At 50.9% G+C, this 115,343-nt stretch carries 96 protein-coding genes, 2 pseudogenes and 1 riboswitch (2 of these 99 only partly in view); of the genes and pseudogenes, 24 read left to right on the top strand and 74 right to left on the bottom strand.

The window, feature by feature from the left end; all coding sequences use genetic code 11:
* The 6 genes from arsA to PUR_RS13765 all read right to left on the bottom strand — a co-directional run.
* Positions 1-1,629 carry the 5' portion of an arsenical pump-driving ATPase gene (gene arsA / locus PUR_RS13740; protein WP_179035728.1) on the bottom strand. The gene continues 141 nt to the left of window position 1, outside the view, so the window shows 1,629 of its 1,770 coding nt (coding positions 1-1,629); its start codon is at positions 1,627-1,629; its stop codon lies off the left edge, out of view.
* A gap of 17 nt (positions 1,630-1,646) precedes the next feature.
* Positions 1,647-2,009 carry an arsenite efflux transporter metallochaperone ArsD gene (gene arsD, locus PUR_RS13745; RefSeq protein ID WP_179035729.1) on the bottom strand — a complete coding sequence of 121 codons (363 nt, stop codon included), beginning with the start codon at positions 2,007-2,009 and terminating at the stop codon, positions 1,647-1,649.
* Between the two features lie 59 nt (positions 2,010-2,068).
* Positions 2,069-2,488 carry an arsenate reductase (thioredoxin) gene (gene arsC, locus PUR_RS13750; RefSeq protein WP_179035730.1) on the bottom strand — a complete coding sequence of 140 codons (420 nt, stop codon included), beginning with the start codon at positions 2,486-2,488 and terminating at the stop codon, positions 2,069-2,071.
* A 20-nt stretch (positions 2,489-2,508) separates the two neighbouring features.
* Complete coding sequence (locus PUR_RS13755) at positions 2,509-3,804, bottom strand: arsenic transporter (protein WP_179035731.1); 1,296 nt, start codon at positions 3,802-3,804, stop codon at positions 2,509-2,511.
* Positions 3,805-3,819: 15 nt separating this feature from the next.
* A complete protein-coding gene (locus tag PUR_RS13760) occupies positions 3,820-4,164 on the bottom strand; it encodes an ArsR/SmtB family transcription factor (RefSeq protein ID WP_179035732.1) in 345 nt (114 codons plus the stop codon).
* Positions 4,165-4,253: 89 nt separating this feature from the next.
* Positions 4,254-4,982 carry an SDR family NAD(P)-dependent oxidoreductase gene (locus PUR_RS13765; RefSeq protein WP_179035733.1) on the bottom strand — a complete coding sequence of 243 codons (729 nt, stop codon included), beginning with the start codon at positions 4,980-4,982 and terminating at the stop codon, positions 4,254-4,256.
* A gap of 138 nt (positions 4,983-5,120) precedes the next feature.
* On the opposite strand from PUR_RS13765, the gene PUR_RS13770 reads away from it, so the two are divergent.
* From PUR_RS13770 to PUR_RS13780, 3 genes are all read left to right on the top strand, one after another.
* Positions 5,121-5,570, top strand: a complete 450-nt coding sequence (locus PUR_RS13770) for a MarR family winged helix-turn-helix transcriptional regulator (RefSeq protein WP_179035734.1) — start codon at positions 5,121-5,123, stop codon at positions 5,568-5,570.
* A 171-nt stretch (positions 5,571-5,741) separates the two neighbouring features.
* On the top strand, positions 5,742-6,560 hold the full coding sequence (locus PUR_RS13775) for an arsenite methyltransferase (RefSeq protein WP_179035735.1): 819 nt from the start codon (positions 5,742-5,744) through the stop codon (positions 6,558-6,560).
* Positions 6,561-6,593: 33 nt separating this feature from the next.
* Complete coding sequence (locus tag PUR_RS13780) at positions 6,594-7,091, top strand: arsinothricin resistance N-acetyltransferase ArsN1 family A (RefSeq protein WP_179037912.1); 498 nt, start codon at positions 6,594-6,596, stop codon at positions 7,089-7,091.
* A 106-nt stretch (positions 7,092-7,197) separates the two neighbouring features.
* Here PUR_RS13780 and PUR_RS13785 read toward each other — a convergent pair whose 3' ends face one another.
* From PUR_RS13785 to PUR_RS13795, 3 genes are all read right to left on the bottom strand, one after another.
* Complete coding sequence (locus PUR_RS13785; RefSeq protein WP_179035736.1) at positions 7,198-8,757, bottom strand: IS1182 family transposase; 1,560 nt, start codon at positions 8,755-8,757, stop codon at positions 7,198-7,200.
* 348 nt (positions 8,758-9,105) lie between these two features.
* On the bottom strand, positions 9,106-16,893 hold the full coding sequence (locus PUR_RS13790) for a SpvB/TcaC N-terminal domain-containing protein (RefSeq protein WP_179035737.1): 7,788 nt from the start codon (positions 16,891-16,893) through the stop codon (positions 9,106-9,108).
* A 77-nt stretch (positions 16,894-16,970) separates the two neighbouring features.
* The gene (locus PUR_RS13795) at positions 16,971-25,349 is read right to left on the bottom strand and encodes a Tc toxin subunit A-related protein (RefSeq protein WP_179035738.1); all 8,379 of its coding nucleotides are present in this window, start codon (positions 25,347-25,349) and stop codon (positions 16,971-16,973) included.
* A 168-nt stretch (positions 25,350-25,517) separates the two neighbouring features.
* On the opposite strand from PUR_RS13795, the gene PUR_RS13800 reads away from it, so the two are divergent.
* Entirely contained in the window at positions 25,518-27,566 is a 2,049-nt protein-coding gene (locus tag PUR_RS13800; protein WP_179035739.1) for a LuxR C-terminal-related transcriptional regulator, read from the top strand.
* A 102-nt stretch (positions 27,567-27,668) separates the two neighbouring features.
* On the opposite strand, the gene PUR_RS13805 is transcribed toward PUR_RS13800, so the two are convergent.
* The 11 genes from PUR_RS13805 to PUR_RS13850 all read right to left on the bottom strand — a co-directional run bounded on the left by PUR_RS13805 (position 27,669) and on the right by PUR_RS13850 (position 37,977).
* Positions 27,669-28,055 (bottom strand): YmaF family protein, encoded by a 387-nt coding sequence (locus tag PUR_RS13805; protein ID WP_179035740.1) that lies wholly within the window; start codon positions 28,053-28,055, stop codon positions 27,669-27,671.
* Between the two features lie 182 nt (positions 28,056-28,237).
* The gene (locus PUR_RS13810) at positions 28,238-28,762 is read right to left on the bottom strand and encodes a sigma-70 family RNA polymerase sigma factor (RefSeq protein ID WP_179035741.1); all 525 of its coding nucleotides are present in this window, start codon (positions 28,760-28,762) and stop codon (positions 28,238-28,240) included.
* A 56-nt stretch (positions 28,763-28,818) separates the two neighbouring features.
* A complete protein-coding gene (locus PUR_RS13815; RefSeq protein ID WP_179035742.1) occupies positions 28,819-29,565 on the bottom strand; it encodes an ABC transporter permease in 747 nt (248 codons plus the stop codon).
* Positions 29,562-30,311: an ABC transporter ATP-binding protein gene (locus tag PUR_RS13820; protein ID WP_179035743.1), complete on the bottom strand. Its 750-nt coding sequence runs from the start codon at positions 30,309-30,311 to the stop codon at positions 29,562-29,564. The genes PUR_RS13815 and PUR_RS13820 overlap by 4 nt, the downstream gene beginning before the upstream one ends.
* A 115-nt stretch (positions 30,312-30,426) precedes the next feature.
* Entirely contained in the window at positions 30,427-31,905 is a 1,479-nt protein-coding gene (locus PUR_RS13825) for an Lsa family ABC-F type ribosomal protection protein (protein ID WP_179035744.1), read from the bottom strand.
* Between the two features lie 300 nt (positions 31,906-32,205).
* Positions 32,206-33,396 carry a cell wall-binding repeat-containing protein gene (locus tag PUR_RS13830; RefSeq protein ID WP_179035745.1) on the bottom strand — a complete coding sequence of 397 codons (1,191 nt, stop codon included), beginning with the start codon at positions 33,394-33,396 and terminating at the stop codon, positions 32,206-32,208.
* Between the two features lie 192 nt (positions 33,397-33,588).
* On the bottom strand, positions 33,589-34,404 hold the full coding sequence (locus tag PUR_RS13835; protein ID WP_232101498.1) for a Cof-type HAD-IIB family hydrolase: 816 nt from the start codon (positions 34,402-34,404) through the stop codon (positions 33,589-33,591).
* Entirely contained in the window at positions 34,394-35,173 is a 780-nt protein-coding gene (locus PUR_RS13840; RefSeq protein ID WP_179035747.1) for a DeoR/GlpR family DNA-binding transcription regulator, read from the bottom strand. Before PUR_RS13840 ends, PUR_RS13835 begins: the two co-directional genes overlap by 11 nt.
* A 176-nt stretch (positions 35,174-35,349) precedes the next feature.
* Positions 35,350-36,825 (bottom strand): protein adenylyltransferase SelO, encoded by a 1,476-nt coding sequence (locus PUR_RS13845; protein ID WP_179035748.1) that lies wholly within the window; start codon positions 36,823-36,825, stop codon positions 35,350-35,352.
* A 340-nt stretch (positions 36,826-37,165) separates the two neighbouring features.
* Positions 37,166-37,540 (bottom strand): hypothetical protein, encoded by a 375-nt coding sequence (locus tag PUR_RS26385; protein ID WP_332107903.1) that lies wholly within the window; start codon positions 37,538-37,540, stop codon positions 37,166-37,168.
* Between the two features lie 134 nt (positions 37,541-37,674).
* Complete coding sequence (locus PUR_RS13850; RefSeq protein WP_179035749.1) at positions 37,675-37,977, bottom strand: Dabb family protein; 303 nt, start codon at positions 37,975-37,977, stop codon at positions 37,675-37,677.
* 323 nt (positions 37,978-38,300) lie between these two features.
* A riboswitch (cyclic di-GMP riboswitch) is annotated at positions 38,301-38,397 on the top strand.
* Between the two features lie 156 nt (positions 38,398-38,553).
* Between PUR_RS13850 and PUR_RS13855 the strand changes: the two genes are divergently transcribed.
* From PUR_RS13855 to PUR_RS13880, 6 genes are all read left to right on the top strand, one after another.
* Entirely contained in the window at positions 38,554-40,197 is a 1,644-nt protein-coding gene (locus PUR_RS13855; RefSeq protein WP_179035750.1) for a thiamine pyrophosphate-binding protein, read from the top strand.
* Positions 40,198-40,223: 26 nt separating this feature from the next.
* Complete coding sequence (locus PUR_RS13860; RefSeq protein WP_124694132.1) at positions 40,224-40,592, top strand: carboxymuconolactone decarboxylase family protein; 369 nt, start codon at positions 40,224-40,226, stop codon at positions 40,590-40,592.
* A 212-nt stretch (positions 40,593-40,804) separates the two neighbouring features.
* Complete coding sequence (locus PUR_RS13865) at positions 40,805-41,146, top strand: hypothetical protein (RefSeq protein WP_179035751.1); 342 nt, start codon at positions 40,805-40,807, stop codon at positions 41,144-41,146.
* Positions 41,147-41,277: 131 nt separating this feature from the next.
* Positions 41,278-42,270, top strand: coding sequence for a 3-oxoacyl-[acyl-carrier-protein] synthase III C-terminal domain-containing protein (locus tag PUR_RS13870; protein WP_179035752.1), 993 nt, complete (start codon positions 41,278-41,280; stop codon positions 42,268-42,270).
* A gap of 555 nt (positions 42,271-42,825) precedes the next feature.
* On the top strand, positions 42,826-44,058 hold the full coding sequence (locus tag PUR_RS13875) for a nitrate/nitrite transporter (protein WP_179035753.1): 1,233 nt from the start codon (positions 42,826-42,828) through the stop codon (positions 44,056-44,058).
* Between the two features lie 35 nt (positions 44,059-44,093).
* Positions 44,094-48,299 (top strand): sulfite reductase subunit alpha, encoded by a 4,206-nt coding sequence (locus PUR_RS13880; protein WP_179035754.1) that lies wholly within the window; start codon positions 44,094-44,096, stop codon positions 48,297-48,299.
* 132 nt (positions 48,300-48,431) lie between these two features.
* Here the strand turns inward: PUR_RS13880 and PUR_RS13885 are convergent, their stop codons facing one another.
* Positions 48,432-48,674, bottom strand: coding sequence for an MmyB family transcriptional regulator (locus PUR_RS13885; protein WP_232101499.1), 243 nt, complete (start codon positions 48,672-48,674; stop codon positions 48,432-48,434).
* A gap of 356 nt (positions 48,675-49,030) precedes the next feature.
* On the opposite strand from PUR_RS13885, the gene PUR_RS13890 reads away from it, so the two are divergent.
* Complete coding sequence (locus tag PUR_RS13890; protein WP_179035756.1) at positions 49,031-49,666, top strand: FMN-dependent NADH-azoreductase; 636 nt, start codon at positions 49,031-49,033, stop codon at positions 49,664-49,666.
* 413 nt (positions 49,667-50,079) lie between these two features.
* Here PUR_RS13890 and PUR_RS13895 read toward each other — a convergent pair whose 3' ends face one another.
* The 9 genes from PUR_RS13895 to PUR_RS13935 all read right to left on the bottom strand — a co-directional run bounded on the left by PUR_RS13895 (position 50,080) and on the right by PUR_RS13935 (position 60,608).
* Positions 50,080-50,892, bottom strand: a complete 813-nt coding sequence (locus PUR_RS13895) for a hypothetical protein (RefSeq protein WP_232101500.1) — start codon at positions 50,890-50,892, stop codon at positions 50,080-50,082.
* Between the two features lie 14 nt (positions 50,893-50,906).
* Positions 50,907-51,392 carry an anti-sigma factor family protein gene (locus tag PUR_RS13900; protein WP_179035758.1) on the bottom strand — a complete coding sequence of 162 codons (486 nt, stop codon included), beginning with the start codon at positions 51,390-51,392 and terminating at the stop codon, positions 50,907-50,909.
* A complete protein-coding gene (locus PUR_RS13905; RefSeq protein WP_179035759.1) occupies positions 51,389-51,925 on the bottom strand; it encodes an RNA polymerase sigma factor in 537 nt (178 codons plus the stop codon). Before PUR_RS13905 ends, PUR_RS13900 begins: the two co-directional genes overlap by 4 nt.
* 39 nt (positions 51,926-51,964) lie before the next feature.
* Complete coding sequence (locus PUR_RS13910) at positions 51,965-53,257, bottom strand: VTT domain-containing protein (protein WP_179035760.1); 1,293 nt, start codon at positions 53,255-53,257, stop codon at positions 51,965-51,967.
* Between the two features lie 45 nt (positions 53,258-53,302).
* Positions 53,303-56,422 carry an efflux RND transporter permease subunit gene (locus tag PUR_RS13915; protein WP_179035761.1) on the bottom strand — a complete coding sequence of 1,040 codons (3,120 nt, stop codon included), beginning with the start codon at positions 56,420-56,422 and terminating at the stop codon, positions 53,303-53,305.
* 126 nt (positions 56,423-56,548) lie between these two features.
* Complete coding sequence (gene bacA, locus PUR_RS13920) at positions 56,549-57,367, bottom strand: undecaprenyl-diphosphate phosphatase (RefSeq protein WP_179035762.1); 819 nt, start codon at positions 57,365-57,367, stop codon at positions 56,549-56,551.
* A gap of 127 nt (positions 57,368-57,494) precedes the next feature.
* Entirely contained in the window at positions 57,495-58,691 is a 1,197-nt protein-coding gene (locus PUR_RS13925; protein WP_179035763.1) for an MFS transporter, read from the bottom strand.
* Entirely contained in the window at positions 58,678-59,862 is a 1,185-nt protein-coding gene (locus tag PUR_RS13930) for an MGDG synthase family glycosyltransferase (protein WP_179035764.1), read from the bottom strand. The genes PUR_RS13925 and PUR_RS13930 overlap by 14 nt, the downstream gene beginning before the upstream one ends.
* 230 nt (positions 59,863-60,092) lie before the next feature.
* Positions 60,093-60,608: a GNAT family N-acetyltransferase gene (locus PUR_RS13935; protein WP_232101502.1), complete on the bottom strand. Its 516-nt coding sequence runs from the start codon at positions 60,606-60,608 to the stop codon at positions 60,093-60,095.
* A gap of 166 nt (positions 60,609-60,774) precedes the next feature.
* Between PUR_RS13935 and PUR_RS13940 the strand changes: the two genes are divergently transcribed.
* The 4 genes from PUR_RS13940 to PUR_RS13955 all read left to right on the top strand — a co-directional run bounded on the left by PUR_RS13940 (position 60,775) and on the right by PUR_RS13955 (position 64,024).
* Positions 60,775-61,260 carry a DUF6803 family protein gene (locus tag PUR_RS13940; RefSeq protein ID WP_124694107.1) on the top strand — a complete coding sequence of 162 codons (486 nt, stop codon included), beginning with the start codon at positions 60,775-60,777 and terminating at the stop codon, positions 61,258-61,260.
* Positions 61,261-61,447: 187 nt separating this feature from the next.
* On the top strand, positions 61,448-62,437 hold the full coding sequence (locus tag PUR_RS13945; protein ID WP_232101503.1) for an ABC transporter ATP-binding protein: 990 nt from the start codon (positions 61,448-61,450) through the stop codon (positions 62,435-62,437).
* Positions 62,434-63,237 (top strand): ABC transporter permease, encoded by an 804-nt coding sequence (locus tag PUR_RS13950; RefSeq protein ID WP_179035766.1) that lies wholly within the window; start codon positions 62,434-62,436, stop codon positions 63,235-63,237. The genes PUR_RS13945 and PUR_RS13950 overlap by 4 nt, the downstream gene beginning before the upstream one ends.
* Before the next feature lie 4 nt (positions 63,238-63,241).
* Positions 63,242-64,024 carry an ABC transporter permease gene (locus PUR_RS13955; RefSeq protein WP_179035767.1) on the top strand — a complete coding sequence of 261 codons (783 nt, stop codon included), beginning with the start codon at positions 63,242-63,244 and terminating at the stop codon, positions 64,022-64,024.
* Between the two features lie 52 nt (positions 64,025-64,076).
* On the opposite strand, the gene PUR_RS13960 is transcribed toward PUR_RS13955, so the two are convergent.
* Positions 64,077-65,693, bottom strand: coding sequence for an alkaline phosphatase family protein (locus tag PUR_RS13960; RefSeq protein WP_179035768.1), 1,617 nt, complete (start codon positions 65,691-65,693; stop codon positions 64,077-64,079).
* Between the two features lie 150 nt (positions 65,694-65,843).
* On the opposite strand from PUR_RS13960, the gene PUR_RS13965 reads away from it, so the two are divergent.
* Positions 65,844-66,437, top strand: a complete 594-nt coding sequence (locus PUR_RS13965; protein WP_232101504.1) for a class I SAM-dependent methyltransferase — start codon at positions 65,844-65,846, stop codon at positions 66,435-66,437.
* A gap of 21 nt (positions 66,438-66,458) precedes the next feature.
* Positions 66,459-67,874, top strand: coding sequence for a cardiolipin synthase (gene cls / locus PUR_RS13970; protein WP_179035769.1), 1,416 nt, complete (start codon positions 66,459-66,461; stop codon positions 67,872-67,874).
* Here cls and PUR_RS13975 read toward each other — a convergent pair.
* From PUR_RS13975 to PUR_RS14015, 9 genes are all read right to left on the bottom strand, one after another.
* Entirely contained in the window at positions 67,871-68,272 is a 402-nt protein-coding gene (locus tag PUR_RS13975) for an NUDIX hydrolase (protein ID WP_179035770.1), read from the bottom strand. The genes cls and PUR_RS13975 overlap by 4 nt on opposite strands.
* On the bottom strand, positions 68,269-68,724 hold the full coding sequence (locus PUR_RS13980; protein ID WP_179035771.1) for a DMT family transporter: 456 nt from the start codon (positions 68,722-68,724) through the stop codon (positions 68,269-68,271). The genes PUR_RS13975 and PUR_RS13980 overlap by 4 nt, the downstream gene beginning before the upstream one ends.
* Before the next feature lie 12 nt (positions 68,725-68,736).
* Positions 68,737-69,438 carry a Crp/Fnr family transcriptional regulator gene (locus PUR_RS13985; protein ID WP_179035772.1) on the bottom strand — a complete coding sequence of 234 codons (702 nt, stop codon included), beginning with the start codon at positions 69,436-69,438 and terminating at the stop codon, positions 68,737-68,739.
* Between the two features lie 15 nt (positions 69,439-69,453).
* Positions 69,454-69,879, bottom strand: a complete 426-nt coding sequence (locus tag PUR_RS13990) for a DMT family transporter (protein WP_179035773.1) — start codon at positions 69,877-69,879, stop codon at positions 69,454-69,456.
* A gap of 163 nt (positions 69,880-70,042) precedes the next feature.
* Positions 70,043-70,435, bottom strand: coding sequence for a NusG domain II-containing protein (locus PUR_RS13995; protein ID WP_179035774.1), 393 nt, complete (start codon positions 70,433-70,435; stop codon positions 70,043-70,045).
* 24 nt (positions 70,436-70,459) lie between these two features.
* Positions 70,460-71,449, bottom strand: coding sequence for a siroheme decarboxylase subunit beta (gene ahbB, locus PUR_RS14000; RefSeq protein WP_179035775.1), 990 nt, complete (start codon positions 71,447-71,449; stop codon positions 70,460-70,462).
* A 17-nt stretch (positions 71,450-71,466) separates the two neighbouring features.
* The gene (locus tag PUR_RS14005; protein WP_179035776.1) at positions 71,467-72,468 is read right to left on the bottom strand and encodes a radical SAM/SPASM domain-containing protein; all 1,002 of its coding nucleotides are present in this window, start codon (positions 72,466-72,468) and stop codon (positions 71,467-71,469) included.
* A gap of 42 nt (positions 72,469-72,510) precedes the next feature.
* A complete protein-coding gene (locus PUR_RS14010; RefSeq protein ID WP_179035777.1) occupies positions 72,511-73,683 on the bottom strand; it encodes a radical SAM/SPASM domain-containing protein in 1,173 nt (390 codons plus the stop codon).
* A gap of 104 nt (positions 73,684-73,787) precedes the next feature.
* Positions 73,788-74,099, bottom strand: a complete 312-nt coding sequence (locus tag PUR_RS14015) for a hypothetical protein (protein ID WP_179035778.1) — start codon at positions 74,097-74,099, stop codon at positions 73,788-73,790.
* Positions 74,100-74,165: 66 nt separating this feature from the next.
* On the opposite strand from PUR_RS14015, the pseudogene PUR_RS14020 reads away from it, so the two are divergent.
* A pseudogene (locus PUR_RS14020) lies at positions 74,166-74,333 on the top strand (aldo/keto reductase); the annotation flags it as partial.
* Between the two features lie 77 nt (positions 74,334-74,410).
* On the opposite strand, the gene PUR_RS14025 reads toward PUR_RS14020, so the two are convergent.
* The 10 genes from PUR_RS14025 to PUR_RS14070 all read right to left on the bottom strand — a co-directional run bounded on the left by PUR_RS14025 (position 74,411) and on the right by PUR_RS14070 (position 86,216).
* Complete coding sequence (locus PUR_RS14025; protein ID WP_179035779.1) at positions 74,411-76,216, bottom strand: LTA synthase family protein; 1,806 nt, start codon at positions 76,214-76,216, stop codon at positions 74,411-74,413.
* Positions 76,217-76,514: 298 nt separating this feature from the next.
* Positions 76,515-77,828, bottom strand: a complete 1,314-nt coding sequence (locus PUR_RS14030) for an amidohydrolase family protein (RefSeq protein ID WP_197970089.1) — start codon at positions 77,826-77,828, stop codon at positions 76,515-76,517.
* A 5-nt stretch (positions 77,829-77,833) separates the two neighbouring features.
* Complete coding sequence (locus PUR_RS14035; RefSeq protein ID WP_179035781.1) at positions 77,834-79,102, bottom strand: Zn-dependent hydrolase; 1,269 nt, start codon at positions 79,100-79,102, stop codon at positions 77,834-77,836.
* A complete protein-coding gene (gene hutI / locus PUR_RS14040) occupies positions 79,077-80,372 on the bottom strand; it encodes an imidazolonepropionase (protein ID WP_179035782.1) in 1,296 nt (431 codons plus the stop codon). The genes PUR_RS14035 and hutI overlap by 26 nt, the downstream gene beginning before the upstream one ends.
* A gap of 13 nt (positions 80,373-80,385) precedes the next feature.
* Positions 80,386-82,044: a urocanate hydratase gene (gene hutU / locus PUR_RS14045; protein ID WP_179035783.1), complete on the bottom strand. Its 1,659-nt coding sequence runs from the start codon at positions 82,042-82,044 to the stop codon at positions 80,386-80,388.
* The gene (hutH, locus tag PUR_RS14050; protein WP_179035784.1) at positions 82,045-83,547 is read right to left on the bottom strand and encodes a histidine ammonia-lyase; all 1,503 of its coding nucleotides are present in this window, start codon (positions 83,545-83,547) and stop codon (positions 82,045-82,047) included.
* Between the two features lie 236 nt (positions 83,548-83,783).
* Positions 83,784-84,848 (bottom strand): histidinol-phosphate transaminase, encoded by a 1,065-nt coding sequence (hisC, locus tag PUR_RS14055; protein ID WP_179035785.1) that lies wholly within the window; start codon positions 84,846-84,848, stop codon positions 83,784-83,786.
* Between the two features lie 29 nt (positions 84,849-84,877).
* Positions 84,878-85,507 carry an HAD family hydrolase gene (locus PUR_RS14060; RefSeq protein WP_179035786.1) on the bottom strand — a complete coding sequence of 210 codons (630 nt, stop codon included), beginning with the start codon at positions 85,505-85,507 and terminating at the stop codon, positions 84,878-84,880.
* A gap of 33 nt (positions 85,508-85,540) precedes the next feature.
* Entirely contained in the window at positions 85,541-85,771 is a 231-nt protein-coding gene (locus PUR_RS14065; protein ID WP_179035787.1) for a hypothetical protein, read from the bottom strand.
* 40 nt (positions 85,772-85,811) lie between these two features.
* A complete protein-coding gene (locus PUR_RS14070) occupies positions 85,812-86,216 on the bottom strand; it encodes a phosphotransferase (protein WP_179035788.1) in 405 nt (134 codons plus the stop codon).
* Between the two features lie 231 nt (positions 86,217-86,447).
* Between PUR_RS14070 and tnpB the strand changes: the two are divergent.
* Positions 86,448-87,559 (top strand): annotated as a pseudogene (tnpB, locus tag PUR_RS14075) (IS200/IS605 family element RNA-guided endonuclease TnpB).
* A gap of 184 nt (positions 87,560-87,743) precedes the next feature.
* Positions 87,744-88,295: a GNAT family N-acetyltransferase gene (locus PUR_RS14080; RefSeq protein ID WP_232101505.1), complete on the top strand. Its 552-nt coding sequence runs from the start codon at positions 87,744-87,746 to the stop codon at positions 88,293-88,295.
* 338 nt (positions 88,296-88,633) lie between these two features.
* Here PUR_RS14080 and ypfJ read toward each other — a convergent pair whose 3' ends face one another.
* The 3 genes from ypfJ to PUR_RS14095 all read right to left on the bottom strand — a co-directional run bounded on the left by ypfJ (position 88,634) and on the right by PUR_RS14095 (position 93,305).
* A complete protein-coding gene (gene ypfJ, locus PUR_RS14085; protein WP_179035790.1) occupies positions 88,634-89,473 on the bottom strand; it encodes a KPN_02809 family neutral zinc metallopeptidase in 840 nt (279 codons plus the stop codon).
* 242 nt (positions 89,474-89,715) lie between these two features.
* Positions 89,716-91,437, bottom strand: a complete 1,722-nt coding sequence (cysI, locus tag PUR_RS14090; RefSeq protein WP_179035791.1) for an assimilatory sulfite reductase (NADPH) hemoprotein subunit — start codon at positions 91,435-91,437, stop codon at positions 89,716-89,718.
* A 38-nt stretch (positions 91,438-91,475) separates the two neighbouring features.
* Positions 91,476-93,305, bottom strand: coding sequence for an assimilatory sulfite reductase (NADPH) flavoprotein subunit (locus PUR_RS14095; protein ID WP_179037915.1), 1,830 nt, complete (start codon positions 93,303-93,305; stop codon positions 91,476-91,478).
* 183 nt (positions 93,306-93,488) lie between these two features.
* Here PUR_RS14095 and PUR_RS14100 point away from each other — a divergent pair, with 183 nt between their 5' ends.
* A complete protein-coding gene (locus PUR_RS14100; RefSeq protein ID WP_179035792.1) occupies positions 93,489-94,946 on the top strand; it encodes a hypothetical protein in 1,458 nt (485 codons plus the stop codon).
* A 101-nt stretch (positions 94,947-95,047) separates the two neighbouring features.
* Here PUR_RS14100 and PUR_RS14105 read toward each other — a convergent pair whose 3' ends face one another.
* The 19 genes from PUR_RS14105 to PUR_RS14195 form a co-directional block, all read right to left on the bottom strand.
* Positions 95,048-96,451: a sensor histidine kinase gene (locus PUR_RS14105; RefSeq protein WP_179035793.1), complete on the bottom strand. Its 1,404-nt coding sequence runs from the start codon at positions 96,449-96,451 to the stop codon at positions 95,048-95,050.
* Positions 96,448-97,119, bottom strand: coding sequence for a response regulator transcription factor (locus PUR_RS14110; protein ID WP_179035794.1), 672 nt, complete (start codon positions 97,117-97,119; stop codon positions 96,448-96,450). Before PUR_RS14110 ends, PUR_RS14105 begins: the two co-directional genes overlap by 4 nt.
* A 155-nt stretch (positions 97,120-97,274) precedes the next feature.
* A complete protein-coding gene (locus PUR_RS14115) occupies positions 97,275-97,511 on the bottom strand; it encodes an LSM domain-containing protein (protein ID WP_179035795.1) in 237 nt (78 codons plus the stop codon).
* A gap of 641 nt (positions 97,512-98,152) precedes the next feature.
* Positions 98,153-99,448 (bottom strand): Nramp family divalent metal transporter, encoded by a 1,296-nt coding sequence (locus tag PUR_RS14120; RefSeq protein ID WP_232101506.1) that lies wholly within the window; start codon positions 99,446-99,448, stop codon positions 98,153-98,155.
* 232 nt (positions 99,449-99,680) lie between these two features.
* Positions 99,681-100,880, bottom strand: coding sequence for an MFS transporter (locus PUR_RS14125; RefSeq protein WP_179035796.1), 1,200 nt, complete (start codon positions 100,878-100,880; stop codon positions 99,681-99,683).
* 235 nt (positions 100,881-101,115) lie between these two features.
* Positions 101,116-102,159, bottom strand: coding sequence for a tagatose 1,6-diphosphate aldolase (locus PUR_RS14130; RefSeq protein ID WP_179035797.1), 1,044 nt, complete (start codon positions 102,157-102,159; stop codon positions 101,116-101,118).
* A gap of 88 nt (positions 102,160-102,247) precedes the next feature.
* Entirely contained in the window at positions 102,248-102,898 is a 651-nt protein-coding gene (locus PUR_RS14135; protein ID WP_179035798.1) for an ABC-2 transporter permease, read from the bottom strand.
* A complete protein-coding gene (locus PUR_RS14140) occupies positions 102,891-103,754 on the bottom strand; it encodes an ABC transporter ATP-binding protein (RefSeq protein ID WP_179035799.1) in 864 nt (287 codons plus the stop codon). Before PUR_RS14140 ends, PUR_RS14135 begins: the two co-directional genes overlap by 8 nt.
* Entirely contained in the window at positions 103,751-104,128 is a 378-nt protein-coding gene (locus PUR_RS14145; RefSeq protein ID WP_179037917.1) for a GntR family transcriptional regulator, read from the bottom strand. Before PUR_RS14145 ends, PUR_RS14140 begins: the two co-directional genes overlap by 4 nt.
* A gap of 205 nt (positions 104,129-104,333) precedes the next feature.
* The gene (locus PUR_RS14150) at positions 104,334-105,119 is read right to left on the bottom strand and encodes an SDR family NAD(P)-dependent oxidoreductase (RefSeq protein WP_179035800.1); all 786 of its coding nucleotides are present in this window, start codon (positions 105,117-105,119) and stop codon (positions 104,334-104,336) included.
* A 249-nt stretch (positions 105,120-105,368) separates the two neighbouring features.
* On the bottom strand, positions 105,369-106,823 hold the full coding sequence (locus PUR_RS14155; protein WP_179035801.1) for an IS1182 family transposase: 1,455 nt from the start codon (positions 106,821-106,823) through the stop codon (positions 105,369-105,371).
* A gap of 118 nt (positions 106,824-106,941) precedes the next feature.
* Entirely contained in the window at positions 106,942-107,346 is a 405-nt protein-coding gene (locus PUR_RS14160) for a type II toxin-antitoxin system death-on-curing family toxin (protein WP_179035802.1), read from the bottom strand.
* Positions 107,343-107,606: an AbrB/MazE/SpoVT family DNA-binding domain-containing protein gene (locus PUR_RS14165; protein WP_179035803.1), complete on the bottom strand. Its 264-nt coding sequence runs from the start codon at positions 107,604-107,606 to the stop codon at positions 107,343-107,345. Before PUR_RS14165 ends, PUR_RS14160 begins: the two co-directional genes overlap by 4 nt.
* 183 nt (positions 107,607-107,789) lie before the next feature.
* Complete coding sequence (locus PUR_RS14170) at positions 107,790-107,954, bottom strand: hypothetical protein (protein WP_179035804.1); 165 nt, start codon at positions 107,952-107,954, stop codon at positions 107,790-107,792.
* A gap of 92 nt (positions 107,955-108,046) precedes the next feature.
* Positions 108,047-109,189, bottom strand: a complete 1,143-nt coding sequence (locus PUR_RS14175; protein ID WP_179035805.1) for a metallophosphoesterase — start codon at positions 109,187-109,189, stop codon at positions 108,047-108,049.
* Positions 109,190-109,364: 175 nt separating this feature from the next.
* On the bottom strand, positions 109,365-109,778 hold the full coding sequence (locus PUR_RS14180; RefSeq protein ID WP_025335074.1) for a bacteriohemerythrin: 414 nt from the start codon (positions 109,776-109,778) through the stop codon (positions 109,365-109,367).
* Between the two features lie 249 nt (positions 109,779-110,027).
* A complete protein-coding gene (locus PUR_RS14185; protein WP_179035806.1) occupies positions 110,028-111,302 on the bottom strand; it encodes an MFS transporter in 1,275 nt (424 codons plus the stop codon).
* A 71-nt stretch (positions 111,303-111,373) separates the two neighbouring features.
* Positions 111,374-112,084, bottom strand: a complete 711-nt coding sequence (locus tag PUR_RS14190; RefSeq protein WP_179035807.1) for an SDR family oxidoreductase — start codon at positions 112,082-112,084, stop codon at positions 111,374-111,376.
* Positions 112,085-112,142: 58 nt separating this feature from the next.
* Positions 112,143-112,727, bottom strand: a complete 585-nt coding sequence (locus PUR_RS14195) for a TetR/AcrR family transcriptional regulator (protein ID WP_179035808.1) — start codon at positions 112,725-112,727, stop codon at positions 112,143-112,145.
* Between the two features lie 188 nt (positions 112,728-112,915).
* Between PUR_RS14195 and PUR_RS14200 the strand changes: the two genes are divergently transcribed.
* Both PUR_RS14200 and PUR_RS14205 read left to right on the top strand, forming a co-directional pair.
* Entirely contained in the window at positions 112,916-113,647 is a 732-nt protein-coding gene (locus PUR_RS14200) for an AzlC family ABC transporter permease (protein ID WP_179037918.1), read from the top strand.
* Positions 113,638-113,970, top strand: a complete 333-nt coding sequence (locus tag PUR_RS14205) for an AzlD domain-containing protein (protein ID WP_179035809.1) — start codon at positions 113,638-113,640, stop codon at positions 113,968-113,970. The genes PUR_RS14200 and PUR_RS14205 overlap by 10 nt, the downstream gene beginning before the upstream one ends.
* A gap of 29 nt (positions 113,971-113,999) precedes the next feature.
* On the opposite strand, the gene PUR_RS14210 is transcribed toward PUR_RS14205, so the two are convergent.
* Positions 114,000-114,860 carry a DUF421 domain-containing protein gene (locus PUR_RS14210; protein WP_179035810.1) on the bottom strand — a complete coding sequence of 287 codons (861 nt, stop codon included), beginning with the start codon at positions 114,858-114,860 and terminating at the stop codon, positions 114,000-114,002.
* 194 nt (positions 114,861-115,054) lie between these two features.
* Here PUR_RS14210 and PUR_RS14215 point away from each other — a divergent pair, with 194 nt between their 5' ends.
* Positions 115,055-115,261, top strand: coding sequence for a DUF1657 domain-containing protein (locus PUR_RS14215; RefSeq protein ID WP_179035811.1), 207 nt, complete (start codon positions 115,055-115,057; stop codon positions 115,259-115,261).
* A gap of 67 nt (positions 115,262-115,328) precedes the next feature.
* Here PUR_RS14215 and PUR_RS14220 read toward each other — a convergent pair whose 3' ends face one another.
* Positions 115,329-115,343 carry the 3' portion of a M15 family metallopeptidase gene (locus PUR_RS14220; RefSeq protein WP_179035812.1) on the bottom strand. 720 nt of this gene lie beyond the right edge of the window, so 15 of the gene's 735 nt are visible here — the last part of the coding sequence; its start codon lies off the right edge, out of view; its stop codon occupies positions 115,329-115,331.

Consider the following 115,343-nt stretch of genomic DNA (forward strand, 5'->3'; position numbering starts at 1 on the left):
TACCGGTTCCTCTGTCCCGGAGGCAGCCAAGCTCTGGTTGATGGTCCACCATCTTACGGAAATTTCAGCGCGCTTCAAGTCTTCTTCCAGCCGGGAGGCCTCATAAAAAGGAGTTGCTTCTGCTAAAGTCACGATAACAACTGCCGTTTCCTTAGCATTGCGGAGCCTCGGGAGAAGCTCTCGAACCGAATCCGGGACCAGACCTGCAGAACGGGCGACTTCCTTATGATATTCCTCGCTGGCATCCAGCAAAAGGATTGTATGGCCGGTAGGTGCGGTATCGATTACAACGATCTGGTCTTCTGATCGTTCAACGAGTTCAGCAAAAGCCCGAAATACAGCGATTTCTTCCGTACAGGGTGACCGTAAGTCCTCTTCAAGAAAAGCAAGGCTTTCTTCATCCAGCAGTTCGGCATTCTGGCTGATAACCTCTTGCCGATATTGATCAACTTCAGCCTTAGGGTCGATTCTGCTCAGGGATACCAAACCAGCATCACTGCCGAAAAGGGTCTCGATGTGTGCTGCGGGATCCGTTGTGCTGAGGTGTACGTTATGACCGCGTTCCGCCAAACCGACGGCCAGGGCGGAAGCGATAGTTGTTTTGCCTACCCCGCCTTTGCCCATCGTGAACAAAATGCGGATGCCGGCTTGCTCGACATCGTCGATCAGGGCAGACAGAGACGGCAGGTGGGGCGGCGCTTCCTTAGGTGCAGCTTCAAGAGAAACAGACTCAGCCGGTTTAAAGAGCTGCCGCATACTGGGGACTCCCAGAATGTTGAACGCGACCAGCGGAATATGGAATACAGGCAGATTTAAGAGTGCATCAGGCATCTCGCGTAAAGCGGTCCGCTGACGCTCATACAGCCCCGACGAAATCGAATCCTCGGACACCGGCTTTTGAAGCAGACCGTTAACTATCATTTTTTGATGGGTGATGCCGATATCTTTGAGTTCCTGAGCGGCCCTTGCCGCCTCAAGCAGGGGAGTTCGGTCCGGACGGGCAACTAGCACCAAAGTGGTTTCAAGGCTGTTTGATAACGTCCGCACAGCTTGCTCGTAGACATCTTTTTTATGCTCCAGTCCGGCCAGGGGGCCCAAACAAGAAGCCCCGTGAGTGCTTTCTTCGAGAAATCCGTTCCAGGCGTTTGGCAGCTGAAGGAGACGCAGCGTGTGGCCTGTCGGTGCCGTATCAAACAAGATATGATCAAATTGAGATTTTAACTGTTCATTGGTCAGGAGTGCCGTAAACTCATCAAAAGCAGCGATTTCTACCGTACAAGCGCCAGACAACTGTTCTTCCATGGTGGAGATTACCGAATCAGGCAAGACACCCCGGTAAGGAGCGACCACCTTCGCTTTATACTCTTCCGCAGCTGTCTCCGGATCTAAATTCGCCGCAAAAAGGTTGGGAACACTTTCAATCGGGGACGGTTGATTAGACAATTCCATTCCGAAGACATCCTGCAGATTGGAAGCCGGATCGGTGCTTACAAGCAGAACCCTTTTACCTGAGTCGGCCAGCGCTACCGCCGCTGCACAGGCTGATGAAGTTTTGCCTACCCCTCCTTTACCTGTAAAGAACAAATATGGAGTGCGCAGGATGGCTAATGGATCAAACCGGGTGGACATGTTGATCCTTCCTTCCCTTATTTTGATTTCAATTTTAGCTCTATACGCACCTTGGGTTTCTGTGTAAGCTCAGATGCCGGGATTCCTGTCCATTCTTCCAATTCTTCATTCGAGGGATAGCTTTGCTTCTTAACCACTTGTCCATCTAACAGAATAACTGGCAATACATCCGGTCCTTCGTCAGTAAGCAATTGCTTTATCAGAGTATTGGCTACAAAAGCATCCGGCTCACTGGTCAAATTGTATCGGGACACGTTAAATTCTTTCTTCTTCAAATTATGGACCACCGCTGAGATGCGGATCAATTCCGGGTCAACAACAGGGCCGCATACTCCAGTGGAGCAGCACATGGCCGGATCATAAATCTCTATGGATTTCATACACCGAATTCTCCCTTCTTTGAAAAAGAAGCCGGGATCTCTCCCGGCCGGACTATTCATTATTCGCCGGTTTCAGCAAATTGTTTAATGCGTGCTCCGACCTGATCACGGACCCGCTGGAACACCGCCCACTTATCTTCTTCGGTGCCCTGCGCTTTGGCCGGATCATCAAATCCCCAGTGTTCACGCTTCACCTTTGGAGGCGTAATCGGGCATTTATCCGCGGCATCTCCGCATAAAGTGACGACCAAATCTGCGTTATTCAGCAGCTCTGGATCAATAATATCGGAGGTTTGTCCCGAAATATCAATGTCCACTTCATTCATGGCTTGTACAGCTTTTGGATTCAGACCATGGGCCTCAATACCTGCGCTGTAGATATTCCAGCCATCACTCAGATATTTCTTTGCCCAGCCTTCCGCCATCTGGCTCCGGCAGGAGTTTCCTGTACACAAAAAGTAAATGGTTTTCTTATTCATGAGTCATCGTCTCCTTTAAATTAAAGAATGGTTAACCATATATAGAGTCCCAAAAGGGAGATGAATAGGGTTGGAATCGTCAAGATGATTCCTGTTTTAAAGTAGGTCCCCCAAGATATTTTCACACCTTTGGTTGAAAGTACATGCAGCCAAAGTAAGGTAGCCAGCGAACCAATCGGTGTGATCTTCGGCCCTAAATCCGAACCGATGACGTTAGCGTAAACCAAAGCATTTTTAATGATTCCTGTCGTGTGTGTAGCATCAATAGCGAGCGCATCAATCATGACCGTAGGCATATTATTCATGATCGATGAAATGATCGCCGCAATAAAGCCCATCCCCATCGTTGCGACGAATAGACCTTGATCGGCAGCGCCTTGAATCACATCAGCAAGGACATCCGTAAGTCCGGCATTTCGAAGTCCGTAGACCACGACATACATCCCTATGGAGAAGAATACGATTGCCCAAGGCGCCCCTTTGACCACTTCCATTGTAGGAACGAAAGGACTTCTTCTTGCCATAAGCAGGAAAAAGATCGCGATAATCCCGGCTACCACGGAAACCGGAATGTTCAGGAATTCACTGACGAAGTACCCGGCCAGAAGAACCGCAAGGACAAACCAGGATAACTTGAACATCCTCTTGTCTTTAATGGCCTCTTCAGGATGTTTTAACTGAGAGCTGTCAAATTGCCTCGGGATACTATTACGAAAGAAAATGAACAGCACCAGAATACTGGCAGTAAGCGAAAACAAAGTAGGGATAATCATATGTCCCGCATATTCCATAAAGGTGATTCCAAAAAAGTCCGCGGAAACAATATTGACCAGATTACTCACGACGAGCGGCAATGATGTCGTATCCGCAATAAATCCGCTGGCAATGATAAACGGAAATACTTTTTTCTCATCAAAGTTTAGCGCACGCACCATAGCCAGCACAATCGGAGTCAAGATAAGAGCTGCACCGTCATTGGCAAAAAAGGCGGCCACCACCGCGCCAAGAATGGTGACGTAGATGAACATCCGGATTCCATTCCCGCGTGCGGCTCTGGCCATATGTAGGGCAGCCCATTCGAAAAAGCCGATTTTGTCGAGGATTAATGAAATGAGAATGATCGCAATAAACGCTAACGTAGCGTTCCATACAATCAGGGTAACATCGAGCACATCATTAAAACTCACTACACCTGCTAGCAGTGCCAACACGGCCCCGCCGCAGGCCGACCATCCAATCGATAAATTCCGGGGCTGCCAAATGACAAAGATTAACGTAACCACAAAAATGAAACTCGCTAATAGTACCGAAACCAATCCGCTGACCTCCAATTATTCACATGAAATTCTTAGGCCTTTCTTACCCAGCTCTTCCAGCTCATGATCTTGTGAAGGAACGAAGGCAATCAATTTTTGAATCAACTCATTCTGAGAACTGTTTGGATTAATCGAATAATAAATCCATTGGCCTTTCCGATTTTCCTTAACAAGTCCGGCATCCTTTAGCTTTCGTAAATGCTGGCTGACTGACGGCTGACTCGTTTTGAAAATTTCAACAAGCTCGCATACACAGCATTCTTGCTTCTCCAGCAGCTTCATTATCGTTAGCCTCGTTTTGTCGCCTAAAAGCTTCAACGTCTGCGATACTTCGTCTAAATCATCCAGATTAATGCTCATGTCCCGCCTCCTTTCACCACATCATTATATAACTATGTGCTTATATAAACAACGGCTAATATACAGTCCTTCAATAGCTCTATTTAGCTTTATTTGGATATTTTAAAGCCTCCGTCAACAAATATGGTTTCTCCGTTTATATAATCTGCCATATCTGATAACAAGAATAAAATTACCTTTGCAATATCCACTGATGTCGCAATTTTACCAACTGGTATGATACTTTCAGAAAAAGCTCTTACTTCTGGATCATCAAAGGCTTGTGCTGTCATTCCAGTGTATGTAAACCCTGGCGCAACAGAATTCACTCTTATGTTGAATTGCTGTAAATCCAGTGCCATTGCCGATGTCAATGCGACTATCCCTCCCTTGGAGGCGGCATAGTCTGCCATATCCGGTCTAAATATTTTTGACCTTATACAACTAATATTAACAATGGCACCCATGTTATTTTTTATCATTTTTTTGGCGGCATGTTTCGTAAGAATGAATAGTCCGGTTAGATTTGTAGAGATGACTTTATTCCAGTCCTCCATGTTTAGTTCATAGAAGGGTACTGAACTTGCATATATGCCTGCACAGTTGGCAAGTCCGTCAATTTTCCCATACAATGCTTCAATTTCATCAATCGCATCGGTTACTTTGGGTTCATCTCTTATGTCAATAGGATAGTGTCTGTAACGTTCATCCGTTTGGGTGCTCTCATTCATATCCAACCCGACAACAGAAGCCCCATGTTCCAACAACAACTCGGCACAACTCCTTCCTATTCCTGAAGCGGAGCCAGAGACTACAATCGTTTTACCTGTAAAATTCATGTTTACCTCACACCCTCAATATTATTTGTTAAGTCCTGCCATCTACAGTATCGTACAATAAAAAGCAGAAAAAAAATAAGATATTTACTTGCATATTGCAAATTAATAAACTATAACTGAATCATGAGGTGAGACAAAATGGAAAATGCACGAGAATTATTTCAAATCATGACCCGGCGTTTTGGTTTGCTCAACAAAAATTGCTGCTCGGTTGGCGGGTGCGATATCTCTTTAGTCCAAAGTCACTTGCTTTATGAAATTGATCGCCGCCATAATCCTTCCATGCAGCAGGTTGCAGAAGCACTGGGAACGGAAATAACGACTTTTAGCCGGCAAGTACAATCACTGATTACGATGAATTTGGTTAAGAAAACTCCTGATCCTAACGATCGCAGGGTATATACCCTCTCCCTAACGACTGAAGGCAAAATGATTGCGGGCATGATTGATCATCAAATGAATGATTATCTGGATGAAGTCTTTTCGTACATGACGGAGTTTGAGAAAGAAACCGTATTACGCTCAGTAAAGCTTTTTAATGAGGCTATGGGGAAATCAAGCAGATGCTGCGCACCTGTAACCGGGTGATTTCTCTTGATCTATAATTGCAAAATGCAAGTTTTGTTATCAATCTTCACTAAGATTTATGATAAACATTCTCTAAGATCCATCCCCTCTTTGCTATGAGCCCTGCTGCTAGTCTTGGCAAGAACCTTCGATTTATGTTATGAAACTAAAATTCAAAAGGAGTGTTATCCAATGACCAAACTTACGAATGACCAAATTCGCCAAAACGTTAGAACCCGGTATAAACAGATCGCTGTACGTAAAATCGAATCGGGTACTTCATGCTGTTCCGCAGAGAGTTCCAACAGCTCAGCCGACTGCTGTGATACCCCTACTGACTTTAATGCGATCTCCAATAAACTCGGATATTCGATAGATGAATTAGCTGCAGTACCCGAAGGCGCCAATCTTGGCCTGGGATGCGGCAACCCGCAAGCCATAGCCGAGCTCCAGGCAGGCGAAACGGTTCTCGATCTGGGCAGCGGCGGCGGATTCGACTGCTTCCTGGCCTCCCGCCAGGTCGGCGAGACCGGTCATGTCATCGGTGTGGATATGACACCCGAAATGGTCAGCCGTGCTCGGGAGAATGCCGTAAAGGGCCATTTTACGAATACCGATTTCCGTTTGGGTGAAATTGAATATTTACCCGTGGCAGACAATACGGTAAATGTGATTATTTCCAACTGTGTCATTAACCTGTCCCCTGACAAGCAGCAGGTATTCCATGAAGCGTTCCGTGTTCTTCAGCCAGGGGGCCGCCTCGCTATTTCTGACATCGTGACGACTGCTGAGCTTCCTGCGGAAATCAAGGATGATCTTGATCAATTGTACTCCGGCTGTATTTCCGGCGCTTCATCGGTAAGCGCGCTGGAGTCCATGCTTGAGCATAGCGGATTTACCGATATTTCCATCGAACCTAAAGATGAATCCAAAGCTTTTATTAAAGATTGGGTTCATGGCTCCAACATTGAAAATTACATTGTGTCCGCAGTGATTAAGGCAACCAAATAATATTTAGGTCAAATCCATGGAGGGAAAATAATGATATCCACACTCACGGTTCGGCAAGCCGTTTCAGATGATATTGGCAGTATCCTTCGTATTTACAACCAGGGCATTGAGGACCGTATAGCCACACTTGAAACGGATGCAAAAGACTTGAATTACATGGATTCCTGGTTCCAAGACCATCAGGGCAGATATACTGTTTTGGTCGCTGAGAGGGACGATGAGGTGCTGGGATGGACTTCCCTCAATCCGTATTCTCATCGGTGTGCTTACAGCGGCGTAGCCGACCTCTCCATTTATATTGACCGTGAATCACGAGGACAGGGGGTTGGCAGCTCACTCCTTCAGGCATTGGAAGATGTAGCCAAAGAAGAGGACTTCTACAAAATCGTATTGTTTACATTTCCTTTTAATCAACAAGGCCAAGGGCTATATCGGAAAATGGGATATCGCGAAGTTGGTATTTTTGAAAAACAAGGAATTATGGACGATCAGCCTATCGATGTCATGATCATGGAGAAGCTGCTCAAATAAACATGCCAAAGGAAAGGAGCTGTCCCATAAGTAGTTCTTCTACGTCAGAGACAGCTTTCTTCATTCTAAAAAATCGTAAAAAGTCAGCAAAGCAGTGATTCTCCCGTTATTGGAGAATCGCTGCTTTGCGTTTTTGGTCCACTGCGGCTTGCTTCAGCACATTATGGGCAAGTGAAAGCCACCCGACCTCAAGCGTCACTTTCTCCATGCCGCGAAGCAGAAAACGCCGGAACCCTCGGTTGTTCTTCAGTTGTCCAAATACGCTTTCCGGTTCCGTCATTCGCCGTACCGTCAAAGCATAGCCGTCTTCACTTCGCAACATTTCCCTAGCCTGCTTCTGGTACCTTAGCCGTTCCAGACTGACGGCCACTTCCCGATTTCCTGCCGCTTTGGTGCAACGGTCCTTCAGTTGGCAACCGTCGCAGTTTTGGCTTCGGTAATGACGTTTGCGAATTTCATACCCACTTGCCAAGGTTTCCTTGCTTTCTCTGCGGAAATGCAGCATTTGTCCGGCCGGACAGGTCCACGTATCTTCGGCTTCGTCATACGCCCAGTTCTCAATCCTTCCGACCTTCTCTTTCCAGGCTTTACTCTTCTCTTGATGGTAGCTGCCGTATTTCACCACAGCCTGAATCTCTTCCTTTTCCAAATAGGCGTAGTTTTCTTCACTGCCGTAGCCTGCATCTGCAATGACCGTCTGTGGGAGTTTGCCAAGCATCTGCCTTGCCTTTTCCATATGCGGTTGTAGGCAGCGGGTATCGGTCGGTCTTGGGTGTAGACTGTAGGCTAAAATAAACTGGTTTTCGGTCCCAATCTGAACATTGTATCCCGGTTTGAGTTGACCGTTTCGCATGTGATCTTCCTTCATTCGCATGAAGGTCGCATCCGGGTCGGTCTTGCTAAAGCTATTCCGGTCGCCGAGCAACGCTTGGTACTGTTCGTACTTCAGCAGCCGGGGAAGCAGGTCTTTTCGAAGCTTACGAACCGCTTTCTTCAGGAGTTTATCTTTAGGCTTGTTCAGAAGCCGGGCTTCGAGTTCCTGGGTCACTTGTTCGAGTTTCTCGGCGCTAATCGCTGAGGACTCGCCAAGTTCAGCGAGATCGTTGCCTTGGTGTTTCGCTTCTTCTTGGTTCTCTGCAGCTTCGATGGTGGCAAACAGCGCGTGTACGTTCTCTTGCAGTTTGGTCTTATGTTTGCTGACCGCTTTGCCCCAAACAAACGTGTAGCGATTGGCATTGGCCTCGATCTTGGTGCCGTCGACAAAGTAATGCTCCAGGGAGATGTATTTTTCGTCCGCCAGAAATTGAAGAACGGCGGTAAATACGGTTTCGAGGACATCCTTCATCCGCTGAGAACGGAAGCGGTTAAGGGTGCGGAAGTCCGGGCGTTGTCGTCCGGCCAGCCACATGAAGGGAATGTTCTCCCGCACAGCTTTGGCCATTTGCCGGGAAGAGTAGATGCGCTGGGTGTAGGCATAAATAATGATTTTGGTGAGCATTTTGGGGTGGTAGCTGTCGCGGCCACCGCCGGGATAAGCGGCATCAAAGATCGAGTCGTCCAGGCGGTTTACGGCAGTGTTGATGACACGAACGAGGTGATTTTCTGGAATGTCTTCTTCTAAATCCATTGGCAGGAAAAGTTGGTCCATGGTATATTGAATGTACAAAGAAATCGCTCCTTTTAGAGATGGTGGGTGGTACTTCCATTTTACCAAAGGGCGATTTCTTTTTGTGTATTCAAGAAAGAATTTTAGTAACAGTTACAGCTGAAAGCAGCGGAGGGGACGGAATGATTGTGGAAAAGCGGTAGCGGTCGCCTTTGGGTCCGGATTTTCACCGCTAAGGGGAATGAAAAAAATCTGGACACAACAGCGATTGGAACAACGGTCCGTTCGCGGAGCGTCCACACCAAGTGCTTACCTAAATCCTACTCAAAAAACGAGGGGTGTCCCAAGCAGCCATTTCATGGCTTTTGGGACACCCCCTATTTAACTCCTGCATCAATACCGGTCTTTTTATTCAAATATTTCCGCGAGCTTCCAGCCGATGGTCTGCGTGTGGGCTGGTTTGGACGGATCGCTCCACAGCTTGGAAGCCGTCTCGTCAATGGCGGACAATCCCTTGGAGAGATCCGCGCCAACCGCTTGCAATCCGTCATTGATCAACCCGCCCGCACCATAGCCTGCCGAGAATGCCATGCCGACAGGTCCGGCAAATCCGGCCAGGCCGGCCAGGGTATCGGCACTCTTCTGGAATCGTTCGCCGCCCGTTCTGGCTGTAGTGGCCGCGTAAGCGTCGCCGGCAACGAACGCCGCGCCGATTACGGGCATCACTTTGCCTGCTTTTGAAGCGACCTTTGCCAACGATTCGAGCGCCTCGGCTCCTTTTTTCAATACGTTTCCGGTCTTGGCTGCAAGTTCAGCCACGGGCTTTAATGCTTCCGCCCCTTTCTCTACGGCTGAACCCATTTTTGCGGCCAAGCCTTTGTTTTGCATCAATTTCTTATACATATCCGCAAATTTAGCCTCGAGCTCATGCAAACGGAAATGACCGGTGCCTTTAACTCCCGCCTGGCCGGTGGTCATAATCAATCCGCTCGCATCCAGCGCATCATGAGGCATTTCCGCCAAGCCTCCTCCAAAATGGTGAAGCTGTACGCCTTTCATCGAAATGCCCGCCTGCTCTGCCAGCTTGCCGAAGACCGTTCGAACCTTGGAATAGGTCTCCCGCGCGTAGTTTATCGCTGTCCCCTGCTGCCGGTTGGAGCCCATACCTTTCGTATTTTTCAAATGCTCCACTTTGTCTCGGAACAGCTGCATCATTTCGTTCGGAGCTTTTCCCTGGAACTCCTTGCCCAATACCTCGCTGACGGCCTTTCCCCATAAATCTCCCATCTTCTGATTCATGGGATCGCCCAGAAACCCGATGTTCACATTCGGGGGCTTCAGCTCGTTGGTTCCGTTCGGATCGATCAGCTTCACCGGATTGGAGGATACATACCGGTACAAATTGGTCCCGTCGATCAACAGCTTCGGGTCGCAGCTGATCCAGCGCGCCAGCCAAGGGGCATAATATCTTGAACCGTGGTAGTGCAGCCCGCTCTCTTCGTCCCGCTCTTTTCCGGTATACCGATAACGCTTCGGCGCCTCGTTCTGATTTCGGACTGATTGAAAGGACGTGCTTCCGTAGGGCGTAAACTCTTCATAGGATATGATCTTTCCTAAGTGGTCCAGCTCCAGATGGGCAGAGCCGAGATGATTCCCGATTTGGTAACGGATAAGCCGGTCGGGCAGATCCTCCACGCCTTCCGTGCGCGTTTCGACCAAGGCCATTCGCTGTTTGCCATCCATAATATTCAGGGATTCCCGCTCAAATTCGATTGCGCTCCCGTCTCCCGCGTATTCGCGGTAGATTTCAAAAGGACCCAAATAGAAGCGCTCCTTCCACCGGGTAGGCTGCGCCCCGGAAGCGGCATACCGTTCCGTCACTTTCCGCACCCGCTGACCGCCGGCATCGTACGTATACCACGTGATTTCCGGCGTCGCACCGCTATCTTCCGATACCGCCTGCCTTGATGTCGCCCGAAGCTGATCCAGCTCGTTCCAGCGCATGACGGGCAAATGGTGCATGGAGGTCATATTTCCGCGCATACCTGCCGAGCCTTCGTACTTGAATAGGTCCGCTGCGGTGCCCAGAGCCGTGCTGCTCAGCCGATTGCTTACTTTGTCTTCCTGCAGGAGACTCTGCTCCTGATAGCTAAAGTTCCGGGTCCATCCCGGGTGCGCCGGATCACTGCCGCGATGCTGCATGGTGAGCAGATTGCCGACAGCATCGTATACATATCGTTCAATATAGGTTCCCATTGCATTTCCATCGGAAGGATGGGCATGCCGGGAATGGAATTCGCTCAAGGCATCCGGAGCGGTCGGGCCAGCAGGCGAGCCTCCAATCTGCCCCAGATGTTCTCTCCCCGCCGCTTCAACCAACCGGTTTAAAGCGTCATACGTGTAACGGGATGTCGGGTCCACCCTCCGGTTAAGGAAAAAAAGGGCTTGCTGTGCATCGTCCCGTATGGACATGATATTGTCTGCAGGATCATAGGTGTAGTGCAGATGCTGCAGTTCACAACCCGGCCAATCCGGCCGGGGCGGCTGCGGAGAGTCCTCGGGAAAAACAAGCTTATCCCGAATCGTACGCATCCGGATGAGACGAAACGTGAACGGATCATATTCGAGCAGGGACTGTACCCCATTACCGTAGGAGATACAGGTACGCTGACCTTTTGCATTGTAGTCAATGTTGGCTACAAAAGGAGTCCAGATACGTTCCCCATCCTGTTCTTCCCCGCGTAAATTGGCTTCAACCGCGTTTAACAGATTGGCTTCGTTATAAGAGGGGCGTATGATGCTGGAATCGGGCGCCGTAATCTGGACCGCCCGGTTCAGCGCGTCGTATCGGGTACGAGTCTCATAGCTTTCCGCTTCCAGCAAGACATCCGAAGCCCAGTTCAGCGTCGTTTTATATTCGGCGGCAAGCTCCCGCCTGCTGCGGAGCAGATTCCCTTTAAAATCGTACTCGTCGCTTCGGAGGATTCCGGCTTGATCATACGACAGAACCTTTTTTCCTCGCTGACTGGAGCGTTCCGGTTCCGGCATGGACTCGCCATACAAGATGCGGCCTGTCAAGACCAAGGGGGTTTCGCCAACACTATGATAAGTTTCGATCGGGCGGCCCAGCGCATCGTAAACGGTCCGGCTTCGTACGCCGCCGCTGCTCCAGGTGCGGATCGGTCTCCGTCCGACATCATGCAGCATCCGCCGTTCTCCGGCCTCCATACTTGATTCAGATATCGTGGTCCCCAACATGTCGTAAACGCTACGCATCACGGTTCGTCCCGCGGCATCGATCACTTGACGGATATTCCCTTCAATATCGTATGCCGTGCGGCTTTCGAAAAACTCCTCGTCCGGCGGTGCATCTGGAGGCGAATCGCTTCGTTTGCACCGGTTATGCTCAACAGTAAGGAATGCGCGCCCCAAGGAATCAAAATAACGCGCCCCCGGCGTATTCGCATGCACGCTTGCTTTGACAGCTGCTTCCTGTTCATCGGGTCCAAGAAGCCCTTCGGCCCGCAGGTTATACCAGATGGGCAGGTACTGTGTCTCCGGCAATCGGCTGAAGAAATCGCCGGCATCCGAATCATTCGCTGGATCAATCAGCAGCGTATCACTTCCATCCCACGAGGTCTGCTTCCACGGACCGTAGACTTCCTTCTTCCACGTTCTGTCCGGATACAGTACGGCTGCGATACGGCCCGCCGGGTCATAGAAATTCACGGGACTTACCCCGATTTGAACATCGTAATCGAAGCTGTGGGTGTCCGTGAAGAAGGGCTCGAATTGCCGCACGGGCTTTCCTTTATTGTTATACACCGTCCACCCGGAACCCACCCAGCGGGGAAACACTTCTTCCGTACTCAGCACAGGCTGGCCGCCTGCCGTCAGGATTCGTCCCGTCGCCGGATCTCTTAAGGGGACCTGACCGGTCTCCGCCTGAATTTTCTTTTGGATCTCACGGCCAAAGCCATCGGAATAGACAAAGCTGTAATGCAGGCCTGTTTGCTCCCCCACACCCAAATCGGAATCATGGGTCACCCGTGACAGGGTGTAAACGACCGGCGGCTCCGGAACGGATTGATCCTTGGTCCGCATATACGCGAACCAATCATAGATGATGCGGCTTGTTGCTCCCTGGAGCACGGCATGAGGATCTTCAAGAGGCGACTTCAACTGCAAGAGTGCCTCTGCTTGCGATAAATCCGCCGCGAAGCCTTCGAGGGTATCCCCCTGCCTCGGCTGATCTTCCGGCTTACCCATAACGGCAGAACCTGTGACCTTTCCGAGCGCATCATATACGACAGCCGAGCAGTTGCGGTTCGGGTCCATGACCAGCGCTGGCTTCAGCACGCGGTAATCGTGACCGGACGGTACCGGCTCCATGGCCGGGTCCGCGTGCCTTATCCCAACGGTCATGCGGCTGCCGAGCGCATCGCAGGTTTCCGTGACCAGCAAATCGTAGCGGTCATAGCGAATGATTGTCTCCGCGCTCCGCCCCTCCCGGTGGAGGGGGTCCCTAAAGCACTGAGGAAGGAAGAAATGCTCAGCTGCATAGACCAGTTCCGCCGCCGGAACATCGGATGGCCGGGGTGAATAATACACTTGCTCAGACGGTATCCAGAAGCCCGACTCTCCCTCCAGCCGGACATAGCACCCCTCGTCCAGAAGCATAGATTCCCCGACCCGCCCTCCATAAGCGGCTTCCAGCAATCCGGGGGTGAAAACGAGCCGATAGATGCCGTACGGCAGCGCCAAGGATTGCAGCTGCCCGGCAGGCAGCGGACCTGTCAAGTCGTCACGGCGATATAGCGTCTTCACGTGCTCGATCAGGCGTAAGGTATACTGATCAGGTGAAGAGCCGCCGTCCTCCTCATAGTCGATCGGGACGCCGCCGGCCCATGCCGACTCCAGATCGGCAAGTTGAAACCGGGACTGTCCGCTCCGAAGCTGCAATCCGCTCAACTCGTAACTGTGCGTTTCACACAGGAGCGGCGCCCGATAATCATCTCCCCTGGCGACAGGAAAGGTGTACAGGTTTTCGGTTAGTACCACCGTCATCTTGCCCTGCTCGATTTGGTGCGAAGGCGCAAGCTCCGGGTCAGGCTGCCTGCGTCCATAGCTAACAACGGCGAGCTTCGTTTCGTTGCCGTAGTCATCGGTTTCCATGACGATGGAATGAAGCGTTCGCGGATCTTGCGGATTTCGCTCATAGTGGAAGCTGATTTGTTCCCGGGAATGCGAAACAAAAATCGCAGATTGCTCCCCCTGCCGGGCTTGTAACAGCTTAACCGTATAATTATGTTCCGTCACGGTAAAAGGATGGCCCTCCTTTTCGGTGCCGTCCAGAGCATACACTTCCTGCCTAAGCAACGATCCCTTGAGCGCGCGGCAAGCCTCGCGCTCCTCCTCCGCCGTTAATCCAACCGGCAATACGGAAGCTTCCAGAAGAAGCTGCCCCGCCCCCGTCTCCGTCATATCCGGTTCACGGTAATACTCGTGTTCAGCGAAATAGGCGCTCAGGCGGTAACGGTCCAGATAGGCGCCGGTATGATACCAGGAACGGGTCAGGACGGGAGGAACATGGGAGTCATGCGACTCATTTGCCCCTGCCGGAAAGAAATCCGTTCTGCCTTCTGAACTTCCGTAGGCTTCCGAGTCCCACTGCTCCACCAGCCCGAAGCCCCGGAATTCCCGCTCCTCTCCGTCAAAATAACCATGGCGGTACGCATACCTTGTGGCAAAACGGTTGCCGCTGATCCGGTCAAATGTCTCGACTTTTTCAACGACATGTACAGGAAAGGGCAGCTTCGTCACCCATGGCTTGCCTTTCCGCTGATCGGCAAGATAAAACTTCGTGGACGAAGCGTAATGTATCCGCGTTTCGGCCCCGAGATTGTTCGCTGTCCGAACGAGCAGCTGCGGCTTTTGTCCTCCGGTCAGGTCGATATAACAAAGGGGCCTGCCTGTAGAACCCGGCAAAACGGAGGACCACACCAGGCAGGAGGTACCATTGCCAAGCAGGTCGATAACCGAAACGGAAGCATGGCTGTGCACCGAAGGAAGCCCGGTAATGGTTCTTGGCCCACTCCACCCGTTGCCGGACTGATTGTAATAGACGTGAATATCGTTCTGGCCCAGGTACAGGATATCGGTTAATCCAGAACCGTCGATATCCGCGAGACGAAGACGATCCGGACGGAAAGCGTCCGGGTGATCAAACCATGGAGAATCGGCCATGGTAATTTTCTTGCCAAAACGCCCGTAGCCCAGATTGGGCCAATAGCAGACCTCGCCGTTTCGGATGCGCACAAGATCGGCGAGACCGTCTCCGCTCATATCCGTGAGAAAGACGGATGTCGTTCCGTCCGCAGTTACCAGACGGGGATCGCTGTCTTGATCTGAATCGGGATAGACCTGCTTGGCTGCGCCAAAGCCTTTCTTGGCAAGGGAAGGAGACCAGGTGAATACGTCTTCGCCCATCACAAGCAGGTCGGCATGCCCATCGCCGTCCAAATCGATGAAATACAGGTTCGGGTCGTCCCAGCGGATGTTGGGCAACTGGAGAAAAGGCTGGAACCGGCTCCACTCCCCCGGCTCTGCACGTTCGTGGTAGCCGGGAGTCGGCCCGGAGAAGGAAACGGCTTCCAGGCGGCCGTTGCCATCCAGATCCAGCAGTTGAACCCGGCCGCCGGCAAGCTCTCCAAAGGCAGGCTTTGAGGCCACTTTCTGCAGAGGGCCGAACCGTCCTTCCCCCTCATTCGGTTTGTAAAACCAGCCGCCCGCTTGCTCGGTTAAAATGCCGGATACGCCTTCGCCCTCCAAATCCATCCACTGATACGAACCGCTTATTCCGGCAGGGAGATTCTCCAGGCTGCTCTCCGGCAGCTCCCGCACTTCGTTTTGAATGGCGGCTTTGCTGTAATCCAGCTCGACCGGAGGCAGAGGTTTGCACAGATACGTATAACTTCCGGGGGGTGCTTCCGGATCTCCCGTTCCTTCCTTGCGAATATACCCGGATTGAGTTACCGCGCACAGGATGGAGCCGAACCGGGTGCTTCCCGGATGCGAAAGCTCTTCTTCCGGTAAAAGGGACGGACCTATTGCGGATGCTGACAGGTCATTGTATTCGAAGGTTGTCGAACGGACCAGGCAAGGCTCGGGTCCGAGCTCATCGAAGCGGTGAAACATCAGGATCCGGCGGCATCTCCGGTACGTGCGGATCTCAAATCCCGCCCGGTAGGAGGAGGTCACATCCGGTCTGACGGACCATGCCCTAACCGGCGCTGAGGAAGCTGTCACCATACGCTCTTCCCCAAGCCCGTGAGATACCGGCCCAATCCCCTCAACATGGTCTTCGTCATAATCGATGACAACCTCGAACAACCAATCCGCTTGGGATAAATCCGGCTCGATAAGCCGTGAAGTCCGGTTTCCATACATCACGCGCTTCAGGTACCTGGCGGGTCCTCGCTCCCGGTTCCGCTCGCTGACCAACGTAATATCCACATTCCGGTCGTCTTCTTCCACATACTCGTACACTATCGCATTGCCCTTGGAATCATAACTTTCGCTGATGAGCCAGGAGTAAATACGGTATTCATGTCCAGGCTCGGCGATTTGGCTGGCCGATGTCTTTCCGTAAATCGTCGTAATGTTGTCGCGGTTGATCGTCCGCCAATGCATCCGGCCGTTGGATATACGGGTCCACTGTTCGATCCGGGTGAACAGTCCCTCCGTCCGCGGCCGGTAATACCGGATGCGATAATCGCCGCTTATATCGGCCGCGCCTTCGGGCGGCTCCTTTAGCGGAACAAGATCCTCTGCGCCGGAGAGCAGAAATACATCCGAGTCTTCCGCATCGTTATATTGGGGCAAGCCTTTATCTGTCTTGCGTGAAATGGAAGGCAAATTGAGCTGCCAGCCGAGCCCAAAAATGCCGTTTCCCGAACCGGAGCTGTAAGAAAGCGTAAGGTCCGGATCAAACCCGGCTCTTCCGGGGCTGGTGTAGACCGGGATGCTGAAAGAAGCTGTTCCGGTCGCAGGCTGCACGGTAAACTTTTCGCCGATCCCCCGCATGGCTCCTCCGCCCTTAGGCATGGAGATGGCAGGGACCTGTATGCTCCCTTCAAATGGCTTCGGGCCGGAAGAAGAGGGCTTGCTCCCCGGTGTGTTTGACATTCCCGACATTCAATCTCTCCTCTCCTGTGAAACATGCGAAGCGGTCCATCATAGGGCCGCCCCGCATGTCTTGTACTGCTGCAAAGTTATTTGGCGTTGTAGTGAATGACAAGCCACAAATCTTCAATCATCTTGCTGTTCAGCCGTTCATGGGTCACGCTGCCATCAGTTACCTTGACCCGATAAGTCTCTGCCAGCCCGGCAATGTCCTCTTCGGACGCCGCAATGATCCACTGGCCAAGACCGGAAGCCGTTCCTTCCACCCGGCCGTGCGGGACGCCGCCGAACGCCGGATCGCTTAACAACTCGGTTGACTGCATATCGGTCCGGTTCGGCGCATACACCCCGAGCCGCAGCGGACGGCCTTCTCCGTAGACTCTCGCATCATCCTTCCACTTCACGAACAGTTCCACGTCCGAGATCTCGACCGTCTTCCCTCTTTGCCGGTAAGGAAGAACCTGATCAGCGAGGCGGATCTCGAAGCGCTGCCCATCCTGCGCTTCCGCCGGGTGCAAGAAGCGATGCCATTCCGCCGGGAACTGGGTCCGACCGGACAACAGCAGCACGCGATTATTCTGCATCGCAGCCTCGACAACCTCATTCATCACGGCCGTCTTCAGCCCCTCTCCGCCTTCTCTCGCCGTGTACCTGAGATGAAGGACCACATCGGCAATCGTTTCGGTATCAAAGCTGTTGCATGCCTTCGGCAGGGCCAGCTTCCAGCGGCTGACCGCGCCGGCTCCTTCAAACGGGAGGTACCGCTCATCCCGAAGATTCGTTTCAAACAAGCCGCTGTCATTCTGAGCGCTGCTTGTTGTAATGGCTTGATTGATCCCGTATTGATCAAGAAAACGCCCATCCTCGGTCGACTGGCGTCCATATTTCCCGCCGATCAGCTGAGCGCTCTTGCGGATGGAGCTCTGAAGCAGGGTCAACGTACAGTTGACGCTGGTGTAAGGACCGGTCACGCAAGGAATGGAAATGCCGACCGACTTGATTCTTCTCATGTAATGACCCGGATAATCCATATCGAGAAGTCGTTCCGGGAGCTCGAGATAACATTCGCCGGTCTCCTTGAGCTGAACCAAAGCGATTGGATCAAGCAGGGCAACCGAAATGTGCTTCGTTAACTCATATTCGCGCTTGTTCAGCTCCAGGTAGGCCAGGCTGAGCCGCTTCAAATCGCCCATCAGCCGTTCGCCCGTCAGGAGACCTTTTTTCATGCTGTCCCAGTGACCGAATTTGATATACGTTTTATCCGTTCCGAGTTCAAATTGGAAGGCCCGTTCCGCGCGTTTGGCCGTATCGTAGGCGAATTGATAGCTCTGGAAAAACAATGCGGAGGTCTGGGCAACCATCCAGTCATACAGCTCCGAATTGGTAAATTTGCTCTGCATCGCCTTATGGACTTCCATCGTATTGCGCGCTTGAAGCTCTTGGTTTTTCAGCTCCTTTTCCGTAATGGACAACCGGATTTCCGCGGCAACGATCTGTTTTTCCAGCTGTGCAAGCTCCATTCTGGCCATGAGTGCCTGATGCTTCCATTCCATATTTCGGCGCTCATATCCGGCAATGGTTCCGCTGCGTCCGGCTTTATAGTTATCCTGATTGGATAAGTGATTGAGGTAACGGGCGAAAGCTTGCAGACCGGTAGAAAAGTTAACTCCTCCTAGCTGCGCCGTAAGGACAGGACTCGCGACGCCGGACATACCGATCGTGACGTTCGGAATTTGGGAAGCGAGCTGTGCGGCGATTTCATAATGCATGATTTGCTCGGACCGCTTATTGGCCTCCTCCAGCTTCAGCAATTGTTCATCTTCCAGTTGGATGGTGTAGGGCTGTTCCTTATAATACAGCTCTCTCTCTCTCACCATCTCCTGTTGTCGGTACAGCGCTTCGAGCGACTCCCGGCTCTCCGCCGCCTGCTTCCGCTTGATATCGATCACCGCCTGATGCAAGGAAACCTCATGGCTGGAGCGGAGAATCGACAGCTTCTCGGAGTCCCGCTTCTCCAGGGCGCCCAGCAGCGCGGAGCCAAAAGCCTTCACTTCCCCGCAAAGCTCTTCCGCTTTGTGCGCCATGGTTTGGTACCGGTACTCAGGAAGCTTGGCGTTCACTTCATGGATGACGCTGCCGGCGTCCAGCCCGGCCGATGCCGCCCGGGTCAATAATCCCGGGTCCACAGGCGACTGGAACAAGGACATTTGTCTGACCGTTCCGTCAATGCTCATGCTGTTGCGGATTTTATAGAGCCTGTCGGCAACGGTGTCCCAATAGCCCAGCAATTTATCGTTCGGCGGAATACTGAAATACAAGGCACTTCCGAGCGACAGCAGCCCGGCGTCCAATCTATTCCCGCCAAATGTGAAAGAAGCGCTTGGCATCCAATTCTCCAGTTGAACAAGAGCATTGGAGAACGAATCCAGTTCAGGCTGCAGGTCCAAATAGGATTTGCTTTCTATACGGGAACGATCGCTTCCGGAACGCGGGCGTTCACCGAGCAGTTCTCCGGCAAGGAGGTACAGCTGCGTCGCTTCATTTATCGCTTCAATCGTGTCTTGACGGAACAACTGGTCAGCCCAAGCGATCAGGTTATCCAGATATTTCATAACCACAAGCTTCTGGTAAGAAGAAATCCGGATGCGGGCAATCAGATGCGGGTTGAACGGATTGCTCTTCCAAGCGGCAATCAGCTTCTCGAACTCCAGCTTCCGGTTCAACGTCTCCGGGTCCGTCCCCTGATAGTGGAGAAGCATCATATACTCCCGCAGGGTAGTTGCCGCGTCATTTTGCCGGAACGGCAGCAGCTTCCAGTATCCTTTGGTCTCCGGCGAAGAATCCGTCGGGTCAAAGATATAGTGGAACCACCGCTGGGCTTCTTCAAATTGCTGATTTTTGCTGAGCCGGTCGGCCAGAAGCAGAGGCGTGTGAAAAAAGATTTCCCAGTTGTATACGGAGTATGGTCCATATACGGAAAAATCCACATTTTCCTTTGGATACGGACGGCTGATGCACCCGGTATTGCCATACACGTCCGTTTCGGTCAACGGTTGATACTCCGCTTCAAAGAACTCCTCCTCCATGCTCTGGGTTTGAGCGCTGAGCAGGCCGTCAATCCCCACATTGTTCAGCTTCTCCACAAAGGCAGTTACGTAAGGATGAAATGCCGTATGGTACAAAAGATAGCTGCCCCCGTAGGGCGAAGTCAGCGAGAGTCCGAACCCGCCTGCCATTAGCCTGTTATATTCGAGCAAGGACGTTTTGTACGGCGTTGACGTCACGAACAACACCCGCTTCGCATCCTGATAAAAGAAGGGACGGCTGCCATCAAACCACAGGTTGTTTTGAGGGAAGACGATTTTAAAGCTGTCGCTGTGATATACGGTATCCTCTCTTCTGTAGCCGCCGTTATTGTTATCAATGGGGATGACGACACGGCCCGAGCCTTCGTTAAAAGGGCTGATGGCATTGTTGTATACATCCGTGGCATCCGGGAGAGGGTAACGTTTGCCCAACAAGCCGGAATATACCGGATACACATTTACTCGGCCATCCGGGTTGTTCAGCTTAAAATAGAACAGCCTTGAATACAGGGAATACCCGTTATAGTGGATGATGGCTTCGATAAACAAGCGGTTCTCCTCGTCAATATAGGAGTGAAAAGCGATATTTTCCTTATTGTACTGCTGCGTCATATCCAGATTGGCATTCGTCACCGTCTTGGGGGACCAGCTTCCGAAACGGTATTCGCTCCAGGCCAGCCCGACCTGCAGGAACTTTTTCGGCTTCTCCCCCGATGGATTTAGCACATCCGGCGTTTTGGCCTGTTCCTTGAAGATCGGCCAGAAGAGGTAGAGCCGGCTTTTGTACAAAACCGGAATAAGATGTTCCCCTTCAATGTCCGTTTCGACCTTCTCCCAGGCGGTCCATGACAAGCTGTTCTCAAACCTGCGGTAGTAGTAAATATGCGGACTGTTCTGCGTTCGTCCGAACACATGAAGAATATCCGTGAATATTCCGTTTCCGTGATCCTCATATTGATGGTACATGGCAGCGATATCGAGCCGGGACACCTGATCCAGCTTCTCCATGTAATTCATAAAGGAGGCTTCCGCCCGCTCGAGCTTTGCTTCGTTGTCCATGAACTCTTTTTGCAGCTCGGTGAAAAATGGAGACTTATTATCGCGCAGCTCCGGCTCCAGCCAGTTCTCCGGATACAGGAATATCTTCCGGTTGGCTTCCCAAATCCGGTAGTTCCGGATTTTCTTCCAGTCTTCCGCAGCCTCGTGCGACAAGTGAACCTCCGGCTCCAGATTCATCAGGCAGCGCTGCACAAACAACTGAACCGATGAAATGGCCTGCTTGATCCGGGACGTTTCCTGCATGGCGCCCATTTCGACGTCGATCAGAAAGTAAGCGAACAAATCCTCGGTCCGTTTGGTGTAATAAAAATCATGCTTGAGATATGCGGTCAGCGCCGAGCGCTGCTGTTCACGCAAGCGGTTTTTCAGCGATTTGGCGACGGACAGCCATTGCTGCTCGTCGTATTTGGCTTTCAATACCCGCCGGATGCTCAGGGTCTCGTGGCTGCTTATGCTGGAAACCGTCCATCGCTTCGCTTCGACAGGAGAAACATTGAGTCTTTCCATCAAAGATAAACCTTCGGCAAGTCTGAGGAGCCACCGCTCATCCCGGTAATCCTGCGGGTATTTAAGGTGAAGCAGATGCAGCCCCGCCCACGCCTTGATGTCGTCCGTCTTCCAACCCGTTAGCTCCGCCAATCCGGAAAACAGCTCATCCGGCACTTCCGGTTCCGATGAACGGCTGTCTACCAGCTCAAACAGCTTCGTCCAGGCGCTGCTGCCGGAAGCATAACGGTCCCGCCATTCAATGAGCTGCTTGATTCTGGCGATTGTACCGGCGTCCAGGAACAGTAAAACGGTCGGCTCTGCCGGTATGGCATCCCAATCCGGCCATCCAGGGCTGCCGGACTTGGCAATGAAGAAATTCACCTCTTCATCCTGAAGTCCGAGCTTTTGGACCAGGGAAGCGGCTTTCGCCAGCTTCATGACCGACTGGAACAGCCCGAAGAATGCTTCTTTGGTCAAAGGCTCCGCACTGCTGATGAATGCCGGGTCAACGAAGGCTACCAGCAGCGGGATCTCGGGAGCCAAGGGGACCGTCAGGCAAGCCGTCGTCAGCTTAAGGATGAGCCCTGCATTCAACTGCGTAAATTCGCTGAGCCGTCTGATTACCGCCGATTGACTTAACCCTTCCACACTCTCGGGGGAATCGGTTTCTCCCGCAATTTCGCTCAGTTCGCTGCGAATGGCCGTCAGCAGTTCCAAAATCTCCGGCTCGGAAGGCGCTGCTTCCACTCCCTCATGACGGAGGATGTACAACAGCTCTCCGGCGGAAAAGCCCGCATCGGCAACATGCCGGCTCAAACGAACAAACCTGGCCGTGTTTTGAACGCTGTAGGCTCCACCGGTGAAAGGAGTCACGGGAATAAGTTTGAGCCAGCCCGTGTAATCGGCGATGGAGAGTCCCAAGGCCTTGGCCAGCTCGGTATGTGCGTACAGCAGCGACAAATTGCCTAGCGTCAGCCGGTCATCCGGCAAAACCAGATCCGCGAGCGAACGAAGCTCATCGCCTGACAAGTGAAAGGCGGCAAGCAGCGTCGACTGGTGATCCTCCAGGTAGCCGGTCGTATCGGCCAATTCATCCCGTTCCGGCTCCCGCAGCAGGAAAGCTTGATCCACCGGCTGCGCCACCGTTTTGTTCAGAAATAAACGCTCATACAGGCTTGCGGATTGCCCTTGACCCGAAATGGTTTCGATGCTTCCCCACCAATAGACCAACTGCTGCGCAGGAACCTGCAGTTCGTCCGCCAGACGGAATACTTCAGACAGCCGGATAATAAAGTTCTCATTCAATAATTGTCCGCCAAGCGCGGACAGCATATGGTCCAGGTGGCTGATCGACCAGTGCTTCAGCTTACGGAGCAGCCGGACGAACCGGTGAATGCGTTCGAGCGAACCTTCAGACATATTCACCACAACTGCCGACTCAATCGAACAAGCGGACGCGCCCATACTAAGGCTCAGCTCGCCGGCAGGGTTGATTAAGGATGTGGTCAGCAACTCTTCCAGTTCTGCAAAGGACACCCCTGTTCGTTCCAATAACAGAGAGGCCCTGCTCATCGCCTGAACCCACGTTTCAAGCCCGACGTTGCTCTCCGCAAAACCATACATGTAATGGAGTGGCTTGCCCTCGGGACGAAGCCCGGTGATGATGCTGCATTCCGAAGGATAAAGCTTCAGCGTTTCAACCGCGATAGCCAGCTCCGTGCCGGGGATTTCCGCGGATGCGTTCAAGGGCCGGAAGGCTTCCATTAGCTTCACGCGGGGCACATTCATTTGCTCCAAATAGACGCGGGACTCTTCATGCCACAGGGAAAACGGCAGGCTGAACGGATATACCTTCTGAGAAAGCCGATTATAAGCGCCTGCATTCACGTACTGCGGCTGGGCGCCGAGCTCTTCGCTGGTACCGGTTGTCTGGGCCGCTGGAACTGCCGTTTCCGGTGATACGGCATTCTCCAGCAGCTCATTGACCAAATCAATATAGGGCAGCGTGATATTGGTATTCTCGCAGGACAGTTCCAGCTGCCCGATATCGGGACGGCGATCAAGCAGCGTTTGAAGGGCTGTGCCCCCTGCCGATGGCGTCTTGGACAGCATTTGAAGCAGATCGACCAGATAGGCTGCCGGGCTGTATACGGTACGGCAATGCTCGCAATCGCACCATTCCAGTTCTCCGAACATCTCGCTCCAATCCGGAAGCGATGCGGTCAAAGCCTTGGCTTCAGCCGAATTGGCTGTGGTGGCGCTAAATTGCACAGACCGGGCCGCTTCCTGGATCTGCCCAAATACAGCCAGAGCCGTCGAGGTTACGGATACGGCTTTGTTGTAAATCTCCCCGGCGGCACCCTCTCCCCCAACCTTATCCGCATAGCCGGATATAAACGACTCTCGGCTATGCCGGGCAATCCCAAGCGAAGAGTGGATTCCATCCTCCAAGAGCGCCTTCATCGGTTCATAGGAGGGTGATAGGCGGAAAATGCGCTGCATGCTTTTCAGCCGGTTGGTCAGTCGGCTGTCCGCCTCTGGTCCGCTCCGGTCCGTTATCCCCCGCTGCTGCTCTCCACTCCACGCGTGCTTCATGAACTTATCCACAGACGATGTCTTCAAATCAAAATCCGTGTGGATCTGCATGAATTCCAGCACTTCATCCCGCAGCTCAAAGTTGTCATCGGCCCTTAGCTGCCGCACAACGGCCAGCGTCGGGAACACTTGATCCAGGACCTTTACGATTTGGCCTACCGTTTCTGCCGCTGCGGGCTTAAACAGGGCAATTTGCTCCGGATCAGCCACTTCAATTTCTTCCCGATCGAGCAGCGTTTCCCAGACTTCCCCGCTCCATAAGGCGAGCTCGCGCAGATCCGCCGGATGGTTTGGATTCCCTCCATCGAGCTTGCTCAAAATGGCATTCACCAGAGGCAAATCCCCCTGAGTCAAGGCTTTCAGCTGCAGGACCAGCCGGATTCTGTCCGCATGACCTGACAACTCGGAATCCTCCTTCAGCAAGGACCATAACGACACCGGGTCGCCCGTATGTCCGAGGACAAGCTCGGCGAGTCTTCTCTGCGCTGCCGTACCCAGAACGGCCGCCTTCAGGAATTCCTCCAGTCTGCCTTCATTGACTCCGGCCCTTAGCGTTTGGCCCGCTTCGGCGCCGGTTAACAGAAGCTCCGGCAGCTTCTCAAGAAACGCCGTAATCGCCTCCCTCGACATTGACGGGATCAATCCCTCATCTTCCGCCGATTCCAAAGCGGCGCGCAGCTTCTCTCCCGGGGTGGATAAGAGCCCCGATAGCTCCAAAGGAATCTCTTTCCGGGACAAGCCATAGAGCAGCGCGTCCGGCAGGCTAAGCTTCTTGGCCGCGGTCCATGCCCGCACATAATGCCGGATCGGTTCCGGGTCCACTTTGGTTTCTTTTGACAAATACAGAAGATCCTCTTCGCTCAAACTGCCCGGCTGAACGTTTTGCAGCGGTCCCGACAAGCTGGCCAAGAGCTGTTCATACTCCGACAGCCGCTCATCCTGTTTAAGATCGACGGTTAAATTGACGACTTCCTCCGGCCCCGCCTGGAAGCGCACCTGGGATTCCGCTGCGTGTCTTCCATCAGGCCCATCCAACCGGACCAAGAGATTGACATCGTTGCCGAGCAGCGCTGGGTAGGAGATTTCATAATGCCCCTCATCGTCCGTCCAACCTTCTCCGAGCTTGCTTTCGCTTCTGAATTTCCTGTTATAGGCGGTCACTTTGACAGTCTTAGCGGGTTTTCCGTTCGTCAGTTGGATGATGCCTTTAATGGTACATGCATTTTTGACAATCGCCATATGGGCTTGAAATCCTCCTTCGATAACGATGCTTCATTTTTTTGCCAGAGAAAAGATATCATAATTTTTAAATAAGAAATATTATCCTTTTGGATAATATACTTTCGAAGGAATTGGTTTTTTCTGCTATACTGGATATATAAGGAATTACAGGGTGGTGAGTGGGGATTGACCGTCGAACTAAGCGGCATTGAGGAAAGAGAACTGGAATTTGTTGTAGGCCGAAACACGGAATCAGGAACCTTTACACATCTTCTGCAGCTGGAATGTGACCAGTCAAGCCGAATCCTGCACGTGTATGGCACCGGAGGGATTGGCAAGAGCACTTATCTGCGGCTGTGCCGTTCATGGTCCAAGCAAATGGATGCCCATTTCGTCCTGATCGACAGCAATGATTTCATACATACGGAATATGGGCTTATCGAAGCGATATTCAGACATCTTTCACTGGTTTCAACGTCCGCACATTCGGCGCCCGTTCATCTGGACGGACTGATGAATCTCATTCATGGTTTAACTTTGAAGCACAGGCTTGTCCTTGCCTTTGACACCTTTGAGGAAATGCCGGAGCTGGAATCCTGGCTGCGGGATATCTTTTTTCCAAAGCTCTCGAAGAGAACACTTCTATTATTTGCCGGAAGGCTTCCGCTCAAGGGAAGATGGATTGTATCCCCGGCCTTGCGGGAGCGCATTTGCCAACTTGAACTGAATTATTTAAACCCGGCGGATTGCAGCGAATATTTACAGAGATGCGGCATCCATAATCCGGAACTTGTGGCCGAGCTCTCGAACCGTACCAAAGGACACCCTCTCTCCCTTTCTCTGGCCGCAGCCGCTTACTCTCCCTCAAGTCCGGCCTTTGGAAGCGATTATTTTGACGATGTCATAGAGCTGTGGCTGCGGGAGGTTCCAGACCCCGAATTAAGAAAACTGCTGAATGCCGCTTCGCTTCTGCATATTTTCCATCATGAGCTCCTGTCATTTATCATGGATGAAGAGGTATCCTCCAAAGCGTTTAACCGGCTGATCTCCCTCTCCTTTGTCCGCAAGTCTGAGCGAGGCTGGCAGCTTCACGATTTATTGCGCGAGTACATTCGTTTGCGGCTGCAAAACCGGACTCCCGGCTTGTTTAAACGGCTCAAGCAGCGCGCAGCCCAGTATTATGCCAATTCGCTGTTAGCCGCGCCGTATACGGAAAAAGATTGGGAAGTCGCTGAATTGTTCCGGTATACCGGCATTGAGGTGGCAAGGGCGCTTATGTCCGGACAAGAGCAACAGCGGGCCTATTATTGGGAAACGGTTACACCGTCTACTCTTGCGGACGCCGCCGCTTTTGCGAACTGGAGGGAAAATCATATTGAGCCAATCAGCGGGGTTGGTGTCGATCCCGAAACGGGAACCTCTTATGCCATTGAATACAGCGCCGACGAAATTCGCAAGCATATCAAACCGGTGGACTTAACTGAGGTCTTTGCCCTCGACCCGTCTTCGATCAAGCTTTTGCGCAATGAGTGTGGCCGAGCGGCCGCTCTATTCGTCGTTATCCCGATCCACTCGGGCACACTTTTATGGCTGGAAAGCGACCCGTTGTGTTCACCGTATCTAGCCTCCCTGTCCCTTGAAGAAAAAGACAAACTGAGAACGCTACCCGACCGGCCAGCAGGATGGTTTATGCGCTGCACGTATTACTCCGATCTGCTTAACCCAGCGATTCGGACGGCAGGCATTTATTTGATTTATTCCTATATGTTCCGGGGAGGAATTCTCGTAAGTTCGCCTTATGATAGCGAAATTAGCAGGAAGGTGTACCTAGGCTTCGGCTTCCATACGGTTAAAGGAGCCACCCACTTGAATTATGACGGAGTCACTCCGACACACACTTACGCCGTAGATACAAGGGGCGGGAAGCTTCAGGATTTCCTTGAGAGGTTATTTTACCGCGCGGGTCTGGAGTGGCAGGGGAATGATTATAAGAAGGCGGCGGCTCCAGCCGAACCCGCCCAAGCGGAAGTTACGGAATCGGCCGTGGACGGTGATCCGCTGTTGACCAAACGGGAGAAGGAAGTCGTAAGGCTGGTCCTCGCCGGATGCTCCAATTCGGAGGTGGCGAAAAGTCTCTTTATTTCGGAAATCACCGTAAAAAAACATCTCAACTCAATCTACTCCAAGCTTGGAATTACAAAGAGAATTCAGCTTGCCCAGAAGTTCCCTTCCTGAGTTAAATTTACATCTTTATATCCAAAGAGCTGCCGGTTGATACGGCAGCTCTTTGGCGGTCAATTGAACTAATGCGCTGCGGCGGTGTTTCAGCGATTCAGATTAGCTTTCCTTACCCGTACCGCCTTTGTAATGATGCGTATGCGGTCTCATACCATTTACAGTCGTAACTCCTTCAAAGTAATGGATATGCCCGCCACCCGGAACATCAATTGCCGGACCTGTTACCCCTTGGATGACATGTGTATGCCCCTGGTTCACCGACGTCATAGTAAAATAACGATGAACATGAGGGACACCTGTTGGAGCAGGCTCGGTAACACCCGCATATTGATGTACATGTCCATCATCATAAGAGGTCACACCCGAAAAAGGGTGAACGTGATAAACGGGGCGACCGTCCCAGGAAGTAATGTAAACATCATGGGAATGCTCGTTGCAAGACTCCCTTCGGTTAAGAAAGTATCCTTTAACAGGAATGTTGTTCAAAGTAGCAACTCCTTTCAAGTGGTCTGGTAGTAAATTATGTTAATCAGCCTATTAATGTTATAGGCATTCGTTGAATCGTTGGACTTATCGGTGCTGTCATGTATGGGAACAAAAAAAGAAGCCTGCAAATCGCATGAACTTGATTCGCAGACTTCTTATTGACTTTCCAGGCGTATCTTGAATCAACTAGCAGCTAACGAGAGGATGCTTGGCCGTCTTGCAGCAAACAGTGTCTTTCTTGCCCGGTATAGTCTCGTTTTTACTGCACTTTCCGAAATTTGCAGCATATCCGCCACCTGTTTAAGCGGCATATCCTGGTAATAGTATAGGACTACGACGATCCGCTGCTGATCTTCGAGTTTGTCAACGGCCATCCGCAGTTCGACCGAAGCCATGTTATCGGAAGTGTCCTGCGTCTCCGGAAGTGCCTCCATGGTAACGCTGCGTGAACGCCTTTTTAGAATCGAGTTGCATTCATTAATCAGAATCCGATAAACCCAGGTTTTGAAAAATCCGGGTTCCCGGAGCGTATCCAGCGACTTATAAGCTTTCAGAATCGTTTCCTGCAGCGCGTCCGCTATGTCCTCGTCTTTTTTGACCATTGCTCGCGCGGTGTTGTACAGGCCTTGTTCAATCTGCCGCATCAGGCGGATAAATGCTTCGCGGTCCCCTTGTTTGGCCAGCCGAACTTCTTGTTCAATGCTCACGGTTTCCAAGTGCCTGATCGATGTTCAAGATCAGTCCCTGCAGTCCGACTTTTTGATTACAGCTTCAACCGGAGATCCGCCGTGAAAAAGAGCCGGTAAATCAGTATACTGAGCAGCATGCTTGTAATCGCGGCGGATGCGGTAAAGGAAAAAACAATCAGAATCTGATACCGCACGGCGACGATCGGATTCGCTCCGGCGATAATCATCCCGGTCATCATCCCCGGAAGCTGCACAAGGCCCACGGTTTTCATGCCGTCAATCGTAGGAATCATGCTGAATTTCACAGCCCTTGCCCTGACCTCCTGCATCGCCTGCTGAGCCGTGGCGCCAAGAGACAGCAGAGTCTCGATTTCCCCTTTACTGCGCCGAATTTCCTGCTTGATCTGATTAATGAATAGCCCTGAGACCACCATCGCGTTCCCAATCGTCATTCCGCTGATCGGAATAATGTATTGCGGCGTAGCCTTGACAATATGCAGACCAAGAAGAATCCCCATCATCAACATCTCCGAAGCGGAAACGGCCAGCGCAATTCTCCAGACCAATCCCGGCAATCCCTTCCCTCTTTTGGCTGCATTCCACGAGGCTACGCAGATCATGAAGAAAATAATGAGGATAATAAATACAATATGTCCCGTATGAAAAATAAACTGCAGCACATATCCAACCGCCAGAAGCTGAACCGCTGACCGTATGGTGCCAATCGCAATGTCCTTCTCCAGGCCAAGCTTTTGCCAAATTGAGACCAGCATAGTCCCTGCAACAAAAAGCAGCGTGAAACTGAGGGCAGTTAATGTCATAGCTGTAGGCTTCCTTTCACGGGCTGAATAAATTTTTGCGCCAATACCGCAACAGGCTCAGCAAAAAAGGAGTCGCTGCTGTGATCCTGCAGTTCTCCCCTCCCCATCACCCATGTTCTATTACTAACTCTGCGGGCTTGCTCCAGATCATGGGTAACCCACATCAATAAGGTTTCCTCTTTATGATGCCAATCCATCAGAAGCTCTTCTACCTTCTGTGTACTATTTATATCAAGAGAAGCCGTGATTTCATCCAATAAAAGAACACGCGGCCGGAGCAGCAATGATCGGATCAGGGATATCCGCTGCTTTTCTCCTCCTGAACAATCCGCTGCTTGTTTACCAAGATCCAAATAGTCCAGTCCAAGCTGTTTCAAGAGCTGTGCCGCAAGTACAGAATCATAGGCCAGACCATGCAGTTTGCTGACCATACGCAAGTTATCCTCCACACTGCCGGGCAGCATAACCGCTTGCTGTGCAACATAGGATACTGCCATTCTCCATAGACGCACATTCGTATTTTTAAATGAAGCTCCGTCGAGAAGCAGGTCGCCTTCGTCCGGCGTGTCCAGCAGAGCCAATATCCTCAGCAGTGTACTTTTTCCTTGTCCTGAAGCACCAATTAGGGCAATTCGCTCCGGCTCGGTGATTTCAGCGGACAGACGCGAGAATATATACTTGGAAGCCTTATCTCCGTTATCCCAATTATATTTAGCTAAGTTATGTATTTCGAATAAAGCACTCACTGATAGTCCTCCTATTTCCCAGAAATATGTATTGATCTTTGTAATTATAGCATTATGACAGAAAGACCAGCAGATTATATCTGCCGGCCATTCTACTAGAACATCGTTTTCATTATCAGAGTTCTATAATCTTTGTGGCAATATTCTTGCAAAATTCACTGTCATGCTCCACAAAAAGAATGGTTGGTGAGTATTCAAGCAGTAACTCTTCAATCTGCATCCGGGAAAAAATATCAATAAAATTAAGCGGTTCATCCCAAATAAGCAAGTGAACCTTCTCACGAAGACTTTTTGCAATCAGCACCTTCTTCTTTTGGCCGCCGCTAAAAGCTGAAATATCCTTGTCAAATTGTACTCTGGAAAAATCAAATTTCCTTAGAATAGATTTAAAGAGGCTTTCATCAATTCCATTGATTCTGGCGAAGTCCGATAAATTGCCCTGTAAATGCGAGGTGTCCTGTGAAACATAGGATATTTTAAGCTGACTTCCCTTTCTGAAAGTGCCGGTATAGTTGATATTCTCACCGCAAATTAGTTTGATAATGCTTGATTTTCCGGAGCCGTTTTTACCTGATAGCGCAATTCGCTCCCCTTGCTCAATAGTAAAACTGATATTTGCGCAAACTTTTTTCTCACCGTAGTAAATCGAAACATTTTCAAGTTCAGCAAGTTGGCTTTTATGATAAGCAAGTTGTGAAATCTTCAAGCTGTCGGAGCTTTCAACATTTTTAAGGAGCTTTGACCTTTCCTCAATCGCAGATTGCTGTCTTTGCTCCATAGCTTTAGAGCGTTTCATCATTTTTGTAGCCTTGTGACCAATATACCCTTTATCCACCTTGGAACCGGAATTTCTGGTACCGTTTTTCGTTTTTTCGACTTCGTGCGACCAGTTGCCCGTTCGTTTGGAAGAATCGGATAAGCGTTTAATATCCTTTCTTAGCTTATCGTTCGCTGCAAGCTCGTAGTTATCTTGTCTCTGTTTATTTTCCCACCAATCGGAGAAATTACCTTTTTGAATGTCTACATTGGTCTTATTGATTGAAAGGATGTGATCGACGCAGTTATCAAGAAATGATCTGTCGTGGGACACCAGAATAAATCCGCTCTTGGCATCCAGATAATCACTGACAAGTCTTCTTGCATTTATGTCGAGATGATTAGTGGGTTCATCAATTAACAGAAAACGATTTTCCTTAAGAAATAATGCAGCCAACAACACTTTCGTTTGCTCTCCGTTCGACAATGAATCAAAGGGCCGATATAACACATCCTCAGAAACCTTTAGCAATGAGAGTTCACGAATTAATTTCCAGTGAAGATAGTCCGGAACAATGTCGTTGATTACATCAAGAGTATTATTTTCCTTGTTTTCGACATGAAAAGGGAAATATTCAAATTGGACATTAGCCGAAATCATTCCGCTGTATTCATATTTACCGAGCAATAAATTTAAAAATGTTGTCTTGCCTCTTCCGTTTCTTCCCGTAAATCCCAATTTCCAATCGGTGTCGATTTGAAAACTTACGTTTTCAAATATGTTATCGTAACTGCCCTCATAGGCGTACGTCAAATTTGAAACATTTATTAATGACATGCAAATATCCTCCTGTATGTTAAAAATATAAAAGCTACAAGAAAGTTACTTTCTTGTAGCTCAAATAAATACAGCAAATCCAACCCGCTGCGGAGTCAGATAAGGATATTGTTTGAGTGAAAAGATATAGTAACTTTCTTGCATATAAAGAATAAAACATGCGAAAAATATCGCTTTTCTTGTTTTATTTTTACTTAGCAAGAAAAATTACATTATACTTTTCAACTCCAATCATGAAATTAAAGGTATCTTACCATATGCATTTTTTAATTTCAACAAATCCTGGATATTCGAGATTTATTAATGGCCTGTGTGCGGATTACCGCCGGAAGCAGGCGAAATTTCCAGCATGTCATCGATTTCACTTTGCGCGGCGTTCGAGATGGTCGACGTATCGCCTGTTATCCAAGCATGGTTGTACGGTCCTTCTGCCGGCGAATTCTGGAATTTCGGTTGAAGAGTCATTGTGTATTCCATTACGGAATCCGGCATGCCGTCTTTATTGGTAAAAATCAACGGGGCATGTTTGCCCAAGTGAGAGAACGGAGCCGCCGCAATGGCAAGCATGGTGGAATCCTGAGTCAAGAACGACAGGTTATGTCCAGGCGTGGTGATTCCCCAGCCAAACTGAGTACTCTTGTCTTTAAACTGAGCAAAGGCAATCGAGTTTGCGTACGGATCATCACCGGAAATGCGGGTCACCGTTCCATAGGATTTCAGTTCATTTTCCACGTTAGAAGAAACAGCGGATTCTGGTCCAAGAAGATAAATCACCGCATTGCCTCCGCGTTCCTTTAATGCCTCCACAGTCGGTGCAGGAATTTCGTCCTTCGCAACATAAAGCAGAGGTTCAGGCATATGGGCGATCCAGTTCACCGCAGGCAGCGTATATTCCGGACTGTCCATCGATCCAACCACAACGGCCTGCGGCAGTTCGCCCGCAACTTTGGCATAATACGTATCAATCGCTTGGGCTATGGCGGCCGGTTCTTCTCCTTCAATCTTGTCCGTCTTCATATCCAGACCTTTTAACTGTTCTTCGACGCTTGCAGAGACAGGACCGACAATCACGATTTGGATATTGTCATTGCTTTCAGCGCCAATCGGCTTCAAACGTTTTAATTCATCCAGTGTTGCTTCAGGGACTTTGTCCTTCTCGAAGAAAAGAACTGGGCCATTGCTCGGATGGTGAATCAAATCGGTGCTCACGGCTGCAATCTGCCAGTTGCTTACATCCGTCAACACAACGCTTGCCGGTCTGTTGCCGTCGGATACCGCTGTCCAGAGGGTCCGGGAGACCAGAACAGCCGCCTCAACCGGATCGGATGTGTTAATCCGTGTTGTATTTTTAGTGCCCACCCAAGGAATAGCAACGGATGATTTATTGGTGTCTTCAGCCGCCGGTTCAGACGCTTTATTCCCGATCTGGCAGCCGGCCAAGACTGCGCTTAAAACTAAAGTGATACTAACAACCGCTAAACCCTTTTTCATCATTTACCCTCCATTTTGAAATGTTAAATTAATGCCACTTTACCTTAAAAATATGTAGAAATGATGTGGAATCAATCTATATTGATAATAATTATTAGATTGGAGTTACAATCGAAAAAGTAAAGGAACTGTCCAAAAGCTAAGAGCTTCGAACAGTTCCTTTTTGCGTCATAATCAAATAATTGCAAATCATCATCTTACTTCAAGTGAGCGGTTATAGGAGACGATCTGTTCGATCGCTTCAGCTACAGAATTAATTACATTTGTCGCTTTCTTTTTTACATCAGCATGGCTGCCTCTCATCGCAAAGCTATGGTTAGTCAGGGCAAACATGGATACATCATTAAAAGAATCCCCAATACAAGCCACCTCATTCGGGCTGAGTCCCAACTCCTGCATGATGAATGTTAATCCCACTCCCTTGTTAACGTTTAACGGCATTACATCCAGGCAGTCTCTTTCAGAAATAAAGGATTCGATTTTGCCCGCGAACTGATTTTGCAATTCGGCATTGAGAAGCATTAGCTTATCAAGATCGCCAAAAAAAGAATACTTGCAGCTCTTGATTTCCCCGTTCTCCAATGCTGAAACTAAGTCTCCGCGCACCGAGCAGGAAGTCAAAATCCGCGACTCATAGGGAATGGTTGCGTCAGTACGCTTCTCTAAATAAAAGGAGTCGTCCGTACAGTGAATAAAGTTTACAAAATGATTATGCCTGGAGGAAAATTGAAGGATTTGTGATGAGACTTCCGGTTCGAAAAAATAGTTAGCCACAAGTTCCTTATCCTTTTTGTAAATGGTTGCTCCATTCTGGCTGACCGTATAATAACGGCCATGAAATTCTTCCATGAGTATCTTGATTTCCGAGTGCATCCTCCCTGATGCAATACAGAATTCATACCCTTCTTGAAAGGCTTGTTTCACCGCTGTCCAATCGCTTGCGCTGATTCTGCGCGAATGATCCAATAAAGTGCCGTCCAAATCCGAAACAATCAGCTTAATCATCATTATCCTCCTCCGAGACAATTAATAATTCAACCTGGAACTCTTTGAGTTTCTCCATCATTTCCTTATTCGGCTTGCGGTCTGTGATTAATAGATCAATGGATTCCAAACCTGCTATTTTAAAAAACATAGGATCATCGAACTTGGTGTGGTCAGCCAATACAACAACTTGTTTGGCCCGTTTAATCATTTCACGCTTGACTACGCCGTCCTCCTCATACGGGTAGGTCAAACCGTCGGAAGTAATTCCGCATGCGCCAAGAAACAATTTATCAACCTGGTAATCAGCCAGTTTATCGATTGTGGATTGGCCATACAGAAAACGATGCTGGCGGTTTAACTCACCTCCAAGCAGGTAGGTTCTGACCGAATTTTTTCTGGAAAGCACATCCGCGATATCAATCGAATTCGTAACGACAATAATATTCTCGGATGCAATATTTTCCGCAGCGTACTGAACGGTGGTGGAGGCATCCATTAGAATACAATCTCCATTTTTGATGAGGGAAGCTGCGAAAAGTCCAATTTCACGTTTTTCACTGGATTCTCTGCCCAAGCGTTCTTTATACTCGTAGACCTCCTTATGTTTTTTGGGGGGTAAAACGGCTCCGCCGTGCGTACGGAGAATAAGTCCAAGCTCTTCCATCTTTAACAGATCACGGCGCGCCGTATCGCGGGATACATCGAACTGTTGGCAAATTTCTTTGATATCAATTCGTTGATGTTGATTTAAATAATCGGTAATGGCGCTGATCCGCTCTTCTTGAAACATGCTCCATGTCTCCTTAACTATTCCTTAATCCGTCCTCATGTAAGTCATTGTACATCATACTATAAGTCATTACAATTAATTATCGTCTTTTATGCAACATTAATTTAACTTAAGAATTTATACCCTTAAAAACAAAAAAAATCCGCGCCCAGCGCGGAATGAAAAAAATATGTTATTCAGGTTCCGCAAAATGTCCGGTAAGGACATGTAGTTTGCGCGGGGATTGTGGAGTAATCAGACTGTTCGGGGGAATGTGCGTAGGGACTGGAAAGAACATCAAGAAGCCGGTCCATCACGCTGTAGTCGCCTTGATTAACCGCGGCCTCCAGTGCCTCTTCGACCCGATGGTTGCGGGGGATTACCGCGGGATTGCTGCTTCGCATCAACTGATGCGAGGAGGCTTTGGGTTCCTCCTGCCTGCCCAGTCTCTTCTGCCACATGTCATGCCACTGAACAAATTCCGCGTTGCCGTACAAAACCGTATCCTCCGGCTTATCAAACGTTAACGCACGGAAGGTATTGGTGTAATCCGCGCGCTCCTTCTGCATCATGCGCAGGAGGTCTTCAATCAGGGATTCATCCTCTGGCTCTTCGTTAAAAATCCCCAGTTTTGCCCTCATTCCCGCGAGCCAGTTCCGGTGAAACCATTCGGAAAAATCTGAAATCGCAGCCTCGGCCAGTTTCACAGCCTCCGCTTCCTTGTCATGCAGCAGCGGCAAAAGGGTTTCAGCAAATCTCGCGAGATTCCACGCTGCAATATGCGGCTGATTGCCATACGCATAACGACCGTGAATGTCGATGGAACTGAATACCGTAGCCGGGTCATAGGGATCCATGAAGGCGCAGGGACCGTAATCAATAGTTTCCCCGCTGAGGGCCATGTTGTCGGTGTTCATCACCCCGTGAATAAAGCCAACAAGCTGCCATTTGGCAATCAGCTCGGCCTGGCGCTTGATGACTTCCTTAAGCAGGACCAGATAGCGGTTCTCATCAGCCTCAACTTCCGGAAAATGTCTTTGCAGCGTGTAATCAGCCAGGGCCTTAAGGTCCTCTGCAGTGCCCCATTTCGAAGCGTATTGAAAGGTGCCGACGCGCAGATGGCTGGCAGCCACGCGGGTCAGGATTGCACCGGGAAGCATGGTTTCGCGGACTATTGACTCACCGGTTGTCACCACGGCTAAACTCCGGGTGGTCGCAATGCCAAGCGCATGCATCGCTTCGCTGATAATGTATTCGCGCAGCATCGGTCCGAGGGCCGCCCGGCCATCGCCACGGCGGGAGTATGGCGTTCTACCTGAACCTTTAAGCTGAATATCAAACCGGTCGCTTCGGGGAGTGATCTGTTCTCCAAGCAGCAGAGCCCGGCCGTCCCCTAACATGGTAAAATGCCCGAATTGATGGCCTGCGTAAGCTTGAGCAAGAGGCACGGCGCCTTCGGGAATCCGGTTGCCGGCAAACACCGCTACGCTGTTATCGCTTTGCAGCGCTTGAACGTTTAACCCCAAGGATGCTGCCAACGGTTCATTCAGAATAACCAACTTCGGCAAGCGTACAGGGTTTGGGTCTTGTCTGGTGAAAAATAATTCCGGCAGACGGGCATAACTGTTGTCGAAGTTCCATCCTGTTTCTATGATTGCTTTTTTCTCAGTCATTGTATCTCCATTTTTCATTAGTTATTTTTATTATCTACTTTCTATGTAAACGCAAGTCAGCCCGTTTAGTGTTAACTTCTGCCCATTTATTATACCTTTCCAGGGTGGGAATGGATCTCCCTCCACTCAAAACCGGCTTTAATCGCGGGTGTCTTTATTTCGCTGAACGCGTGAATCACATCCAAAATTATCACATAAGAAGAAACGGCTTCGCCGTCCTCTGGAAGAGGAAGGCATCCGTTTCTCGTAAAAATATCAGGTTAAGGATAAGCGCGAAGCTGATACTTTCTGATATTTCAAAAAAAAGGGTGCACAAGGCACCCTTTTCCGTTATTACTGATTATTGTCTTATTATGAGGATGTCACGAGGCGGTATGCCGGTGCTTTGAATTAGGCCAATTTCGGAGTTTGTAAGATTGCGGCCTACCAAAACCAACGAAGATGTAACATTGTTAAAGTTTAAATTGCCCAAGTTCGCTACACTTTGGCTTCCACGGAACACGCGGAATGACCCCTGAAAGTTAATTCGCGAGAACAGTACAAGTGTTACTTGAGATCTCTCCACAACATTTCTGAGCCGGAAGCTCGAGAGAACATTGTCAAACCGAAACGCCCCAAGATCACGAACTGCAACTCCTCCACGTCTAAAGAGGATCCGACGACCAGTAAAATTAGTGCCAGACCAAAGCGCAAGACGTACATCACTGTTAGCCAACTATATCACTCCTTTTCAAAGGTTGATATAGTATATTAAGAATTTTACAGAACGTATAAGACAAATACAGCGGTAAATAAGTTTGTTTTTCGGATTTCCTGCGGTTTGGTTAAGTTCTGCGTTAAATGAACGAACTAAACCTTGGGGTAATCGACCACTATCACATTTTGCAATATACCGTCCAGCGATTTCACAAACTCTTGATGGAGGGGATGCGGTCCATAAGAGCGCAGCGACTCCAGGTCTTTGAACGTAACCCTTAATCCGAGCGTGTAGCCATGAATGTTTTCCGTTTCTTCAGTTACGTTAATGCCTGCTGTCAGATCGGAAATTCCCGGGATACGATTCCGAAAATCGAGCAGTTGATCCAGAAGCTCCTGTTGCTTGGCGGGTGTAATGTCAGTATTGAATTTAAATACGACAAGATGTTCGTACATCGTGAAATTCCTCCTTTATAGAAACTTTAAACATTTATTTGAAATATGCAATTCTGCTCGGCTTCTTTTTTTGTGGTATTCAGGAGAGATGAAACTCATCGTTCATTCCTACATTAGGCCTATTTTAAGAGCAGAGATCCATCCTCATCCTTAAACGTCTTACACTGTGAAGCATTCATGCAAAATTGTGAGTCTTTATGCCTTTCATTTTTAATCATTTAATTCGTCAAATTTCGGGCTGTTTTGTATAAAATATATTGACAAAAGCAGGGCTAGGAATATATTGTGAAGGGTAATTATTCTTTATTTTTTCAAAAAAATAAACTCAATATTGGCAAAATTCTCCGAAAGGGAATGACGCAAAGCCATGGATCTACAGTCTCATTTATCACTTGAGACCATGACAGCCAGGTTGCTGAAGAACCGGAACGCTTGTATGTCCAGCGTCCTATATGGTGATTTGTCAACCGACCTGTGCTCAGTATCTGAGTACAGGTTTTCTATTTACTTGTTATTCTGATCTACCGGTTTCACTTCGAAGGATCGATAACATAACAAACAAAATTAATTTGTGGGGTGGATCTTTTGAAGACAGTCGCAGATTATATGGCGGAGGCACTACGCAACCTCGGAGTAAAGCATTCTTTTGGCATTATTGGCAAATCCATTTGTCCCATCGTTCTGAAGATGGTGGATTATGGTATTGAATTTATTCCCGGGAGACATGAATCCAGCTCCGGATTCGAAGCTTCCGGTTACGCCCTAAAAACGGGAAATCTCGCAGTGGCTTTCGGCACGTCAGGACCTGGGGGAACCAACCTTCTCACTGCGGCGGCACATGCCAAAGCCAACAACCTCCCTGTGCTGTTCATAACAGGGCATCAATCGATTAAAGAGCTGGGTATTCCCCAGTGCCAGGATTCTTCCTCGTATCTTGCCGATTTGGCGGAGATGTTCAGACCCGCTACGCTTTTCAGCAAGCTGGTCGAACGCGGCGATCATTTCAGCACGATTTTTAACCATGCTATTTCTATTGCACTCAGCGGCCAACGCGGGCCTGTTCATCTATGCATTCCTTTTGATGTTCAGACAGAGCCGCTTGAAGAATGCCGAATCGTTATCCCTGAACGGGAAACGCTCGTCAATTACGCTAATATTAACCGGGTCATCAATGCTATTAACCATTCCAAAAAGCCTCTCATCATCGCCGGCAAAGGCGTTAACCGCGCAGGCGCACATGAGGAATTGATTCAATTGGCGGAGACTTTTAATATTCCTGTCGTTACTACTCCGGGCGGCAAAGGTTCTATAGTCTGGGATCATCCGCTGTACCACGGACCTGTCGGTGTTGGCGGGTGCAAGCATGGCGACGATTTGTTAAATAAGAGCGATTTATACATCGTGCTCGGTTCGCGGCTCAGTGATATGACGATCTGCAATCTCAAAGCCGAGAACCATCCGGAGACGCTGATTCAGTTTGATGTGGACCCTACTTTTGTTGGAAAAATACTGACCTCCCATACGATCGCGGTCGGCGGCGATTTAAGGGATAACCTGTCGCTGGTTCTACAGAATGTTGATGCCTCCGCTATTACCGAACGAGATACGGAAACTGCCGTAAATTATAAGGAAGAACTGCCTGTCCTTTCTAACCTTTCCCTCGCGTCGGTAATGAGCATGATGAGCGACTTGATCCCTTATAACAATACGGTATTTGTAGATGACGGCAGCCACGGCTTCAACGCTGTGAAATGGTACAACGTGAAGAAACCGGGAAGCTTTGTCTTTGACGCCTACTTTGCCTGCATGGGCAACGCAATCGGCATGGCGATCGGCGCCAAGGCGGCTTCTCCGGAAGAAACGATATTCTGCATTACCGGCGACGGCTGCTTTATGATGCTCGGCACTGAAATAAATACAGCCGTTTGCAAAAATATCCCGGTCATTTTCATCGTTGTGAACAACATGCAGCTGGATATGGCTTTGAAAGGGATGGAAAAAACCACAGGCAGAATTGACGGAACGATATTTGAAGTTCCTATGGATGCCGTGAAATTTGCCGAATCGCTTGGAGCCGCCGGCTTCCGGTGCGAGACCAAGGAACAGTTTGCCGCAGCCATCGGCGAAGCCGTGGCTCTGAACCGCGTTGCGGTCATTGAACTATTGACTGATCGTGATGAAGTGCCCCCTACTGCACACCGTGTATTGAATCTGAATTAGACATAAAACGTTTAGGAGGTATTTCGATGATAGACAACATCAACAGCGGTCTCAAGCATTTCTCCAACCTTTCCGGCGACTATGGAGCCAAAGCGCTGGCTCCGATCAAAGAGCATTTTCCAGAGCTTGCCGAATATATCATGGGCAACGCATATGGCGATGTTTTTCAGCGGACCACCATTGGCGCGGATTGGAAAGAGATTGCCGTTATTTCCGCTTTAATATCGATGGGCCAGTTCGACCAGCTCGGCGTTCATTATGTGATGGCGCTTAGTGTAGGCATGACCGTCGATCAAATTAAGGGTATTTTATTGCATTTGGTGCCATGTGTCGGTGCTCCAAGGGTTATTACCGCTTTTAATGTTCTGCTCTCAACACTGGAAGAAATCCAATAACTGCTCCCGCGACAAAATAATACACAATTCGACTTTTTTATTGCATGAATGAGAAATTCATGTATATAATATAGTTAAAATATCCCAAAACTAAGGTGATAATGTCGAACATTGACGTTAGTAAATAGTGATTAAGGATATTCATTAATACTGACTGTGTTTGCACAGCCGTATTAATGCTGAACTAATCAAATTCTGGGAGAGATGAACACATGGGTAAATTTAATTTGAAGACGGATTCCGCCAAAAAGATCATTAATATTGATTTGGAAGGAACCTTCACTGAAGAAGACGGTCTGAAATCGATTCATGCCTATCAAGCAACCATTAATCCTATTACTCCTGCAGATTATCAACTGGATATTGATTGCAGAAAGCTGAATGTAACCTCTCCTGATGTTGTGCCGCTTCTTGAAGGCTGCTTCATGATGTTTAAGAAAGACGGATTCGAAAGAGTGAAACTTACCCTTGAGAATAATCCTGTCCTCAAAATGCAGCTGGCGCGTATGGGCCGCAAAGCGGGACTTGAAAACCTGGAAATCATCAGCCTTTAAATCTGGCTATGCCTGCAACTGTTGAGCCAGGGAAAGACAGCGGCGTTTAAACTTAGCGGATGCTTTCGAAGCGAGTTTTGTACGAAGTAGAACCGTGGAGCGCCGCTCACAAAACTTTTAGGAGGATTCATATGGCTGGGATTCGTATTAAGGACATAGATATCTATCATCCAAGTAAAAAAATTGGTAACGACTTTTTCATTCAGCATTTTGACGAAAAAGGCATTGATATCCGTGGACTTCTGGCTGCTCTCGGCCGTGAAAACCGCTACAGCATCGACAATGAGGAAGAGAATTCCTTAACCATGGCTTTCGAGGCGGCGAGCAATGTTCTGGAGAAGACCGGTCTTACCGGTGCCGATATCGACCTTATCGCGTATGCGAGCCAAACTCCTGAATATATCTTTCCAACAAACTCATTGATGATTCACCGGCTAATTGGCGGCGCGTCCCATACGATCTGCATTGACAGCAATGCGAACTGTGCGGGAATGACCGCCTCGGTTGAACAGGTCAGCCGGCAAATGATGGCGAATCCACGAATCCGCCGCGCTCTGGTCATCGGCTCCGACCATGTTGCACCGCATGCCGACAAGAATGACCCTGTATATTATGCCAATTTCGGCGACGCTGCAGCCGCAGTCGTTCTGGAGCGCGATGAGAATTCCGTAGGCTTCATCGATTCCATCTACCAGACAGACACTTGCGTCTATGGCAACTCGATGTTCCCGGCGGAAGGCTTAGCCACTCTGGGACGCACCGGCGTGGGCGCCGGAGAGTTCAATGTGAAATTCATTCCATTTGACGATTCAATCTGCGTAGATGCTGCCTCCGAGTCTATCAACACCTTGCTTAGACAGAATGAGATCGCCCCTGAATCGATTAAAGTGGCCTGCTTCTCTCAGCTGTCGCATCCCAACATTCAAGCGGTTTCGGGCAAAACCGGTATCGACAGCGACGCAGCCGTCTACATAGGTGATGAATTCGGCTATACCTCGACGAGTAGCCCTTTTATCGCCCTGCACAAAGCCGTAACCACGGGGAAACTAGAACGAGGGGACAAGCTCCTGTTCTGGACCGTTGGCGCCGGCTGGCAAAACGTAGCTTTTGTAATGGAGTATTAAGTTTAACGCTAAAAAAGCGGCCCGCATGCAGATGTTCTGCATACGGGCCGCTTTTTTTTTATTAGACCCTCCTTTCCAGATAAATTTTCCGGAAAAGGATATAGAAAGCGAATGTCAGCTTAAATAACACATCGAGCTCAAAAAAACAATAAAAACAGCATTAAAATTAATTATTTTAAATTTTTATGTTATTATTATTGACATTAATTCAAAAGCTAATTATATTGGCATTATAAGATTTTACGCGACACAATAACGTGTCAACCGAAGAGCAGAACAATCAATCCTCACAACGCTGTGGCCGGATGGCTTGTCGTTCTGCTGTACTTAAAATTATTAGTCAGCCACAATGATGTGGCTGCATTGGCAACGGGGCCGATTAACGAAATCCGCAATAAATGCGGGTTCTGTCAGTCGGCCCTTTTTTGCCATGTGTTTACTTTTATAAGGAGGCGATGCAGCAACAACAGCAGTAAAAGAGCTCGAACAATCCCTGCCTTCCCGCAAGTCTCTGAACAAAACCGTGATTTATCCATTAAAAGGAGGAAATTTCAAATGGAAGCAAAAGGTTTTCGCAAGGCCGGTCACTCCCCGAGTTTATTGTCAGCTTTTTTGTATTTTGATGTAAGCTTTATGATTTGGGTACTGTGCGGAGCATTATCGCTCTACATAACCAAGGATTTCGGTTTATCGGATACTCAAAAAGCGACAATGGTTGCGATTCCGATCCTGGGCGGTTCGGTGTTCCGGATACCAATGGGAGTATTAGCAGACCGTATTGGCTGTAAAAAAGCAGGCCTCATCGGAATGAGCCTTACCCTTATTCCTCTTCTGTGGGGTTGGCTCGGCGGAACCAGCCTGATGCAGGTTCAAATGATCGGATTCCTGCTCGGCTTCGCGGGCGCAAGCTTTGCCGTATCGCTTTCCTTGGCCAGCCGTTGGTATCCTCCACAATATCAGGGACTTGCAATGGGCATTGCCGGAGCGGGGAACAGCGGAACAGCGATTGCAACCTTTTTCGGGCCGCAGATCGCCCAGGCTTACGGGTGGCACAATGTTTTTGGTCTCGCAATGATCCCGCTCATTATTGTCATGATCGTGTTCGCAATTTTGGTTAAAGACGCCCCGAATGCCCCTGCACCTAAACCATTGAAGAATTACCTCAGTGTGTTCAAGTATGCAGATACTTGGTGGTTCTCGATGTTCTATGCCATTACCTTTGGCGGTTTTGTCGGATTCGCCAGCTATGCGAGCATTTTCTTCTATGATGTGTACGGCGATAACGTGCATCCCGGTGGTTTAACCAAAATTCAGGTGGGTTACCTAGTAACCATTACTGTTATTGCTGGCAGCTTCTTCAGACCTGTAGGGGGCTGGATCGCGGACAAAATTGGCGGCATGCGTCTCCTCGTTCTTTTGTACAGTGTGATTTCCGTATGTGCTTTTGCGATCGCCACCATGCCCGATTCATTCCTTGTAATGCTTCTTTATACCAGCGTGATGATGGCCTGCCTTGGCATGGGGAACGGATCGGTATTCCAAATTATACCTCAACGTTTCTCCAGTGAAATCGGAGTTATTACCGGAATCGTCGGCGCCGCCGGAGGTTTAGGAGGGTATTTACTGCCTAAATACATCCTTGGCCCGCTGAAACAATCGACAGGCTCTCAGGTCACAGGATTTCTCGTGGTAGGCTCCATTGTGTTATTGACTACCCTTATTTTCTACGCGGTAACACGTTCCTGGAGAAAAACCTGGGCCAAGGCGGAATCCGGGGTCAATTTCTAAAGAATGAAAGACAACTTCGGTGGGGGTGAATGTACATGACAACGAAAAAAGTAAAAAGTGTCTGCCCTTACTGCGGCGTTGGCTGCGGAATCGTACTCGAAGTCTCCGGTAACCGCGTTGTCAAACTCACCGGAGATAAAGAGCATCCGACCAATTTGGGGAGATTGTGCACCAAAGGCAGCACGGCTGCACTGGCCATCTCGGAATCGGGGCGTATGGAATGCGCCTATAAGCGTCCGGTCCGAAAGGCTGAACCCGCCACAGTCGGTATAGATGAAGCTATCAGCGATACGGCCAATCGGCTGCGTGCCATCCTTGACGAACACGGCCCGGATGCCCTCTCCTTCTATGTGTCGGGCCAAATGTCGCTGGAAGCCCAGTACCTGATCAACAAGCTGGCCAAGGGCTTCATAAGGACTAATAATATCGAATCCAATTCACGTCTATGTATGGCGAGTGCCGGCAGCGGCTACAAACTTTCGCTTGGAGCGGATGGGCCTCCGGGGTCTTATCAAGATATGGATACTACCGATTTGTTCTTCGTTATCGGAGCCAATATGGCCGACTGTCATCCGATTCTGTTCCTCCGGTTGATGGATCGGGTTAAAGCGGGAGCCAAGTTGATTGTCGTCGACCCCCGCCGCACCGCTACCGCGGAAAAAGCGAATCTGTTTATGCAAATCAGGCCCGGAACGGATCTCGCTCTGCTCAACGGACTGCTGCATCTGCTTGTCAAGAACGGCCATACGGACCCGGCCTTCATCGCCGAATTCACTTCCGGCTTTGAGAGCATGCCGGAATTTCTGGAAGATTATCCGCCGGACAAGGTAGCCGAAATTACAGGAATCCCCGAGGCGGATATCCGTAAAGCTGCCGATTGGATCGGCGGGGCCCCTAATTGGATGACTTGCTGGACCATGGGCCTCAACCAGAGCACGCACGGCACCTGGCACACGAATGCCATCTGCAACCTGCATCTCGCTACAGGAGCGATATGCCGCACGGGAAGCGGCCCCTTCTCCCTCACCGGCCAGCCCAACGCCATGGGCGGCCGGGAGATGGGATACATGGGACCGGGCTTGCCCGGTCAGCGCTCCGTCCTAAGCGAAGCCGACCGAAGGTTTATCGAGGAAATGTGGACGGTTCCCGAGGGCACCGTTCGTACTGAGGTCGGCACCGGCACCGTATCCATGTTCGAAAGTATGAAATCCGGCGATATCAAAGCCTGCTGGATCATCTGTACGAACCCGGTCGCCACCGTACCGAACCGCAAGAACGTGATTGCAGGACTGGAAGCTGCCGAACTGGTCATTACGCAGGATGCGTTCCTCGATACCGAGACGAACCGGTTCGCGGATATTCTGCTGCCCGGCGCTCTATGGGCCGAAGCCGAAGGTGTGATGATCAACTCCGAGCGCAACCTGACCTTGATGCAGAAAGCGGTCGAGCCGCCCGGAGAAGCCCTTCCCGACTGGCAGATTATCGCCCGGGTCGCTTGCGAAATGGGCTACTCTGGCGCCTTTACCTACGATTCTTCGGCCGAGGTCTATCAGGAAATCCAGCAGGCCTGGAATCCGAAGACCGGTTATGACATTCGCGGCGCCACGTATGAAAGACTGCGCGAAACGCCGGTTCAGTGGCCATGTCCGCCGGACAGCGCGAGCGATCGGAACCCGATCCGTTATTTGAACGATCAGGCCGACAGTACGCCGATAGAGTTTGCCGGCAGCAGCGCTCCGCTCATTGTTTTCCCCACGGAAAGCGGAAAAGGAATCTTTTGGGCGCGGCCGTATATGCCGCCTGCGGAAATGCCGGATAGCGAGTATCCGTTTGTGCTGAATTCCGGCCGATTGCAGCATCAATGGCATACGCTGACCAAAACGGGAAAGATCCCCACGCTAAATAAATTGAACCCGGGTCCCTTTATTGAGATTCACCCGGAGGATGCGGCGATGTTGGACATAAAGGACCGTGATCCGGTGGAAATCCGTTCAAAACGGGGGCATGCCATTCTTCCGGCAGTCATTAATGATCGAGTGCGTCCGGGAAACTGCTTTGCCCCCTTTCATTGGAATGACCGGTACGGGACGAATCTGGCGATAAATGACGTCACCAATGATTCGGTTGATCCCGTGTCTTTACAGCCCGAATTGAAATATTGCTCCGTCTCGCTGGCGAAGGCTGCGGTTTATCCGTCAGCGGAGCAAGTGAGATGGCCTAACGAAAATCAAAACCGGTACCAAACCGACACTGTAACCGTCAAACCGAAGGAGGCACTCTACATGGCACAACTGGAAACGCTTGAAAGCATGTTGGGCCTTCAATCCCCCAAAGCCGTGACGCTGGATCTTCATGAGCAAGCCTATCTGTCAGGCTTCATCACCAGTCTGCGCACCGGGGATTCGCAGGCAGCTTCCGGCATTCCGGTTCTGCCCCCCGCCGCTCCGTTTGAACCGATGAAACGCCACTGGGTGGATGGACTGCTGGCCGGAATGTTCTCCCGCAGCCCCCTTCCCGAAGAAGGTGCGATGTCCAAGCTGGAAACGGCGGCAACAGCGTCGCCGCTGGCTCCGGGCAGGCTTCCTGTCACCATTCTCTGGGCATCGCAGACCGGGAATGCGGAAGGTGCGGCCATCGGCTGTGCGAAGAAATTGCAGGAATCCGGCTATGATATCCGGCTGGTCAACATGGATCAATATTCTGTACCGAATCTGGCAAAGGAGCGCTTTGTCTTGTTCATCGCCAGCACCTTCGGAGCCGGAGATCCTCCGGACAACGGGGCAAGCTTTTTCCAGTCCCTGCAAGCGGATGATGCGCCCCAGTTGGCTGAACTTCACTACGCCGTTCTCGCCTTCGGCGATTCGAATTACGATCAGTTTTGCGGATTCGGACAAAATTTGGATGCCCGTTTGGAGGAGCTTGGCGCACAGCGGCTCCTTGACTGCGCTCATTGCGACACGGATTTCCAGGAGCAGGTCGAAACGTGGACGAACACAGCTGCGGGGATGTTAAGCGAGTATGCAAGCAACCGGGAGCAAGCCTTACCTACGACAGCAGCCACCGCTATATCGGCCCAAACTATTGGACCCGATGCAGCTACCCGAATACCGGAACAGAGCGGATATACCCGAAATCGCCCTGTACATTCACGTATCCTGTTCAACCGGCGCCTGAATAAGGATAATTCTGAAAAAGAAACCCGCCACTATGCTTTCGACCTCAGCAATACCGGTTTACGGTACGAAGCGGGCGATGCTCTTGGCGTATGGCCGACCAATTGTCCTGAACTTGCCGGTAATTTGCTTAGCACGGTGAATCTTGAACCATCCGTTCCGGTTACTGTAAAAGGCCAAGGAGAAATGCCGCTCGCCGAGGCACTCCTTCGTCACTTCGAAATTGCCCGCATTTCACCGGAAATGCTCCGGTTTATCCGTGATCGGTCACAGAATGAAAGGTTGAGCGAGCTTCTTAAAAGTGAAAACCAGGCATACTTGAAGGAATGGCTGTGGGGACGTCAGCTGATCGATGTTTTGCAGGAGTTTCCGGTATCCATGAGCGCGGCGGAGTTGACCCAGCTGCTCAAACCTTTGCAGCCCCGCCTCTACTCTATTTCATCCAGCCCGAAAGCCAATCCGGATGAGGTCCATATCACGGTTTCCACCTTGCGTTATGAATGTGGCGGCAACCCCCGAAAAGGTGTATGCTCCACCTTTCTCGCCGACCTCGCCGCACAGGATACGGAAATTCCGATTTTCATTCAGAAAAACGCTCATTTCCGTCCGCCGGCAAATCCGGATGCGCCGATGATCATGGTCGGTCCGGGTACCGGAATCGCTCCATTCCGCGGATTCCTGCAGGAGCGCCAAGCGACCGAGGCAAGGGGCAAGAACTGGCTGATCTTCGGGGAACAGCGTGAAGACAGCGATTTTTACTTCAGAGATGAGCTCGAAGCATTTCAGAAAGAAGGCTTTCTGCATCGTCTGGACACCGCCTTTTCCCGCGACCAGACCGACAAAATCTATGTCCAGCATCGCATGATGCAGCACGGCGCAGAGCTTTGGGCCTGGCTGCAGGAAGGCGCCCACTTTTATGTGTGCGGAGATGCCAATCAAATGGCCAAAGAGGTGGATGCCGCGCTGAAGTCCGTTATTCAGCAGCATGGCGGGATGAGTGCGGATGAGGCGAAGGATTATGTGAAGGAGCTGTCGCTAAGCAGACGGTATTTGCGGGATGTCTATTAATAAAAATGGCCCACATCAGGAGAAAGAATAGACCGTTCGAATAACGGTCTATTTCTTTACCTGTTGGATCCACTTACAGAACTGCTAGTTTTGTTGCTTTTGCCGTCAACGGATGTAAGCGCATTAAAGGAGCTATTGTAAAAGAAGCCGTTTCACTTTGTCGGCTGTGTCCGTACCATCCAGCGGCGTATTAATCACGACTTGAAGCTCAGGCAAGTCGGTAACCGTAAATGAAAGATGTTGAAAGATCAATTCCCCTGCTACCGGGTGATCAATCACCTTGTTCCCTTCCGGAGCGTAGAGAACTTCTTGGCGCTGCCACATTTCCTTGAATTCTTGGCTGATTTGCGTTAATCCCCGGATTTGTTCCCCCACCACGGATCTTCAATATAGCGGCCGTAGCCTGCCCGAAAATGTGCCAAGCAGCGCAGCGCGGCTTCTTCCCAATACTCTCTACCAAACCAAATTCCGTTCCCGCTCGGACTTCAACTCATAATTTCCATATACGGAACATTATTCTATGCTGCGACATTCATTCGTTCGTCAATTACACACGCAGGAGGATTCTTTGATGAAAACGGAGTGCTTCCTTGGTAAGACTTCGTGCGCCCCTCGTATGACCTAGTGGTGTATTAATGTTCACTCCCTTTAATTAATTTAGTAATTATAATTTGAAAATTTACTTTATTTAAGTTAAAATAGACTAAACCACTTAAAAGGGAGTGTTACATATGTCAACTGTTCTTTATATAACTGCCCACCCTCACGATCATCAGACTTCTTACTCCATGGCCGTCGGGAACGAATTTATCGAAGCTTACCGGGAAGCAAATCCGGGCGATGAAGTGATCAGGCTCGACTTGTTTAAACTGGACATCCCTCATATCGATGCGGACGTATTCAGCGGTTGGGGCAAGCTTGCTTCCGGATCTTCATTCGACCAGCTTTCCGACGACGAGAAGGCTAAAGTCGGAAGACTGGGTGAAATCGTGGATCAATATGTCGCAGCCGATAAATATGTATTTGTTTCACCAATGTGGAATTTTTCGTTCCCGCCGGTTTTAAAGGCCTATATTGACGCTGTTTGCGTCGCCGGCAAATCCTTCAAATATACCGAGCAAGGCATCATTGGCTTGCTGACGGACAAAAAAGCAATCCACATTCAAGCAAGCGGCGGCGTCTATTCGGAAGGCCCTGCAGCTGGTTTCGAAAGCGGCCACAGCTATTTGGCAAAAATCATGCAATTCCATGGCGTGCCGTCCTTTGACGGGATTTTTGTTGAGGGCATGGCCGCAAAGCCGGACCAAGCTCAATCGATTAAAGAAGCAGCGATCGAAAAAGCCAAAGAGGCGGCTAAATCGTTCTAAAATGATTCCAGAGCTGTAACTTCATAAATGGGGAGCTGAGATGTTCAGCTCCCTTTTTCCTTTGGCTTAAAATTGGGTCATCTTCTCCTGTCCATTCGCCTAGTCAATTAATGCCCCGGGTCATATACTGTGGTGTATTCTAAAAACAGAGGAGGAATTCCAAATGGGCTACGGCTGTGTTGGTGGAGAAGACAAAGGACCTGGATATGTAAATCCTTTGTTTACATCTACGGCTACAATTTTGGTTCTCTATATTCTCCTGGTCATCGTTTTGAAAACTTGCTGGATCTAAGTCATCTCTAACGGTTGTCAGTCCCGCCGAAGCGTGACATTTTCATGCCCGGCGGGATCTGGATTTTTATGACAACGCGTTGGCTGCGGCAAGGAATACATAGGTTGAATATGCTTGATGGTTACGTTCTCCTTCTGAAGATCCACTGGGTCACTATGCCCAGTGATATCATCAAGACAAGCAGCAGCAGAAGCCACCCGACAATGGGGATATTGATAAAGGCGGTTAAGATGGCGGCACCCACTAATACCTTCATCCAATCGGACATGAGCGTTGGCCCATGAAACATCTCTCCAATCCGGAAACTAATGACGGTAGTTCCAAATGCCAGCGCCAGGAGCACAGCCAACAAGATAACAATGATAATCGGGATACCGATAACGGTGACAAGCAGCATTGTACTCAAAGCCGTGAGGATCAAACACCCCAATAAACCGATAAGAATCAGCCGTCCACTCAAGCTTAAGGGATAGCGATCAGTAAATGCGGCTATTTTTCGTTTCCCCAAAATCCGTATTAGAACAGGTACAAGAATCATTAGCAGACTGCCGGCGAGTTGCAGCACCCATAAACCGAGGGCAAGCCCGCCCCCGATCAACAGACTGTTTTGCGTCGCACTGTCCAGAGAAATTGTATAGATATCATCACCGAGCACGGCTCCGGGATCTTGTTTAACAAGGCCCCCGATTACGACGACAACGCTTTTTATATCGGCTGTGCTGCCAAGGTGAAGATCGCCGTTTACAACGACCGCCACACCGGTCACTTGTCCGTATACCTCGGCATTGCCTCCAATCACATACAGATCATCTACGGTCTGCCCTGCGGGTACGGTCGTATTCTGATGCTCGAAAATGCTCTTTGCCGATGCAATACCCGGAATGAGGAGCATGAGGAACGCAAAACAGCTTAATGTGAAAAAAATCCTTCTCAATGTGTTCATCCCTTTCAACTGGTTGAGGCTTGAAGCAGCCGTCTAAGCGAATAAACGGAGGTTGACAGGATTATTAAGGAAAGCACAACCGCTGCCCCGGATAAGACAGGCACACCTGAAACGAAATGCGAAGCCATATAGACTAGAGCGACAATCAATTTCAAAAACCCGTTAATCAGTTTCATTAAGATGGCTCCGGCTGCGAACCAGAGTAACCCAAGTGCCATGAAAGAAAGAAGAGGAACGAATATCCAACCCTTTCCGGCGGCAGCTGGTTCTTGCCTGTCTGCGATTGCCTGCATAACCCGGATTTCAAAATCTGCCGGTCCTTGAATCTCTTCATAAGTGCGTGTGATGTTGCTTTGGAGGGTTAACAGCTCTTCCAGCAGGACTTGACAGGACTCACATATCTCCAAATGGGCTTCGATCTGCCGTCTTTCGTCATCACTTAACTCCTCATCCATATAAGCGGATAATTGCTCCTCTAAATGGCCGGTCATCCCTGCTCCTCCTTTGCTAGTTCCTTACGCAGTGCCATTCGAGCTGCGAATAGCCGCGACTTTACGGTTCCAAGAGGCACTTCTAGCGTATCCGCTATCTCTTCATAACGGTATCCTTGCACATCATGCAGCAGGATAACCTCCCGATGATCAATGGAAAGCCTGCTCAAGCATTCCTCTATGGATAGTTTCACCGACGGGTCGGGTATATTGGGGTCCACCAAATGCTCATTGGGTTGCTCATCGCTGAACTCTTTCTCTTTTGCTCTTTTTTTCAACCGGTCCTTGCACAGATTGGCTGCAATTCGAATCATCCACGAGGAAAACGCAAATTCATTGTCCAGACCGGATATCGAATAAAACGCTTTGACAAACGCCTCTTGAGAAACATCTTCAGCATCCATTCGATTGCTCAACATGCCGACGGCGTAACGGTAAACATGGCCTTTAAAACGTTTCACAAGCTCGGCAAATGCTTCTTGGTCGCCACCTTTGGCTTTATGAATAATCTGATAAAGTTCTTCGTCTACCACTTATGTTCACTCCTACCGGATACGGCAGCTTTCTCATTATCATGCCATAATTTCGTTCGTCTGAAGTATTCGCAGAATCTCCAGCAGAATGACGTTCAGACTGATCCATACTCCGCCGAAGACATAGCCGGCCGCAACGTCACTCGGAAATTGCACTTTGAAATAAATCCGGCTAACCCCGACAAGGAGACCCAAGAGTATGACGGCTAAAACGGCTGAAATCCGGATGAGATTATTACTGTAATGACGAAGCATTAAAAATGCGGAAAAGCCGCATACGCTGATCGAAGTTAAGGTTTCCTCACTAGGGAAGGTGTTGAATATTTGATATCCGGCCGCAACCGGCCCGGGACGATGAAAAAGCATCCGCAATCCTTCATCAAGCATTTCCCCACCGATGACGACCCAGAACAGGAAGGATAGCTCAAGCAGCTTTTGGCGGGCACTCAGTATGATCCAAATAGCGGTTATTGCAATCAGAGGCCCGTACAGATAGATCGAACCTAACAGGGCAAAGCCGTTCATAAGGTCCTTCCATTCAGGTCCAAATACCGAGAGGACGACATAAGAAGCAACCTCGTCAAAGCGGTTAAATTCCTGTGCCAAGAAATCCTGTATAAGTCCCAGCATCAAGGAAACAAACAACACAAATGCGGCAAACGAAGACAGCACCAGGAATCTGACTTTGCCGAGCGAGTTGAAATGGCGCACACCTTTTGTAAGCAAGACCATAAGCGCTGCCAGGGCACGCTGTCTATGCTTCTGATAGAAATAGATCAGCAAGGTCAACAACGCGGAAGCGACCCCAAACAGGATCATATAGCGATTCACGGTTTGGTGGTAAGCTTCCCATTTCGGTCCCAATACCCTGCCAAGTGAAATGAATAAGCTGACCCAAAAAATGGCGCCCGAATACGCATAAATCGCATATTTCCGGAAAGGCATACGGGTTACCCCACAGAAGTACCCTGTAATATGTCTGATCCCGGGTATAAAGTACGCAACGAACAACAGCTTGTCTCCGTATTTTTCAAACCAAATATTCATTCTTAGAAGCTGCTCTTCACCCAGATGAACCCGATGCCCATACTTGTGTACAAAGGGCCTTCCCAGCCAGTGACCGATCCAGTAAGAAAGGGTGATGCCGGCTGTTACACCGGCACTCGCGGATAAGATGCTGAGCGGCAAATTCAATTTCCCTTCAAAAACGAATAATCCCGTATAGCTCATCAACATTTCACCAGGAAGAGGCAATGCGAGCATCTCAAGGAATAAGGCTATAAAAATAACTCCGTATCCATATTGTTCAAGCCATGCGGTAACTATGTTCACTGGAACCCCTCCTCTTCCTTATAGTTTATACATACCGGGCAGGAATCACACTGCGCTTCCGTTCAAGGACAGCTCGGTATTCCGGTCCGCTTTTCTCTGCATCCATTCGTAAATAATCGGGATTACCACAAAGCTGTTTAGTGTTGAGGTGACCATACCGCCAATAACCACGATGCCAAGCACCTGTGAAATGACCGTATCGGCGCTATAGGATAAAGCAAGCGGAATCAGCGTAAGAACGGTTGTGCCCGCAGTCATAAAAATCGGACGTACCCGGGACAGACTCCCCTGCACTATGGACCCCCTCAGGCTCATTCCTTCTTTTCGATTTCGTTCAATTTTATCGATAAGGACAATCCCGTTAGTCACTACTATACCCGTAAGCATCAGTACCCCAATTAATGCAGCCAGGTTCCATTGACCGTGGATCGCATACAACGCGAGCACCACACCGGACATAGCCAGCGGAATGCTTATCAATACGGCAAACGGCGCTCTCCATCCTTTAAATACAATGCTGGTAATAAGCAGGACGAGCAATACTGAAATCACTACAGCTATCGTTATTTCGATTATCATTTGCGTAACCTGCTCTGTAATGCCTCCCAGGGAATAGGTTACCCCGTTTGGAACCTGCACATCTTTCAGAGCCTGATCGACCGCGCCCGACACTTTGCTCATGTCACTGGAAATGATTTGCGCGTTAACGACTGAGAATGGCTGACCATCGCGCTCTTGAATGGATGAAACCGCATCGCTTTTATGAATGGATGCCAATTGATCCAACCGGTACAACTGGCCGTTATTGCCGGTGAGCAGCTCTGCTGATAGAGAAGCCAGCACTTGTTCCGGTGTATAGACAGGCAATGTCTTCTCTTTAACCGTGTTCTTTTGAATAGGGTCGATGTAGACATCTACCGGAATGACTCCCGAACCGGTTGACGTCATGATGTCAAAGTCCTTCCCTTTGGCCATATACCGTTTCAACAGCTTGTTAATGTCACCTTCCCTGACACCGGCCCTTGCAACCTTCTCCCTATCGATGGATATGGCATACTTTGGAATGCCATTGGTCATATCGGTTTTGCCCGATACGCTTAGGCCTGGGATATCAACCAGTTTGGTCCGCACAAGTTCCGCGGCCTGCTCCAGTGTCTTGCCATCTGCGCCCATCAGCATGATTTTAATCGTTGAATCATCGCCTGCGATGTTCTGATTGGTTACCGTAATGGCGGCACGGTTAGAAAGATGGGACAAATCAGACTGTAAAGACGGTATGAACGAATTAACTTCCTGCTTGTTTTTTAATTGAATGGAAAGATTGGCTATGTTCGGCTGCTGAATATACCCGCCGCCTTGGTCAAATACGTCATCTGCCTGCGGTGTTAATGAAGAACCGAAAGTGGATGAATAGGAAGCGATTTGGGCGTTGTTATGCAGAACATCTTCAACAGCTTTTACTTCCTTATCCACTTCCGAGAGCGGGGTTCCTTTCGGCAGCTCCACTTTTACAGCCACCTGTCCGCCGGCCGTACTGGGCAGCAGGCTAAACGGCAGACGGGCGGCGAACAGGGCGGCGGCAACAAACAGGAGGATCGAGATACTGATCACTGTTTTTTTGTGCTTCAATGCGGATAAGAGGAATGGCTTCATCAAGGGCTCAAGCGTTACCGCTTTGGCATGAGGCTCTCTCCAACCGATATATGCGAAAGCCGGAATGACAAGCATTGCTACGAGGAATGACACCCCAAGCGCGATGACGACAGACCAGGCAAAGCCGGAATATGAAGCGCCAATGATGCCGCCGACCAGAGCAATCGGAACATAGACAGCAACGGTAGTCGCCGTGGAGGCGAAAATCGCCGGCAGCATCTCTACAACCGCTGAAGCTAAAACGTGCAGGACGGGCTTGTCTTTATTTTCCTGAACCCTCCGATATATATTATCCAGGATAACGATCGCATCATCCACAATGCGCCCCATGGCTACAATTAATCCGGAAACGGTCAATAGGTTAAGCGTAACGCCCATCCATTTGAGAATAGCTGTCGTAGCAAGGAGCGAAATGGGAAGCGATACGGCAATCAAGATTGTAGATCTCACATTCCGGAAAAAGAACAGCACACAGAGCATCGAGAACAGGCAGCCCAGCAATCCCTCGCGAATAAGCCCCTTCAAGGATTCGTTCAGGTCATGGGCACGGTCCGTCAGCAGCGTCATCGCAACGTCACTGCTTTTCACCGCCGCTATGCCTGAAACCCGTTCCTTTACATGCTGCGCAACATCCGTGATGGTTGCAGTCGGCGTTTTGATCACATTGATGAGCACACTTGCTCGGCCATCGGTTCGTGAGACGGTTTTGACATCCGTCAGCGACTGGGAAACCGACGCAACGGCCGACAAAGGTACGCTTCTACCATCGCTGTTCTTAATTGTAAAGTTGTTCAGCTGCTCATCCGTGACGTCCCAACCTTCTAACCTAATAGGAAAAGAGGCTTTCACATTCGCAAGGTTGCCCTGCATGCTGGGAATATTGGCTGCAACGGATTTATTAAAATCGTCCAAAGTCATGCCGTTGGCTGCCAGATCTTTCATCCGAAGGCTGACGACATAGCCTTTATTTGCTCCCCCAACGGTCTGGACATCGGCCACTCCAGGAACGGATTTTAATTGTTTCACAATATCCGTTTGCAATGAGGATTGCAAGGTCAGGTCATCTACCTGGTTATTCTTCGCAGTCAGACTGTAGCTCAGAATCGGGAAGGTGCTGGAGGTTAATCTTGTCACGGCAGGATTCCCCACCCCATCCGGCAATGCGGCATCGTTCAGCGCTTGTTTGATCGTGTTCTCAGCTTTTTCCATATCATAATCCATCGGGTAATACAGATTCATCAAGAGCCCGCCATCGTATGAGGTCGTCTCCAGATGGGTCAGTCCGTTCGTCTTGCGAATCACTTCCTCTAGCGGCGCGGTAATATCACGTTTCATTTGGTCCGCTTGGTAGGACGATGCGCGCAGGGAAACCATTAAGGTGGTGTTGTTGATGCCGGGGAGATAATCTCTTTGCATTTGAAAAGCCGATACCGCCCCCCACACTAAAATAAGGACGACACTGACCAGAATAATGGTCGCCCGCTGCATGACTGCTTCGATTAATCGCTTCATTTCAAGTCTCCTCTCGAGTCTACATAGAGAAAAGACTTCAAAGAGGACCTTTTTGTTCGTTGGGGGTAAAAAAAAGAATGGATAGTGTATCAGAACTTGTCTGACGCCCTATCCATTCTTCGTGTTTTAATATGCCAGCAAATAGATGAAGAAAATTGCGGCAAGCGCAAACCGGTAATAGGCAAACGGCGCGAGCTTCAGCCGCTCAAGAAGCTTCAGGAAGGTTATCACGGCCAGGAGCGCCACTACGAAGGCTACGAGGAATCCGACGATGAAGAAGCCGGCATCGGCTGCCGTTAACGTCTGGTAGCTCTTTAGTAATTCATAACCGCTTGCGGCAATCATCATCGGGATGGCAACCAGGAAGGAAAAATTAGTCGCGGCTTTATAGCCTGCTCCCGACAGCAAGCCCCCGGCAATGGTCGCTCCGGAACGGGAGAATCCCGGCCACAGGGATAGGCACTGGAATAGACCAATCGTCAGCGCCTGTCTATACGACAGCTGATCAATGCTCTCCGCCCGCACAGGAGTCTGTTTCTTCTGGCCAAGAAGCATAAAGAGTCCTCCCAGTACAAGTCCCGCAAGTACGGTATAAGGTGAGAACAGATACGTTTTAATAAAGGAATGAAGTATAAACCCAAGTATCATTGCCGGTAAGCAAGCCAATATGATATGTAAAAGGTTTAATTTCGGCCTCTCTTTCGTAGATCCATCTTCGGATTGGATCTTCATTAGACCCAGCAAGCCGAGTATCCGCCGCCAATAAATGACGGCTACAGCAAGAATAGCTCCAAGCTGGATGATGATTTCGAAAGTGTCGGCTTTTTCTCCGGTGAATCCGAGAAGTTCTCCGCTCAAAATAAGATGGCCTGTGGATGATACCGGCAGAAATTCAGTGACTCCCTCTACAATTCCTTGAATGATTGCGATAATGAACTCGTGCATATCAGCGGCGCCCTCCTCCGTTTTCTTTTTGTGATGATGCCTGTCTTCATAATCTTAGACTAAGCTATAATCCTAAATTCAACGTGAAGAGATTATTAAATAAATCTTAACTGCATGACATAATGGCTTAACCCATCGACCTTTCTTTATGCGCAAACAAACGGGATGGAGACAGCAGATAAACCAGACTGATCACCCCGAACATACACGCGCTGACCTGAAAAGGCAGAAGCTCATTACCTGCGCTTGCCAGCCAGCTTCCGATCAGTGGACCGATGACTACCCCCAAACCTTCAATGGAGAACAGCAGCCCCCAGCTTGTTCCAACGGAATCTTCAGGAATATAGCAAGCCATTAATGCGTTCCATGAAGGCAATAACGCTGCATACGCACACCCTAACAGAACCGAGAACCCCATTGCGCCGGCGAAAGAGCTGATCGAAGTTAGTCCGAATAATGCCGCTGCAAAAATACCGAACCCCAATACCAGGAACCATCTTCCCCCGGCATAATCGAACCATTTGCCCATCGGGACAAGAAGCAGAATTACACCGGCGCCGCCCATCAATAATACGATGGATAGCTGTGTATGCGAGAGGCCCACATGCTTGACCGCAAAGCTTGTTAAAAAAGGAGCCAGTATTCCACCCGCCGTAGTTTGCAGCACCATGCCGGGCACCAGAAAACCGCCCTTTTTCACTTTGTCCCACAAAGCGGCAAACTGCTCATTTACGGTGAGCTCCAAACGCGGCGCCGCCGCGGCATCATCAAGCTTCACCATAGCGGCCAATATCCAGCCGGCGGTAAAAAACAGGCCAATAATTAAAAGCGAAATGGACAAGCCCCAGCCCATAACCAGATTAAGGGTGACCGGACCGAGTCCCAGACCCGCCATCCAATATGCATATAAGACCCCTGCCTGCTGCGCCCGGTTCTCTTCTTTGATTTGGCTCATGCAAATGATCCAGATCGGTGAGAAGCCGGCTCCCAAACAAGCTGAAGCGGCAATGAGAATCCACGCGTTATGAGTAGTTGCCATGAGCAACAGTCCAATCATGCTGAGGGTGAAGCCGCCGTGAAGCACCTTCCGGTTAGAGAATCTGTCCAGCAGATAGCCGGTGAAGCCTTTGATCAGGCTGTCGGTCAAATAGTGAACGGATACGGCTATTCCGACGATGGATGAGGAAAGCCCCCAGCCCTCCAGTGCATATGCCGGCAAATAAGCGACCAGAAAGGCCCCTCTTACCCACTCCATGAAAAAGAGAACAACCGCCAGGCGGGTGAAGGATTGCCGAGGCTCTTCTACCGTATTAGAGATACCCATGGATGGTCTTCACCTGCCCTTCGACGATCTTGGGCTTCGCTTGCCCGGCAAAGGGTTGCCGCCGCTCCACAGCATTCAAAATCTCGGAAACGATATGCTCTGCGGACGATTTTCGGGAAAAAGCCTTCATACGCCGTATCCGTTCTCTCCGGTATAACGGTTTCTCCAATTGACGAAGCTGATCGATTAACTGTTCCTCATTGTGAGCGGTGTCTATCACTTTTTGCCGGGATAGCCATTCCGCGTTGCCTGCCTCCTGTCCGGGGAGCGGCCGGTATACAATCACCGGAAGAGATTGGGCAATCGCCTCGGTAAGCGTAATTCCGCCGGCCTTGGACAGCAGACAAGAGGAAATGCACATAAGTTCCTGCATTTCTTCCGTATAGCCGAGCAAATGGACACGGCTGTTCTCTTGATAAAGTTCTTCCATAGCCTTTCGCAGCTTATGATTATTTCCGCAGAGCACAATTAAATCGAAATCGGATTTTGCGATTACGGTCTCTATTAATTTGCTGGTATGACTCATTACGCCGTAAGCGCCGGCTGCAAGGAGAATATAGCGCCGGTCTCCGCATAATCCGTGCTTTTTCAGGAGCAGTTCACGATCCTGGTAAGTCTCAAAAGCTTGACGGATTGGAATTCCGCTGACAACGACCGCGTCTTCAGCAATACCTTCCGACAGCAGGGCCTGCCTCATACCTTCCGTTGCGATAAAGTACTTCATAGTGTGCGGATGGAGCCATCTTCCGTGCAGAACATAATCCGTCATGACGGTGAATATCGGCACCCCGCTTACAGTCTCCTCGCCAAGTTCGGCGGCTGCCAAATAAGGAAAGGTATGAATAATGACATCCGGCCGCATATCGTCCAGTATCTTTTGAACCTTTCGCTTGCCCATGGAATGCAAAAGCCGGCCCAGGGCGCGTCTCGGCTTCATCCCGCTCGTCATCTCGTACAATAATCCATACAGTCCTTGAGCGTATACCGCGCTGTTCAAATAGAATTTTCGGGAAAGCTCATTCAGTTTAGGATGGACTTCTGCAAAGAGGTCTACAGTGTGGACCTGATCAATCCCTCTGGATCTGAAAGAATGTTCAATAGCTTCAGCCACCTTGACATGACCGTCTCCAAACGTGGAGGTCACAATTAGCACTACAGGGTTTGGGTTCATAAGAAAGCTCCTTTTCTATCTTGGCTCTCTCTAACTCTAACCCTCAATCGTAAAAAGAACGTAAAGGGATTCTTAATGGAATATTAACTTCCGAAAAATAACCGTAATTGACTCCTCTTCACGAACCAGAATATTAACGGTCATGACTGATGATCAGACACTGATTGCATCGGCAGCTCTTATCTTAAAAGCGATTGGCAGGTAACCCTATTCCGAGGTGACTGTCTCAATTAAGATACAACATCAAAAGCTGGGGGATACTTCACGGTTCCGGTAATATGGTCAAGTGATCCATTTTTCAGTTCATGAACCATAAATACTTCATCCGGTACTTGAAACGGTGGCTTGATTCCTTTGGTCTTAGAAGGAATAAACCCGAACCTGGAATAAAAATTCGGGTGTCCCAACACGACAACATGTTTAAACCCTAATTCTTTGCATTTTTTTAAACCTTCTTTTACCAAAGCAGAGCCTATGCCCTGATTCTGGAACTCAGGTTTGACTGATAAAGGTGCGAGTCCTAACGTCGGCACGAGTCCGCTATCTGTTTCAATGGAAATGATACTGAACAATATATGACCGATTACTTCGTTTGAAATGGCAACCAGCGACAACTCCGGAACAAAAAACTCCGAGACCCGGATTGCTTCTACCAGTTTGGCCTCTTCCTCTCCCTTGAAAGCAAGGTTATTCACCTCACTAATTTCAAGAATATCTTCTTTTTGTTCCGGCCGAATGATAAACAATGGATACCCCCTCCTCTGTTCAACGGATTTCTTCAAGCTCATCTAAATGATTGTACGAAATATATGTCTGCTTGTTGTTTCCATTAGAAGCTTCTTCACACATTCCACATAATTTTTTTATACAATGGCCTCGAAGTTAACTTATTTATTGGGGGAGTATCAAACAATGAGCATGACGCACTACATGTCCCTGCTTGCGGACAATCAGCCATGGAATTTGATTCTATTCATGGCCATTCCCGTGATCTTTGCCGAGACGATCACTGTAACCGAATTCTTTATCCTCTTCAACAAAACGACGCAAGGCGGTCTCAGAAGCTTTAACCGCATCTGCAGCATCCTGGCCGGGTTGTATTTCACAGGAATCTTTATATACTTGTTCCCCACCGCGTTCATCCCTTTAACCGTAAACGGAGAATGGCATACTTGGGTGGACGTTGTCGCTGTTGGATTTTACTTGAGCGGTGTGCTCTTCTTATTGCCTCTCGCCCTTCTTGATCTTGGTATAATCGCCCGCAATCGTTCCGCAGAAGGAAAATTGAAGCTTCACTTTATACTCGTCAGCGGATTTCTCATTGTAGCTCACGTTGCTATGATATTCGGGATGATTAACCCGGAAATCATCGGGGGAATGGCCGGAATGAATCATTAATTAGGGAAATAAAAATAAGACTTCGGAGTTCGGCTCCGAAGTCTTATTTTTATTCTTGGGCGTTTATGATTAATAAAAAAAAGAACATGCACATGTTGTTTGCCTATGAAAAAGATAAGTCTATTCTTTTTTGGGAATTTCCGCTATATTTGTTGAGCTGTAATTAAACGTTGACGGAGGTGCTGAATTGGGCAACCCTATTATAACTCTGGAAGGGATCGGCAAAACATTCAAAGTAGCAAAACGGGCCGCTGGTGTAAGGCAGGCGGCCAAAGCTCTATTTTACCGGAAGCATACTTTCGTGGAGGCGCTCAAAGACATCTCTTTCACGATCCGCGAGGGCGAAATCGCCGGGTACATCGGGCCAAACGGGGCAGGCAAATCGACGACGATCAAGGTGATGTGCGGTATTCTGGTTCCGGACGAGGGTGACTGCAAAGTAATGGGCTACACCCCATGGAAAAGCCGGACCGCCTACGTCGGCAACATCGGCGTCGTCTTCGGACAACGCTCCCAGCTCTGGTGGGATGTTCCCGTGATCGATTCCTTTGAGCTGCTGCGGGATATTTATAAGGTGCCGGACACCCGTTACCGCAAAAATCTCTCCATGCTCACGGAAACTCTGGCGCTGGCCGACTTGATCCACGTCCCGGTCCGGCAGCTCAGCTTGGGACAGCGCATGCGCTGCGAGATCGCGGCCTCGCTCCTGCACGATCCCCGCATTCTTTTTCTGGATGAACCGACCATCGGCCTGGACGCCGCCAGCAAAATTGCTGTCCGGCAGTTCATCAAGACCATTCACAAGGAAAAGGGCATTACCGTCATTCTCACTACCCACGACATGAACGACATTGAAGCGCTTGCGGAGCGAATTTTGATGATTGGAAAGGGCTCCCTCCTGTACGACGGCTCCTTGGACGAGCTGCGCCGAAGGTTCGGCAGCAGCCGGACCCTTACCGTCGATTACCGGGACTGCCTGCGTCCCGTCGACATTCCCGGTGCCGTGCGCCATTCCTGGTCGCCGCATCAGGCTGTTTACACCTTCGACAGCACACAGATCAGCCTTACGGGCGTCATTTCCCAATTATCCGAACAGGCTGACATTCTCGATGTGGCAGTGGATTCCAAATCGGTGGACGAGCTGATTTTGCAGCTGTACAAGGAGCATCAGATATGAAAATGTATCTGTCAGTCGGAAAGCTGCGCTTCGTAACCGGCCTTCAATACCGCACCGCCGCCTTTGCCGGCATACTCACCCAGTTGTTTTTCGGCTTTGTCTTCATTATGGTTTACGTCGCGTTCTACAACCGCAGCGGTGCCCAGCCGCCCATGACCTTGCAGGAAGTAATCACATACATTTGGCTCCAGCAGATGTTTCTTAGCCTCATTGCGCTTTATTTCCGCGATCCGGACATCTTTCAGCTGATCACGGGCGGCAATATCGCTTATGAGCTGTGCCGGCCCTGCGGTCTATATGGCTTCTGGTTCGCAAAGCTTCTGGCGACCCGCGTCTCCAGCGTCGTGCTTCGCTGCTTCCCGCTTCTGGTGACGGTGCTGCTTCTCCCTAATCCCTACGGGATGAGTCTGCCGCCCAGCATTACGGCTTTTCTGCTCTTTCTTCTGTCCCTCTTGCTCGGTCTGCTCATAGTCTGCGCGATTTCGCTGCTAATCTACATTTCCGTCTTCTGGACGATGTCGCCCACCGGGTCTACCCTCATGGTAGCGACGGCGGGAGAGTTTTTGGCCGGGATGATTCTGCCGATTCCCTTGATGCCGATTTGGATGCAAAAGCTCGCAAATAGTCTGCCTTTCCGTTGGACGGTGGATTTTCCCTTCCGGGTTTATACGGGCCATATTGCAGCGGCAGAAGCATTGGAGGGCCTTATGATTCAGCTATTCTGGCTGGCGCTGCTGACCGGGCTCGGTCTGCTGCTTATAAACCGGGCGCTTCGGCGAGTCGTTGTGCAAGGAGGATAACAAGATGCATCTCTATTTCAAGTATCTGTCGATTTTGTTTCGCTCTCAGATGCAGTACCGGACGTCCTTCTGGCTGCTCACCTTCGGGCAATTTTTCATCCCCTTTTCGGTCTTTGCCGGGCTGTATTTCATGTTCTCCAGGTTTGGGGAGCTTCAGGGCTGGAGCTTCTTTGAGACGGCGCTCTGTTTCGGCGTCATTCACATGGCGTTCTCTCTCAGCGAATGTTTTGTCCGCGGGTTCGACGTCTTCTCTTCCCTCGTGGTAAGCGGAGAATTTGACCGCCTTCTGGTACGTCCCCGGAGTACAATTGTTCAGGTTCTGGGCAGTAAATTCGAGTTCACCCGATTCGGCCGTCTGGTGCAAAGCGCTGTCGTGCTGGGCTGGGCTCTCTGGAACCTCCCGATTGCCTGGACGCCTCTTAAGGTGCTGACCCTGCTGATGATGGTCGCGGGAGGCATTCTGATTTTTGCAGGAATATTTATCCTGAATGCCACTCTTTGCTTCTGGACGGTTCAGGGGCTGGAGGTGGGGAATCTGCTGACCGACGGCGGGCGGGAGATGGCGCAGTATCCGCTAAATATCTATCATAAGCGGGTCACGCTCTTTTTCACCTTCATTATACCGTTTGGCTGCGTGAGCTATCTTCCCTTGCTCTTTCTCCTGAACCGGACTCAGGGACAAGGGCTACTGTACGCTCTGCTGCCTCTGGCCGCCATCTTATTCCTTCTTCCCTGCCTGGCTGTGTGGCAATTCGGCGTCCGACATTATCGCTCCACGGGGTCCTAAAGCAAGCTCAGCCCGCATCCTACGGCTATCACCGGGAATGCGGGCTGATGTTCTATCTGTCGCCCGCAATCCGCAGGATCCAGTTCTTCAGATCAACGATTCTGGGTGACTTCGGCTGCAAATCCGTTCCGGTTACAATAAGCGGGACGACGGAATCTACCTCATGCAGCGAACCGTGCGCTCCTCCTCCTGGGTGGGTGGGAGAGCTTTCGCCGGCCAGCTCGTATCCCGGTTTCACCGTGACAACGATATATTGTCCTTCGTGTGAATGGAGTGCTCCATACAATCGGGCGAGCACGTCCGGGTATTGTCCGTATTTGATCCGATGTCCACGGAGCGAAATGTCCGCGAGACCGGCATCGCCGGAGAGCGACCACTTTTGGCCGTATTCATCTGAATAAGGTCCTCCCGGGCGATAGGATAATACCTTTTCGCCTTTTCCTCCGCCCGTAAGCGCAATCGAATGATCCCGCTTAACCGCTATGATGTCGAGCTTGTCATCGGTTTGCAAACCTTTTACGATCCCGGAAAGCTTTAGACCGGGCGATATGGCGTAAATATAGGCCATCCGTTCGTTGGCGGCGATGACGATTTGGTCCTCTTGTCCGACAGGCTGGTCGAGCTTGGCAATTCGATACCCGTTTAGAAGAGGGCGCAGATCTACTTTGAAGTCTTCCCTAGTTTCCAACACATCGCTTTGAGCGCTGTCTCCCAGAATAATCCAGGTGGTTGTTTTTACCGCCTCCTCCCATGATCCGTACGCATCCAGTACGTCTCGCAGCGCCCGGTCGGCCCTTTCGATTCCTTTAGTCGCCATGGAGCCTTTTCGGTGATGAACGCTGTCGTTTCCCGGAAAATACCCAATCGTTACGTCCGGAAGCTTCCTGTTCTCTACGAGATAAGCAATGTCCCGGGCTGTGAATTTGTCGTTCATCCCATATTTTTCCCAAAGAGCCGTATGGTTGGCATTTCGCGGGTCCAGATGAGCGAACGCCGCAAGCGAAAACAGCTCCGGAGCGGTAATTTTATAATGATCCGGCAGCCGTGTGGTGTTCGCCATCGATGGGGGCACCCGCAGCTCCCGTTCCGTTTTCCCTCTGAAAATGACTGTGTTGATTGAAGCCGAATGTTTGCCCGATTCAGCCAGTTCCTCATGAATGGTCTTCACTTTCTTGCTTAATTGAACCTGATTCATTTGGTAGACGCTGTCCGTCAATACTTGCAACTGATCAATCTTCAAAGCTTCCTTTGGGCCATTGCCGTAAAAGATCATCCGTTTCTCCCGGTCGCTGTACCAAACAAGCCCAGGAACATGATGCTTATCCGCGTACTCCCCCGTTAAAAAGGTGCTGTCAATCGTTACGGACATGGTTGGAAACGAACTGATAACTTTAGGAAAGTACCGTCCATGATCAATCAGATACTTTAAGGCAGGCGCCTTGCCTTGTTTCAAAGCTTCCTGCAGCGGCTTGTCCATTAAGGAATCGATGATAATGGCAACGACCGGCTTGCCGCTCACTACTTTGGCCTTAAACTCCGGTTCGGACTGAAGATCAGCGTTCGCTCCGGGATTCACCCGGCATCCGGCAAGAGACATCGTCAAAGCCAAACCGATGGTCCAAATAACGGTTATTTTTTTGCCTCCCCTTCTTGCATCCGGTCTTCCCATACTTGGCTTTACACCTCATCATTTTTTTCGAATAAATATAAAGGTGTCCCTTTTAGGATGTGATTATGTAAAATTTTATTGAATTTTTCCCGGTTTGGAAGGTTAGATTATTGTCATTGACTTCAAAATCAGGAAAGATGGTGGCCGCTTTTGAATACTTCGTCTACACCTCAGCTTTACCACTGGATCGTTCGTCCGAAATGGTTTACCAAAAAATATATTCATGACCAAATAAAACCCCGATTCGCATTTAACGATAAAATCGTACTTGACTTTGGTTCCGGTACAGGCGCCAATTGTTCGATGTTTCAACCGGTCCATTATCTCGGTATCGACCCGGATGCGAAGCGGATTCATTACGCGAGACGGTCATACCCGGATTACAAGTTTCATGTTCTTGAACATGGCAAGCTTCCTGTAGATAATGAGTCTGTCGATTACATACTCATCGTCGCCGTTTTGCACCATATTTCGTCCGAAGAAATTGCCGATTACATGAAGGAATTTAAGCGGATACTGAAACCGGACGGGAACATCATCGTTATGGAACCTTGCATTTGCAAGAAAAAACCGTTGTGCAACTGGTTTATGAACTTCTATGACGATGGCGAATATATCCGGAGAGAAGAAGAATACATTCAATTGTTTCGGGAGAATGAATTTACTTCGCAGGTAATCAACCGGTTTCGAAAAGGTTTTTTATATCATGAGCTGTTTTTCACGGCAAACCTCAGATCAACCTGACAAGGAGGGGAGGTTGAACAGTTGCTTTGGATCGTTGGGGCTCTCTTGTTGTTTATTATCCAGATTGCATTCGTTATTTTCTTCGAATATCAACGTCCGAACAAAGCGATGGTTTGGCTTATCGTCTTGTACATCTTTCCGGTCATCGGTTTCCTGCTGTATTTGTTTGTAGCGAAAGAATACAATTGTTCCCCTGCTCTTTCGCAGGAAGAAATCGGGCATTGGAACCGGTTAAAAGCAAACCTCATGGATCGATGCCGACAGCGAGCCCTGACAAATCTTCGCGGGGAAACCATTGGCCAAGACGACAATTTGTATGCATTGCTATGCGGCATTCCTGTCGCCCCCATTACCGCTTGCAATGAAACGACGGTATTTGCCGAAGGAGATAGCGCCTTTGAAGCAATGCTGGGTTCGATTGCCGCATCCGAGCATCATATCCATGTGGAGTTTTACATTATCCGCGACGACCGTCTCGGTACCCGGTTTGAGCAATTGTTGATTCGGAAAGCGCAGGAAGGGGTAAGAGTTCGGCTATTATATGACGGGATCGGCAGCCGCCGGTTAGGAAAGGCCTATTTGAAAAGGCTGAGGGACGCGGGGGTGGAAACGGGATGCTTTTTTCCTCTGCTGTCCTCGTTCTTCAATAGACGGCTTAATTATCGGAATCACCGTAAAATCGTGGTGGTGGACGGCAAAACCGGTTTTTTCGGCGGCTTGAATATTGGGGATGAATACCTCGGAGAAGATCCGAAATTCGGCTATTGGCGGGACACTCATTTCAGCATGAAAGGCGATGCGGTGCTATGGCTTCAATATACATTTTTAGCGGATTGGCATTGGGTCACAGGGCAATTAATAGCCGATCCCGTCTACTATCCGATTCAGGAAAGCCGGGGGAAGGAGCTTGTGCAAATTGTAAAAAGCGGTCCGGACGAGACGATCTTGGAACTCATATTCTCCCTCATCGTTTCGGCGAAGAAACGGATATTCATTGAGACGCCCTACTTCATTCTCGATCCCGGCATCTTATTGGCTCTAAAAACGGCTATCCTCAGGGGAGTCGACGTTCGGGTTATCATACCGGGGGTTCCGGATAAAAATCTCGTTTATTCCGCTACGTTGTCCTATGTCCAGGAACTGCTGCGGGCGGGAGTGCGGTTTTACAGCTACCAAAAAGGGTTCATTCATGCCAAAGTGATCATTTCCGACGATCTGGCGTTCTCCGGCAGCGCAAATATGGATATACGCAGCTTAAGCAACCAATTCGAAATCAATGCCCTCTTTTACGATGGGGAGGTTGTTGACCGGCTGGTACAAGATTTTTACCGGGATCTTGGCGTGAGCGAGGAGATTTTGCAGTCGAATTTCGAGAAGCGAAGCAGGTTTCAAAAATTGAAAACGGTTTGCGCCCGATTGCTGTCGCCGTTATTCTAGGATAGCCGGCCCAGCTCATGCAGGTGATCGAATACCATTTGAGCAGCGGCCGATACATGGTCCCGCTCATCATAGGTTAACCAGGCCAATTCCTCGATTTCCGAAGCCGGTTGGAGCTGACCCTCAAATGCTGCGCTGTAGCACGCCATTTTGACCTTTGTCCCTTCCGTTTTGCCATGGGCTTTCGCTTCAAACGTTCCAATATAGAAGACCGTTTCAGGCCTGATTCGGACGGATAGTTCTTCTTCGATCTCCCTCAGCAGCGTGTCGGCGTCACTCTCTCCGGGCTCCCTTTTTCCTCCGGGCAAATAATAAATATTGTTCCCTTTGGAGCGGGCGCACAACAGCCGGCCTTCGCTAAGGCAGATCCATGCTATTTTATCGATTGAGGTTGTCATGCTGTTCCCTCCCCTCGCCTTCCGCCCAATTTGAAGACTAAAATGCCGCCGACAATGACCAGCACTCCGACCAGCTGTTGAAAGGTGAAAGGCACCTTTTCCAGTCCTAACCAGCCCTGCGAATCCCATAATAAAGCACAACCGAGCTGTGAGATCAGAACGATGGAGATCGCATATGTAGGACCCAGTTGCCTGATCCCCAGTGTAAGACAGATGACCACTCCCACTCCGATCGCACCGCTGATCCAGTACCAGGGCTTCATATTGAGCAGGTTAAACAGTTGTCCCCCTTCAAAAATCAAACCAAACGTCAGAGAAGCCGCAAAGCCCATCCCCAACACCAAGGTCGTTGTTGCCCATGAACCTGTCCGTTCGTTGACCTTCGTGTTAAAAATATTTTGCAAACTGACCAGCGAACCTGCGGCAAGCGCCAATAAAAGGCCCTGAATCATCATGTTTCCCTCCTATTCGTAAATATTTTGATCGGCCAGCGCGCTTAGCCCTTCCTTGTCTTTAACGACAATGAATCCGTTGCTGCGTTCAATCAGGCCTTCCGCGGATAATTTTGTAATGACCCGGTTCAGATGCCGGTAGCTCGTTCCGATCCAATTGGCGACATCGGTCAGGCTGAATGTGCTCAGTTGTCCTTGAAATCCGGCATCAGCGGATTCATCATAGGTAACGGACAGCAAATAGCTGGCCAAACGCACTTCGACCGGATGCAAGATATTAAAGCTCAAAAAGTTGGATTTCATATAAAACTTCCGGGTGATGATATCCAGCAAAAAGTTCAGCAGCGGTGCATAATCGGCGGCGTATTTTTTTAAGAAACGATAAGGAATGCCGATCATATGGACAGGCGATACCGCCTCCACCGTATTGATAATGGGTATTTCCTGAATATATTCAATATCCCCGATGACCTCAAGCGGCGTTTTGAAAGAGATAATTAACGTTTTGCCCTCCGCCGAGGTGGTGTAGACTTTGATCTTTCCCTTGACCAGCACATAAAGGACTTCCGAAGGTTCTCCTTGGGAACAGATCCATTCCCCTTGATCAAAACGGTACAGCGACAAATGCGGCATCAGCGGTTCGTTAAACACGGTTTCCAGTTGATGAGTACGCAAAAAAGAATGCAGCTGCTCTCGATCCGTTACTTCTTTCATGATCCTGCTTTCACCTCAAAATTTAAGAATGATTACACCGGCTACCATCATCCCCAGGCCGATGAACTGCGGCAGCTTCATCTTCTGCTTCATCACGCTGAACCAACCGTTCGTGTCGATTAAGAAGGTCAGACACAGCTGGGCAATTAGCAGAGCGGATATGGTAAACGTAACTCCGACTTTGTGAATCGCCGTGACTTCGCTGAAAATAATGACAGCCGCCATCGATCCGCCTATAAGATATAACGGTTTGACCTGCTTCAACCCCTGCCTGTTTCCGTCCCGAACAACCAGCAGTATCAATAAAGCCATCAGGAATCCGGTTAACTGGGTAACCGTCGCCGCTTGCCATGTCCCAATATCCTGGCTGATCCTTGAATTGGCTACTCCTTGCAGCGTAATAAAGGCTCCACCCAAAAATGCAAATAACAGCCCTCTCATTTCTTTTACCTCTCCTCTGATGTTAACTCTGATCCTAATTAAATGATATCTCCGATTTTTTGGGAAGGACATATGTCCTAAATGTTATGAGAAGAGAGAAAACAGGCCATGAACCACATTAATGTGATCCATGGCCTGCATATTGCGCGTAACCAAGGTTGCGTCAAATAACGGCATCGAGTTCATCCTTGGAAGGCTGCCCATGTGGATTGAACACTTCCACGTAAACACGGGTCGGAATGCAAATAATCTGCTGATACGGTTTGGAGATAAAGCCCATATCCAGCGCGATACGTTTCGGCGCGTCCGAGTAGATCATCTGAATTCCATAATTGTATACCTTAAGCGTATTATGGCCGAAGCCCGTTTTGATATCGATGATTTCCACTTTATCCGTTAAGGCAACGTTCTTGTACAGCTTGCCGTTCACCGTAATCCGAGCCATCAGATCTCCTGGCTTGTATGCGCTATGGTCCATCTGGATCCATTTGAACCCGTAAATTGAACCGGCAATCAGCAGTCCCAGCAATATGATGTATAAATCTCCGCGTTTCATTATAGGGAATACCTCGCCCTTATTTCAGATAGAAAAACTCGTTTTCTTCAATTCCTCCGTGCTAAAAAGGATATCAAACTCCGATATGCCTTCCTGCCTTATGAAATGTTCCGCGATTTTCCGTACGGCCGTTTCATCCGGACCATGAATCATGGCATATAAATTATAGGGCCAATCGGGATGCGCCCGGCGCTTGTAACAGTGACTGACTTCCGCATAGCCGGCCAGCCTTTCCCCTGCCTCCGGAATACGCTCCTCGGGGAGCACGCTGACAAACAGGCCATTGGCAGTAAATCCGGCTTCCCTGTGTCTAAGGACGGCTCCGATTCTTTTTAATACCCCGCCAGCCTGAAGGGCCTGTAAGCGCAGAAATACCTCTTCCAAACTGAAGCCTGTCTTACGGGCAATTTCAGTATACGGCTCGGGTAACAGCGGCAGATCGCCCTGAAGCTCGCGAATCAGATGCAAATCCGAACTCTCGATTTCTTGGTGCTCCTTATAGAGGCTTAATGTCTTATTTCCAACCTGACCGGGCGTCATAGCCGAAGATGCAGCCATTTCTTCCATATTGAGAAAAACCTTCAGTTTAAACACCTGCTCGGCGGGAAACTCATACAGCTGCGGCCGGCCCGCCGCCTCACGGATCGTTTCAAGTATGGCTCCCCGTTCCTCCTCCGTTCGGGCGGTAAGCGTGAACCACATATTCAACCGGCTGTGCCTTCGGTAGTTATGGGTAACGCCTCTAAAGCTGTTGACGACAGCGGCCGTAGGATAAAAAAGGGCTTCTTCTACTCTCATCGCATACAAGCAGCCCTTATACCCTAGCCCGGCCGGATTAAATATCCCGCCGATCCGCCGGATAAATCCTTCTCTCTTCAGCCTTTCCAGCCTTTCCAGCACATCTTCCTGCTGTAATTCCAGTTCTTCCGCAATGAGCCTCCAAGGGTGTCTGACCAGAGGAAGCTCGATTTGCAGCCGGTTCAGCAGCTTTCTATCCTTCACATCCAGTTCCAATGCTTCCCCTCCCCGGCTTACAGCGCCGCCGTTCTTTTGTAACACCACGGCTCTTCAGCCATGAAATTGCCCCCGCTGTAATAGTATGATCGGGCACGGCAGCCGCCGCAAATATGAACATCCGGACAGGAGCCGCATGCTCCCTCGTACTCCTTGAAGTTTCTTAAATCCTTGAATACCGGATTGTCCTTCCATATTTCATCAAATGGCTGCTCACGAACATTCCCTACCTTGACCGGCAGGTAAGGGCAAATATGGACTTCGCCGTTCGGAAGCACCGAACAATACGCAACCCCGGCGAGACAGCCGCGTGTATAGCGCATATCCAGGCCCATGCTTTTGGCCAGCGGCATGAACTGGGGAGCGCATGTCGGCTTGATCTCAAGCGTCGATGATTTTTGTTTGGTCAGAACGCTGCGCAGAACCGAATAATAACGCTCCTGTTTCAATCCGTCCTCCTCAATATTGACGGCTCGTCCAGTTGGAACAAGGAAAAACGGATGCAGGGATGCGACATTCAGCTCCTCGGCAAGCTGGGCTACCTGGTCGAAATCATCCATATTGTCGGCGGTCAGCGTCATGTTGATCTGTACCCGGAGTCCGGCTTCACGGGCATAATGGATGCCTTGTACTGCCTGCTGCCAACCCTCGGGCGCATTTCGGAACCGGTTATGATGCGCCGGCGTGGCGCTGTCGATACTGATGGCAATCCCTCCAAGGCCCGCTTTCTTCAACTCGGCGGCTTTGGCGGCGGTCAGAAGGGTGCCGTTACTGCCGAGCGCGGGGCGGAGTCCGATACTTGAAGCGTAAGCTATCAATTCGCACAGATCGTCGCGGATCAGCGGTTCGCCGCCGCTCAGTATAAGAAGCCGGAATGCGGCCGCCTTGATCTCATCAATAAGCTGTCGTCCTTCTTCCGTTGTCAGGTCATCTTCGACAGGCGAAGCCGGTCCGGAGTCGCGGTAGCAGTGTTCGCAGTACAAATTGCATCGTTTGGTCACATTCCAGGATACGAGCATAATTGTTCAGTGCCTCCCACCGTTGATATGATTCCTATTTTCTTATACAATTCCTATTTCGCCGTCGGTTAAATAACAGGACGGGTCCTCCGCCCAGAAATCACCGCTGACCGAGGCGCGGGCACGGAAGTTACCGTTGCAGATATCAAGCCAATTGCATTCCCTGCAGCGTCCTTTCAGCAATGGTTTGCGATCACGCAGCCCTGCCATGACCGGGTGCGCCGCATCACGCCAGATTTCACTGAATTTTTGCGTGCGTATGCTGCCAATTTCAATATCTCTGGTGAACTGGTCGGGATAGACATTGCCGTGCCAATCGACGCAGCCGATGGCTACTCCGGACCGGTTGCCTCCGTTTCGCCGAAGAAGTTCAAGCAGCTCCGCCGCGCGCTCGGGGTCGCGTTCCATCATCCACTGGTATAAGTAGACGCCGTCCGCATGATTGTCGACGGTAAGCAGTTCCACCTGCTTGCCTTTATGGTGCAATTCGAGCGTTTTGGCCATTATCCGCTTCAACGCATCGCGTGACTGCTCATGGGACACATCCTCCTTCTGGAGAGCGCTTCCGCGGCCGGAATAGACAAGATGATAGAAGCAGGCCCGAGGGATATTTTCCCGTTCGATTAAATCAAGGATTCCGTCCAGGTCGCCGTATGTATGCTTGCTAATTGTGAACCGGACTCCTACCTTTTGGCCGATAGACAGGCAGTTGCGGATACCGGCCAGCGCCTGTTCAAAAGAGTCCTTGCGCCCCCGGAATTCATCGTGACGTTCTTTAAGTCCGTCCAGACTGACGCCGACATAGCCGACTCCCGCTTCTTTTAACATTTTCGCTTTGTCAGGGGTAATGAGAGTGCCGTTCGTAGATATAACGGGCCGCAGCCCTTTACTGGCCGCAAAAGAAATCAGCTCAAAAATATCCTTGCGGATCAGAGGCTCCCCGCCTGAAAAGAGCAGGACAGGCACATGGAATGCAGCCAGGTCTTCAATAAATTGCTTCGCTTCCTCTGTTGTCATTTCATCGGGGTCCTGGGCTGGACAGGCATTGGCATAACAATGTTTACAGCTCAGGTTGCAAGCCCGTGTCATATTCCAGACGACGACCGGCCCTCTCCCTGCGGAAACGCCATGCGGTTTCGCTCCCTGCTTGATCGCATAGCGCAGGTCATCCCCTTCTCCCTTCATACCCGTCAGCAGTTTCGATAAATTAATCATTGAAGGCCCTCGTTTCCCTGGATTTTGATACAATCCTAATCATGATACCTAATTTCCCAAAAGCAGGATATGCGCTTTTTTCTTGATCATACTTTGTATTAATGCTAATTCGGGTTACCCCAACAAGAAAAGCCCGCAAAGCCGCGGGCCGCAATAATGGGCTGCATCGTTATGAATTTTTCTTGCCAAGAGCCAATTCTATAATCATAACGACAAGAACGAGCAATGAAATGAGCTGTTCCAGACTCATTACGTCCGCCTCCATTCCCTTTAAAGGATGGCTGTTCGGACGGTTTTCCTCTCCCAAGGACAATTGCTACGTTCCCCCATAAACCAAAATATGAGGCAGCGCCGGCAGATATTCGGATTATGAAGCAAGCCAAAAACGGGAAATGATCAGGAATTCGTTCAAACATTTGCGCCAGCTCCTGAGCCCGGCTAAACTAGATTTGAGACTTGCAGCACGGATTCGATTATCGACCATAACCTGGGTGCTCCAGAAGAAGCCGGTAACCGCACCTATTATCGGAGCGACCAAGCCGCATCATTTGGAGGATGCGGCGGCGGCTCTGGAAATCCGGCTGACCGAAGAGGAAATCCGGAGGCTGGAAGAGCCGTATGTGCCGCATCCAGTAACGGGGTTTGCATAAGCAGAGATAAATTCTGTAAATAGAAACGGATGCCAAGCCCGTGTGGGCCGCATCCGTTTTTTTGCTGAGTTCACTTATTAATACAACAAATCCTGCGAGTAATTGTCTCCCTCAAGCATGTCGAACTCCACCAACCGGTAATCGTCCAACAGGTCCTGCTGCTCCGCGGTCAACCCGGTGACAACGCCGGAGGACCCGATCAGCACACTTTTGCTTAATCCGGGAAGCTCGGCTTTTACCTTTTCCAGCAGCTTGTAGTAGGCCGGCATCTTCTGCCCCGATAGCTGAAAGACCGTCGGACCGATGAAAGCGGGACTGAGTGTGCCCAAAGGCTGCTTTCCGATATCGAAATTGGCCATAACCATCAGCTTCGTTTCATGCTTCAGTCTGGGATTGGTGTCCCAGCCGGCCTGCGTATAGATGTCTGCCGACAGCGCCGGAAGATGGTCGCCCCAGAATACGACAACCGTAGGCCGCTTGAGCGACTTCAGTTCCTGGGCCAGATAGGCGAGCGCCTCGTCAGTCAGCTTCGTATCCTGGACATACGTTTCAAGCTCGTCCTTCCGTTCCGGCTTTACCCCGTTAACCGTAATCGTGTTCGGTCCATTCGAGCCTTTGACGAACGGAAAATGATTCTGCATCGTAACTAGGTGCAGGAATGTCGGCTGCTCGGAGCTATCCAGTTCGCGAACAGCCTCTTTCACAGCAGCCATATCGGAAATGTACCCGTCCGGCGTAATTCGCTCGGCGTTTGTCATCTCTTTCTGGGTAGTGAATTGATCAAAACCGAGAACCGGATAAACCTTGTTCCTATTGTAGAACGTTTCATCGAACGGATGGACCGCGAGCGCCCGGTATCCCCGGTCTTTCAGAATGCTGACGATCGAGGGCAGCGAGGACATTTTCACGATACGCTGCTGGTATGGAATGGAGCCGTCTTTCAGAAAATACATCGACAATCCCGTCAGCGCCTCAAATTCGATATTGGCCGTATTGCCCCCAAACTCGGGTGATAGCATATAGCCGGACGGTGTATTTTTATCGGCCTGATGGATGAACTTCAAAGGGTCTTCGCTGAATGTCAAAGATGGAAGCCTGGTCGGATCAAAGAAGGCCTCGTCCATCATGTACATAATGTTGGGACTCTCCGCCGGTGCAGCGGAAGTGCTGCCGTCCGGAAGCGCGCTGTATTTTTTAGCGATTTGAGCAATGGCTTCCTTGCTGTAATTATCCGGCTTGTCCATCAAATTTTGCTTCAGATTACCTGTAAAAGCGAACAAAAAACCGTTCTGAGTATAGTTCACTTTTTGGTTCCAGTAAATGTTCTGATAATGGATAGAGGTCGCAAGCGTCGAATGGCCGTCGACCATCATGATAAATCCGGTAATCACGGCAGCCGATAGAACGGTAAACACCGCCCGCAGCGCCAGTCCCATTCTGACCTTTGGCAGCTTGCACAGAAGATAGATCAATCCCGCAATAAGAACAACAGCCAGGACAAGCACAAGCGGCGAAATCATTCCCTTGGTAATCTTGCTCATCTCCTGAGCGTTCTTGACCAGCATCAAATCCCACGGGAACAGCGGTTCCCCGGTCGTGGTAAGCTTCTTGTAATCGGCGATGCCCAGAATGGCACATGCTATAAAGGCGAGCAAGGAACCCGCATACACGTTCGGAATAACCGCCGCAAAGGCGAGCAGCACAAAGAAAAAGAACAGGCTACCGAACACATAGAGCCAGTAGAACTGCGATATCCAATTCAGAACGCTTAGGGCATCCATCCCAAACGAAGCGGCCTGCATAATAAAGTTAAGAATAAATCCGCCAATTAAAAATGACAGCAGCATGATTCCCAGCCGTTTGCCGGGTATAAAATGACGCACCCTTACCCTCTCCTTATCTTTTCTAAACAATCAGTATACTCCATTTTTCTTAAAAAGAACTTAAAAACCATTATTTATACAAGAAGAAACGGCTGCGGTGTCCTTATAAGGACGGCAGCCGTTCATTCGTGTTCGTCACCGCCGGATGAGCGTCTCCAAGCGAATAATTTCCAATTTGTCAAGGCACGGGTGGTGCATCCCGCAAGATTAAGAGGAGAAATTCCAGTTCGTTCGTCGAAAAACGTGGATCGCAGCAGCTGCGGACTATCGGCTACCATTTTCACTCCCATTTACTTATTTACTCCCATTTACTTAATAGTGCATTGATCTTCCGGACAATCACCGATTCCTGCACCGTAAGCAGCCGGCCGTCCCCCACCACGATTTTACCGTCAACCACCACATCCCTGATCGCGGTTGGCTGAAGGGAATAAACGATATTGTTAAACAGCTCGGCAGCGGGCAACAGAGAAAGATCGTTCAGGTCTACAGATACGAAGTCAGCATAATACCCAGGAGAGATCTGGCCGACCGGAAGCCGCAGCAGCTCGCCGCCCGCTTGGGTGCCCATATGAAAGACCTGCCCCGCGTTGATGCACGTACCGTCCAGCCGGGTTACTTTCTGGAGCAGGGAGCACATTCTCATTTCTTCAAACACGCTGATCCGGTTGTTGCTGCACGCACCGTCCGTTCCCAGCGAAACCCGCACCCCCGCCGCGAGCAGACCGGGAATGTTCGTGACGCCGTCCGATAAAAACATATTGCTGGATGGACAATAAGCCAAACCTGCGCGTTTGTCTCCAAGCAGCCGGATCTCCGAATCCTCCAGCCATACCAGATGGATCGCAATCATCCGCTCATCGACAACGCCCAGTTTATCCAAATAATGAACCGTCCGTAGCCCATATTTCGCAAGCGTCTCTTCCACTTCAAACGGCTCCTCCGCCACATGAATATGAAAAGGCGTACCCAGCTCCGCTGCAAGCTTGTGACCAGCCTGAATCATCTCGGGCGAAGCCGCGTGAGGGCTGTGGGGCGCGGGATGAACGGTCACCATAGGATCGCCCTGATATTTTACAGCCAGCTCCCGGGTACGCTTCACCGCATCCGGCACCGTTTCCCGGTAGCTTGCGGGCGCTCCGTTCCAGTCATACATCGTCCGCGCCAAAACGAGCCTGATCCCCAGATCCTTGGCCGCCCGGATTACGGCTTCGTCCCTGGCGTTCCCGCCGTCATGCACATAGAAGAAATCGCTGACCGTCGTTACGCCATATTTGAGCATTTCGCCAAAGGCAAACAGAGCGCCGGTGTATATCGCTTCCTCATCCAGGAGCGGGGTGTATTTGTACAAGGCCTGATCTCTCCATTCTAAAAAAGGCCGATCCGCCGCGATTCCCCGCAGCAGGCTTTGGAAGGAATGGTTGTGGGCGTTGACCGTGCCTGGTAGGATAGCCTTCCCCGTCCAATCGACCGTCGGCGTTTGCGTGTATTTCCGTTCCAGCACGGTTTGTTCTCCCGTCTCAATGATTGTGCCATCTTCGATGAGGATTGCCCAGTTCTGCCGGAACTGGCCGCCTTCATACACGCGGTCCGCCTTAAACAGCTGCTTCAACGCCCTCATCCTTTCGCGTCCAAGATGATATCCAGATCAAGCAGCGTATACAGCAGCACATTGGCCGCATGCTCGATGTCATCCATGCGGCTCTCCTCTTCCGGACAGTGGCTTTTTCCATCAATGCTGGGAACGAAGAGCATTCCGCTACGGGTAACGGAAGCAAGATGAGCGGCGTCATGGCCGGCCATGCTCCCCAGGCGCAGCGAGGGGATTTCAAGCATGCCGGCCATTCTTTCCATCGCTTCGATGACGGTCCGGTCCATAGGCGACGGGGCCTGGTTCAGAATGAGCTTGCGGGTCACCGCGGCACGCCGCCGCAATCCCAATAATTGGAGCCGGTCACTCCATTCGTTTACAACAGCTTGAAGCTGCGCCTCGGTCTCCCCGCGGAACTCCGCCAGAAAACTGACTTCCGCCGGAATGATGTTCGGAGCGTTCGGCAGGAGCCTGAGCTGCCCGACGGTTCCGACAACTTCGGCGGCAGGGAACGTTCGGCAGATGTCCTCGGCAGCGAGAATCATCTCAGCGGCCGCAGTCAGCGCATCGCAGCGGTCTTCCATGAGCGTTGTTCCCGCATGGTTGGCTTCCCCGCGCACCGTGACCTCCTCCCGGTAAATGCCGGTAATCGCCGTAACGACGCCGACCGGGACGCTTCGGCCGATCAGCCGCTTACCCTGTTCGATATGCACTTCCACGAAGACGCCGACCTCCTCCTTCGAAAGCGGCCCATGCCCCAGACCTATCAGGCTTCCTCCAGCCTCTTCCAAAGCTTCCGTCAGCCGCTTCCCCTCCACATTCTTCGCTCCTTTGATTTGTTCCAGCGTAAGCTTACCCGTAACGGCCCGGCTGCCGAAGGTGGACAGCCCGAACGGATTCGGCTCCTCCGCGCTGAACGAAACCAATTCGAAGGGATGCCGCGTGAGGATCCCCTTGTCGTTCAACGTCCTTAATATCTCAAGCGCCATTAATACCCCGAGCGCTCCGTCATATTTGCCGCCATTCGGAACGGTATCGATATGCGACCCGCAGACGATGGCCGGAAGCTCCAGATGATCGCCGTCTCTTCTTCCCCAAATGTTGGCCGCCCCGTCCACCCTTACGCCGAAGCCCCCGTCGGCGAGAGCTGCCCTAATCCAAACCCTCGCCTCCAGTTCGGCGGGAGTAAAGGCGGTCCGGTCCAGCCCTCCCTGCCCGTTCCGCCCATAGACAGCCAATTCATGAATGCTGCGCTCCAATCTGTCCCGGTTAATCCGCAGGCTCGTATCGATCAACGAGGACTCCCCCTTTTACAACCGTTCTTCCATTCTTGACAACCGTATGCACCAGATTCATTCCGTAATAATATTGAAGCTGGCGATAATTTGGAACATCGAACAAGAGCAGATCGCCCCGCTTTCCGGTCTCGATACTGCCGATTTCTTCGCCTCTGCCGATTGCAAAAGCCGCGTTAATCGTACTTGCCGTCAATACCTCTGCCGGATTCATCCTCATCGTCAGACACGCCGCGTTCATAACAAAGGGCATGGAAACGGTCGGGGAGGTACCCGGATTGCAATCGGTGGACAGAGCGACGGCAACTCCCTCATCGATCATTCTTCTGGCGTCGGCTGCCCGTTCCATCAGGAACAAAGCCGTTCCGGGAAGCAGCACAGCAATTGTGCCGCTCTTTGCCAGCGCGCGAATCCCTTCCTCCGAAGCCTTCAGCAAATGCTCGGCCGAAACGGCGCCCAGCTTCGCGGCAAGCTCCGCGCCTCCGAAATTTTCCGCAATTTCATCAGCGTGTATTTTCAGCTTGAAGCCCAGTCTTCCGGCCGCCTCCAGAATCCTCTTGGATTGGGCGATATCGAAGACCCCCCGTTCACAGAACACATCGCAGTACTCGGCCAGCCTGTGCTCCGCGACTACCGGGAGCATTTCGTTGATGACGAGATCGACATAAATGTCAGGCTCATGCTTATACTCTTCGGGAACCGCATGAGCGCCCATGAATGTCGAAATAACATCGATGGGATGGCGGCCGTCAAGCGCCCGCGCGGCCCGAAGCTGCTTCAGTTCATCGTTCACGGTCAGCCCATAGCCGCTCTTGGCCTCAATCGTGGTTACGCCGTGGAGAAGGAAACGATCAAGCCGGGCCAAGGATTCCTCGATCAGTTCCTCTTCGGAGGCCTCTCTTGTGCTCCACGCCGTATTCAAAATGCCGCCGCCCCTCTTCAGAATGTCGGTATATTTTTCCCCTTGAAGACGCAGTTCCAGCTCATTTTCCCGGCTGCCGGCATAAACCACATGAGTATGGGGATCGACAAGTCCCGGCGCAACGACCTTGCCGGAGGCGTCAATCACTTCAACCTCGCCCTGTCTGGAGCTAACAAATTGTGCAGCCAGCGCGTCCGAACCGGCAAAGACAATGATTCCGTCTTCGATCACAACGCTTCCGTCCGCAATGACTCCCAGCATCGACATGCCCTTGCCCGTTCTCGGTCCGTGTCCTGTATCCATGCAAATGAGCTGGGAAGCGGATTTTACGTATGTCAATTTCCCCATTTTCCGGCCTCCTTTACTGCAGTCCCGGGATTCTGATTCCCTTGTTCTTCGCGGTCTCCACGGCAAGCTCATAACCGGCATCCGCATGGCGCACGACGCCCATACCTGGATCGGTGGTCAGTACGCGTTCAAGCCGCCTGCCGGCGTCCTCCGTTCCGTCCGCAACGACAACCATCCCCGCATGCAGCGAATATCCCATGCCCACCCCGCCGCCGTGATGCACCGACACCCAGCTCGCTCCGGCGGCGGTATTGACGAGGGCATTCAGGATCGGCCAGTCGGCCACGGCGTCGCTGCCGTCCTTCATGCTCTCGGTCTCCCGGTTGGGGGAGGCCACCGACCCGGCGTCCAGATGATCGCGGCCGATCACAATCGGGGCGCGGAGTTCTCCGGAAGCCACCATCCCGTTGATGATCTGTCCGAAGCGGGCGCGCTCGCCGTAACCGAGCCAGCAGATGCGGGCGGGCAGCCCCTGAAACTCTACCTTCTCCCGCGCCATCCGAATCCATTGGCACAGCCCTTCGTTGCCCGCGAATTCGCGTAAAATCACTTCATCGGTCTTGTAAATATCTTCCGGGTCGCCTGACAGTGCCACCCAACGGAAAGGCCCTTTTCCCTCGCAAAATTGCGGCCGGATATAAGCCGGGACGAATCCCGGGAAAGCAAAGGCGTCCTTAACGCCTTCATCGAAGGCAACCTGGCGGATGTTATTGCCATAATCGAAGGCGACAGCCCCCTGCCGTCTCATTTCGAGCATGGCCCTCACATGAACGGCCATGGAAGCTTTGGCTTGCCCGATATACAGCTCCGGGTTATTGTTCCGCAGCGCCCTCCCTTCTTCCGGCGTCAAACCTGCCGGCAAATAGCCGTTAAGCGGATCGTGGGCCGAAGTCTGGTCGGTAACGATGTCGGGAATAAAGCCCCGGCGGATCATTTCCGGCAGCACCTCAGCGGCATTGCCTACCAGACCGATGGAAAGCGGCCGTTTCTGCGCCTTCGCTTCGGCGGCCAAGGCAAGCGCTTCGTCAAGGTCGCGCGCAAGCCGGTCGCAATAGCGGGCTCCGATTCTTTTTATAATGCGGGTCTGGTCTACGTCTATGCCGATTACGACGCCATCATTCATCGTAACAGCGAGCGGCTGGGCTCCTCCCATGCCGCCCATGCCGGCCGTTACCGTAATCGTGCCCTTCAAGGTGCCTCCGAAATGCTGCCTTGCGCATTCCGCAAAGGTTTCATAGGTTCCCTGGAGTATCCCCTGCGTGCCGATATAAATCCAACTGCCCGCGGTCATTTGGCCGTACATCATAAGTCCTTTTTTATCGAGTTCATGAAAGGTATCCCAGTTGGCCCATGCCGGAACCAGATTGGAGTTGGCCAGCAATACACGGGGCGAGTCTTTTGTCGTCTTAAAAATTGCCACGGGTTTGCCCGACTGAATCAGCAGCGTCTCGTCTTCCTCAAGCTCCTTAAGAGAAGCAACGATCCGGTCAAACGCATCCCAGCTCCGCGCCGCCCGGCCGATGCCGCCGTATACAACGAGCTTATCGGGATGCTCCGCCACATCAGGGTCCAGATTATTCATCAGCATCCGCAGAACGGCCTCCTGCACCCAGCCTTTGGTGTTCAATTGCCGGCCCCGAGGAGCGCGGACAATGCGCTCTTGTTCAGACATTCAAAATCCTCCTTCCATACCCCAATCCTGCGTCTTCATACTGCGCGCCAGCCGCTCGATATCTCCGCTCATGGACCGGTCTTCCGTCAGCGGAGGCACGACCGAACGAATCTGGTGCAGCAGCTTGCGGGTAGCCGGAGCTAGCCGTTCGGCCCCCCTTATTTCTGCGGCCTGAGCCGCGCAAATCGCTTCAATCGCAAGCACCTTGTAGCCGTTGTCGACAATGATGGCCGCATGCCGCGCCGCCGTCGCTCCCATGCTCACATGATCTTCCTGATTCGCGGATGAGGGAATGGAATCCACGCTGGAAGGATGCGCCAGCGTCTTGTTCTCCGAGACCAGAGAGGCGGCGACGTATTGCGCAATCATCATTCCGGACTGCAATCCCGGATCGGGGCTCAGGAAAGCCGGCAAATCGTTCAGCTGCGGATTAACGAGCCGTTCAATCCGGCGCTCGGAGATGCTGGCGATTTCGGCCATGCCAATACCAAGGAAATCCATCGCAAAGGCAATGGGCTGGCCGTGAAAGTTGCCGCCTGAAATAACCTGCCCGGTATCCGGGAACACCAGCGGGTTATCCGTGGCCGAATTGATCTCGATCAGCAGCTTCTCCCTCACATAGGTGAGCACTTGCTGAACAGCGCCGTGCACCTGGGGAATGCATCGCAGGGAATAGGCGTCCTGTGTGCGGAATTCTCCCTGCGCGGTCGTAAGCGAGCTGCCCTTCAGCATTTCAAGAATGCGTCCGGCCACAAGCCGCTGCTCCGGATAAGGCCTAGCCAAATGGGAATCGGGCGCGAAGACATCCGTTATCCCTCTCAAAGCTTCAAGCGTTAGCGCCGCAACGCTGTCCGCAAGGGCGGCAAGACAATCGGCTTCCAGATAGGCCATGACTCCAATCGCCGTCATCGCCTGGGTGCCGTTGATTAACGCCAGCCCTTCCTTGGCTTTCAGCTTGATCGGCTTCAGTCCGACCCGGCGCAGTGCTTCGGAACCGGATAACCGCTCTCCCTGAACCAGCGCCTCTCCTTCCCCCACAAGCACGAGAGCCAAATGCGAGAGCGGCGCCAAATCGCCGCTTGCCCCAAGCGATCCTTGGGAGGGAATGACCGGAGTTATCCCTGCATTCAGCATATCGATGAGCAGCTGCAGCGCGTCCGCCGTAATGCCAGAGTAGCCCTTGGCCAGCGCATTGGCTCTCAGCAGCAGCATCGTTCGGACCGTATCCGGCGGCAGCAGCTCGCCGACGGCGCAGGCGTGGCTGCGGATCAGGTTGAGCTGCAGCTTCTCCGCGTCTTTGGCCGAAATGACGGTATCGCTGAATTTTCCGAAACCTGTCGTTACCCCGTAAACGCTTCGTCCCTGCTTCACAATAGCGTCGATAATCGCTCTGGATTGGTTGACTTTGACCCGGGCCTCATCGCTGATCTTCACCTTGTCTCCGGAGAAAATCGCGCCGGCGACTTGTTTCAGCGTCAGGCTGTCACCATCGAGTTGTATCACCGGAATTCCTCCTTCACGCTTACTGAGGAAAAAGACAAAAAGAGGCTATGCCCGGGAAGCGATTTTCCAGGCATAGCCCCTAATTCGACTGTTATATATGGGCAGTACAACCTCTTCTCCTATTTGACCGTTTCATCCGGCTCCTCCCTTCAAATGGGAACCACAAGCGAGCTGCTTATACAGTTATAATCAGACTATATGAATAAGCGGCAGCGGATATTCGGCCGATCACAGGTTTATTTTTCCCTCAAAATCCCTTCCAGCGCCCGGCACAGAGCTTCCATTTCCTCATCCGTCCCGATACTCACTCGTAAATAATTGTCGATCCTCGGCTTGGCAAAATAGCGGACGATAATATCCTGCTGCCTGAGCGCATCGAACAGCTCCACTGCCGGAATAGCGGGATGGGTGACAAAAATAAAATTCGCCCGCGAGTCTATCACTTCGAACCCCAAGTCTTTCAGCGCCTTGACCGTATATTCCCGGGTCTTGATAATCCGGCGCACATTAAGCTCAAACGTTTCCTTATCCCGAAGGGACTGCTCTCCGCCCACCTGGGCAATGGCATCCAAAGTGTAGGAATTGATGCTGTTCTTCACCCGGTTCAAGCCTTCGATCAATTCGCTCTGCCCCATTGCCAGTCCGACACGCAGCCCGGCGAGCGAACGGGACTTGGAAAACGTATGGACGACGAGAAGATTCGGATGATCTGGAATTAAAGGTACGCAGGACTCTCCGCCGAAATCGATATACGCTTCGTCAATGATGACGACCTTATCTTGGTTATGTACAAGAATTTGCCGAATGCTGTCCACAGAGGTGAATTTGCCGGTTGGCGCGTTCGGATTGGCGAGCAGGATGCCGCCGTTCGGTCCAAAGAAAGGCTCAAGCGGGATGTCGAAATGCTCGTCCAGCGGGATTTTTTGGTAGGAGATATCGAACAGCCTGGCATACACTTCATAGAAGCTGTAAGTAATATCGGGGAATAGAATGGTCTCACCCGGGTTGAAAAAAGCCTTGAAGCAAAAAGCCAAAATTTCGTCCGAGCCATTGCCGGCAAATATATTCTCTATCGGCAGACCATAGTAATCGGCGGCGGCTTTCCGCAGTCCTACACATTCCGGGTCGGGATACAGCTTCAGCCGTCCGGTTACAGCTGCTTTCATGGCATCCAGCACCTGCGCAGGCGGCGGGTAGGGGTTCTCGTTCGTGTTCAGCTTGATTACCTTCTTGGCTCCCGGCTGTTCTCCGGGTACATAGGGTGTAATTCCCTTTACCGTTTCACTCCAAAATTTACTCATGCGCTACCTCCTTATAGGTCCGTTTTGATTTATTTTAAGGTTTCGACGACTTCAAGGATGTCCGTAGGTTTTTCGAATTTATACTTGGCGTCGATGTTCTCCTGATTGATGCAGCCCCACAGCGCAAGACCGAAGTCGATTCCCGCGTCTCTGGCACATTGGTAGTCATAGATGGTGTCACCGATATAAATCGATTTTTTGGGATCGGCACCCGAAATTTCGAGATATTTCAGCAGCGGCTCGGGATTCGGCTTGTGCTTTTTCGTATCGCTTGAACATACGGTATAGTCCATGTAATCCGTAAGGCCGAACGGGTTGAAATCGTCGATCACTTCCTGAGACGTCTTTGAGGTCACGACCCCGGCCGTCGCCTTTTTGTTCTTCAGCCCTTCAAGCAGGTCGGCAATCCCGTCAAATACTTTGACCGTTTCGAAGAACTCATGGATAAAATGATTCCACCGGTCATGCGCCCGCTTCACATCTTCTATCCCCAACTGAGGCAGCGAATCCCTGCCGGGAATGCCTAATGCGAATATAAGCCGCTCCCTCTCCACCACTCTGCCGTAGTCGGTTTCAAGCATTTTTTGCAACCCTTTAATCACCGCTTCTTCGGTGTCGATCAAAGTTCCGTCAATATCAAAGATTATTGATTCGTACATTATCTTCTCCCCCGCCCTCGTTCGTGTGATGGTTCACCAAATATCGACAATCGGCGTGCCGCTCTCCAGCCGGACTCTGCTCTCCGCTATCCAATCCTTAAACCATTGGTTGTCCGAGCCGCTGAACGTTTCATCCCCGGCAAAATTCCGAAAAGCGCCAATGTAGACGATCAATTCCCTGAGCCGTAAAAATAAGGGGATCTGCTTCAGCCGGCTCTCGTCCAGTTCATTTTCCAGATGATATCCTTTTAAAAAGAGCTTCATAAAGCGGCGCGCCTGCTCTTCTCTGAGCTTGTACCCTTCTTCACCGCCATATACATAAACGAGATAATATAGCTGGACGGCGATATCTTGGGTAACTTGCTTTGTATCCGGGGGCTTTCTCGAAGGCTGCCGCTGTGAAAAATAGTTCCGTATCCGTGTCGATTACTTCCATCCAATATCCACTCTCGGAAAGAATCGGTCTGGACACGGGTATTCCGTGGTCCGCCAAGTACAAAATCCATTCCAGTTCGGCCTGAACCGCCTGAGCGGAGCGATGTGTGCTTGGAGTCAGCCGCAAAATGCAGGGCCTGTCGCCTTGCCGATATTCGTAGACGAAATTTTGAAATCCGCCGATAAAGGTTAAATTCATGCCCGTTATCCCGTATTTGGCTGCGGCTCTCTCCGCATGGCTGCTGTTAAAAATATCGACGATCGCCTGTTCCAAAATTAGGCCTCCTTCCAAAAAAGCCTTATGATATAGATAGATCATATTTTATGCGGTGAATACGGTCAACTAGATTGAAGCCGGAGGCGCACAACGTGAAACAGGAATTTATCTTACAAAGCCGAGAAGACTCCTTCCTCTATAGGGAGGAGATGAATCGGCGGTTTTTTCGCTCTAACGCGAACATATGTGCTATAATAGAAATGTCTTACACGAAAGGAGGTTGTGTGCATGTTGGTGCATAAAGCTTATAAATATCGCATCTATCCCAATCCGGAACAACGGCAACTCATACATCAAATGTTTGGCTGTTGCCGCTTTGTCTTCAAACATTTCTTAGTCAAATGGAACGAAACCTATGCCGCAACAGGCAAAGGGTTGTCCTATAACACCTGTGCCACACAGCTTCCTGCACTCAAACAGCAATTTGAATGGTTGAAATCGGTAGATAGCATCGCTTTGCAATCGGCGGTGCGAAACGTGGCAGACAGCTTTGAACGTTTCTTCAAGAAACAAAATCAGGCTCCACGCTTCAAAAGCCGAAAGCATCCTGTGCAAAGCTACACCACTAAATACACCAATGACAACATTGCTATCGACGGAAACGACTTAAACTTCCGAAGCTTAGGTGGCTTCGCTTTGCCAACTCCAGAGCGTGTGAAGGTCGCATTCTTTCTGCTACCCTGCGGCGGAATGCGGCAGGCAAGTATTTTGTATCCCTCCTCTGCGAAGTGGAAATGAAACCTCTGCCGCAGACCGATAAGGAGATTGGCGTTGACCTTGGACTCAAGGAATTTGCGGTCTGCTCTGATAAGGTGCGGGTTCCCAATCCCAAAGTGTTTCGCAAATATGAACAAAAACTTGCATTTTGGCAACGCCGCATGGCTCGCCGTAACCAAGGGGGCTCCAATTGGCAGAAAGCCAAACAGAAGGTTGCCCAAATCCATGAAAAGATCGTGGGCAGCCGCCATGATTTTTTGCATCAACTCACCACGAAGCTGATTCGTGAAAACCAAACGATCAGCATCGAAAATCTGAGAGTGGCGAACATGCTCAAAAACCACAGGCTGGCCAAATCCATCGCCGATGCGTCCTGGAGTGAATTTGAACGTCAGCTTTCGTATAAAGCGGAATGGTATGGACGTACGGTGAAGGTTGCCGACACGTTCGCCCCAACGAGCCAAAGGTGTCATGTATGCGGCTATATTCATTCCGAAGTAAAGAAATTGTCTGTGCGGCAATGGGAATGTCCATCGTGCCATACCCTTCATGATCGAGATGAAAATGCCGCACATAACATCAAAAGCCTTGCTATTAAAATGTCAATACCACCTTTCCTTTAAATATTGCTAAGGCAAAAATCTTAAAACTGTGGGAAGATCGGTACAGATTTTCCTTTGGAAAACTGCGGGAACCGCAGGGATCGCTTGGTATACGATTTTTCGTGAGAAAATATCGATATGAATTCCTCTCAGTTGAAGGGATTACCCAAGAATCCCCCACTTCAAGTGTTAGCTAAGTGGGGGAGTGTTCAATACACTGACGCATTGGAGCAATGAGTACTGGACAATGATCGGGCCGATTTACCGGGAAGCTTTTCCAAGCGGGGCTAAACCGGAGGGGCTGCTGCGAAATATGCTGGAAAAGGGCATCGCTGCCATGCATGTCTTGATGTGCGAGGGGGAGTCGGGGGCGATCGCGGTAACGGGACTGGCCGGGTCTCAGCCGGACAAAAAACTGATCATCGACTACATGGCAGTACGTGCAGATTTGCGCGGTCAGGGCATCGGGAGAACGTTCCTCGGCAAAATCCGTGATTGGGCGGTCAAGGAGCACGGCGTCTCATCGATTATCATTGAGGTGGAGGCCGGAGATACAGCCGCGCATGCCGAGCGGTTTCATTTCTGGGAGCGCTGCGGCTTCGTCCGAACCGTTTATGTTCATACTTATATTTGGGTACCGGAGCCGTATACGGCGATGCTGCTGCCGCTGAATCCCGGAGATCCGGTCACGGACGACGGCCGCTCGCTCTTTCGGTATATTGAATCCTTCCACAAAAAAGCCTATCGGCGGGGATAGGTTAAACGGTTTAATCCGGATAAAAAAACAAGCTCTGCGGCTATGCCGCAGAGCATTAATGGTGAGAAGTGAATGTTCTATGCTAATACCCTCTTGCTAGGGTAATTTTCCTGAAATCCATCGACGAAGAATGGACCTTCGCAAAGATCTTCTTCTGCCTTTCAGATAGTACATGGATGAATCAACTACCTTTCGGAATTACACACAAATGTCTTTCCAGCCGACAATTGATACCTTCCACTTCCCACCTGATTATCATTACCCCAAACCTCGATGATCGAAACCTCCAAGCGCTTTTTTTTGAAAAGGCTCTGCCTTAAGTTCTCGGATTTGCAGCCCTACAGCGAGCTCGCGTTGAAGGTATCTCCGCCCTCAATGGTGCCTGACTCAAACCCTTTATTGAACCAGCTTTTCCGCTGCTCCGAACTGCCGTGTGTGAAGCTTTCCGGAACGGCGTAGCCTCTCGCCTTCTCCTGGAGCGTATCGTCGCCCACAGCGCTCGCCGCGTTCAGGGCCTCATCGATGTCGCCCGCTTCGAGCAAGTTCTTGTCCTGGGCGTAATGCGCCCAGACGCCGGCCAAATAATCGGCCTGCAGCTCGAAGCGGACCTGATAAGTATTGTCCTGCTGCATCCGGGAAGCGTATTTTTCCGTTGTGCCAAGCAGCGTCTGCACATGATGTCCAACCTCATGGGCGATTACATATGCCATCGCAAAGTCGCCGGGAGCCTGGAACTGGGTCTGCAGCTCGTTATAAAAGCTTAAATCGATATACAGTTTATGGTCGCCCGGACAATAGAACGGCCCCACCGCCGAGCTTGAGGTGCCGCAGGCGGACTGCACGCTGTCCGTATATAAGACAAGCGTCGGATTTTCATACGTAAGCCCTTCTTGCCTGAATACCTCCGACCAGACATCCTCCGTATCGGCGAGAACGACAGATACAAACTGTGAAAGTTCCTGCTCCTGCTGCGACAGCTGGTAATTGCCGGACGTTTGGGTGCTGGATGTGGTCGTCGTGATGCTGTCGAGCAGATCGCCCGGATTGCCGCCAAGCAGCGTGATGATCAGATAGATGATAATCCCGCCAACTCCAAGCCCCCCGCCGATCACCGCTTTGCCTCCCTTGCCTCTGCGGTCTTCCACATTCGAGCTTCCTCTTCTGCCCTGCCACTTCATTTGTGCCATCTCCTTCCGCAGGCCTTGTAGACCGTCGGGCTGCATGTAATTATGTAAAACCGGAACTTTGCATGAATGCTGACACTAGTGATTACCCAGTAACGGCGGTTCCCGCCACATTTTTCATTACGCAAATTTTATCCTTTGAGGTTTGAAGGCGTACAAAAACAAAAGGCCTCCAGTACGGAAGCCCTTCGTCACTATATATTCAATTGAAAAAGTTGCATCGTTAAGAATCGAAATTACGAATGGAAATTCCGGCCGTCCAGCACTTCAGGAACATAACCAGCACGGATGACGAAGTCGCCGAAATGCTCGCCGCTCTCCCGTTCTTTCGCGTAACGGTTGAAAATCGGCCCCAGCGTCTCCAGAATCTCGGTTTCTCCAATGTTCTCCTTGTACAGCTTGTTCAGCCGGTTGCCGGTAAAGCCGCCGCCCAAATACATGTTGTATTTGCCCGGAGCCTTGCCGATGAACGACAGCTCCGCCAGCGCCGGGCGGGCGCAGCTGTTCGGGCAGCCGGTCATGCGGATGACGATATCCTCGTCGCGAAGCCCTGCTTCTTCCAGCATTGGTTCAAGCTTGTCCAGCAGTGTCGGCAGATAGCGCTCGGACTCAGCCATGGCCAGTCCGCAGGTCGGAAGCGCCACGCAGGCCATCGAATTCCGGCGCAGCGCCGAGTATTGAATGCCGTCGGTCAGTCCGTACTCCTTGATCAGACCTTCGATTTTCTTCTTATTGCGGCTCGTGATGCCGCCGATGATCAGGTTCTGATTCGCCGTCAAACGGAAGTCGCCCGTGTGAACCTTCGCGATTTCCCGCAGGCCCGTCATCAGCGGATAGCCTTCCTCATCCTTGATCCGGCCGTTTTGGATGAAGAGCGTGAAATGCCACTTGCCGTCGCTTCCCTTAACCCAGCCGTAACGGTCGCCGTTGTGGTCGAAATGGAAAGGTCTCGCTTCCTGCAGCGCCCATCCCAGGCGCTCGGTCAGTTCACCGTTGAACCATTCCAGCCCACGGTCATCAAGCGTGTACTTGAAGCGTGCATGTTTGCGGATGGCGCGGTCGCCGTAATCCCGCTGGATGGTGACCGTCTTCTCAGCGACCTCGATAAGCTGATCCGGCGTACAGAAGCCGATCACCTTGGAGACTTGCGGATACGTTTTCGGGTCGCCGTGAGACATGCCCATGCCGCCGCCGACGCTTACGTTGAAGCCGGCCAGATGGCCGTCTTCAATAATCGCGATAAAGCCCAGATCCTGGGAGAACACGTCCACATCGTTGGACGGGGGAACGGCGATCCCGATCTTGAACTTGCGCGGCAGATAGACCGGTCCGTAAATCGGCTCCTGTTCGGCGCCGTCTTGGCTGTCCGTTAACTTTTCCCCGTCCAGCCAGATCTCATAGTACGCTTTCGAGCGCGGATCGAGATGATCGCTGACCTTGCGCGCCAACTCATAGACCTCGGAGTGAATCTCCGATTGATAGGGATTCGGATTGCACATGACGTTGCGGTTCACGTCGCCGCAGGCGGCAAGCGTGGTCAGCAGCGATTCATTGACTTCCTGGATCGTCTTTTTCAGATTCCATTTAATGACGCCGTGGAGCTGAAAAGACTGTCGGGTCGTCAGACGGATGGTGCCGTTGCCGTATTTATGTGAAATCCGGTCCATCATCAGCCATTGATTGGGCGTAACTACGCCGCCGGCCGCTCGGACACGAAGCATGAACTGGTAAGCAGGTTCCAATTTCGACTTGGCCCGCTCGCTCCGAAGATCCCGGTCATCCTGCATGTAACTGCCGTGATGCTTCATGAGACGGTTATCGTCCTCGGGAATGGAGCCCGTAATCGGATCGGCCAACGTCTCCGTCAGGCTTCCCCGCAAATAATTGCTTCTGCGCTTGATATCCTCCACATCGCTGTGGGGAGCGTCATGAGGCGGATATTTTTCGTAAAGTGCCATGTTGCTCTACTCCTCTCGGCGATTGATTGGTTGCGGGCTTAATATACATCGCGCTGGTAACGTTTTTGCTGCTGCATAAGGGTCAAATATTCGGCGGCTTCCTCGGAACTCAGGCCACCCTCCTGCTCAAGAATCGTGGCCAGCGCCGTGTGAACGTCATGCGCCATCCTCTTCTCGTCGCCGCATACGTATACCGCCGCGCCTTCCTGCAGCCACAGGTACAGGTCGCGGGCTTTCTCCAGCATGCGGTGCTGGACGTATACTTTCTTGTCGGTATCCCGGGAGAAAGCGACGTCGAGCCGGGTCAGCACGCCTTCTTTGAGCCAACGCTGCCATTCGACCTGGTACAGGAAATCCGTGGAGAAATGCTGGTCGCCGTAGAACAGCCACGTCTTGCCTTCCGCTCCGGTCTCCTCGCGTTCTCCAATAAAAGCGCGGAACGGGGCGACACCCGTTCCCGGTCCGATCATGATCACCGGCGTTTCCGGGTTCTCCGGAAGCTTGAAGTTCGAATTATGCTGAATATAGACCGGCACCTTGTCCCCCGGCTGAATCCGTTCCGCCAGTTGGACGGAGCAGACGCCGTAGCGGTCTCTTCCCTGGGATTCATAGCGTACCGCGCGGACCGTGATATGCACCTCGTCCGGATTGGCTTCCGGACTGCTGGAAATGGAATACAGACGCGCGGGAAGCTTCCGCAGAATTTTCACGAAATCGCCTGCCGGGATTCCGGTCAAGCCATAATCCTGCACCAGATCAAGCAAATCACGGTCTTCGGCATAAGCCCGAAGCTCCTGCTCGCGTCCTGGCGCGAGCAGTTCCTTAAGGCTGCTCTCGGGCGCAAGGCCTGCCGCCTGCTCCAGCAGCGGCTTGGTCAGCACCGTGATTTCATAGTGGCGGAGCAGAGCTTCGCGAAGCGGAAGCACGCCGTTTTTGCCAGCGGTTATCGGCTCTTCCGGCTTCCAGCCCGCTGCCTGAATCAGTTCATCGACAAGCCTTGGATGATTCTCCGGATACAGTCCGAGACTGTCGCCCGGCTCGTATTTCAGATTGGAGCCTTCAAGGGAAAGCTCGATATGGCGGGTTTCACGGTCCGAGCCGCGCCCGTTGAGATTCAGATTCTCCAGCACTTCGGCGTAGAACGGATTGCTTCTCGAGTATTCCGATTCAGTCCCGGTTTCCGCAATTGCAGCGCCGGCGCTTCCGGCAGCCTGAACCGGGGTTCCTTCTCCGAGAGAAGCAATAACGGCATTCATCCACTCCGAAGCTGGTTCCTCGAAATCCACGTCGCAATCGGCGCGAGGCACAAGTCGCTTGCCGCCAAGCTCCTCCAGACGCTTGTCGAAATCCTTGCCTGTCTTGCAGTAAAATTCATATGACATATCGCCAAGCGCCAGCACGGAATAACTTAGGGAAGTCAGCTCTGGCGCCCGCTTGCTGTGCAGGAACTCATAGAAGGAAATAGCATTGTCCGGCGGTTCCCCTTCTCCGTGGGTGCTTACCAGGATAAGAAGGTTCTCGACCTTCTTAAGCGCATTCGGTTTGAAATCGCTCATCGCGGACAGGACGACCTTGAATCCGAGCTCCTCCAGTCTCTTAGCGAATTTCTTCGCCAGTCCGCGAGCGTTGTCCGTCTGCGATCCGAAGAGCACGGTTACTTCCTTGGGCACTGCGTTTACCGGCGCGGACACAGCCTGTACATTCGCTGTCGCTGAAGCCACTGCGGAAGGCGCAAGAACCGCCGCCCCGAGGGCCGTCAGATAACCGCTGAGCCATAACCGTTGGCTTTCGGAAAGGGTTGGCAGAAGACGGTTCAACAGCTCCGCCTGCTCCTGATTAAACGGACTATTCGTTACTTGAAGTTCCAAAAACATACACCCGCCTCATCTTTTCATCATAAATTTCAAGTAATTTTATCACAATGTAAGTATCCCTCTTTAGAACCTATCATAGTAGGTGAGGCAGGTCAATTAGTATCATCTTATAGCTTTTATCAGTTATAGTTATACAAGGATCGGCTGTTGTTTATACGGAGAACTGGGGGTAATCTTTTGCTTACAAAAATAAAATGGTTCCAAGCCGTCTACGGCCTGCTCGTCGCGGCTGTGATCCTGTCTCTATTTCCGAAGTATTCCTATAATGATCCGGATACCTTCTGGCATATCGAGCTTGGGCAATATATGATTCAGCACCATACCGTGCTTCACCACGCCATACATACTTTTTACGGAGACAAACTTCCTTATATTCCGCATGAATTCGGGTTTCAAATCGTCGCTGCGGGTCTGTATATGACATTCGGATGGCCCGGGGTTTACCTGCTGACGGCATTCTGTCTGTTTCTGTTAATTCTCGGGCTGCTGCAGATGGCCAAAATTTCGCGCAGAGAGCTGGGCTTCAGAGAGGATCATCCGCTCCTTCTGCCTTTTGTGCTGCTGATTTCCGTCTGGATTTACTACAATTATTTCAAGGGCAGACCGCAGATGGTTTCGTCGTGGATGATTGTGTGGTTCTTTGTGTATTTACGCAGATTCCAGATGCAGCCTGTGGTCAAACCCGCCGCAGCCATGATCGTCCTTTCTTTCGGAATTGCCAATTTCCATGCAGGCGTCTGGCTCGTTATTGTCGTGTTCACGGGAATGGCCTTTCTCGAAGCCTGGATCGCCCGAAAGCTGGACAAGCGCCGCCTTCTCGCCTTTGCCGGGGTGGTGATCGCCGGGATTCCGAATCCGGGCGGCATCAAGAGTTTGCTGTACATTTTGACGGTGAGCAGGAACAACTTCAACATGCTGATCAACGAATGGCAGCCGATTGCGTTCGGCAAATGGGATACGTCGGCCATGACGCTCCTGCTGCTGTTTTTTGCCCTGACTCTGCCCTTCTCGCTGTACCGGAAACCGTTCCGGTTCTTTCTGATGCTGGGGATTCTGTATCTCGGCGTGTCCAACTTCAAGCAGAACCTGTTCATGTGGCTGTTCATTCCGTATTTCGCCGGGGCGTTCTTTGAAGCTTTTCCCTGGATGCGAAAGGTCGATATCCGGTTAAAGCCATGGATGATCCGTACCGCGCTTGCCGCCGGACTGTTGGTCAACTGCATCGTCAATTTCGCTTCCCCTCCCACAGTGAACGAGCGCAGCTATCCGGTTGACGAAATGGCCTATATTTTAAAATACCATACGGGAACCGCGCGTCCGAAAGTGCTGGCTCCCTATGGATCATCCGGCTATGTGATGTACCGGGGAGGCGATGTCCTGTGCGACGGCAGGCAGGACCCTTTCATTACCCGCGAATCGCTCGGCGCTTACGGCTGGACCGCGTTCGAGCGGTCGATGTACGGTTTCTCCGACGTTCTGCCGGATATTGCGGACTATGACAAGCCCGAATACATCATCGTCCGCAACACCGCTTCCACCCGGCTGTTCGAGGGCTGGCGAAAAGCCTTCGGCGAGCCGGTCTACCGTGGACGGTTCGGCAGCGTGTTCGCTTATAGCGGAGGCAAAAAAACGTAAGTAGATGAACTCTCAGCGCTATTATTCACCATGCTAAACGGCTGTGTGCAAAAAAACGGCTTGGTCCATTCTCTATTAGAGAAGAGCCAAGCCGTTACTATTCAGTGCGCCAAAAGGGGGAGATTAAGCGTCACCGTTGTTCCTTCGCCCGGCTTGCTTGCGATGGCGATCGCGCCGCCGTATCCCCGCATGAGCCGCTCCGCGATGGCAAGGCCCAGACCTGTGCCTCCCTGCTCCCGGCTTCTCGATTTGTCCGCTCTGTAAAAGCGCTGGAACACATGCGGCAGATCTTCTTCCGGAATCCCGATGCCACGGTCCCTGACCGCAATTTGGACGCTTCCGCCGTCAATGGCGGCCGAAATGAATATTTCTTTGTGCTCCATGGAATATTTGACAGCATTGTCCAGCACGATGAGCAGAACCTGCTCCAGATGATGATGCTTGATGTTGACCTCGGCTCCTTCGGCGGATTCAAGCTCGCATTGAAAAGTGAATTCAGGGTGCAGCAGCTCGAAATTCCTCACGGCATAGTTAACCGCTTCAATCGCCAGCGTTGCGCAGACTTCGCCGTCGCTCCGCAAGGCTTCCACGCGTGTAAGCTCCAGTAATTCGTTGACGATTCCCTTGAGCCGCCCAAGCTCCTGTACTGATACCTGAAGCGACTCCTCCAAAATATCCGGATTGTTCTTGCCCCAACGATGAAGCAGAGAGATATGTCCCTCGATAATGGAGATCGGCGTTCTGAGCTCGTGAGACGCATCCGCAACAAACTGCTGCTGGTTATGAAACGCCTGCTCCAGCTGGTTCATCAATTCGTTAAAGACATTGGCCAGGTTACCGAGCTCATCTTTGCCGTTGGGAACGGCCACCCGCTCCTGAAGACCCTTGCGCTTGATGTTATTCATCGTCACCGTCAGCTCGCGGATCGGACCCAGCAGCTTGCGGGACAGAAAAACTCCGCCCAGTCCGCTCAGCAGGAAGGCAACGAGAAATCCCGCCAGCATGACGGCCAACAACATTTTGCTAAGCTTGTCCGAGCTCTCCAGATTGTTCACGATTTCAATAGTCCCTGCAAAGGACGCCGAATCAACGGGTCTGCGGATCACCAGCAGATGGTCATCGCCGTGCCACGCGGTATAGGATACGGTGCTGTCTGACCTCTGCGGCGCTATCCAATCTTCCGGCAGTCTGTCGGAGACGGTCAGGACGGGATTGCCCCCCCTGTTTAATATCCGGATCATCTGATTGCTCGAGTTGAGGCTGTCAATGAACGGCCCAATGCTTCCGACGGACTCCTCCGTCACCTTTTCGATTTCGAAATAGCTGCGGATTTCTTCCGCGCTCTTCAGAGCGGCGCTTTCTGTCCGGCCGAACATCCAGTTGTTGATGACAATATATTGAATGGCGTTGTAGGCAAGAAACAGGATGCACATCAAAGCGGCCGCCCAAAATGTCATTTTCCAGCGGATCGACAGCCGGGCCAGCCCGTGTCTCAGCCTGTTCATTTCCGCATCACATAGCCGAGGCCGCGCAGCGTCTGAATCAAGCTCGGTCTTCCCGGCTCGTCGATTTTGTTCCGAATATAGCTGATATATACATCGACCGCTTTGCTGTCCACCTCGGAATCGTATCCCCAGATGGCTTCCAACAGCATCTCGCGTGTCATAGCTCGTCCCAAGTTCTCCATCAATACCTGCAAAATCTCGAACTCCCGCTTCGTCAAATCGATTGCCGTCCCGTTCTTTGAAACCGTCCGTCCTTCAACGTCCAGCTCCAGATCGGCGCAGCGCAGTATCCGGGACTGGCTCGCATTGCCGGAGCGGCGAAGCAGGGACCGCATCCGGGCCAGCAGCTCTTCGATATCAAAAGGCTTCGAAATATAATCGTCCGCCCCGCTGTCAAGTCCCGCCACTTTATCCGCCAGTCCGTCTCTCGCCGTAATCATAATGATCGGCGTTTCCTTGGCTGTCCGAATGTGGGTGCACACCGCCAGTCCGTTAAGTCCCGGCAGCATAAGGTCAAGCAGTACCATATCCCACTCCTCCTCCAGAGCCCGTTCAAGTCCTTTCTTCCCCTCATAGGCGACAGTAACCGCGTAGCCCGCATGCTGTAGCTCCAATTCAATGAAGCGCGCCAAATTTTTCTCGTCTTCGATCAGAAGTATTTTGTGCATACGCTGTCCTTTCGTTTCCGCTTCAATAAATGTGATTTCTCTCAATATTCTACTTCATTTTACTGCTCTTTCCTTAACCTACGATTAAGAGCACTCGATGATAAGCAAAATAAAAAGCCCTCCTCAGCCTAGTGAGGAGAGCTCCGTCCGTCATGTCAAATCAGCGCAATGGCAAGCAAAGTGAACAGGCTCAGCGTGATAATTGGGTTCACATACCCATACGGATAAGGATAGGGATAGTAGCCCGAGGTTCTAACGCCGCCTCTTTCGGGCTCCAGGTAGACATTGTGCATATCCACATCTTTTATCGTACCTCTGTACTCTTTGCCATCTCTCGTCATAATGCGGACTTTTCTCCCTTTGCATCTCAAACAATTGTAATAGGCTTCCACAAGATCACTCCTCCCTTATACCTGCATAGTATGGGGGACGGCGCATGCGGGAAACGGCTAATGTACAGCGCGCCAGGCTTTTATAAGAATTTCCAGAAATCTATTGACTCTCACAAGGTGGCAGGGTTTAGAGTTATAGTACAATCCGGATTGAAGCGCCGATTCCCCTAAAGTCATTAGGAAGGCAGCTGATGAAGCTTGAGGCGGATGTGAATTAAGTGAATGCCGATTAAGCGGGCTACCAGTTCATCTCAAAGGCAAGGCGGTCGGCAGCGGGGAAAGTTGGTGGATTGCGGAGATTCCTGCTTTTATACATCTTTTTCCGTGGAAATCTTCCTCACAAACCCAATTCCTGCAAAAGTGCAGGCATTTCCACCTCCTTTCTCCCGATGCGGCGCGCATTGCTCTAAAGGCTGCATATTCGCAGCCTTTACTTCTTCCTACGCAAAATTCGCCTGACAAACCTGCAGATTTGCAGGAAAACGCCACGGTTACGCTGAACACAGACTGAATAGACGAATAAGCCGCCCCCTTCATCCCCTTGCACGAAGATGGCCGACGCAATAATGCAACAAAAAAACGGGTGCCGCCCTTTACGGACAACACCCGATATTTTTTCAATAACAGTTCGAATTTCGATGTTAAGCAATGAACGTCTCGGCAATCAGAAACAAATTCAATGCTACAACGATACTGGCAATGACCCAGCCGAGCGCGGAGGTAATTCTGCGGTTGACGAGCCCGCCCATCAGCTTGCGGTCGCTGGTAAAGATAATTAACGGAATCAGCGCGAACGCAATGCCGAAAGAAAGAATAACCTGGCTCATTACAAGCGCATGCGTCGGATCAACGCCCGACAATATGATCGCAAGAGGCGGAATGGTTGTAATCGCGCGGCGGAGATACAGATTGATTCTTCTGTTGATAAATCCCTGCATGACGACATCTCCTGCCATAGTGCCGACGGAAGCGCTGGAAAGCCCGGCAATCAGCAGACCGAGACCAAAGGAAACAGCCGTAACGGGTCCAACCAGCTGGCCGAATTGGTGATAAGCCACTTCCAGGTCCTCTACAGCAAGACCGTTCTTGAAAAAGGCCGCTGCCGAAACGATCACCATCGCCATATTTACCGCGCCCGCAATAAACATCGCAATCAGTATATCGATGAACTCCAGCTTGAAAATTTTCTTCTTCTCCTCGTCGTCTTTGCCCACAATCCGGTTCTGGGTTAGCGAGGAATGCAAATAGATCGCGTGCGGCATAACGGTAGCTCCAAGAATGCCTGCCGCCAGCAACACGCTGTCAACGCCCTGAAAGCTTGGTGTCACGATTCCGTGGAACACGTCGCCCATATCCGGCTTAGCCATGATGACTTGAAAAGCGAACGCCAGCACAACTACCAGAATCATGGCGGCGATTCCCGCTTCAAGAGAACGATATCCCCGCCGTTGAAGCTCAAGTATGGCGAAGGAACCTGCCGCCGTGATCAGCGCCGCGGGCAGCATCGGAATGTCGAACAGAAGATACAGGCCTAGCGCCGCCCCGAGAAATTCCGCCAGGTCGGTCGCCATGATGACCAGTTCGCTTTGAATCCATAGAAAGAACGAAGCTCTCTTAGGAAAGCGCGCGCGGGCAACCTCAGGCAAATTGTGGCCGGTCGCGATGCCGAGCTTGGCGGACAACGATTGAATCAGAACAGCCATCAAGTTGGAGGCTGCGATAACCCAGAGCAGGAGATAACCGTACTTTGAGCCTGCCGTAATATTGGTAGCGAAGTTTCCAGGGTCGAGATAAGCGACAGCCGCAATAAAAGCGGGTCCGAGGAAAGGAAGAATTCGTTTCAAGCCCTTCCCTTTTCCTTGCAATGCGGAGCGGGCGGCGAGAAGATGTCTTTCTTTTTGCTGGGCGGTGCCCAAAGGATAGGTGCGTTCCATCATTCTTGTTACCTCCCCGCCTAAAAATTAGCCAAGCACATAAAAGTTTACCTGATGCAACATTTCTTAGGCTTATTATATTCTCCTTTACCCATTTTGTAAACGTGTAGTTAGCCTATTGTAGCCGATTACTATGCTGTAAATCACAAAAACCCAAACAGAGACCGGCGGCTGTGCCGGCACTGCTTGGGTTTGTTGTTCACTATAGGTTTGAGCGGTTCGCTATTCGGTTGGATCAGCGTGTTCCGCCCTTCATATCCCAGACATACACGACTGCGGCTGCCAGGAGCCCTAAAAAAGCAAGCAGCGCCCCGAACCAGGGAAGAGCGGAAAGGCCGACATGCGTAATAATATATCCCCCGAAAAAGGCTCCGAATGCGTTGCCCAGATTCAGCGCGGAGTGGTTTGACGTGGAGGCTAGCGCCGGAGCGTCCTTCGCCAAATTCATGATTCGGACCTGAAGGCCCGGAAGCACGCCAAAGGCGCCGGCGCCCCAGATAAATATGGTAATGACCGCGAGTGCCGGAATGTGGACCGAATAGGCGAAAAAGGCCAGGACGGCCGCAAGAAAAGCAAAGTTCACAAGCATCGAGGGCATGAGCTTCCAGTCGGCCAGCCTGCCCCCTATGATATTTCCTGTTGTTACGCCTACGCCGAACAGCACGAGAATCAAGGCGACGATGCTCTCCGAGAACCCGGTAATGTCCTCCAGCAGCGGTGTAATATACGTGAAGACGGAGAAAAGGCTGGCGCACCCGAACGCTCCTGTCAGCAGAACAAGCAGTAGCTTCGGCTGTATCAGCGCCCGAAGCTGGCGTGTAAGGCTTGAAGTTTCCTCCGCCTTGATTACGGGCACGAGCAGCAGGATGCCGGCAAGCGAGAGCACGCCCATCACGACCACGGCGCCGAACGACGCTCTCCAGCCCAGATGTTGGCCGATAAACGTCCCAACCGGGACGCCAATTATATTGGCTACGGTCAATCCGGCCATCATAATCGAAACCGCCGCGGCACGCCGCCCCGGCTTGACGAGGCTCGCCGCGATGACGGAACCGACGCCGAAAAAGGTCCCGTGGGCCAAGGCGGTAAACAGTCTGGCTCCCATCAGTACGTTGTAGTTCGGCGCAAATGCGGCAATGCCGTTCCCGATGATAAAGAAGATCATCAGCAGGCAAAGCAACTGTTTTTGTGGAAGCCGGTACGTCAGCATCGCCAGAATCGGAGCCCCGATGGCGACGCCCAGCGCATAGCTGGTAATCAGTTGTCCCGCCGAAGCGATCGAAACGTGCAGATCCTCGGCTACATTAGGCAATATGCCCATAATAACGAATTCAGTCATTCCGATGGCAAAAGCGCCGAGCGTCAAAGACAAAAGCGCCAAAGGAATGCGTTCCTTTACTTGTACGCTCGGGTTTGCGGATAGCGGTGTGCTCATTTCTTTATTCTCCTTATCTTAAATACTGTTTCCGGCATGATGCAGGCGCTCTCTCCGTTATGCATCAAGAAGGCGAGCGCCTCAAAGTCCGCTGCAAGGCTCATTCAAAATCAGAAGCTGCGGCCGGTAAATGCTTTACTTATTTTAAACTGTGAAAATGAAACTGTCGATGTGAAAATTGCAAAAAACGGCCCCGCCAGGGAAACATCCCCCGGCGAAGCCGTCAACATTAAGGCTAGACTCTGCTTTTTTCCCTTTCCACGACCTCGATATTGTCCTTGCCGCCATAGAAATCCCACCAGGGGGTCGCAGCCTTTGACAGCACTTCGCCCAGATGGATCATCCGCCGCACCCCCTCTTCCTTCAGCCATGCCCGCAGCGCTTCGGCTCCGTGCTTGCCGTAGATCTCAACACCGTCCTGCCAGGTTGCCCGTCCGCATAGCACGCCCGAGAACGGAACTTCGGCTTCGCCGGCAAGCTCCAGCGTCTCGATGAACGTTTCATTCGTCACGCCCGCGCTCAAATAAATGAACGGAACGGTCGTCAGATCCGCCGTATCCTTGAAATGCGCAATCGCTTCTTCTCGCGTATACACGGCTTCGCCGCCCGCGTTGGCCCGGGTGCCTGCGACATACTTCAGGTTAATCGGAACCTCCACTTTAAGGACGTCGATCTTGTACTGGGGCTTGGTGAATTCCTGCATGTATTTTTTCACTTTTTCCGGCTTGGCCTTGGCAAATTCCGCTCCGGCGGAATCCGTGAGGGTATCGCTGTACGTGACGGCCTCGAAGAAAAAAGGGATATCCACGGATTCGCATTCCGCTCCGACCCGTTCGATAAAGGCATGTTTAATCGTGTTAATCTTCACGTCGTCGTCCGGATCGTAATACATCAGAATTTTGATGGCATCAACGCCTTTTTCCGCATAGCGGCGCACCGACCATTCCGGCAGCAGATCGGGCAGGCGTCCTTTTTCCGCAGCGTCATAGCCCGTTTCCTCATATGCGATCAGCAGCCCGGTATCCTTATGCCGGACCGCCGCCGCATCCCAGCCGTACTCCGGGTCGAGCAGGATTGCGCTGGAGTATGGCGTCAGCTCTTCGGACACCAGTCTTTTGAATTCAGCGACATGCCGTTCGTCCGCTTCGCCTCCGAGAGCGCGTCCAAGCGATTTCTTGAGCGACCCCCGCTGATCGATTGCCGTCGCCACAAACAGCCCCCGGTCATTGGACAGCTTGATTAACCGGTCGGATTTTCCTTTGGATATTCTCACACTCATCTGACGTTCCTCCTTCATCTCCTAATATGTCCCAACGGTTGGTCCGCTATTTCGTATTTAACCGCCAGGACGGAGATCAACCAGGAAACTATAAATCCCGGCTGGAGAACAGCCGCAGAGAGACAAGATAGGAAGCAGCCACAAATAAGATGTAGATAGCACCTCCGACCAACCATTTTTCAAGACCCAAACCCTCGGTGCCCAGTACAAAGGTCTTCAGCCCCGGAATCGCTTTGATGATGCCTCCCAAATTCATAATGCCGAAGAATAAGCCCAAAAAGAACGCGGTATTCACATATTGAGCTCCCTTGGGACCGAGCCAGTAAAATAAAGGCAGGTAAACCGAGGCCATCAACGGTACCGACAGAATAGAGACCCCCAGCTCTCTCCAGTTCATACTCAGGCTGCCATATCCCAGCTGCGCAAGCGCCAGACTGAACACCAGCGCAAAAGCTACGCCAATCAAGATAAACGGCAGTACCGATACATATTTCGAGGCAACGATCAATCTGCGGTGTACCGGAAGACTGAGCGAGAATCTTATATTCACATTTCGGATATCCTGCAGGCAGGAGGTAAGGAGCATCATCATGGCTGGGAACGTAATAAACAGACTCACGCCGAACTGTGCGGATTTCGCATTCATAATGGACAGAACCATGAGATAGGGAACCCCAAACAGCAGAAAATTTCTGGACAGCATAAAATCCTTGCGGATCAAGGAAACGAGATTAGACATGAGCCTTGCCTCCTTTTACAGTGAAATACATAATGTCTTCGAGCGTCGGCGCTTCGAGCAGCGCATTTCCCTGAAACGCCCTTTCCGCTTCCCGCCGGTCCGCCAAGGCTTCAAATCCGTGAGCCCCTTCCTTTACTCCGACAAAATACTTCTTAACATCCTTATCGAGCAGCTCGCGCCCGCCCTTGACCAGCACATACCGTTCCAGCACTTCATCCTTGCTGTCGCTGAAGACAACCTTCCCCCGGTTCATAAAAATGATATAGTCCGCGATCCGGTCCAGATCCGTCGTATTGTGGGTAGAGAAGATGATCGACTTGTTCTCGTCGAGAATCTGCTCCCCGAGCAGATCCAAGAGCTCCCTGCGGAAGACGGGATCAAGGCCAGCGGTCGGTTCGTCCATGAGCAGAAGGTCCGCATCGTGGGACAGCGCCACCGCCAGCGAGAACTTCATCTTCATTCCTCTCGACAGGTTCTTGATCTTGGACTTTTCGGAAAGCTCGAACATTTCCAAATAACGGGTAAAGGCTGCATGATCCCAATGCTGATAAAAGGGCGCAATCATTTTTCTCATATTCCGGATCGTCATATTCTCATAGAAATAATTCTCGTCCGAGACGTACCCGATGCGTTCCTTCAGGCCAGGGTTATCCGCAAGCGTCTTGCCGAATATTCGAACCTCCCCGCTGCTTGGACGCACCATATCCATCATGATCTTGATCAGCGTACTCTTCCCGGCGCCGTTGGGACCGATCAATCCGGTGATAAACCCTTTTTTCACCTCAAACTGTACCTGATCCAGCGCAAAACGTTCAAAAGACTTGGAAACTCCCCGAATTTCAACCACATTACTCATTCCTGCTCCTCCTTAAGCGTCCTGAATATGTCAACCATTTCCGCAAACTCGATCCCGAGCAGCCTGCTCTCTTCCATCACTTCTTTCATTTTCTCCTCCAAGAGCCGGTATCGCTGTTCACGGATATACTGCTGATTCATGCCGGACACAAAGGAGCCTTTTCCCACCAGAGAATTGACAAGACCTTCCCGCTCTAATTCCTCGTATGCGCGCTTAGTCGTAATGACGCTGATCTGCAAATCCTTGGCCAATTGACGGATCGAAGGCAGAGGGTCCCCTGCGGCAAGCTCGCCCTGTAAAATCAACTGCCGGATCTGGCTCACAATCTGCGCATAAATCGGTTCTCCCGATGAGTTGGATAAAATTATGTTCATCATTCACCCCATTCTGCTGCGCTGTCTATATTGTATATATATTATATATACAATATGTTCTTTGTTGTCAACGTCATTTTCCCCATTTTGCAAATTTCTGGATGATACCACGGCAAAAAGCACATCCTGCGCTTGTGGCAGAATGTGCTTTTTGAGCTAATGGCGTGAGGACGCCGTTCTGTGCTAAACCGGCCGGAGGCTTTATTTAGCCTTTGATCAGCGTCTCCGCGCCGTCGACGAACACCTTGGTGCCCGTAATGTGGGAAGCTTCTTCGCTTGCGAGAAAGAGCACCAGATTCGCGACCTCTTCCGGCTTCCCGGGAGCATGCGTCAGCGGGACGCCGTCCTGAGGGATGTCAAACGGATATTTGATTTCATCCAGATGCTCGGATTTCTTCTGGGAATCGAAAATATTCGTGTCGATGATACCCGGGCAGACGGCGTTTACGCGGATTTTGTACTGGGCCAGCTCCAGCGCCGCCATCTCGGCGAATACGGCAACCGCCGCCTTGGAGGTGCTGTAAGCCGAAAAACCCGGCTGGGCGAACTGCCGGCTGCCGCTGACCGAGCTGGTCACCGTAATGGAGCCGCCTTTTTCTTTCATATAAGGAATGGCCTGCTTCACCGTCTCGAAGGTCCCGATTACGTTGTTCGAAATCGTTCCGGCCCATTCTTCCGAAGGAAAATACTCAATCGGGGACGCCATCCCCAGAGCTCCCGCATTGGCAAATACGGTATCAATGGTGCCCCACTGCTCCACCGTCTCTTTGACCGCGGGGCCGATTTCCTCAGCCTTGGAAGTATCAGCGATAAAGCTGATCGCTTCCCCGCCAGCGTTCTTGATCTCCGCCTCGGTCTGGCTGATCGTCTGTTCGTTCTTGTCGATTAGACTGACTTTTGCGCCTTCGGCCGCCAAACGAATGGCAGCGGCTTTGCCAATCCCGGAAGCTGCTCCTGTCACAATTGCGACCTTGTCCTGCATTCTGTTCATAGAATCTCCGCTCCTTTGTACGTTTGATATGTGCCCCGTAAGGCTTGAATGAATGCCTCTTGTTCATTACCCCGCTGATTCGAAAATAATCAAAAAAACGAAAAATGCCTACCCTGATTATCGAGGCCACTGAAAAACATAGCTTTTTAAGTGGGCTGAAAGAGAACCCATCAAAAAAGACGACATTCATTCACGTATTTCCGAATGACATGTCGTCTTTTTGCTTGTTGTCAGAGGAGGAGATGAGCCTTATGGCTCCAGCAGCTTCAAAATTCGTTTCAGATTCACAGAAAATATCGCCATGGCTCCTTGTATTTCCATGCCAACCAGACCCGAGGAGGATGCAACATCATACCCGTGTCTATGCTTAAGTTCACTGTTCTTGGCCTCAATTTTGTACCGTTCTTTTGCCTTAGCCTTAAACGCTTCGCTTTCCTGAAATGCAGCCTGCGCCAGATGTTCATCGCACTTTATGCTTACCGAATAGGTTTTGCTTTTTGCCCCTTCCTTGTAGCACCCTTCCCGAAGCGGGCACATCTTGCATTTGTTCACATCGAAATAATACGTATCCACCTGGTTTTTGCCCTTCCCTTTCTTTCCTTGGCGCGCCCGGCGCGTCGCCAGATGTCCGGCCTTGCAGACATACATCCCCGCATCTTTGTTAAACTCAAATTCGTCTTCTTTCTTCCGGTTGCCTTGGGTAATGAGCGGATTTAGTTTGGATACGAGTTCGATTTCATTTTGTTCGCTGTACGCCAGATTGTCTTTCTCCGAGTAGGCGGTATCGCCAATCACCGTCTCCACTGTCATCCCCGCCGCTTTGCTTTTTTCTATCAACGTCTTTAGCTGCTTGCCGTCGGGTTGTTCGCCGGTAGTAATCGTGGCGGCTGTAATGATTCGCTCCTCGCTTATCGCAATATGAGTCTTGTACCCGAAAAAAGAGGAGTCTGCACTTTTGTGGCCGACTTTGGCATCCGGATCCACGGAAGTTTGCAAATGCTCTAGGTCATCGGTAATGGTTTCTTTTAGCAAGTTGAGCGGTTCCCTCACCTTGGGCAATTCGGTAAAACGTCCGTCCGCTTCAATCACCGCGATCAACTGCTCGCAATAACGAATTTCATCCTGAATGACATTCGTGACCGGTTTGCACGGAAAGACGTTTTTCATCGACTCATCCAGGGGGTAGATCGCTTTTCTCAGTATTTTGGAGCGCTCCCGCAGTACCTCTTGCGGCGTCTTTTGGGTATAGCGAGCCTTCGTGTGAGTGGCGTCCACAATAATAGATTTGCTGCGGATGACGCCTTTTTCCATAGCAATTTCCACCGTTTTTCCGATGAGCAGATCCAGCAGCTTCATGTCTTTAAGCCGCAATTTGCGGAACTTGGTAAGCAGGCTGGGCTCGATCACTTCTTCCTCGGGGGCCATATGCAGAAAGAACTTGAACGCTAAATCCGTTTTCGAACGCTCGACTAAATCGACATCGGACAAGTCAAACATCGATTTGAGCAGCAAATACTTAAACATCCGGACCGGGTCCTGCGCAGTGCGTCCGTTGTCGTGGCAATAGCTCTCCTGAAGCTCTTCGTAGACAAAGCTAAAGTCCACCAGTTCGTCCATTTTCCGCAACATGTGATCTTGGGGAACCAAGATGTTGTAGAGTTCAATATAGGGACTTAAGATTAAGCTCTGCTGTTTCGGAAGCATCCGGACCACCAGCCTTTAATTTGATGCTTTCAGTATACCGAAAAAAAGAGACAGCTTCCTCAAATTATTGAGAAACTGTCTCTTTCTATGACTGGATGACTTTTTCAGTGGCCTCTGATTATCCGGGAGGCATTTTGATAGAATGCGCTTTAATCATAGTGGCAAGATCGTCAAATGAATATTTATGGTTAACCATGTCAACGGTAAAATCTGCCGCTGTCCCTTGCTCCATTTGAAAATAAAACCCATTAAACCTAAGAAAAATGAGCAATGAGGTGAAGGCCGTTCTTTTATTGGCATTTTGAAAAGGATGATTCTGTCCGAGAGATTCAAATAATGCCGCTGCCTTATCCCATATTGACGAATACGCATCTTCTCCAAAGGCGGAACTTTGAGGCCTGAGAACCGCAGATTCGAGAAGAGAGGGATTTTTTATACCAATCTGTTCCCCTTTGCTATAATTCTGAATCATGGCGACATTGATAGCAATAACCTCTTGCACAGTCAAGTAACGTATATTCATCTGTCCTTTAACTCTTTTAAGGTTCGGTCATATTCATGGATAACGTCATTCAAATTCTCGAAAAAATCCGGACTGATTCCTTCAGGCAAGTGTATTTTATGGGCTTTTTTGATAATAATTTCTCCATTAGCCTGATTGACATCGATTTGAACCGTATCGCCCAATTCCAGACCAATTTGCTTTAGAGCGTCGGTCATAGTGATTCCAAGACTATTTCCAAATTTCGTTACTTTTCGTTCCATATCGTTCACCTTGCCCATCCTTTTCCCTCCTCATTATATTATTCAACTGTTAGAACAATTATACATTGTTTCAAGCCCGAAGGAATGCGCAATCCTCATGGACATGAAAAAAGGACACCGTATCCGGTGCCCTTGAAAGCGAAGCGGACTTCGCCTTAGGTATTGCACGCCGGGAGCTTTACCGCTCCCGATAGGCCGATGCTACTCGTAGGAACTTTGCTCGTTCGCCTTATAGCCCTTGTCTCTGCGGAGCATCTCCTTGCGCTTATCCATCTGCTCCTGCTCCATCTGATTGGCCTCGTGGGAGGTCGGCGCCACTTGCTCCAAATCTTTCACCGTGTTGATCAAGTTTTTGTCGGGACTCATGAGTATCCTCTCCTTAACCTTACATTGTTTACTTGATTAGTGTCCCGGTCAGGAAGGAAAATTATACATGGTTGCACTGCTCTCCAGTCCCATTAGCTTGTGCTCAGCGACAGTCCGATAATCTCAGACCGGCTGGCCAGCCGGATGGGCGGACCCCATGTGCCAAACCCCGAAGAGACAATCACATGCAGATTCTCTTTATGAAGGTAGCCCCAGTCCAGCTCGAACAGCCGTCTTGTGATCCAGTGGATGGGCGCGATTTGTCCCCGGTGCGTGTGGCCGGAGAGAAGCACATCCACTCCCGCTGCCGCCGCGGCGTCAAAGCCTGTCGGCTGATGGTCCATCATAATGACGGGACGGGACAGATCGAGACCTTCCAGCAGGGAGGCGACGCTCTTGCGCCCTTCGCTGTCCATGCTCTCCGCCGTCTTGTCTTTCCTGCCCACAATGTAGACGCCGGCAGCTTCGGCCACCTCGTCCTGCAGCACGCGAATGCCGATGGCTCCCATCAGTTCTGTATACTTCTCGATATCCCCGCCATAATATTCATGATTGCCCAGCACGGCGTAAATGCCATAACGGGCCTTAAGCTTGCTTAGCTGCTCACTCATCCGATTGCGGACGAACGGCTCCAGACTGTCATCGAGCACATCGCCCGCCAGCAAAATAATATCCGGGTTCATCGCGTTCATCCGCTCAACCATCTTTTTCAAATGCCGGTTGCCCACAATGTCCCCTAGATGAAGGTCGGACGCCACAGCGATCTTGAGCGGTTCCTTCCCCTCAAATGGCTTAGGTAACCCCAGCGAGTGAACACGCAGCACCGTACTCCACGCATTCCTGGAACCCCACAGCATAAAGATTGCCGCCAAAATCACAAGCACTGTACCGGCTTCGGCGGCATAACCGGAAACATCTGCTCCAGCGAGGGAAAGAATGACATATACCAGATCGGCTACAGGCAATAAAATAATGGCGAATTGCAAAAGGGCCAGGTAGTAGGAACCAATAACCTTCAGCAGTCTCCCGGCCGGTCGCAAAGGTTCAGGCCATGGAAGACGGCAGAACAGATAGGCAAAAGCGACGAGCAGAAATACGAACCAATACACTCCCGCGTTCATCCCCGGAAACCATTCCGAGAGAAGCCGCAGCACATGCCAGCCGATATAAACATTAATGATTCCGAGCAGCAGCATGCCGGCGGCAATGGAAACGATCATCCTCAGCTTTTTCATAGCGCACTTCTCCCTTGATTTAAGTATCATTTGCAGTACATTTTAACACAGCCGCCTGCTTCGGTTCATCTTTGCCCCCACACTGAGATTGTACTGAATATGCACACAAAAACGGCAGCCCGGGATCTCTTCCTCCCCGACTGCCGCCTACAAATTCCTTGCTATGTACCGGTCATTACGCTTTCGCTTTGCGCTGCTGGGCCAGGTAATCCCCGATAAGCCGGTCGCATTTGTTAATATGGTTCAGAAGCCAGTCCGTCAAAGTGCGGTTGAGCTTGATCGTGGTCAGAACGGAAACGCCCTTGGTCTTCACCATCTCTTCCAGTTCAAGGACAGTCTTGACAAAATCCGCGTGCTCCTTCTGGTGCTCGGATAACTCCGGGAAGTGGATGTCGCTCATCAAATCTTCTTCACTGCCAAAATGCTCAATGGTGTAATCCTTCAAAAATTTGAGTGTTTCCTCGATCTTCTCGCGCCCTTGCTGATTTGAGCAGGCATCAAAAAATTCGTTCAGCTTGACCAGCAATTGGCGATGCTGGCAGTCGATCTTCTCGACGCCAATTTCATACGATTCCCTCCAGGTTATCATTGCTGCATCGCTTCCTTCTACCATAATTTTCATACACGTTTCCATTTTCTCTCTTTCGAGCGGAAAGAACAGTTAATAACATCACACGACATTTTTCGCCGTACTGGAGCCGTAGAAGTTCAGTAAATATACGCAAGAAGAAACGGCTTCGCCGTCCTTTTAAGGACGGTATCGTTTCTCGTAGAAATATAAGTCAAAATGATAAGTGCCCGGCTTATAAATTCTTATATTTTAAAAAAGCCTGATTGCTCAGGCTTCAACAGTCGCAGCCGATTTACTGCGCATTTTTACAACTCTCATGGCCAAAAGGGAAGCGAACAGGCAAAGAAAGCCTGCGGTAACAAAAGGAACGGTGTAACTGCCAAGCCATTGCCGCATCACACCGGCGCCGTAAGCGGCTGCCGAGGCCCCAAGCTGATGGGACACCAGAATCCAGCCGAACACCATCCCCGATTTTTCTCTTCCGAAATGATCGGCGGTTAATTTGACGGTCGGCGGTACGGTTGCGATCCAGTCCAGACCATAGAACACGGCAAACACCAGCATCAGCGTGTAACCTCCGTTCAGCGCATAGGGCAGGAAGATCAGCGACAGTCCGCGAAGCCCGTAATACCAGAACAGCAGCCATCTGCTGTCAAAACGGTCCGACAGCCAGCCCGACAGCGTCGTGCCCGCCATATCGAACATCCCCATCAATGCGAGCAATCCGGCGGCCATTACAACCGGGATGTTAAAGTCGCCGCAGGCGGGAATCAGGTGGGTCCCGATTAAGCCGTTGGTGGAGAAGCCGCAGAAGAAAAAAGTGCCGGCCAGCAGCCAGAATGTTCCGCTCTTCGTTGCCTCCTTCAGCACGAGCAGCGGAGCCAGGAACAGATTACCCTTGAACGGCGGAGGCGGGGATATGTCGGTCTCTCCAAGAGCTGGAACCCCGACGTCCGAGGGATGATTTCGCATCCAGATTGCCACAACCGGTATCAGCACGAGCAGTACCGCAACGGTCGTATAAATGGAGAACCGCCAGCCCAATCCGACCGAGACCTTAGCCAGAAGTGGCAGAAAAAGCAGCTGGCCCGTCGCCGCGCTGGCTGTAAGAATGCCGACAACGAGCCCCCTGTGCTTCACGAACCAGCGTCCCGCCACAGTGACACCCAGAACATTGGCCAGCGCTCCGGTGGCCAGACCCATGACAATCCCCCACAGCGCGATGAACTGCCAGAGCTCGGTCATAAAAGACGTCAGCGCAAGGCTCACTGTTAGCAAGCTCAGCGTCAGTAGCATGATGCGGCGGATGCCGAAGCGGGCCATCAGAGCTGCGGAGAAAGGACCCATTAATCCGTACAAAAAGATGCGGATGGACAGCGCGCCGGATACGGCGGAGCGGCTCCAGCCGAATTCTCCCTCAAATTGCAGCATCAATACGCTGGGAATTGAACTGATGGCCGCCGATACCAGTAAGACGAGAAAAACAATGGAAACCACAGTCCAGCCATAATACCACCTGGGAGCTAGATTAATATTACGCATCCCTTCACTCCTATCCCTATCACTTCTCTATATATCTTACAGTATCTATCTTACAGTCCATCCCCCTTTCCTTACCAGGGCAGAGTCTGACCCATATAAAAGAACTCTCCGCTCGGTCCGTCGGCATCAACGACAGCCAGTGCCACAGCCGTCTTGGCGCCTTCTTCCACCGGAATTTCCGCGTTTGCTCCGCCCATATCCGTCTGCACCAGTCCGGGATGCGTCGAATTTACCTTAAGCGGAGTACTCTCGAGCTTCTGCGCCCAGTAAGCGGTCAGCATGTTGAGCGCCGCCTTGGAAGCGGCATATGCAGGATCTCCGAGTCTGCGTACAGTTTCATCGGTATGCATTAATGTAATGGAGCCGATTGCGCTGCTCTGGTTCACAATGCGTCCCGCTTTGCTCTTCAGCAGCAGCGGAAGCAGCGATTCCGTCAGCAAGAACGGAGCAAACGTATTGACCTCAAAGGTCTGGCGGAAAGCCTCCAGATTCCCTCCGGACGATCGCACGGCAATGCCCGCATTATTGATCAGGATATCCAGCTTGCCGTAGCGGCGCTCGATCCATTCGGCCAGCGCTGCAATGTCTTCCTTGCTCGTAACCTCCAGTTGAACGCCTACCGCATCGAAGCCTTTAGCAGACAGCTGCTTTGCAGCCTCCTCCGCCGAAGAGAGCGTGCGCGCGCCCATCAAAACGGTTATGCCAAGGGCACCCAGCTGTTTAGATATTTCCAGTCCGAGCCCTCTGTTGGCTCCGGTAACTAAAGCGATTTTTTGAGTCATGATTGTTCCTCCTCATCATAATTTAAGAATATACATTCTTTAATTGAGCAAAAAAAATTTAAAAGATTGCCGAAAGTGCTACTTGATATACATCCTGTAATGTTTTGCGGTCAGCCGTCGTTTTGGCCATGATATGCACTCCCTGCTTCACACCGACCAAGAATCGCGACAGCTCGCGGAGATTATGCTTCCCTTTCAACCGGCCTTCCTTCTGCGCGCGTAGCAGGAAGCTGTAGAAACGATTCTCCATATCCAGCAGACTTGCCTCCACTCTGCTCGCCACCTTGGAGTCGAAGGGCGCCAGTTCGACGGCCGTATTCGCAATGAAGCAGCCGCGCCGTTCTTTTGCATTGTCCATAGAGCTTTCGATCAGCCGCTCGAAAAAGGCGGCAAGCTGCTCCTTTGGATTGCCGTGCTCCTCCAAAACCGCAAAGAGTCTTCCCGCCGAATGATGCCGGAACCGGTCAAGCGCAGCCAGAAACAATTCATTCTTGTCCCCGAACGTTTCATACAAGCTGCCACGGTGCACTCCTGTATATTCGCATAGATCCTGAATCGATGTTTTTTCGTAGCCTTTACTCCAGAACAGCTCCATCGCTTTATCCAATGCCGTTTCTTCATCAAATTCCCGCGGTCTTGCCATCGTCAATCCTCCTCTCTGATTACATCATAATTATTTGAGAACGGTCAGTCAAGTATCATTATAACAATTTACATTTAACAGATGCGGTATGCCCTTTTATCATTTGGCGTGATAAAATAACGGCAGAATAATTATCGCTAGAACAAGAAGCTTGTTTCAATCAGGAGGTCGCGAACTACATAATGAAAATGGAAACAACAACCCGGGCACAGTCAACCGGGAGCTGCACGAATGAAGAAAGCTTCTTAAGAGGGGTCAAGGACTGTCTTCCCACCCTGCTTGGCTATTTGAGTATCGGGTTTGCGGCGGGCGTCGCCCAGAAAACGGCGGGGTTAAGCATTATGGAGATTATCCTGATGTCTCTGATTCTATATGCAGGGTCCGCCCAATTTATCGCCGCTGGCATGATCGCCATGGGCAGTCCGTCCGCAGGCATCATCATAACCATTCTATTCGTAAATCTGCGGCATCTTTTGCTAAGCGCGGCCATATCGCCCTACTTCCGTCATTTGACGCCCTTCCGTAACTTTTTTGTTGGCGTTCTTCTCACGGACGAAACCTTCGGCGTCGCCATAAATGAAGCGGCCAAACGCAAAAAAATCAGCGAAAAATGGATGCACGGGCTTAATATCACCGCTTATTTGAACTGGTGTGCCGCCAACATTGCCGGTGCTCTTATCGGACAGTGGATTACCAGCCCCGAAAAATTCGGTCTCGATTATGCGCTGCCGGCCATGTTCATCGGGCTGCTGGTCCTTTCCATACTCGGCCGGCGCACAATCAGAACGGATGTCATCGTTGGTCTGGCTGCCGCGGCGGTGGCGATCGGCGTTTCTCTGTGGGTCTCCCCGACAGTCGGGGTTATTGCGGCAACAATCATAGCAGCGACTATCGGAATGGCGGTGGAAAAATGGAAGTAAGAAGTCAAATCCTGTGGATTATACTCGGTTCGGCGGCAGTCACCCTTATCCCGCGCGTTCTGCCCTTGATGGTGCTCAGCCGGTTTAAGCTCCCGGACTGGAGCATGCGGTGGTTAAATCATGTACCTGTGTCCATTATGGCCGCTCTGGTGGCGCAGGAGCTGTTTATTCAAGACGGCAAGCTCGCCCCGCTGACAAGCAATACGGAGCTGTTCGCGGCGGTTCCTGCTTTTCTCGTCGCGATCATAACGCGCAGCCTGCTCGGTACAGTGACGGTAGGCATCGTGTCGCTGATGCTGCTGCGTCTGGTGCTGCCGGGTTAACCATAATGGGTAAAGCCGCTCGCCACTCTTTAAGTGGTGAGCAGCGGCTTTAACTCTGCAATCACTTCCAGGAGCTGGGACGAGCACGACTCGTACAGCTTTTTGGCGTCTTTATTTTGAGTGGACAGTCCGAACATTTCCAGATCGGCTTCGCATTTTTTCAGCAAGGCGTACACCTCCGGCTTCTCCTGAGGCTGCGGAACCTGAACGTTGTCGGCGTACAAATCGACCGTCAGCTCCCCGTAGGAATCAACCTGGCCCAGGAATATATCCTGCAGATTAAGCTGCTGCTTCTCCAGTTCATCCATCAGCCATTTTGGGGTCTTCCCCATCATATCGAGCGGTTCGGGCATCATTTTTCCGTCCATAATGACGGCTTGGGTTTCTTTCTCCGGAGCTACCTTAATTCCCAAATGCTTCGGAGTGAGCGGCTGATTCTCGCGGTTGAGCAGCACATTGACCTGTCCGCTCGCTTCCATAATTGCAAATTCGACATCGGCTACCTTGAACACGTCCTTAGCCCGGAGCTGCTCCAGCAGATCGTCCGTCGTCAGGCGCTCTTTTTTGAGGTTTTCCTCCAACACCTTGCCGTCCTTGATCAGCACGGTCGCTTTGAAATCGACGAAGTCTCTGGCCTTCTTGCTTTTGAGCTGCAGAAATTCGATCCCGAAGGAAATGGCGACCCATACCAGAATTGCAATCATGCCCAAATGCCAGGTATTGTCGGTATCCAACGAGATGTAGGCCGCCAAGCTGCCAAGCGTGATCCCCGTAATATATTCGAAGAAAGAAAGCTGGGACACCTGTCTTTTGCCAAGTATCTTCGTTAACAGAAAAAGTACAATCACAGCGAATATGGTCCGAAAAATAACCTCCAGCCAAGTCGGCATTTCAGCGCCCTCCCTTTATTTTGCTAGCTAATCCTAACCAAATTCATTATGGCTCAAAGGGGTGGAACCTATCCGAAATTCACCTGTTCTTTTTTGGTAACAATGGAATCGACCTCGTGCATAATCCAAGCTTGAGGCGCAAATATTACCGTGGTGCATCACCATTCATAACCCAAACATAGGAGGAATTGACGATGACAGTAGCTTCAGATGTAAAAACTTGCCTTTCATCATTGAAAAGCGCTCAAGCAAGCCTTGAGCAGTTCGCATTGAGCACTCAGAATCAGGACGCCAAAACTCTGTTTACCTCTGCTGCACAGCAAACCCAGCAAATCATGCAGCAGGTGGAAAGCCGGGTACAGCAGCTTGAGAGTGAAGAACCCCAATACAAGGGTTTCTAAAGCAAGCAACAGCAAAAGGGCCTCATTCTCCACTAAAGCCGTGGGGAGTGAGGCCTTCATTCGTTTGCTATTCGACATCAAA

The organism is Paenibacillus sp. URB8-2, assembly GCF_013393385.1.
Taxonomy (GTDB): domain Bacteria; phylum Bacillota; class Bacilli; order Paenibacillales; family Paenibacillaceae; genus Paenibacillus_AQ.

What these genes read in the sequence shown, in the direction of transcription:
- arsD (WP_179035729.1), bottom strand. Translation starts at nt 2,009, where the DNA reads ATGAAATCCATAGAGATTTATGATCCGGCCATGTGCTGCTCCACTGGA.
- arsC (WP_179035730.1), bottom strand. Translation starts at nt 2,488, where the DNA reads ATGAATAAGAAAACCATTTACTTTTTGTGTACAGGAAACTCCTGCCGG.
- PUR_RS13760 (WP_179035732.1), bottom strand. Translation starts at nt 4,164, where the DNA reads ATGAGCATTAATCTGGATGATTTAGACGAAGTATCGCAGACGTTGAAG.
- PUR_RS13765 (WP_179035733.1), bottom strand. Translation starts at nt 4,982, where the DNA reads ATGAATTTTACAGGTAAAACGATTGTAGTCTCTGGCTCCGCTTCAGGA.
- PUR_RS13770 (WP_179035734.1), top strand. Translation starts at nt 5,121, where the DNA reads ATGGAAAATGCACGAGAATTATTTCAAATCATGACCCGGCGTTTTGGT.
- PUR_RS13775 (WP_179035735.1), top strand. Translation starts at nt 5,742, where the DNA reads ATGACCAAACTTACGAATGACCAAATTCGCCAAAACGTTAGAACCCGG.
- PUR_RS13790 (WP_179035737.1), bottom strand. Translation starts at nt 16,893, where the DNA reads ATGTCGGGAATGTCAAACACACCGGGGAGCAAGCCCTCTTCTTCCGGC.
- PUR_RS13795 (WP_179035738.1), bottom strand. Translation starts at nt 25,349, where the DNA reads ATGGCGATTGTCAAAAATGCATGTACCATTAAAGGCATCATCCAACTG.
- PUR_RS13815 (WP_179035742.1), bottom strand. Translation starts at nt 29,565, where the DNA reads ATGACATTAACTGCCCTCAGTTTCACGCTGCTTTTTGTTGCAGGGACT.
- PUR_RS13825 (WP_179035744.1), bottom strand. Translation starts at nt 31,905, where the DNA reads ATGTCATTAATAAATGTTTCAAATTTGACGTACGCCTATGAGGGCAGT.
- PUR_RS13830 (WP_179035745.1), bottom strand. Translation starts at nt 33,396, where the DNA reads ATGAAAAAGGGTTTAGCGGTTGTTAGTATCACTTTAGTTTTAAGCGCA.
- PUR_RS13835 (WP_232101498.1), bottom strand. Translation starts at nt 34,404, where the DNA reads ATGATGATTAAGCTGATTGTTTCGGATTTGGACGGCACTTTATTGGAT.
- PUR_RS13840 (WP_179035747.1), bottom strand. Translation starts at nt 35,173, where the DNA reads ATGTTTCAAGAAGAGCGGATCAGCGCCATTACCGATTATTTAAATCAA.
- PUR_RS13845 (WP_179035748.1), bottom strand. Translation starts at nt 36,825, where the DNA reads ATGACTGAGAAAAAAGCAATCATAGAAACAGGATGGAACTTCGACAAC.
- PUR_RS13850 (WP_179035749.1), bottom strand. Translation starts at nt 37,977, where the DNA reads ATGTACGAACATCTTGTCGTATTTAAATTCAATACTGACATTACACCC.
- PUR_RS13860 (WP_124694132.1), top strand. Translation starts at nt 40,224, where the DNA reads ATGATAGACAACATCAACAGCGGTCTCAAGCATTTCTCCAACCTTTCC.
- PUR_RS13865 (WP_179035751.1), top strand. Translation starts at nt 40,805, where the DNA reads ATGGGTAAATTTAATTTGAAGACGGATTCCGCCAAAAAGATCATTAAT.
- PUR_RS13870 (WP_179035752.1), top strand. Translation starts at nt 41,278, where the DNA reads ATGGCTGGGATTCGTATTAAGGACATAGATATCTATCATCCAAGTAAA.
- PUR_RS13875 (WP_179035753.1), top strand. Translation starts at nt 42,826, where the DNA reads ATGGAAGCAAAAGGTTTTCGCAAGGCCGGTCACTCCCCGAGTTTATTG.
- PUR_RS13880 (WP_179035754.1), top strand. Translation starts at nt 44,094, where the DNA reads ATGACAACGAAAAAAGTAAAAAGTGTCTGCCCTTACTGCGGCGTTGGC.
- PUR_RS13890 (WP_179035756.1), top strand. Translation starts at nt 49,031, where the DNA reads ATGTCAACTGTTCTTTATATAACTGCCCACCCTCACGATCATCAGACT.
- PUR_RS13900 (WP_179035758.1), bottom strand. Translation starts at nt 51,392, where the DNA reads ATGACCGGCCATTTAGAGGAGCAATTATCCGCTTATATGGATGAGGAG.
- PUR_RS13915 (WP_179035761.1), bottom strand. Translation starts at nt 56,422, where the DNA reads ATGAAGCGATTAATCGAAGCAGTCATGCAGCGGGCGACCATTATTCTG.
- bacA (WP_179035762.1), bottom strand. Translation starts at nt 57,367, where the DNA reads ATGCACGAGTTCATTATCGCAATCATTCAAGGAATTGTAGAGGGAGTC.
- PUR_RS13925 (WP_179035763.1), bottom strand. Translation starts at nt 58,691, where the DNA reads ATGGGTATCTCTAATACGGTAGAAGAGCCTCGGCAATCCTTCACCCGC.
- PUR_RS13930 (WP_179035764.1), bottom strand. Translation starts at nt 59,862, where the DNA reads ATGAACCCAAACCCTGTAGTGCTAATTGTGACCTCCACGTTTGGAGAC.
- PUR_RS13940 (WP_124694107.1), top strand. Translation starts at nt 60,775, where the DNA reads ATGAGCATGACGCACTACATGTCCCTGCTTGCGGACAATCAGCCATGG.
- PUR_RS13950 (WP_179035766.1), top strand. Translation starts at nt 62,434, where the DNA reads ATGAAAATGTATCTGTCAGTCGGAAAGCTGCGCTTCGTAACCGGCCTT.
- PUR_RS13955 (WP_179035767.1), top strand. Translation starts at nt 63,242, where the DNA reads ATGCATCTCTATTTCAAGTATCTGTCGATTTTGTTTCGCTCTCAGATG.
- PUR_RS13960 (WP_179035768.1), bottom strand. Translation starts at nt 65,693, where the DNA reads ATGGGAAGACCGGATGCAAGAAGGGGAGGCAAAAAAATAACCGTTATT.
- PUR_RS13975 (WP_179035770.1), bottom strand. Translation starts at nt 68,272, where the DNA reads ATGACAACCTCAATCGATAAAATAGCATGGATCTGCCTTAGCGAAGGC.
- PUR_RS13980 (WP_179035771.1), bottom strand. Translation starts at nt 68,724, where the DNA reads ATGATTCAGGGCCTTTTATTGGCGCTTGCCGCAGGTTCGCTGGTCAGT.
- PUR_RS13985 (WP_179035772.1), bottom strand. Translation starts at nt 69,438, where the DNA reads ATGAAAGAAGTAACGGATCGAGAGCAGCTGCATTCTTTTTTGCGTACT.
- PUR_RS13990 (WP_179035773.1), bottom strand. Translation starts at nt 69,879, where the DNA reads ATGAGAGGGCTGTTATTTGCATTTTTGGGTGGAGCCTTTATTACGCTG.
- PUR_RS13995 (WP_179035774.1), bottom strand. Translation starts at nt 70,435, where the DNA reads ATGAAACGCGGAGATTTATACATCATATTGCTGGGACTGCTGATTGCC.
- PUR_RS14005 (WP_179035776.1), bottom strand. Translation starts at nt 72,468, where the DNA reads ATGCTCGTATCCTGGAATGTGACCAAACGATGCAATTTGTACTGCGAA.
- PUR_RS14010 (WP_179035777.1), bottom strand. Translation starts at nt 73,683, where the DNA reads ATGATTAATTTATCGAAACTGCTGACGGGTATGAAGGGAGAAGGGGAT.
- PUR_RS14015 (WP_179035778.1), bottom strand. Translation starts at nt 74,099, where the DNA reads ATGTTTGAACGAATTCCTGATCATTTCCCGTTTTTGGCTTGCTTCATA.
- hutI (WP_179035782.1), bottom strand. Translation starts at nt 80,372, where the DNA reads ATGGGGAAATTGACATACGTAAAATCCGCTTCCCAGCTCATTTGCATG.
- hutU (WP_179035783.1), bottom strand. Translation starts at nt 82,044, where the DNA reads ATGTCTGAACAAGAGCGCATTGTCCGCGCTCCTCGGGGCCGGCAATTG.
- hisC (WP_179035785.1), bottom strand. Translation starts at nt 84,848, where the DNA reads ATGAGTAAATTTTGGAGTGAAACGGTAAAGGGAATTACACCCTATGTA.
- PUR_RS14060 (WP_179035786.1), bottom strand. Translation starts at nt 85,507, where the DNA reads ATGTACGAATCAATAATCTTTGATATTGACGGAACTTTGATCGACACC.
- PUR_RS14065 (WP_179035787.1), bottom strand. Translation starts at nt 85,771, where the DNA reads ATGAAGCTCTTTTTAAAAGGATATCATCTGGAAAATGAACTGGACGAG.
- ypfJ (WP_179035790.1), bottom strand. Translation starts at nt 89,473, where the DNA reads ATGAAGTGGCAGGGCAGAAGAGGAAGCTCGAATGTGGAAGACCGCAGA.
- cysI (WP_179035791.1), bottom strand. Translation starts at nt 91,437, where the DNA reads ATGGCACTTTACGAAAAATATCCGCCTCATGACGCTCCCCACAGCGAT.
- PUR_RS14105 (WP_179035793.1), bottom strand. Translation starts at nt 96,451, where the DNA reads ATGAACAGGCTGAGACACGGGCTGGCCCGGCTGTCGATCCGCTGGAAA.
- PUR_RS14110 (WP_179035794.1), bottom strand. Translation starts at nt 97,119, where the DNA reads ATGCACAAAATACTTCTGATCGAAGACGAGAAAAATTTGGCGCGCTTC.
- PUR_RS14120 (WP_232101506.1), bottom strand. Translation starts at nt 99,448, where the DNA reads ATGATGGAACGCACCTATCCTTTGGGCACCGCCCAGCAAAAAGAAAGA.
- PUR_RS14125 (WP_179035796.1), bottom strand. Translation starts at nt 100,880, where the DNA reads ATGAGCACACCGCTATCCGCAAACCCGAGCGTACAAGTAAAGGAACGC.
- PUR_RS14130 (WP_179035797.1), bottom strand. Translation starts at nt 102,159, where the DNA reads ATGAGTGTGAGAATATCCAAAGGAAAATCCGACCGGTTAATCAAGCTG.
- PUR_RS14135 (WP_179035798.1), bottom strand. Translation starts at nt 102,898, where the DNA reads ATGTCTAATCTCGTTTCCTTGATCCGCAAGGATTTTATGCTGTCCAGA.
- PUR_RS14140 (WP_179035799.1), bottom strand. Translation starts at nt 103,754, where the DNA reads ATGAGTAATGTGGTTGAAATTCGGGGAGTTTCCAAGTCTTTTGAACGT.
- PUR_RS14145 (WP_179037917.1), bottom strand. Translation starts at nt 104,128, where the DNA reads ATGAACATAATTTTATCCAACTCATCGGGAGAACCGATTTATGCGCAG.
- PUR_RS14150 (WP_179035800.1), bottom strand. Translation starts at nt 105,119, where the DNA reads ATGAACAGAATGCAGGACAAGGTCGCAATTGTGACAGGAGCAGCTTCC.
- PUR_RS14155 (WP_179035801.1), bottom strand. Translation starts at nt 106,823, where the DNA reads ATGCTTCCGAAACAGCAGAGCTTAATCTTAAGTCCCTATATTGAACTC.
- PUR_RS14160 (WP_179035802.1), bottom strand. Translation starts at nt 107,346, where the DNA reads ATGAATATACGTTACTTGACTGTGCAAGAGGTTATTGCTATCAATGTC.
- PUR_RS14165 (WP_179035803.1), bottom strand. Translation starts at nt 107,606, where the DNA reads ATGGGCAAGGTGAACGATATGGAACGAAAAGTAACGAAATTTGGAAAT.
- PUR_RS14170 (WP_179035804.1), bottom strand. Translation starts at nt 107,954, where the DNA reads ATGAGTCCCGACAAAAACTTGATCAACACGGTGAAAGATTTGGAGCAA.
- PUR_RS14175 (WP_179035805.1), bottom strand. Translation starts at nt 109,189, where the DNA reads ATGAAAAAGCTGAGGATGATCGTTTCCATTGCCGCCGGCATGCTGCTG.
- PUR_RS14180 (WP_025335074.1), bottom strand. Translation starts at nt 109,778, where the DNA reads ATGATAACCTGGAGGGAATCGTATGAAATTGGCGTCGAGAAGATCGAC.
- PUR_RS14185 (WP_179035806.1), bottom strand. Translation starts at nt 111,302, where the DNA reads ATGCGTAATATTAATCTAGCTCCCAGGTGGTATTATGGCTGGACTGTG.
- PUR_RS14190 (WP_179035807.1), bottom strand. Translation starts at nt 112,084, where the DNA reads ATGACTCAAAAAATCGCTTTAGTTACCGGAGCCAACAGAGGGCTCGGA.
- PUR_RS14195 (WP_179035808.1), bottom strand. Translation starts at nt 112,727, where the DNA reads ATGGCAAGACCGCGGGAATTTGATGAAGAAACGGCATTGGATAAAGCG.
- PUR_RS14200 (WP_179037918.1), top strand. Translation starts at nt 112,916, where the DNA reads ATGGAAACAACAACCCGGGCACAGTCAACCGGGAGCTGCACGAATGAA.
- PUR_RS14205 (WP_179035809.1), top strand. Translation starts at nt 113,638, where the DNA reads ATGGAAGTAAGAAGTCAAATCCTGTGGATTATACTCGGTTCGGCGGCA.
- PUR_RS14210 (WP_179035810.1), bottom strand. Translation starts at nt 114,860, where the DNA reads ATGCCGACTTGGCTGGAGGTTATTTTTCGGACCATATTCGCTGTGATT.
- PUR_RS14215 (WP_179035811.1), top strand. Translation starts at nt 115,055, where the DNA reads ATGACAGTAGCTTCAGATGTAAAAACTTGCCTTTCATCATTGAAAAGC.